Source organism: Stenotrophomonas sp. G106K1 (assembly GCF_037969685.1).
Lineage (GTDB): Bacteria > Pseudomonadota > Gammaproteobacteria > Xanthomonadales > Xanthomonadaceae > Stenotrophomonas > Stenotrophomonas lactitubi.
Window position 1 is genome coordinate 1 of the sequence record NZ_JBBPFR010000008.1, and the last position, 112,415, is coordinate 112,415.

At 66.0% G+C, this 112,415-nt stretch carries 101 protein-coding genes and 3 pseudogenes (1 of these 104 running past the window's edge); 69 read left to right on the forward strand and 35 right to left on the reverse strand.

Annotated elements, in window-relative coordinates:
- Positions 1 to 151 precede the first annotated feature (151 nt).
- Positions 152 to 1,063 carry a hydroxymethylbilane synthase gene (hemC, locus tag WKB25_RS09375; RefSeq protein WP_340570141.1) on the forward strand — a complete coding sequence of 304 codons (912 nt, stop codon included), beginning with the start codon at positions 152 to 154 and terminating at the stop codon, positions 1,061 to 1,063.
- Positions 1,064 to 1,134: 71 nt separating this feature from the next.
- Here the strand turns inward: hemC and WKB25_RS09380 are convergent, their stop codons facing one another.
- Entirely contained in the window at positions 1,135 to 1,911 is a 777-nt protein-coding gene (locus WKB25_RS09380; protein WP_025877391.1) for a DUF481 domain-containing protein, read from the reverse strand.
- A 107-nt stretch (positions 1,912 to 2,018) separates the two neighbouring features.
- Complete coding sequence (locus WKB25_RS09385) at positions 2,019 to 2,621, reverse strand: hypothetical protein (protein ID WP_340570143.1); 603 nt, start codon at positions 2,619 to 2,621, stop codon at positions 2,019 to 2,021.
- A gap of 81 nt (positions 2,622 to 2,702) precedes the next feature.
- On the opposite strand from WKB25_RS09385, the gene WKB25_RS09390 reads away from it, so the two are divergent.
- Together WKB25_RS09390 and WKB25_RS09395 are read left to right on the forward strand one after the other, a co-directional pair.
- Positions 2,703 to 3,674: a YafY family protein gene (locus WKB25_RS09390; RefSeq protein WP_089237071.1), complete on the forward strand. Its 972-nt coding sequence runs from the start codon at positions 2,703 to 2,705 to the stop codon at positions 3,672 to 3,674.
- A gap of 26 nt (positions 3,675 to 3,700) precedes the next feature.
- A complete protein-coding gene (locus WKB25_RS09395; RefSeq protein ID WP_340570146.1) occupies positions 3,701 to 4,495 on the forward strand; it encodes a MetQ/NlpA family ABC transporter substrate-binding protein in 795 nt (264 codons plus the stop codon).
- A 56-nt stretch (positions 4,496 to 4,551) separates the two neighbouring features.
- Here WKB25_RS09395 and glpK read toward each other — a convergent pair whose 3' ends face one another.
- The 3 genes from glpK to WKB25_RS09410 form a co-directional block, all read right to left on the reverse strand.
- Complete coding sequence (gene glpK, locus WKB25_RS09400; protein WP_340570147.1) at positions 4,552 to 6,051, reverse strand: glycerol kinase GlpK; 1,500 nt, start codon at positions 6,049 to 6,051, stop codon at positions 4,552 to 4,554.
- A 63-nt stretch (positions 6,052 to 6,114) separates the two neighbouring features.
- Positions 6,115 to 7,599 (reverse strand): glycerol-3-phosphate dehydrogenase, encoded by a 1,485-nt coding sequence (glpD, locus tag WKB25_RS09405; RefSeq protein WP_340570149.1) that lies wholly within the window; start codon positions 7,597 to 7,599, stop codon positions 6,115 to 6,117.
- 181 nt (positions 7,600 to 7,780) lie between these two features.
- Positions 7,781 to 8,413, reverse strand: a complete 633-nt coding sequence (locus tag WKB25_RS09410) for an OmpW family outer membrane protein (protein ID WP_165378166.1) — start codon at positions 8,411 to 8,413, stop codon at positions 7,781 to 7,783.
- A gap of 186 nt (positions 8,414 to 8,599) precedes the next feature.
- Between WKB25_RS09410 and WKB25_RS09415 the strand changes: the two genes are divergently transcribed.
- The 3 genes from WKB25_RS09415 to lpdA all read left to right on the forward strand — a co-directional run bounded on the left by WKB25_RS09415 (position 8,600) and on the right by lpdA (position 12,929).
- The gene (locus tag WKB25_RS09415; RefSeq protein WP_340570152.1) at positions 8,600 to 9,169 is read left to right on the forward strand and encodes a DNA-deoxyinosine glycosylase; all 570 of its coding nucleotides are present in this window, start codon (positions 8,600 to 8,602) and stop codon (positions 9,167 to 9,169) included.
- A gap of 113 nt (positions 9,170 to 9,282) precedes the next feature.
- Entirely contained in the window at positions 9,283 to 11,013 is a 1,731-nt protein-coding gene (aceF, locus tag WKB25_RS09420; protein WP_340570153.1) for a dihydrolipoyllysine-residue acetyltransferase, read from the forward strand.
- A 107-nt stretch (positions 11,014 to 11,120) separates the two neighbouring features.
- Entirely contained in the window at positions 11,121 to 12,929 is a 1,809-nt protein-coding gene (gene lpdA, locus WKB25_RS09425; protein WP_340570154.1) for a dihydrolipoyl dehydrogenase, read from the forward strand.
- A gap of 466 nt (positions 12,930 to 13,395) precedes the next feature.
- Here the strand turns inward: lpdA and WKB25_RS09430 are convergent, their stop codons facing one another.
- Complete coding sequence (locus tag WKB25_RS09430) at positions 13,396 to 14,214, reverse strand: hypothetical protein (RefSeq protein WP_340570155.1); 819 nt, start codon at positions 14,212 to 14,214, stop codon at positions 13,396 to 13,398.
- A 496-nt stretch (positions 14,215 to 14,710) separates the two neighbouring features.
- Here WKB25_RS09430 and WKB25_RS09435 point away from each other — a divergent pair, with 496 nt between their 5' ends.
- The 10 genes from WKB25_RS09435 (at position 14,711) to WKB25_RS09480 (ending at position 24,195) form a co-directional block, all read left to right on the forward strand.
- Positions 14,711 to 15,043 (forward strand): hypothetical protein, encoded by a 333-nt coding sequence (locus tag WKB25_RS09435; RefSeq protein WP_032952006.1) that lies wholly within the window; start codon positions 14,711 to 14,713, stop codon positions 15,041 to 15,043.
- A 31-nt stretch (positions 15,044 to 15,074) separates the two neighbouring features.
- On the forward strand, positions 15,075 to 15,863 hold the full coding sequence (atpB, locus tag WKB25_RS09440) for a F0F1 ATP synthase subunit A (RefSeq protein ID WP_089237055.1): 789 nt from the start codon (positions 15,075 to 15,077) through the stop codon (positions 15,861 to 15,863).
- Positions 15,864 to 15,927: 64 nt separating this feature from the next.
- Positions 15,928 to 16,230 (forward strand): F0F1 ATP synthase subunit C, encoded by a 303-nt coding sequence (gene atpE / locus WKB25_RS09445; protein WP_025877367.1) that lies wholly within the window; start codon positions 15,928 to 15,930, stop codon positions 16,228 to 16,230.
- Between the two features lie 114 nt (positions 16,231 to 16,344).
- The gene (locus tag WKB25_RS09450) at positions 16,345 to 16,815 is read left to right on the forward strand and encodes a F0F1 ATP synthase subunit B (protein WP_025877365.1); all 471 of its coding nucleotides are present in this window, start codon (positions 16,345 to 16,347) and stop codon (positions 16,813 to 16,815) included.
- 2 nt (positions 16,816 to 16,817) lie between these two features.
- Positions 16,818 to 17,345, forward strand: coding sequence for a F0F1 ATP synthase subunit delta (locus tag WKB25_RS09455; RefSeq protein WP_089237051.1), 528 nt, complete (start codon positions 16,818 to 16,820; stop codon positions 17,343 to 17,345).
- Positions 17,346 to 17,389: 44 nt separating this feature from the next.
- Positions 17,390 to 18,937, forward strand: a complete 1,548-nt coding sequence (gene atpA, locus WKB25_RS09460) for a F0F1 ATP synthase subunit alpha (protein WP_223496668.1) — start codon at positions 17,390 to 17,392, stop codon at positions 18,935 to 18,937.
- A 95-nt stretch (positions 18,938 to 19,032) separates the two neighbouring features.
- Positions 19,033 to 19,896, forward strand: coding sequence for a F0F1 ATP synthase subunit gamma (atpG, locus tag WKB25_RS09465; protein ID WP_089237047.1), 864 nt, complete (start codon positions 19,033 to 19,035; stop codon positions 19,894 to 19,896).
- A gap of 38 nt (positions 19,897 to 19,934) precedes the next feature.
- Positions 19,935 to 21,341: a F0F1 ATP synthase subunit beta gene (atpD, locus tag WKB25_RS09470; protein WP_025877357.1), complete on the forward strand. Its 1,407-nt coding sequence runs from the start codon at positions 19,935 to 19,937 to the stop codon at positions 21,339 to 21,341.
- Positions 21,342 to 21,453: 112 nt separating this feature from the next.
- Positions 21,454 to 21,876, forward strand: a complete 423-nt coding sequence (locus WKB25_RS09475) for a F0F1 ATP synthase subunit epsilon (protein ID WP_025877355.1) — start codon at positions 21,454 to 21,456, stop codon at positions 21,874 to 21,876.
- Positions 21,877 to 21,975: 99 nt separating this feature from the next.
- Entirely contained in the window at positions 21,976 to 24,195 is a 2,220-nt protein-coding gene (locus tag WKB25_RS09480) for a hypothetical protein (protein WP_340570160.1), read from the forward strand.
- Positions 24,196 to 24,201: 6 nt separating this feature from the next.
- Here the strand turns inward: WKB25_RS09480 and WKB25_RS09485 are convergent, their stop codons facing one another.
- Genes WKB25_RS09485 through WKB25_RS09495 form a run of 3 tightly spaced genes read right to left on the reverse strand, consistent with a single transcriptional unit; the run spans position 24,202 to position 27,622 of the window.
- Positions 24,202 to 24,585 (reverse strand): GtrA family protein, encoded by a 384-nt coding sequence (locus WKB25_RS09485; protein WP_340570161.1) that lies wholly within the window; start codon positions 24,583 to 24,585, stop codon positions 24,202 to 24,204.
- Positions 24,582 to 25,628 carry a glycosyltransferase gene (locus tag WKB25_RS09490; RefSeq protein ID WP_340570162.1) on the reverse strand — a complete coding sequence of 349 codons (1,047 nt, stop codon included), beginning with the start codon at positions 25,626 to 25,628 and terminating at the stop codon, positions 24,582 to 24,584. Before WKB25_RS09490 ends, WKB25_RS09485 begins: the two co-directional genes overlap by 4 nt.
- Complete coding sequence (locus tag WKB25_RS09495; protein ID WP_340570164.1) at positions 25,625 to 27,622, reverse strand: hypothetical protein; 1,998 nt, start codon at positions 27,620 to 27,622, stop codon at positions 25,625 to 25,627. The genes WKB25_RS09490 and WKB25_RS09495 overlap by 4 nt, the downstream gene beginning before the upstream one ends.
- Positions 27,623 to 27,710: 88 nt before the next feature.
- On the opposite strand from WKB25_RS09495, the gene glmU reads away from it, so the two are divergent.
- Together glmU and WKB25_RS09505 are read left to right on the forward strand one after the other, a co-directional pair.
- Complete coding sequence (gene glmU / locus WKB25_RS09500; RefSeq protein ID WP_340570166.1) at positions 27,711 to 29,078, forward strand: bifunctional UDP-N-acetylglucosamine diphosphorylase/glucosamine-1-phosphate N-acetyltransferase GlmU; 1,368 nt, start codon at positions 27,711 to 27,713, stop codon at positions 29,076 to 29,078.
- Positions 29,047 to 29,580 (forward strand): GNAT family N-acetyltransferase, encoded by a 534-nt coding sequence (locus WKB25_RS09505; protein WP_340570168.1) that lies wholly within the window; start codon positions 29,047 to 29,049, stop codon positions 29,578 to 29,580. The genes glmU and WKB25_RS09505 overlap by 32 nt, the downstream gene beginning before the upstream one ends.
- A 476-nt stretch (positions 29,581 to 30,056) precedes the next feature.
- Here WKB25_RS09505 and WKB25_RS09510 read toward each other — a convergent pair whose 3' ends face one another.
- The 7 genes and pseudogenes from WKB25_RS09510 to WKB25_RS09540 all read right to left on the reverse strand — a co-directional run bounded on the left by WKB25_RS09510 (position 30,057) and on the right by WKB25_RS09540 (position 37,881).
- Positions 30,057 to 31,418 (reverse strand): ATP-binding protein, encoded by a 1,362-nt coding sequence (locus tag WKB25_RS09510; protein ID WP_340570169.1) that lies wholly within the window; start codon positions 31,416 to 31,418, stop codon positions 30,057 to 30,059.
- Between the two features lie 428 nt (positions 31,419 to 31,846).
- Positions 31,847 to 32,761, reverse strand: a pseudogene (locus WKB25_RS09515) (sigma 54-interacting transcriptional regulator); the annotation flags it as partial.
- Positions 32,762 to 32,897: 136 nt separating this feature from the next.
- Positions 32,898 to 33,290, reverse strand: a complete 393-nt coding sequence (locus tag WKB25_RS09520) for a PDZ domain-containing protein (RefSeq protein ID WP_340570171.1) — start codon at positions 33,288 to 33,290, stop codon at positions 32,898 to 32,900.
- A gap of 1 nt (position 33,291) precedes the next feature.
- A complete protein-coding gene (locus tag WKB25_RS09525) occupies positions 33,292 to 34,506 on the reverse strand; it encodes an FtsX-like permease family protein (RefSeq protein ID WP_340570173.1) in 1,215 nt (404 codons plus the stop codon).
- A 21-nt stretch (positions 34,507 to 34,527) separates the two neighbouring features.
- The gene (locus WKB25_RS09530) at positions 34,528 to 35,832 is read right to left on the reverse strand and encodes an ABC transporter permease (RefSeq protein WP_340570174.1); all 1,305 of its coding nucleotides are present in this window, start codon (positions 35,830 to 35,832) and stop codon (positions 34,528 to 34,530) included.
- Positions 35,833 to 35,842: 10 nt separating this feature from the next.
- A complete protein-coding gene (locus WKB25_RS09535; protein ID WP_032976565.1) occupies positions 35,843 to 36,565 on the reverse strand; it encodes an ABC transporter ATP-binding protein in 723 nt (240 codons plus the stop codon).
- 38 nt (positions 36,566 to 36,603) lie between these two features.
- Positions 36,604 to 37,881, reverse strand: coding sequence for an efflux RND transporter periplasmic adaptor subunit (locus tag WKB25_RS09540; protein WP_340570178.1), 1,278 nt, complete (start codon positions 37,879 to 37,881; stop codon positions 36,604 to 36,606).
- 216 nt (positions 37,882 to 38,097) lie between these two features.
- On the opposite strand from WKB25_RS09540, the gene glmS reads away from it, so the two are divergent.
- Together glmS and WKB25_RS09550 are read left to right on the forward strand one after the other, a co-directional pair.
- The gene (glmS, locus tag WKB25_RS09545; RefSeq protein ID WP_340570180.1) at positions 38,098 to 39,936 is read left to right on the forward strand and encodes a glutamine--fructose-6-phosphate transaminase (isomerizing); all 1,839 of its coding nucleotides are present in this window, start codon (positions 38,098 to 38,100) and stop codon (positions 39,934 to 39,936) included.
- A gap of 448 nt (positions 39,937 to 40,384) precedes the next feature.
- Positions 40,385 to 40,816, forward strand: a complete 432-nt coding sequence (locus WKB25_RS09550; protein WP_089237013.1) for a CBS domain-containing protein — start codon at positions 40,385 to 40,387, stop codon at positions 40,814 to 40,816.
- Between the two features lie 68 nt (positions 40,817 to 40,884).
- On the opposite strand, the gene WKB25_RS09555 is transcribed toward WKB25_RS09550, so the two are convergent.
- Both WKB25_RS09555 and gloA read right to left on the reverse strand, forming a co-directional pair.
- Positions 40,885 to 41,313 carry a VOC family protein gene (locus tag WKB25_RS09555; protein ID WP_340570184.1) on the reverse strand — a complete coding sequence of 143 codons (429 nt, stop codon included), beginning with the start codon at positions 41,311 to 41,313 and terminating at the stop codon, positions 40,885 to 40,887.
- Positions 41,314 to 41,438: 125 nt separating this feature from the next.
- A complete protein-coding gene (gene gloA / locus WKB25_RS09560; RefSeq protein ID WP_340570186.1) occupies positions 41,439 to 41,957 on the reverse strand; it encodes a lactoylglutathione lyase in 519 nt (172 codons plus the stop codon).
- A 126-nt stretch (positions 41,958 to 42,083) separates the two neighbouring features.
- On the opposite strand from gloA, the gene WKB25_RS09565 reads away from it, so the two are divergent.
- On the forward strand, positions 42,084 to 43,196 hold the full coding sequence (locus WKB25_RS09565; protein WP_340570188.1) for a PLP-dependent cysteine synthase family protein: 1,113 nt from the start codon (positions 42,084 to 42,086) through the stop codon (positions 43,194 to 43,196).
- A 100-nt stretch (positions 43,197 to 43,296) separates the two neighbouring features.
- Here the strand turns inward: WKB25_RS09565 and WKB25_RS09570 are convergent, their stop codons facing one another.
- The gene (locus WKB25_RS09570; RefSeq protein ID WP_340570190.1) at positions 43,297 to 43,701 is read right to left on the reverse strand and encodes a hypothetical protein; all 405 of its coding nucleotides are present in this window, start codon (positions 43,699 to 43,701) and stop codon (positions 43,297 to 43,299) included.
- 170 nt (positions 43,702 to 43,871) lie between these two features.
- Between WKB25_RS09570 and WKB25_RS09575 the strand changes: the two genes are divergently transcribed.
- Complete coding sequence (locus tag WKB25_RS09575) at positions 43,872 to 45,902, forward strand: M3 family metallopeptidase (RefSeq protein ID WP_340570191.1); 2,031 nt, start codon at positions 43,872 to 43,874, stop codon at positions 45,900 to 45,902.
- A gap of 88 nt (positions 45,903 to 45,990) precedes the next feature.
- Here WKB25_RS09575 and WKB25_RS09580 read toward each other — a convergent pair whose 3' ends face one another.
- Entirely contained in the window at positions 45,991 to 46,791 is an 801-nt protein-coding gene (locus WKB25_RS09580; RefSeq protein ID WP_340570192.1) for an SDR family oxidoreductase, read from the reverse strand.
- The gene (locus WKB25_RS09585) at positions 46,788 to 47,354 is read right to left on the reverse strand and encodes a DUF1415 domain-containing protein (protein ID WP_340570194.1); all 567 of its coding nucleotides are present in this window, start codon (positions 47,352 to 47,354) and stop codon (positions 46,788 to 46,790) included. The genes WKB25_RS09580 and WKB25_RS09585 overlap by 4 nt, the downstream gene beginning before the upstream one ends.
- A 195-nt stretch (positions 47,355 to 47,549) precedes the next feature.
- On the opposite strand from WKB25_RS09585, the gene WKB25_RS09590 reads away from it, so the two are divergent.
- From WKB25_RS09590 to WKB25_RS09600, 3 genes are all read left to right on the forward strand, one after another.
- Positions 47,550 to 49,016: a benzaldehyde dehydrogenase gene (locus WKB25_RS09590; RefSeq protein WP_340570196.1), complete on the forward strand. Its 1,467-nt coding sequence runs from the start codon at positions 47,550 to 47,552 to the stop codon at positions 49,014 to 49,016.
- Positions 49,017 to 49,033: 17 nt separating this feature from the next.
- On the forward strand, positions 49,034 to 50,161 hold the full coding sequence (locus WKB25_RS09595; RefSeq protein WP_340570197.1) for an NAD(P)-dependent alcohol dehydrogenase: 1,128 nt from the start codon (positions 49,034 to 49,036) through the stop codon (positions 50,159 to 50,161).
- 435 nt (positions 50,162 to 50,596) lie between these two features.
- Entirely contained in the window at positions 50,597 to 51,688 is a 1,092-nt protein-coding gene (locus tag WKB25_RS09600; RefSeq protein ID WP_340570198.1) for a helix-turn-helix domain-containing protein, read from the forward strand.
- A 38-nt stretch (positions 51,689 to 51,726) separates the two neighbouring features.
- Here the strand turns inward: WKB25_RS09600 and WKB25_RS09605 are convergent, their stop codons facing one another.
- Positions 51,727 to 52,209 (reverse strand): YajQ family cyclic di-GMP-binding protein, encoded by a 483-nt coding sequence (locus WKB25_RS09605; RefSeq protein WP_099820599.1) that lies wholly within the window; start codon positions 52,207 to 52,209, stop codon positions 51,727 to 51,729.
- 83 nt (positions 52,210 to 52,292) lie between these two features.
- On the opposite strand from WKB25_RS09605, the gene WKB25_RS09610 reads away from it, so the two are divergent.
- From WKB25_RS09610 to WKB25_RS09620, 3 genes are all read left to right on the forward strand, one after another.
- The gene (locus WKB25_RS09610; RefSeq protein WP_340570200.1) at positions 52,293 to 53,189 is read left to right on the forward strand and encodes a DMT family transporter; all 897 of its coding nucleotides are present in this window, start codon (positions 52,293 to 52,295) and stop codon (positions 53,187 to 53,189) included.
- Between the two features lie 161 nt (positions 53,190 to 53,350).
- Entirely contained in the window at positions 53,351 to 54,358 is a 1,008-nt protein-coding gene (locus WKB25_RS09615) for a methionine ABC transporter ATP-binding protein (protein ID WP_340570202.1), read from the forward strand.
- Positions 54,355 to 55,044, forward strand: coding sequence for a methionine ABC transporter permease (locus WKB25_RS09620; protein ID WP_100553603.1), 690 nt, complete (start codon positions 54,355 to 54,357; stop codon positions 55,042 to 55,044). Before WKB25_RS09615 ends, WKB25_RS09620 begins: the two co-directional genes overlap by 4 nt.
- 154 nt (positions 55,045 to 55,198) lie before the next feature.
- On the opposite strand, the gene WKB25_RS09625 is transcribed toward WKB25_RS09620, so the two are convergent.
- Positions 55,199 to 55,798, reverse strand: coding sequence for a lipocalin family protein (locus WKB25_RS09625; protein ID WP_340570203.1), 600 nt, complete (start codon positions 55,796 to 55,798; stop codon positions 55,199 to 55,201).
- A 126-nt stretch (positions 55,799 to 55,924) separates the two neighbouring features.
- Between WKB25_RS09625 and WKB25_RS09630 the strand changes: the two genes are divergently transcribed.
- Both WKB25_RS09630 and WKB25_RS09635 read left to right on the forward strand, forming a co-directional pair.
- Positions 55,925 to 56,242, forward strand: a complete 318-nt coding sequence (locus WKB25_RS09630; RefSeq protein WP_340570205.1) for a hypothetical protein — start codon at positions 55,925 to 55,927, stop codon at positions 56,240 to 56,242.
- Between the two features lie 69 nt (positions 56,243 to 56,311).
- Complete coding sequence (locus tag WKB25_RS09635) at positions 56,312 to 58,408, forward strand: prolyl oligopeptidase family serine peptidase (RefSeq protein ID WP_340570207.1); 2,097 nt, start codon at positions 56,312 to 56,314, stop codon at positions 58,406 to 58,408.
- A gap of 78 nt (positions 58,409 to 58,486) precedes the next feature.
- Here WKB25_RS09635 and WKB25_RS09640 read toward each other — a convergent pair whose 3' ends face one another.
- Entirely contained in the window at positions 58,487 to 59,671 is a 1,185-nt protein-coding gene (locus WKB25_RS09640) for a pyridoxal phosphate-dependent aminotransferase (RefSeq protein WP_340570209.1), read from the reverse strand.
- A gap of 204 nt (positions 59,672 to 59,875) precedes the next feature.
- Between WKB25_RS09640 and WKB25_RS09645 the strand changes: the two genes are divergently transcribed.
- From WKB25_RS09645 to hslU, 9 genes are all read left to right on the forward strand, one after another.
- Positions 59,876 to 62,008 carry a S9 family peptidase gene (locus WKB25_RS09645; protein ID WP_340570210.1) on the forward strand — a complete coding sequence of 711 codons (2,133 nt, stop codon included), beginning with the start codon at positions 59,876 to 59,878 and terminating at the stop codon, positions 62,006 to 62,008.
- Between the two features lie 56 nt (positions 62,009 to 62,064).
- Complete coding sequence (locus WKB25_RS09650) at positions 62,065 to 62,487, forward strand: YbaN family protein (RefSeq protein WP_340570212.1); 423 nt, start codon at positions 62,065 to 62,067, stop codon at positions 62,485 to 62,487.
- A gap of 84 nt (positions 62,488 to 62,571) precedes the next feature.
- On the forward strand, positions 62,572 to 62,811 hold the full coding sequence (locus tag WKB25_RS09655; RefSeq protein ID WP_340570214.1) for a lipoprotein: 240 nt from the start codon (positions 62,572 to 62,574) through the stop codon (positions 62,809 to 62,811).
- Entirely contained in the window at positions 62,804 to 63,655 is an 852-nt protein-coding gene (dapF, locus tag WKB25_RS09660; protein ID WP_340570216.1) for a diaminopimelate epimerase, read from the forward strand. Before WKB25_RS09655 ends, dapF begins: the two co-directional genes overlap by 8 nt.
- Positions 63,652 to 64,326, forward strand: coding sequence for a DUF484 family protein (locus tag WKB25_RS09665; RefSeq protein WP_100462415.1), 675 nt, complete (start codon positions 63,652 to 63,654; stop codon positions 64,324 to 64,326). The genes dapF and WKB25_RS09665 overlap by 4 nt, the downstream gene beginning before the upstream one ends.
- A 16-nt stretch (positions 64,327 to 64,342) precedes the next feature.
- Positions 64,343 to 65,236, forward strand: a complete 894-nt coding sequence (gene xerC, locus WKB25_RS09670; protein ID WP_340570217.1) for a tyrosine recombinase XerC — start codon at positions 64,343 to 64,345, stop codon at positions 65,234 to 65,236.
- Between the two features lie 76 nt (positions 65,237 to 65,312).
- Positions 65,313 to 65,492, forward strand: coding sequence for a DUF3079 domain-containing protein (locus WKB25_RS09675; RefSeq protein WP_340570218.1), 180 nt, complete (start codon positions 65,313 to 65,315; stop codon positions 65,490 to 65,492).
- A 173-nt stretch (positions 65,493 to 65,665) separates the two neighbouring features.
- Positions 65,666 to 66,217, forward strand: a complete 552-nt coding sequence (hslV, locus tag WKB25_RS09680; RefSeq protein ID WP_025877284.1) for an ATP-dependent protease subunit HslV — start codon at positions 65,666 to 65,668, stop codon at positions 66,215 to 66,217.
- A 76-nt stretch (positions 66,218 to 66,293) separates the two neighbouring features.
- Positions 66,294 to 67,673, forward strand: coding sequence for an ATP-dependent protease ATPase subunit HslU (gene hslU, locus WKB25_RS09685; protein ID WP_089236974.1), 1,380 nt, complete (start codon positions 66,294 to 66,296; stop codon positions 67,671 to 67,673).
- Between the two features lie 106 nt (positions 67,674 to 67,779).
- Here the strand turns inward: hslU and WKB25_RS09690 are convergent, their stop codons facing one another.
- Positions 67,780 to 68,439 (reverse strand): TetR family transcriptional regulator, encoded by a 660-nt coding sequence (locus WKB25_RS09690; protein ID WP_340570221.1) that lies wholly within the window; start codon positions 68,437 to 68,439, stop codon positions 67,780 to 67,782.
- Between the two features lie 227 nt (positions 68,440 to 68,666).
- Here WKB25_RS09690 and smeD point away from each other — a divergent pair, with 227 nt between their 5' ends.
- From smeD to smeF, 3 genes are all read left to right on the forward strand, one after another.
- Complete coding sequence (smeD, locus tag WKB25_RS09695) at positions 68,667 to 69,848, forward strand: multidrug efflux RND transporter periplasmic adaptor subunit SmeD (protein WP_099820612.1); 1,182 nt, start codon at positions 68,667 to 68,669, stop codon at positions 69,846 to 69,848.
- A 12-nt stretch (positions 69,849 to 69,860) separates the two neighbouring features.
- Positions 69,861 to 72,986, forward strand: coding sequence for a multidrug efflux RND transporter permease subunit SmeE (smeE, locus tag WKB25_RS09700; protein WP_080149814.1), 3,126 nt, complete (start codon positions 69,861 to 69,863; stop codon positions 72,984 to 72,986).
- 110 nt (positions 72,987 to 73,096) lie between these two features.
- Positions 73,097 to 74,497, forward strand: a complete 1,401-nt coding sequence (gene smeF / locus WKB25_RS09705) for a multidrug efflux RND transporter outer membrane subunit SmeF (RefSeq protein ID WP_340570225.1) — start codon at positions 73,097 to 73,099, stop codon at positions 74,495 to 74,497.
- 135 nt (positions 74,498 to 74,632) lie between these two features.
- Here smeF and WKB25_RS09710 read toward each other — a convergent pair whose 3' ends face one another.
- The 4 genes from WKB25_RS09710 to WKB25_RS09725 all read right to left on the reverse strand — a co-directional run bounded on the left by WKB25_RS09710 (position 74,633) and on the right by WKB25_RS09725 (position 76,444).
- Positions 74,633 to 75,055 (reverse strand): low affinity iron permease family protein, encoded by a 423-nt coding sequence (locus tag WKB25_RS09710; protein ID WP_340570227.1) that lies wholly within the window; start codon positions 75,053 to 75,055, stop codon positions 74,633 to 74,635.
- Positions 75,056 to 75,128: 73 nt separating this feature from the next.
- Positions 75,129 to 75,455, reverse strand: coding sequence for a hypothetical protein (locus WKB25_RS09715; RefSeq protein ID WP_099820615.1), 327 nt, complete (start codon positions 75,453 to 75,455; stop codon positions 75,129 to 75,131).
- 75 nt (positions 75,456 to 75,530) lie between these two features.
- Entirely contained in the window at positions 75,531 to 75,791 is a 261-nt protein-coding gene (locus tag WKB25_RS09720) for a hypothetical protein (protein ID WP_340570229.1), read from the reverse strand.
- A gap of 200 nt (positions 75,792 to 75,991) precedes the next feature.
- Positions 75,992 to 76,444: a nucleoside deaminase gene (locus WKB25_RS09725; protein WP_005411083.1), complete on the reverse strand. Its 453-nt coding sequence runs from the start codon at positions 76,442 to 76,444 to the stop codon at positions 75,992 to 75,994.
- A gap of 79 nt (positions 76,445 to 76,523) precedes the next feature.
- Here WKB25_RS09725 and ubiE point away from each other — a divergent pair, with 79 nt between their 5' ends.
- The 6 genes and pseudogenes from ubiE to WKB25_RS09755 form a co-directional block, all read left to right on the forward strand.
- Complete coding sequence (gene ubiE / locus WKB25_RS09730; protein WP_025877269.1) at positions 76,524 to 77,285, forward strand: bifunctional demethylmenaquinone methyltransferase/2-methoxy-6-polyprenyl-1,4-benzoquinol methylase UbiE; 762 nt, start codon at positions 76,524 to 76,526, stop codon at positions 77,283 to 77,285.
- 322 nt (positions 77,286 to 77,607) lie between these two features.
- On the forward strand, positions 77,608 to 79,536 hold the full coding sequence (locus WKB25_RS09735) for a M1 family metallopeptidase (RefSeq protein WP_340570232.1): 1,929 nt from the start codon (positions 77,608 to 77,610) through the stop codon (positions 79,534 to 79,536).
- Positions 79,537 to 79,662: 126 nt separating this feature from the next.
- Positions 79,663 to 80,394, forward strand: coding sequence for a hypothetical protein (locus tag WKB25_RS09740; RefSeq protein WP_340570233.1), 732 nt, complete (start codon positions 79,663 to 79,665; stop codon positions 80,392 to 80,394).
- Between the two features lie 2 nt (positions 80,395 to 80,396).
- The gene (locus WKB25_RS09745) at positions 80,397 to 81,011 is read left to right on the forward strand and encodes an HAD family hydrolase (protein ID WP_340570323.1); all 615 of its coding nucleotides are present in this window, start codon (positions 80,397 to 80,399) and stop codon (positions 81,009 to 81,011) included.
- A 345-nt stretch (positions 81,012 to 81,356) separates the two neighbouring features.
- Positions 81,357 to 81,737: pseudogene (locus WKB25_RS09750) on the forward strand (sulfatase-like hydrolase/transferase); the annotation flags it as partial.
- A 98-nt stretch (positions 81,738 to 81,835) separates the two neighbouring features.
- Positions 81,836 to 81,976 (forward strand): annotated as a pseudogene (locus tag WKB25_RS09755) (hypothetical protein); the annotation flags it as partial.
- A gap of 525 nt (positions 81,977 to 82,501) precedes the next feature.
- On the opposite strand, the gene WKB25_RS09760 reads toward WKB25_RS09755, so the two are convergent.
- Positions 82,502 to 83,440: a carbohydrate kinase family protein gene (locus tag WKB25_RS09760; protein ID WP_340570234.1), complete on the reverse strand. Its 939-nt coding sequence runs from the start codon at positions 83,438 to 83,440 to the stop codon at positions 82,502 to 82,504.
- A 282-nt stretch (positions 83,441 to 83,722) separates the two neighbouring features.
- Between WKB25_RS09760 and WKB25_RS09765 the strand changes: the two genes are divergently transcribed.
- From WKB25_RS09765 to rodA (WKB25_RS09785), 5 genes are all read left to right on the forward strand, one after another.
- Positions 83,723 to 84,769, forward strand: coding sequence for a rod shape-determining protein (locus WKB25_RS09765; RefSeq protein ID WP_025877255.1), 1,047 nt, complete (start codon positions 83,723 to 83,725; stop codon positions 84,767 to 84,769).
- A gap of 121 nt (positions 84,770 to 84,890) precedes the next feature.
- A complete protein-coding gene (gene mreC / locus WKB25_RS09770) occupies positions 84,891 to 85,928 on the forward strand; it encodes a rod shape-determining protein MreC (RefSeq protein ID WP_340570236.1) in 1,038 nt (345 codons plus the stop codon).
- Positions 85,925 to 86,410, forward strand: coding sequence for a rod shape-determining protein MreD (mreD, locus tag WKB25_RS09775; protein ID WP_099820622.1), 486 nt, complete (start codon positions 85,925 to 85,927; stop codon positions 86,408 to 86,410). Before mreC ends, mreD begins: the two co-directional genes overlap by 4 nt.
- A gap of 3 nt (positions 86,411 to 86,413) precedes the next feature.
- Positions 86,414 to 88,486 (forward strand): penicillin-binding protein 2, encoded by a 2,073-nt coding sequence (mrdA, locus tag WKB25_RS09780; protein WP_340570238.1) that lies wholly within the window; start codon positions 86,414 to 86,416, stop codon positions 88,484 to 88,486.
- Complete coding sequence (rodA, locus tag WKB25_RS09785; RefSeq protein WP_340570240.1) at positions 88,483 to 89,595, forward strand: rod shape-determining protein RodA; 1,113 nt, start codon at positions 88,483 to 88,485, stop codon at positions 89,593 to 89,595. The genes mrdA and rodA (WKB25_RS09785) overlap by 4 nt, the downstream gene beginning before the upstream one ends.
- Before the next feature lie 277 nt (positions 89,596 to 89,872).
- On the opposite strand, the gene WKB25_RS09790 is transcribed toward rodA (WKB25_RS09785), so the two are convergent.
- From WKB25_RS09790 to WKB25_RS09800, 3 genes are all read right to left on the reverse strand, one after another.
- Positions 89,873 to 90,283 (reverse strand): hypothetical protein, encoded by a 411-nt coding sequence (locus WKB25_RS09790; protein WP_340570241.1) that lies wholly within the window; start codon positions 90,281 to 90,283, stop codon positions 89,873 to 89,875.
- Positions 90,284 to 90,675: 392 nt separating this feature from the next.
- Positions 90,676 to 92,010 (reverse strand): type II toxin-antitoxin system HipA family toxin, encoded by a 1,335-nt coding sequence (locus WKB25_RS09795; protein WP_340570242.1) that lies wholly within the window; start codon positions 92,008 to 92,010, stop codon positions 90,676 to 90,678.
- The gene (locus WKB25_RS09800; RefSeq protein WP_340570244.1) at positions 92,007 to 92,264 is read right to left on the reverse strand and encodes a helix-turn-helix transcriptional regulator; all 258 of its coding nucleotides are present in this window, start codon (positions 92,262 to 92,264) and stop codon (positions 92,007 to 92,009) included. Before WKB25_RS09800 ends, WKB25_RS09795 begins: the two co-directional genes overlap by 4 nt.
- A 356-nt stretch (positions 92,265 to 92,620) precedes the next feature.
- On the opposite strand from WKB25_RS09800, the gene rodA (WKB25_RS09805) reads away from it, so the two are divergent.
- The 5 genes from rodA (WKB25_RS09805) (at position 92,621) to WKB25_RS09825 (ending at position 98,242) form a co-directional block, all read left to right on the forward strand.
- Complete coding sequence (gene rodA, locus WKB25_RS09805; RefSeq protein ID WP_340570246.1) at positions 92,621 to 93,697, forward strand: rod shape-determining protein RodA; 1,077 nt, start codon at positions 92,621 to 92,623, stop codon at positions 93,695 to 93,697.
- A gap of 314 nt (positions 93,698 to 94,011) precedes the next feature.
- Complete coding sequence (locus tag WKB25_RS09810; RefSeq protein WP_340570248.1) at positions 94,012 to 94,263, forward strand: hypothetical protein; 252 nt, start codon at positions 94,012 to 94,014, stop codon at positions 94,261 to 94,263.
- 272 nt (positions 94,264 to 94,535) lie between these two features.
- Entirely contained in the window at positions 94,536 to 95,681 is a 1,146-nt protein-coding gene (mltB, locus tag WKB25_RS09815; RefSeq protein WP_340570249.1) for a lytic murein transglycosylase B, read from the forward strand.
- Positions 95,678 to 96,922, forward strand: a complete 1,245-nt coding sequence (locus WKB25_RS09820) for a septal ring lytic transglycosylase RlpA family protein (protein ID WP_340570250.1) — start codon at positions 95,678 to 95,680, stop codon at positions 96,920 to 96,922. Before mltB ends, WKB25_RS09820 begins: the two co-directional genes overlap by 4 nt.
- 102 nt (positions 96,923 to 97,024) lie before the next feature.
- Positions 97,025 to 98,242: a D-alanyl-D-alanine carboxypeptidase family protein gene (locus tag WKB25_RS09825; protein WP_340570252.1), complete on the forward strand. Its 1,218-nt coding sequence runs from the start codon at positions 97,025 to 97,027 to the stop codon at positions 98,240 to 98,242.
- 134 nt (positions 98,243 to 98,376) lie between these two features.
- Here the strand turns inward: WKB25_RS09825 and WKB25_RS09830 are convergent, their stop codons facing one another.
- On the reverse strand, positions 98,377 to 99,450 hold the full coding sequence (locus WKB25_RS09830) for a lipid A deacylase LpxR family protein (protein ID WP_089236932.1): 1,074 nt from the start codon (positions 99,448 to 99,450) through the stop codon (positions 98,377 to 98,379).
- 270 nt (positions 99,451 to 99,720) lie between these two features.
- Here WKB25_RS09830 and WKB25_RS09835 point away from each other — a divergent pair, with 270 nt between their 5' ends.
- From WKB25_RS09835 to gnd, 7 genes are all read left to right on the forward strand, one after another.
- Positions 99,721 to 99,999, forward strand: coding sequence for a YbeD family protein (locus WKB25_RS09835; protein ID WP_032975372.1), 279 nt, complete (start codon positions 99,721 to 99,723; stop codon positions 99,997 to 99,999).
- 56 nt (positions 100,000 to 100,055) lie between these two features.
- The gene (lipB, locus tag WKB25_RS09840; protein ID WP_236511563.1) at positions 100,056 to 100,700 is read left to right on the forward strand and encodes a lipoyl(octanoyl) transferase LipB; all 645 of its coding nucleotides are present in this window, start codon (positions 100,056 to 100,058) and stop codon (positions 100,698 to 100,700) included.
- A 17-nt stretch (positions 100,701 to 100,717) separates the two neighbouring features.
- Positions 100,718 to 101,728 (forward strand): lipoyl synthase, encoded by a 1,011-nt coding sequence (lipA, locus tag WKB25_RS09845; RefSeq protein ID WP_340570256.1) that lies wholly within the window; start codon positions 100,718 to 100,720, stop codon positions 101,726 to 101,728.
- A gap of 238 nt (positions 101,729 to 101,966) precedes the next feature.
- Entirely contained in the window at positions 101,967 to 104,144 is a 2,178-nt protein-coding gene (locus WKB25_RS09850; RefSeq protein ID WP_340570257.1) for a carboxy terminal-processing peptidase, read from the forward strand.
- A 175-nt stretch (positions 104,145 to 104,319) separates the two neighbouring features.
- Positions 104,320 to 104,931, forward strand: a complete 612-nt coding sequence (locus WKB25_RS09855; RefSeq protein WP_340570258.1) for a DUF2242 domain-containing protein — start codon at positions 104,320 to 104,322, stop codon at positions 104,929 to 104,931.
- 17 nt (positions 104,932 to 104,948) lie between these two features.
- Positions 104,949 to 106,187: a hypothetical protein gene (locus WKB25_RS09860; RefSeq protein ID WP_340570259.1), complete on the forward strand. Its 1,239-nt coding sequence runs from the start codon at positions 104,949 to 104,951 to the stop codon at positions 106,185 to 106,187.
- Between the two features lie 10 nt (positions 106,188 to 106,197).
- Positions 106,198 to 107,103, forward strand: coding sequence for a phosphogluconate dehydrogenase (NAD(+)-dependent, decarboxylating) (gene gnd, locus WKB25_RS09865; RefSeq protein ID WP_340570260.1), 906 nt, complete (start codon positions 106,198 to 106,200; stop codon positions 107,101 to 107,103).
- Positions 107,104 to 107,542: 439 nt separating this feature from the next.
- On the opposite strand, the gene WKB25_RS09870 is transcribed toward gnd, so the two are convergent.
- Positions 107,543 to 108,586, reverse strand: coding sequence for an oxidoreductase (locus tag WKB25_RS09870; RefSeq protein ID WP_340570261.1), 1,044 nt, complete (start codon positions 108,584 to 108,586; stop codon positions 107,543 to 107,545).
- A 188-nt stretch (positions 108,587 to 108,774) separates the two neighbouring features.
- Between WKB25_RS09870 and WKB25_RS09875 the strand changes: the two genes are divergently transcribed.
- From WKB25_RS09875 to WKB25_RS09890, 4 genes are all read left to right on the forward strand, one after another.
- The gene (locus tag WKB25_RS09875) at positions 108,775 to 109,158 is read left to right on the forward strand and encodes a BON domain-containing protein (protein WP_340570262.1); all 384 of its coding nucleotides are present in this window, start codon (positions 108,775 to 108,777) and stop codon (positions 109,156 to 109,158) included.
- Between the two features lie 201 nt (positions 109,159 to 109,359).
- The gene (locus tag WKB25_RS09880; protein ID WP_340570263.1) at positions 109,360 to 111,177 is read left to right on the forward strand and encodes an ATP-binding protein; all 1,818 of its coding nucleotides are present in this window, start codon (positions 109,360 to 109,362) and stop codon (positions 111,175 to 111,177) included.
- On the forward strand, positions 111,174 to 111,614 hold the full coding sequence (locus WKB25_RS09885) for a response regulator (RefSeq protein ID WP_025878695.1): 441 nt from the start codon (positions 111,174 to 111,176) through the stop codon (positions 111,612 to 111,614). Before WKB25_RS09880 ends, WKB25_RS09885 begins: the two co-directional genes overlap by 4 nt.
- Positions 111,615 to 111,618: 4 nt before the next feature.
- Positions 111,619 to 112,415, forward strand: partial view of an ATP-binding protein gene (locus tag WKB25_RS09890; protein ID WP_340570264.1) — the 5' portion only. Its footprint extends 715 nt past the window's final position; 797 of the gene's 1,512 nt are visible here — the first part of the coding sequence; it begins with the start codon at positions 111,619 to 111,621; its stop codon lies off the right edge, out of view.

Below are 112,415 nucleotides of genomic sequence, written 5' to 3' on the forward strand. Positions count from 1 at the left end.
TGCAAGTACGTCCATGTAAGCTCGGTCGCCGCATCCATGCGGCTCACGCCCCTGCGCAGCCCACCCCGCCCGGCCAAGCCCAGCTGCTGCTTCAAGCCACGAGGGGCTCCGCCGTTGGCCGTATCCTGCCGATAGGCGCGATAATGAAAAGATGGAAACCGTCCGCATCGCCACCCGCAAGAGCCCGCTCGCCCTCTGGCAGAGCGAACACGTCGCCGACCGCCTGCGCCAGGCACATCCCGATCTGCACGTGGAACTGGTGCCGATGAGCACCCGCGGCGATGAAGTGCTGGATCGCTCGCTGGCAGCCATCGGTGGCAAGGGCCTGTTCCTCAAGGAACTGGAACTGGCCATGCTGCGGGGCGAGGCCGACTGTGCGGTGCATTCGCTGAAAGACGTGCCGATGGAACTGGATGCGCCGTTCGCGCTGCCGGCGATGCTGCCCCGGCATGATCCGGCAGACGGCTTTGTCTCCAACCTGTATGCGTCGCTGGATGCGCTGCCGATCGGTGCGCGCGTCGGTACCTCGTCACTGCGCCGCCAGGCCCAGCTGCGCGCGCTGCGCCCGGACCTGGAACTGCTGGACCTGCGCGGCAACGTCAACACCCGCCTGGCCAAGCTCGACAACGGTGGCTACGACGCCATCGTGCTGGCGGTGGCCGGGCTGGAACGGCTGGGCCTGGGCAATCGCATCATCGCCCGCCTGCAGCCGCCGCAGTGGCTGCCGGCACCGGCGCAGGGCGCGGTGGCGGTGGAGTGTGACGGCGGCAACGCGGCGCTGATGGCGCTGTTCGCAGGCCTGGATGACGCCGCCACGCGCGCCTGTGTGGAAGCGGAGCGGGCGATGAACCGCGCGCTGCACGGCAGCTGTCATGTGCCGGTGGCGGCGATCGCGCAGTGGCAGGGGCAGGATCTGCACCTGCAGGGCCTGGTCGGCAGTGCCAGTGACGGCCGCGCGGTGCGTGCCGACGCCGTGGGCCCGGCCAGCGACCCGGAAGCGCTGGGCCAACGCGTGGCGAAGATGCTGCTGGAGGCGGGCGCCGGCGAGCTGCTGAACGTTTGACGTCGCTGGATCGTGCCCACCAAGGTGGGCACCTACCGGAAAAGGAAACGGGCGCCTGGCGCCCGTTTCGCTTACTTGAACTTGTAGACCACGTTCATCGTGGTCAGCGTATCGGTCTTGCGCTTGTCCTCGGCGACGTCGCTGTTGTAACGCGCCTGCCAGCCGGCCTTCAGCGCCAGGTGCTCGTTCATGCTCACCGAGACACCGAAATCGTTCTGGCCGAAGGTGTTGTACGAACCGGATTCGACCAGCAGGGTGTTGATCAGGTCGGTGTTGTCGGTCAGCGAGTACTTCAGGTCGAACAGGCCACGACCGATCAGGCCGGTGCGGGTGCGGTCGTCCTCGGTGCTGTGCGTGCGGCGCACACCGGGGCCGATCTGCGCGTCGAACGAGAAACGCTCGGTGTTCCACAGCCGGGTACCGTAACCCAGACCGAACGAGCTCTGCCGGTCGTAGGTGGCGAAATCATCACGCTCGGTACGTACCGTGGCGGTCAGCTGGCGATGTTCGCCCAGCTGCAGCGCGCTGCCTGCACTGCCGGTGTAGCGGTTGGCGGTGGTGTTGTTGCGGCGGGTGGTGGTGCCGTCGTCGCTGGTTTCAGTCACCTTGGAGCTGGAGCGCAGGCCGAACAGGTCCATGCTGTGCACCCAGTCGCCATCGGTGTAGCGCAGGCGCAGGCGGCCGTTGAAGCTCTCGGTGCTGCTGTTGCCACGGGCCGACGCGAAGCCGAGTTCGCCACCACTGCCACTCCACGGCGAGGACATCGCCGCCAGTTCGGAGGCATCCTGCGCATACGCCAGCGGGGCGCAGAGCAGCAAGGGGACCAGCAGGGACACGCGCAGGGACATCAAGGCTTCTCCGAAGCGATTGGCAGCCAGTGATGATACTGGAAGCGTGATGACCGTCCGAATCGCCCGTCCCGCCTGCTTCAGCAGGCGTTGTCGGCGAGCCCCATTCAGGGCAGATCGACCTGCAGGGCCGGATCGTTGAAGAGCGAGTACCGCAGCCGCAGCTGGAACGGTTTGCCGTTGTTGTGTCCACTGCGCACGATCTGCCGTGGCAGGCCCTGCGCATCCACCCAGTACTCCAGGCCTTCACCGGCGGTGGCGCCGCGCAGGCGGTAGTGGCGCGTGCTGACCCCATCCAGCGTCTGTTCGCCCAGGTCTTCGGCCTGCAGGGCCTGGGCGGGGATATCGGCGGGCAGCGGGCTGCGCCATTGCTCCAGCAGCCCCGGCGGGGTCGGCACCTGGCGGATCGCATCGTCGGCCTGCAGGAACATGGTGTCGCCGATGATCACCTGCGGCCCGGCAGGGGTCTGCACCCGGAAGCGGTCCGGGGCGACGAAGTCCATCGCGGTACGCACCGGCTGCTGCGTGCCCAGCACCTCCAGCTCGGCATGGAAGCTGCGCAGGGCGGCAAAGCGCTGGCTGGCAGACAGCACCGCCTGCGCCGGATCGGCAGCGGGTATGGGCGTCGCAGCGTCGGTCGGCGCCGGTGCGCGGTCGCAGGCGGCCAGCAGCAGGCAGGCCAGCAGGGGCAGGACAGACAACCGGCGCATCGGGCGCTCCACGGGGCAGGGGGCGCCCACGATAGCCCAATCGTCCGCCACAACGCCCGAGACTCGGACATAATCGGGGGCATGGACCGATACGAACGCATCACCGCCCTGCATCGTCTGCTCAAGTCCGCACGCTATCCGGTGACGGTGGCGACCCTGCAGGACAAGCTCGGTTGCTCCCGGGCCACCGTCTACCGCGACCTGGCGTTCCTGCGCGATGCGCTGATGGCGCCGATCGAGGGCGATGGCGAGGCCGGCTTCCGCTACATGGCCGACGAGAGCGACCGCTTCGAGCTGCCCGGGCTGTGGCTGAGCTCGGAGGAGCTGCACGCCCTGCTGGCCTCGCAGCACCTGCTGGCCCGTACCGGCGGCGGCGTGCTGTCTTCCGTGCTGGCACCGCTGCAGCAACGCATCGAGAGCCTGCTGGCCGCCCAGGCCGGTGTTTCCAGCTGGCCGGTGGACCGGGTCCGGGTGATTCCGCACCGTGGCCGCAAGTTCGATGAAGCCAGCTTCCGTTCGGTCGCCTCGGCGGTGCTGGAACGCAAGCAGCTGGGCTTTGAATACCGCGCCCGCTCGACCGACGAGGCGACCAAGCGCACGGTATCGCCGCAGCGGCTGACCCATTACCGCGACAACTGGTATCTGGACGGCTGGGACCATGATCGTGAGGCCCTGCGCAGCTTCGCGGTGGACCGCATCTACAAGGCGCGGGTGATCGACAGCACCGCGCGCGATGTCGCCGACAGCGAGCTGGACGAGCAGCTGGGCGCCAGCTACGGCATCTTCTCCGGTGCGCCCAAGGGCTGGGCAACCATCCTGTTCAGCGCCAAGGCCGCGCGCTGGGTGGCCGACGAACACTGGCACTCCAAGCAGCAGGGCCGCTTCCTCGCGGATGGCCGCTATGAACTGAAAGTGCCCTACAGCGTGTCGCGCGAGCTGTTGATGGACGTGTTGCATTACGGGTCCGATGCCGAGATCGTCGAACCGATGATGCTGCGCGAGCAGGCCAAGGCATTGCTGGAACTGGCCCTGACCAATTACGAAAAATCCTGACACCTCCCCCGAGATCGATTGCGCCCATGAAGAAGACCCTGTTGCTGCCCCTGTTCGCCGCTGCGCTGGCCCTTGCCGCCTGCGGCAAGTCCGGCGAGCCTTCGCAGAAGCTGGTGGTGGCCGCCACCGCCGTGCCGCACGCCGAAATCCTGGAAGTGGTCAAGCCGATCCTCAAGCAGGAAGGCGTGGAACTGGACGTGCGCGTGTTCAACGACTACGTGCAGCCCAACGACCAGCTGGTGCAGAAGCAGGTGGATGCCAACTACTTCCAGACCGAGCCGTACCTGGATGCCTACAACCGTGATCGCAAGACCGACCTGACCAAGGTGGTGGGCGTGCACATCGAGCCGTTCGGTGCCTACTCGCGCAAGATCAAGTCGCTGGCCGAGCTGCGTGAAGGGGCGGATGTGGTGATCCCCAACGACCCGAGCAACAACAGCCGCGCGCTGATCCTGCTGCACAAGGCCGGCGTGATCGAGCTGAAGGACCCGACCAACGCACTGGCCACCCAGCGCGACATCGTGTCCAACCCGAAGAACCTGAAGTTCCGCGAGCTGGACTCGGCGATGCTGCCGCGCGTGCTCGACCAGGTCGATCTGGCCCTGATCAACACCAACTATGCGCTGGATGCCGGCCTCAACCCGACCAAGGACGCGCTGGCGATCGAGAGCAAGGACTCGCCGTACGTGAATTTCCTGGTTGCCCGCCCGGACAACAAGGACGACGCCCGCGTGCAGAAGCTGGCCAAGGCGCTGACCAGCCCGCAGGTGAAGACCTTCATCGAGACCAAGTACAAGGGCGCGGTGCTGCCGGCGTTCTGACCGCGCTGATCCGCTGACGATGCCCGTGGTGGGTGTCGACCTTGGTCGACACCGCCTCAATCCACGTGGAAGGCGAGGGTAGCGGCCACGGCCTGCTGCCATCCGGCATAGAGTTGCTCGCGCCGGGCTATCGCCATCTGCGGTTCGAAGCGGCGATCCAGCCCCCACTGTGCCGCGATCTGCTCGCGGCTTTCCCAGAAGCCGACCGCCAGCCCCGCCAGGTAGGCCGCACCCAGCGCGGTGGTCTCGGTCAGCCGCGGGCGCAGCAGCGGCACGCCGAGGATGTCGGCCTGGAAGCCGGCGAGGAAGTCGTTGCCGATCGCACCCCCATCGGCGCGCAGTTCACTGAGCGAGATGCCCGCGTCGGACTGCATCGCGTCCAGTACGTCGCGGGTCTGGTAGGCCATCGCCTCCAGCGCTGCCCGCACGAAGTGGGCCTTGCCGGTGCCACGGGTCAGGCCGAACATCGCGCCGCGCACATCGCTGCGCCAGTACGGTGCACCCAGGCCGACGAAGGCCGGCACCAGATACACCCCGGCGCTGTCCGGCACCTGTGCGGCCAAGGCCTGGCTGTCGGCGGCACGATCGATCATGCGCAGGCCATCGCGCAGCCACTGCACCACCGAGCCGGCGACGAAGATCGATCCCTCCAGCGCGTATTCCACCTTTCCATCCAGGCCCCAGGCAATGGTGGTCAGCAGGCCATTGCGCGAGCGTACGGCCTGCGTGCCGGTGTGCATCAGCATGAAGCAGCCGGTGCCATAGGTGTTCTTGACCATGCCCGGCTGGAAGCAGGCCTGGCCGAACAGCGCAGCCTGCTGGTCACCGGCGATGCCGGCGATCGGGATCGGGTGGTCGAAGAAGAACTGCGGGCGCGTGTGTGCATACACCGAACTGGAATCACGCACCTGCGGCAACATCGCGCGCGGAATGTCCAGCAGTGCCAGCAGATCATCGTCCCATTCCAGGGTATGGATGTTGAACAGCAGCGTGCGCGCGGCGTTGCTGTAGTCGGTCACGTGCGCCTGGCCGCCGCTGAGATTCCACACCAGCCAGCTGTCGATGGTGCCGAACAGCAGCTCGCCGCGTTCGGCACGCTGCTGTGCGCCTTCGACGTGATCGAGGATCCAGCGGATCTTGGTGGCCGAGAAATAGGCGTCGATCAGCAGGCCGGTGCGTTCGCGGATCAGCGCTTCGTGGCCGCCGGACTTCAGCCGCTCGCAGATCGCCTGGCTCTGCCGTGACTGCCAGACGATGGCGTTGTGGATTGGTTGGCCGCTGGCACGGTCCCAGACCACGGTGGTTTCGCGCTGGTTGGTGATGCCCAGCGCCGCGATGTGGCGGGGATCGATCTGTTCGCGGCTGAGCAGTTCGGTGATCGTGGCGTAGACGCTGGTCAGGATCTCGCGCGGGTCATGCTCGACCCAGCCCGGCTGTGGAAACACCTGTGTGAACTCGCGCTGCGCGCTGCCGACGATGTCGCCGCTACGATCGAACAGGATCGCGCGCGAACTGGTGGTTCCCTGGTCGATGGCCAGCACGTAGCGGGGCGTCATGCAGCGTCTCCAGTGGCGATGTTGGAATCGTAATGCATCGGCGGCGGCTGGCCGTGCCTGGCACTACCGGCAATGTGAATCCATCCACGCCTGCAGCCGTGCCGCCTGCGCCGCATCCATCTGCAGCCCCAGCTTGCTCCGTCGCCACAGTACATCCTCGGCGCTGCGAGCCCACTCGTGGGCGCACAGGAACGCGACCTCGCGTGCGTGCAGGCCCGCGCCAAAGTCTTCGCCCAGATCGAGCAGGCTGTGCGCGCCATGCAGCAGATCAACGCTGCGGCTGCCATAGGCGCTTGCCCAGCGTCGCCGTGTGGCTTCCGGCAGCCAGGGGGCCTGCTGCTGCAGCTGCTGCCGTGCCTGCGCGGCATCACCCCAGTCGCTGCCGGGCAACGGGTCGCCTGCCGACGTCCAGGCCGGGCCTGCGTGCGGCAGATGGGGGCGCAACAGATCCAATGCTTCCTCGGCCAGCACCCGATAGGTGGTCAGCTTGCCGCCGAGCACGTGCAGCGCGGGCGCACCGTCGGTGTCCAGCTGCAGGCGATAGTCGCGACTCAGTTTCGCCGCGCGCGGGTCCGGGTCTGCCAGCAACGGGCGCACGCCGGCAAACTGCCAGACCACCTCGGCCGCTGCGATCGGATCGCGCAGGTAGCCATTGGCAGCGCTGCACAGGTAGTCCACTTCCGAAGGCAGCACACTGCAGCGTGCGGGATCGCCGCGATAGTCGGTGTCGGTGGTGCCGACGAGCAGATGGTCGTGGAAGGGCAGCAGGAACACCACGCGGCCGTCGGGCTGCTGCAGCAGGCAGGCCTTGTCGTTCGGCCAGGGGCGGCGCAGCACGATGTGGCTGCCCTGCACCAGGCGCAGCGCAGGTCCGCCGCTGCGGGCGTGCATGCGCTCCAGCAGGCCGCCGGCCCAGGGGCCTGCGGCGTTGGCTACCGCCTGTGCCCGCACGGTCTGTTGGTGGCCGGACGTGTCTTCCAGCATGACGCGCCAGCGCCCGTGCTCGCGTCTCAGATCCACGCAGCGCGTGCCGGTCAGGATGCGTGCACCCCGTTGCGCAGCGTCGAGCGCGTTGAGGATGACCAGCCGCGCATCATCCACCTGTGCATCGGCATAGCTGAAGGCCTGCCGCAGCTGCGGCGAGAGCAGCGCGCCGAGCGGATCGTCGTGCAGATCCACGCCGCGCGACGCAGGGAAGGCGGGGCTGCGCCGGCCCAGATGGTCGTACAGCCAGAGCCCGAGGCGCAGCATCCAGCGTGGACGCAGGTGTGGTTGCCACGGAAGCACGAAACATAGCGGCCGCACCAGGAACGGCGCCTGCCGGCGCACCACTTCGCGCTCGCCCAGCGCTTTGCGCACCAGGCCGAACTCGCTCTGCTGCAGGTAGCGCAGGCCGCCATGGATCAGCTTGCTGCTGGCGCTGGAAGTGTGCGCTGCCAGGTCGTGCTGTTCGCACAACAGCACCTTCAGGCCACGACCACTGGCATCACGGGCGATACCGGCACCGTTGATGCCACCGCCGATCACCAGCAGGTCGACCTCGTCCATCGCGCCTCCGCATCTTGTTTATGTAGAGCCCATGTTCGGCTGCTTTCCGGGTGGCCGGGCAAGCTTGACTCTACAAAAAAGCAGCCGAGCATGGGCTCGGCTCTACAGGCGGAACCCGGGTGAAGGAAACGACGACGGGCCCCGAAGGGCCCGTCGCGGTACAACAATGACGCAGAAGCGCTTAGAAGCGGGCGCCGATGCCGAAGCCGACGGTCCACGGATCCATCTTCGCTTCGCCGATCTTCTCGCCGCCGACCTTCACGTCCGGACGCGAGCGCATGTAGCGGGCGTCGGCACGGGCGAACCAGGTCGAGTTGATGTTCATGTCCACACCGACGGTGCCGATCACGCCCTTGGCATCCTTCAGGCGGATGTCGGAGTCGCTGCCGTCTGCCAGGGTTTCATTGCTGAAAGCCGACTGGAAGTAGCCCACGCCCACGAACGGACGGAACACGTTGTCGGCCTGGCCGAAGTGGTACTGACCGCTCAGTGCGACCGGCTGCTGCTCGACGCTGCCGAGGCGGGCATTGCCCGGGCCCTTCACCTTGTGGTCGAACTTGTCTGCAGCGCCCCACAGTTCAACGGCCCAGTTGTCGTTGATGTAGTAGCTGAAGCTGACGGTCGGTGCCGGGCCGCCATCGACCTTCTTGATGCCGTCGATCGGGTCATTCTTCGGCTGCAGCAGCGAGACGCCGCCAACCACGGCAAAATGCTTGCCGGAGGCGGTGTCGGTGCTGCTGTCCTGCGCGAAGGCAGCCGGTGCGAACGCGGCGGAGGTCAGCAGGGCGAGGCTCAGGATACGGATGGAGCGCATGGGGGAATCTCCTAATGTTTCTTGTTTTGGGCCCCCGGTTGCGGGGCGAGCACACCGTAGTCGCCCCAACATGAATCGAATCCGACGCGCGTTAAAAATTAGTTCGCATTGTTCAGCCAACAGCGCGAAACGCTTGTTTTCATGCGGTTTCTGCCATCCAGGAATATTCATGCAGTTGGAGAAGATGTGAGCACCGCAACGTTGTGCATCGGCCTGCCTGCGCAGGTGAACACGGATTGCCGGGTGTTGCTGCTGGGTTCAATGCCCGGTATCGCTTCGTTGCAGGCACAGCATTACTACGCGCACCCACGCAATCGCTTCTGGCCCTTGCTCGGCGATCTGTGCGGCTTCGATCCGTCGTTGCCGTACGCGCAGCGACTGCAGGCACTGGCAGCCAATGGGGTCGGCCTGTGGGATGTGATCGGCCGCTGCGAGCGACGCGGCAGCCTGGATGCGGACATCGTGCGTGGCACGGAAGTGGCCAATGCACTTCCCGCACTGATCGCCGCGTTGCCGGACCTGCAGCTGATCGGCTGCAATGGCGGCGCAGCGATGCAGGCTTTCCAGCGCTGGGTGCTGCCGCAGCTGGCCGCCTCGCCAACAGTGCTGGCGCTGCCGTCCACCAGCCCGGCCAATGCAGCATGGTCGTTGCCGCGCCTGCGCCAGGCCTGGCAGCCGGTGGCCGTCGCACTGGCGACATCAAGCGGACATCGACAGGACAATACGCTACCCACTGGAGGCGCCGGCGAGCCATGAGCAACAGCGTGTCCCGGCTGCGTGCGTACTGAAAACACCTGTAACGGTTGGCGCTGGCTCCCGCTGGCCGCACAATAGACGTTTCCCTACACCAGATTGCCGGAGTTCTCCCAATGGCCGAAATCAAGGAAGCACGTGTCCCCGATATCGGTGACTACAGCGATATCCCGGTAATCGAGGTGCTTGTTGCCGTCGGCGATACGGTGAAGAAGGACCAGGGCCTGGTCACGCTGGAAAGCGATAAAGCGACCATGGAGGTGCCGTCCTCGGTGGCCGGCGTGGTCAAGGAAATCAAGGTCAAGCTGGGCGACAGCCTGTCCGAAGGCAAGGTCGTGGCGCTGATCGAAGTGGCCGACGGCGAGGCTGCCCAGCCGGCCGCTGCTGCCGCTGCGCCGGCTCCGGCCAAGGCCGCTGCTCCGGCGGCTGCCACCCAGGCGGCTCCCGCTGCCCCCCCGGCTCCGGCCGCTGCCGCCCCCGCTGCCAGCGGTGGCGCGGTTGAAGCGCTGGTGCCGGATATCGGCGACTACAGCGACATTCCGGTCATCGAAGTGCTGGTCGCCGTGGGCGATACGGTGAAGAAGGACCAGGGCCTGGTCACGCTGGAAAGCGACAAGGCCACCATGGAAGTGCCGTCGTCGGTCGCCGGCGTGGTCAAGGAGATCAAGGTCAAGGTCGGCGACAATCTGTCGCAGGGCAACGTGGTCGCCATCATCGAAGCCGAAGGCGCTGCCGCCCCGGCCCCGAGCAAGGCCGCCGCCGCTGCCGCCCCGGCCGCCGCCGAGACGGCCACCAAGGTCGAGCCGGTCGCCGTGCCGGCACAGCCGGACAAGCTGGCCGCCCGCGAGATCGCCAGCGCCCCCTCGGCCGGCGCGCCGAGCAGCCCGCCGGTGCAGTTCAACGCCGATGGCGTGCTGCCGGCCAAGGTTCCCTACGCATCGCCGGTGGTACGCGTGTTCGCCCGTGAGCTGGGTGTCGACCTGCTGCAGGTCAGCGGCAGCGAGAAGGGCGGCCGCATCACCAAGGCCGACGTACAGAAATTCGTCAAGGCCGCGCTCAGCGGCGGCGCTCCGGCGGCTGCTGGTGGCACTGTGGCCGCCGGTGGTGGCCTCAACCTGCTGCCGTGGCCGAAGGTCGATTTCAGCAAGTTCGGCGATGTTGAAGTGCAGCCGCTGTCGCGCATCAAGAAGATCTCCGGTGCGAACCTGGCCCGCAACTGGGCGATGATCCCGCACGTCACCCAGTTCGAGCAGGCCGACATCACCGACCTGGAAGGCCTGCGCGTGGCGCTGAACAAGGAGAACGAGAAGGCCGGCATCAAGCTGACCATGCTCGCCTTCCTTATCAAGGCCAGCGCTGCGGCGCTGAAGCAGTTCCCGGAGTTCAACGCTTCGCTGGATGCCAGCGGCGAGAACCTGACCCTGAAGAAGTACTTCAACATCGGTTTCGCGGCCGATACCCCGAACGGCCTGGTCGTTCCGGTCATCCGCGATGTCGACAAGAAGGGTGTGGTGCAGATCGCGCAGGAAACCGGCGAGCTGGCCAAGAAGGCGCGCGACGGCAAGCTGGGCCCGGCCGACATGAGCGGCGGCTGCTTCTCGATCAGCTCGCTGGGCGGCATCGGCGGCACCGCGTTCACTCCGATCGTCAATGCACCGGAAGTGGCCATCCTCGGCGTCTCCAAGTCGTCCATCCAGCCGGTCTGGAACGGCAAGGAATTCGCACCGAAGCTGATGCTGCCGCTGTCGCTGAGCTACGACCACCGCGTCATCGATGGCGCCCTGGCCGCACGCTTCACCACGTACCTCTCGCAGGTGCTGGCCGACATGCGCCGCGTGCTGCTGTAAGGCACCGCTTCGCCCCTACCGCGCGGCCGCTGCCCCTGGCGCGGCCGCCTGTCGAAACGCAGTGACAGCCCACCGGCCACGCCGGTCGGGCACGAGGAAAACCCACCATGGCCACGATTGAAATCAAGGTTCCCGACATCGGCGATTACAGCGATGTACCGGTGATCGAAGTGCTGGTCGCCGTTGGCGAGACGGTGAAGAAAGACCAGGGTCTGGTGACCCTGGAGTCGGACAAGGCCACCCTGGAAGTGCCGTCCTCGGCCGCCGGTGTGGTCAAGGAAATCAAGGTCAAGCTGGGCGACACCCTGTCCGAAGGCGCGGTCGTCGTGCTGCTGGAGTCCGAGGGCGCCGCTGAAGCGCCGGCCAAGGCTGCTGCGCCGGCCCCGGCTGCAGCCGCTCCGGCCAGCAAGCCGCCGGTGACCCCGTCACACCGCGCCCCGGCCGAGCCAGCAGCACCGAAGCCGGCGCTGGCCAGTGGCAAGGCCGCCGATATCGAATGCGAAATGGTCGTGCTGGGCTCGGGCCCGGGCGGCTACACCGCCGCCTTCCGCGCCGCCGACGTCGGCCTGGATACGGTGCTGGTCGAGCGTTATGCCAGCCTCGGTGGCGTCTGCCTCAACGTGGGCTGCATTCCGTCCAAGGCGTTGCTGCATGCCGCTGCGGTGATCGACGAAGTCGCCCACGCCGGTGATTTCGGCGTCGAGTTCGGCAAGCCGACCATCACCCTGGACAAGCTGCGCCAGTACAAGGAAAAGGTCGTCAACCAGCTGACCAAGGGCCTGGCCGGCATGGCCAAGCAGCGCAAGGTCCGCAACGTGCAGGGCGTGGGCACGTTCGTGTCGGCCAACGAACTGCTGATCACGGCCGAAGACGGCAGCACCCAGCTGCTGCGCTTCCAGAAGTGCATCATCGCCGCCGGTTCGCAGGCGGTGAAGCTGCCCAACTTCCCGTGGGACGACAAGCGCGTGATGGACTCCACCGATGCACTGGAACTGGCTGAAGTGCCGGGTTCGCTGCTGGTCGTCGGTGGCGGCATCATCGGCCTGGAAATGGCCACCGTGTACGGTGCGCTGGGCAGCAAGGTCACCGTGGTCGAGTTCATGGACCAGCTGATGCCGGGCGCCGACAAGGACCTGGTCAAGCCGCTGGCCGACCGCCTGAAGAAGCAGGGCATCGAGGTTCACCTGAAGACCAAGGCCTCCGGCGTGACCGCCGATGCCAAGGGCATCACCGTGACCTTCGAAGCCGCCGAGGAAGGGCAGACGCCGGCATTGGCGCAGGGTACCTTCGACCGCGTGCTGGTGGCCGTGGGCCGTTCGCCGAACGGCAAGAAGATCGACGCGGACAAGGCCGGCGTGCAGGTCACCGACCGCGGCTTCATTCCGGTCGACCGGCAGATGCGCACCAACGTGCCGCACATCTTTGCCATCGGCGACATCGTCGGCAACCCGATGCTGGCCCACAAGGCCACGCACGAGGGCAAGCTGGCGGCCGAAGTGGCTGCCGGCCACAAGAAGGAGTGGGTGGCCCGCGTGATTCCGTCGGTGGCCTACACCAACCCGGAAATCGCCTGGGTCGGCGTGACCGAGACCGAAGCCAAGGCCAAGGGCCTGAAGGTCGGCGTGGCCAAGTTCCCGTGGGCCGCCAGCGGCCGCGCGATCGGCATCGGTCGCACCGAGGGCTTCACCAAGCTGATCTTCGACGAGGACAGCCACCGCATCATCGGCGGTGCGATCGTCGGCGTGCACGCCGGTGACTTGCTGGCCGAGATCGGCCTGGCGATCGAGATGGGTGCCGAGGCTGAGGACATCGGCCACACCATCCACGCCCACCCGACGCTGAGCGAATCGGTGGCGATGGCCTCGGAAATCTACGACGGCACGATCACCGATCTGTACATGCCGAAGAAGAAATAAGGCGTCCGCGCCTTTGCGTATGAAAAGCCCCGGCATCTGCCGGGGTTTTTTGTTGGGCGTCGATCATTTTCATTGCGAGCGGTGGGGCCGTTGCGCGGGCGGCAGGCATTTCGACAAATGTCCCCCGTCGTCCGCCTGCGGCGGTCGCCTCCTCCTTTACTTTGTCGAAACGCCTGCCGCCCGCGCAGCGGCTCGGCTTGCGGAAGGTAGAGCTACAGCCACTGTCACTGAAAAGGTCGAGTGGATGCCTGACACGCGGAGGGAGAGGGGGCTGGGTGCGAAGTAAAGGAGGAGGTGACGGCCGCAGGCCGGCGCCGGGGGACATTCGCACCCGGCCCCCTCTCTCTCAAGCACTCGACCAACCCGCTTCTGCTCTTCTGTCAGGAAGCCACAAAAAAACGCGGCCCCCGATGTTCCGGAGGCCGCGCCAGGAGAGAGAGTGCTGTGGAAGGGGCGTAGGTCTTAGTTAGAAGGTGACGCTGATACCGGCCACCGGGCCCTTGAATTCCTGCTTCAGGCCGATGGTGCCGTCGCTGCCCTTCTTGTCCGCGTCCAGCTTGAACCAGTCGTAGCCGGCGAACACGCCGAAGTTGTCGGTGAAGCGGTAATCGACGATCGCGTTGGCGCGGCTGAGGTCACCCTTGTAGTCGTCGAAGCTGCCCCAGCGCGTGTTGAGGTACTGGCCCTGCAGCGTGATCATCCACCTTTCGGACGGGGTGAAGCTCAGGCGTGCACCGACCACCGGCGCAACACCGTCGGTCTTCTCGTCCAGGAACTGGCCTTCGTACACCGTACCCAGGTCGGCGTAGCCCTTGGTGCTGACCTTCGCGTACTCGGCACCCAGCTGCAGGCCGAGGTCGAACGTCTCGGTGTCCACCACCGAGTAGTCATACACCAGGCTGGCTACCTGATACTTCAGCTCTGCCTTGACGAAGCTGTCGGCGGGCACGTTGACGTTGCCGAAGGAAATATCCTGGCCGAGCGTTTCGCGGCGGTCCTTGTCGTACTTGAAGTAGTTGAACAGCAGGCGCTGGCGGTTGCTGATGCGGAACATGCCGTCGATACGCGGCTCCCATTCCTTGCCACCCAGCTTGAAGTCCTCCGAGAAGCCGATGTCCTGGCCGGCGACATTGGTATTGCCGCGCAGGGTGTTGTCCGAGTCGATGTTCATCGCACCCAGGCGCAGGGCGAAGCGGTCATCACCTTCGGCGGCATGGGCGGCGGAGGCGAACGACGCACCGGCGGCGAGAAGCGAGAGGGCGAGCAGGGTGGGGACGGAGCGCATCGAAAGAGTCCTTGCAGTGGTTCATCGGGATGAAGGCCACTTTGCCGGACGTCGCTGTCCACCATCCGTGAACGTATGGTCCACGCGGTGTGGACGGTTCAGCGCTGTCGGTGCCATGCGAAAAAGATGGCCCCGGAGCGGCGCTTCGGGGCCATCATGGGACCTGCAGGCGAAGCGTCGACGAGGTAGCTGCAGGCAGGTCGCAAGATCGGACCATCGCCGTCGGCGGAAAGTTCCGTCGCCTGCGACCAAAGTTGAATACGTTGCAGTGCAACATCGCGCAGATGTCATTGTCCCCGTGGTGGGCTGTAGAAGCGCAGCCCTTACCGCAACTTGCGCTGTTCCGATATGAACAGGCACCGGTTGTCTCGCAAATTGTCCCATTGCTATAATTTGGCGGCTCGATGAGGCCCCCCTGCTGTAGTCGCCTCAGCCATCCACTTGTAACCACGCGGGACGTCCTGTGCTGAACTCCGTAGAAACGGGTCGGCGACTGATGCTGCGCGCCGCGGTCTACCCGCTGGCCGCAGTGGCTGTCCTGGCTCTGGCCTTCCTGCTGGTAGGGCCGAAGTATGCCCTTGGTGCCCTGGCATCCGGTGTGGCGGTTTCGGCCGGTGGTTGGGTGGCGGCACGGATGGCATTGGGTGGTGGTGCGCTGGGGGCCGGTTCGGCCATGGCGCGCCTGATCGTTGCGATCGTGGCCAAGTGGGCGCTCGTTTTTGGTGTCCTGATGGTGGGGTTCCTGGTCTTCAAGCTGCCTGCATTGGCGCTGTTGGCCGGTATCGCCGTCGGGCTGATGTTCCAGGTCCTGGCCATGGCCAGGCGCTAATCGAATTCATTTAACTTAAGGTTCCGGACACATGGCAGGCGAGGCGCTTACACCCACCTCCTACATCCAGCATCACCTGCACAATCTGACGGCAGGTCATGGCTCTCCGTGGGCAATCCACGTGGACACGCTGGTGACCTCGCTGCTGATGGGCCTGGTGATGGTCGTCGCCTTCTGGCTCGGCACCCGCAAGGCCACCTCCGGCGTGCCGGGCAAGTGGCAGGCGTTCGTCGAGATCTGCCTGGAGTTCGTTGACCGCCAGGCCAAGGACACCTACCACGGCACCAGCAAGCTGGTGACCCCGATCGCGATCACGATCTTCTTCTGGATTCTCCTGATGAACCTCATCAAGATGATCCCGGCCGACTTCATCGCCAAGCCGCTTGAACTGATGGGCGTGCCGTACTGGAAGCCGGTCCCCACCGCTGATGTCAATGCCACCCTGGGCATGTCGATCAGCGTGTTCTTCCTGATGCTGTTCTTCGCGCTGCGCGCCAAGGGCTTTGGCGGTTTCGCCAAGGAATTCCTGACCGCACCGTTTGGCAAGTGGATGATGCCGTTCAACCTGATCCTGAACATCGTCGAGTGGCTGAGCAAGCCGATCTCGCTGGCGATGCGACTGTTCGGCAACATGTTCGGCGGTGAAATCGTGTTCCTGCTGATCTGGGTGCTGGGCGGTGCAGGTATCGCCGGCATGTTTGCAGGCGCGTTCGCCGGCTTCGGCTGGATGCTGTTCCACCTTCTAGTGATTCCGCTGCAGGCCTTCATCTTCATGATGCTGTCCATCGTGTACCTGAGCCTGTCGGAAGACGCTCACTGAGTTTCGCTTCACCCTTCATCCGTTTGTTTCTAAACCCTTAGCAATCAAGTTCCTGGAGAAAACCATGTACTTCGCCGTCCTGACCAATCTCGCCCAAGTTCAGAGCTCCACCGTCCTCGCCGTCGGCATCATGATCGGCCTGGCCGCGCTGGGCGCCGGTCTGGGTCTGGCCATCATGGCCGGTAAGTTCCTGGAGTCGGCCGCGCGCCAGCCGGAACTGATCCCGGTCCTGCAGGTCCGCATGTTCATCACCGCCGGCCTGATCGATGCCGCCTTCATCATCTCGGTCGCCGTGGGCCTGCTGTTCGCCTTCGCCAACCCGCTGGTCGGCGAGTTCGTCTCGCGCCTGCCGGCAATCGCTGGCTGATCCAGCGAAAGCGAAACGACCGGGCGCCGCAGGCGCCTGGTCGCGGATGAAGGTTCGGAGGCGCCGCCCGTGTGGCGGCGCGTCCATCCCGTCACAACCGACTGAGCGAACCCCATGGATATCGGTTTTACCCTCATCGCCCAGGCCCTGGCCTTTGCCGCCCTGATCTGGCTCATCGCGACCAAGATCTGGCCGCCGCTGATGAACGCGATCGAAGAGCGCCAGCAGAAGATCGCTGAAGGCCTCGCTGCTGCCGACCGCAGCCAGAAAGATCTGGCCCAGGCGCAGGACAAGGTCAATGAAGCGCTGAAGGAAGCCCGCACCAAGGCCAACGAGATCATCGACCAGGCCCACGCGCGTGCCAACCAGATCGTCGACGCGGCCCGCAACGAAGCTGTTGCCGAAGCCACCCGTCAGAAGGACCTGGCCCAGGCTGAAATCGACGCCGCCGCCAACCGTGCCCGTGAAGATCTGCGCAAGCAGGTGTCCGCGCTGGCCGTGACCGGTGCCGAAAAGCTGCTCAAGCGCGAAATCGACGCCAACGCCCACAAGGCGCTGCTCGACGAGCTGGCCTCGGAGATTTAAGGATGAGCCAGGCCCTCACGCTTGCCCGCCCGTACGCCCGCGCCGCCTTCGCGACCGCGCGTGACGAAGGCGCGTTCGCGCCGTGGTCGGACGCTTTGGCGTTCTCCGCCCACGTCGCCGCCGATCCGCGCGTGGCGGCCCTGCTCGCCAACCCGGAGCTGGGTCGCGATGACGCCGTCGCCCTGCTGGCGCCGGAGTCCCGCGGCGAGACCTACTCGCGCTTCCTGGCTGTGCTTGCCGAATCGCATCGTCTGCCGCTGCTGCCGGAAATCGCTGGCATGTTCGACGCGCTGCGCGCCGAGGCCGAGCACGTGGTCAAGGCCACGGTGACCTCTGCGGCCGAGCTGTCGGTTGCCGAACTGGACGCGATCAAGGCCGCGCTGCGCAAGCGCTTCAACCGCGAGGTCGAAGTGGCCACCGCGGTCGACGCCTCGCTGATCGGCGGCGCTGTGATCGACGCCGGCGACGTGGTCATCGATGGTTCGCTGAAGGGCAAGCTGGCCCGTCTGCAGACCGCGCTCGCTAACTGAATTCATTTAACGTCCGGCCCCGCTGCCGGCACTAGGACTTGACGATGGCAACCACGCTCAACCCCTCCGAAATCAGCGAACTGATCAAGAACCGCATCGAGAAGGTCAAGCTGGCCGCGGAATCGCGCAACGAAGGCACCGTGACCAGCGTGTCCGACGGCATCGTGCGCATCTTCGGTCTGGCCGACGTGATGCAGGGCGAAATGATCGAACTGCCGAACAACACCTTCGCCCTGGCCCTGAACCTGGAGCGCGACTCGGTCGGCGCCGTGGTCCTGGGTGGCTACGAGAACGTGCGCGAAGGTGACGTCGCCAAGACCACCGGCCGCATCCTGGAAGTGCCGGTCGGTCCGGAACTGCTGGGCCGCGTCGTCAACGCACTCGGCGAGCCGATCGACGGCAAGGGCCCGCTGGCCACCCAGCTGACCGCTCCGGTGGAGCGTGTTGCTCCGGGCGTGATCTGGCGCAAGTCGGTCGACCAGCCGGTGCAGACCGGTTACAAGTCGGTCGACTCGATGATCCCGATCGGCCGTGGCCAGCGCGAGCTGGTCATCGGTGACCGCCAGACCGGCAAGACCGCGCTGGCCATCGACGCGGTGATCAACCAGAAGGGCACCGGCATCAAGTGCGTGTACGTAGCGATCGGCCAGAAGGCCTCGACCGTTGCCAACATCGTGCGCAAGCTGGAAGAGAACGGCGCCCTGGCGCACACCATCGTGGTGGCTGCCACCGCGTCCGAATCGGCCGCGATGCAGTACATCAGCGCCTACTCGGGCTGCACCATGGGCGAGTACTTCATGGACCGCGGCGAAGACGCACTGATCGTGTACGACGATCTGTCCAAGCAGGCCGTGGCCTACCGCCAGATCTCGCTGCTGCTGAAGCGCCCGCCGGGCCGTGAAGCCTATCCGGGTGACGTGTTCTACCTGCACTCCCGTCTGCTCGAGCGCGCTGCCCGCGTGTCCGAGGAATATGTCGAGAAGTTCACCGAAGGCAAGGTCACCGGCAAGACCGGTTCGCTGACCGCGCTGCCGATCATCGAGACCCAGGCCGGCGACGTCTCCGCGTTCGTTCCGACCAACGTGATCTCGATCACCGACGGCCAGATCTTCCTGGAAACCGATCTGTTCAATGCCGGCATCCGCCCGGCCGTGAACGCCGGTATCTCGGTGTCGCGCGTCGGTGGTTCGGCGCAGACCAAGATCATCAAGAAGCTGTCCGGCGGCATCCGTATCTCGCTGGCGCAGTACCGCGAGCTGGCTGCGTTCGCGCAGTTCGCTTCGGACCTGGACGAAGCCACCCGCAAGCAGCTGGAGCGCGGTCAACGCGTCACCGAGCTGATGAAGCAGAAGCAGTACGCGCCGATGTCGATCGCCAACCAGGCGCTGTCGATCTACGCCGTCAACGAGGGTTACCTCGACGACGTGCCGGTCAGCAAGCTGCTGGCGTTCGAAGAAGGCCTGCACGCGCACTTCGCCAATACCCAGGGCGAGCTGATCGGCAAGGTCAACGCCACCGGCGGTTGGGACAACGACATCGAAGGTGCCTTCAAGAAGGGCATCGTCGAGTTCAAGACCACCGGCAGCTGGTAATCGAGGTCCTGTAGAGCGGAGCGATGCTCCGCTGGACCAGACGATCAAACGGTTGAACAACGTGGGGCCCAGGCCCCGCGCCACGGGAATAAAAGATGGCAAGCGGACGCGAAATCAAAACCAAGATCAAGAGCGTGCAGAACACCCGCAAGGTGACGCGCGCCCTGGAAATGGTCTCGGCCTCCAAGATCCGCAAGGCGCAGGATCGGATGAAGACCTCGCGTCCGTACGCGCAGGCGATGAAGCAGGTGATCGGCCACCTGGCGCAGGCCAGCACCGACTACCAGCATCCGTTCCTGGTCGAGCGTGAGCAGGTCAAGCGGGTCGGTTTCATCGTGATCTCCTCCGATCGCGGTCTGGCCGGCGGCCTCAACAACAACCTGTTCCGCAAGATGCTTGGCGAAGCCAAAGCCTGGCAGGACAAGGGCGCCGAAGTGGACCTGGTGACCATCGGCCAGAAGGCATCGACCTTCTTCCGCCGGGTCAAGGTAAACATGGTCGGCACGGTGACCCACATCGGCGACACGCCGAAGCTGGAATCGCTGATCGGTGTGATCAAGGTCATGCTCGACGCCTTCACCGAAGGCAAGGTCGACCGCGTGTACCTGGTCTACAACCGCTTCGTCAACACCATGGTGCAGAAGGCCAGCTTCGATCAGCTGCTGCCGCTGCCGGCCGCCGAGAAGCAGGTTGCGCACCACGACTGGGACTACCTGTACGAACCCGATGCCGCGACCGTGCTCGAGCACGTGATGACGCGTTACATCGAGTCGCTGGTGTATCAGGCGCTGCTGGAAAACGTCGCTTCCGAGCATGCCGCGCGCATGGTGGCGATGAAGTCGGCCAGTGACAACGCCAACAAGCTGATCGGAACCCTGCAGCTGGTCTACAACAAGGCCCGCCAGGCAGCGATCACCCAGGAAATCTCCGAAATCGTCGGCGGCGCGGCAGCAGTCTGACCGCGTTCGTTAAAAGCACACATTTAGAGGATGCAGCAATGAGTCAGGGCAAGATCGTTCAGATCATCGGCGCCGTCGTCGACGTCGAATTCCCCCGCGAGTCGGTGCCGAAGGTGTACCACGCGCTGAAGGTGGACAACACCGAAATCACCCTGGAAGTGCAGCAGCAGCTCGGTGACGGCGTGGTCCGCTGCATCGCGCTGGGCTCCACCGATGGCCTGAAGCGCAACCTGGTGGCCACCAACACCGGCCGCGGCATCTCCGTGCCGGTCGGCGCTGGCACCCTGGGCCGCATCATGGACGTGCTCGGCCGCCCGATCGACGAAGCCGGTCCGGTCGCCTCCAGCGACACCTGGGAAATCCACCGTGCTGCTCCGTCGTACGAAGACCAGTCCCCGGCCACCGAGCTGCTGGAAACCGGCATCAAGGTCATCGACCTGATGTGCCCGTTCGCCAAGGGCGGCAAGGTCGGCCTGTTCGGCGGCGCCGGCGTCGGCAAGACCGTCAACATGATGGAACTGATCAACAACATCGCCAAGGCGCACAGCGGTCTGTCCGTGTTCGCCGGCGTGGGTGAGCGTACCCGTGAGGGCAACGACTTCTACCACGAGATGAAGGACTCCAACGTCCTGGACAAGGTCGCGATGGTGTACGGCCAGATGAACGAGCCGCCGGGCAACCGTCTGCGCGTCGCCCTGACCGGCCTGACCATGGCCGAGTACTTCCGCGACGAGAAGGACGAGAACGGCAAGGGCAAGGACGTGCTGCTGTTCGTCGACAACATCTACCGCTACACCCTGGCCGGTACCGAAGTGTCGGCACTGCTGGGTCGTATGCCGTCGGCAGTGGGTTACCAGCCGACCCTGGCCGAGGAAATGGGCGTCCTGCAGGAACGCATCACCTCGACCAAGAATGGTTCGATCACCTCGATCCAGGCCGTCTACGTGCCGGCCGATGACTTGACCGATCCGTCGCCGGCGACCACCTTCGCCCACCTGGACTCGACCGTGACCCTGTCGCGTTCGATCGCTTCGCTGGGTATCTACCCGGCGGTCGATCCGCTGGATTCCACCAGCCGCCAGATGGACCCGCTGGTCATCGGCCACGAGCACTACGACACCGCCCAGCGCGTCCAGCAGACCCTGCAGAAGTACAAGGAACTGAAGGACATCATCGCCATCCTGGGCATGGACGAACTGTCCGAAGAAGACAAGCAGGCCGTGTCGCGCGCCCGCAAGATCGAGCGCTTCTTCAGCCAGCCGTTCCACGTGGCCGAAGTGTTCACCGGCTCGCCGGGCAAGTACGTGTCGCTGAAGGACACCATCCGTGGCTTCAAGGCCATCGTCGATGGCGAGTACGACCACCTGCCGGAGCAGGCGTTCTACATGGTCGGCAGCATCGAAGAAGCGGTCGAGAAGGCCAAGAAGATGGCCGAGAAGGCCTGATGCGGCAGGGACGGGCACACGCCCGTCCCGACCGTGACACGGGGTGGGCCTGCGCCCACCGCTGCGGAATCCCTGCGGTGGGTTCGACCCGCCCCCTAGCGAAGAGAGTTACATGAGCACCATCCGTTGCGACATCGTCAGCGCCGAGCAGGAAATCTTCCGTGGCGAAGCGACCCTGGTCGTGGCCACCGGTGAGCTGGGCGAACTGGGCATCGCGCCCAAGCACGCACCGCTGATCACCCGCCTGAAGCCGGGCAAGGTGGTAGTGACCACGCCGAGCGGCGAGCAGCTGGATTTCGCCATCTCCGGCGGCATCCTGGAAGTGCAGCCGCAGGTGGTGACCGTGCTGGCCGACACCGCGATCCGCGCACAGGACATCGACGAAGCCTCGGTCCGCAAGGCCAAGGAAGAAGCCGAGCGCATCCTGGCCAACCGTGGTGAAGCGATGGAAGTGGCCGAAGCCCAGCAGAAGCTGGCCGAAGCCGTTGTCCAGCTGCAGGCGCTGGAGCGCCTGCGCAAGACCCTCAAGCACTGAACCGTGCCGAGGTGACACCCGTGCCCGCAAGGCACGGGGGAATGCAGGAACGCCGGCCGCCATGCCGGCGTTTTTGTTTGTTTTCCACGGAGGCAGGGAATGCAGCAATCATCGACAGTGTCGCAGGGCATGGGCAGCTGGCAACGGCGCTGGCGCACACCGGAAGGCATGTTCCTGACTGCCTGGATCGTGCTCTGCCTGCCGTGGCTGCTGGGCATCAAGACCATTCCATTCGATGCCGTTCAGCAGTTCTTCCCCGCGGTCAGTTTCAGCGCTGAACAACTGCGTCATCTGCAGGCGCCATGGTGGAATCCGTATCTGTACGGCGGCTACCCGCAGCTGGCCGACCCGCAGATGATGACGTTGCAGCCGAGCATGCTGCTGCCGATGCTGCTGGCACCGACGTCGTTGCACTTGTTCACCGTGGTCGTGCTGCTGCACGTACTGATTGGTGGCTTTGGTGCCTTGCGACTGGCGCGCGTGCAGGAAATGCCGCCACTGGCGCAGCTGCTGTTCGCCCTGGTGTTGATGTTCGGCGGAGTGGCCGCATCGCGCCTCCAGCACACACCGATGATCGTCAGTTACAGCCTGCTGCCTTGGCTCTGGCTGGGCATGGAACAGGTCCGCCGTCATGGGCGGGCGCGTGATGTGCTGTTGGCGGGCATCGCCGGTGGACTGTGTGCGCTGCAGCTGACCCAGGTTACCTATTTCATCATCCTCGCCTGCGCGATCCATGCCGTGGGTGCGGTGGTGCTGGCGAAGGGCCAGCACTTGCGAATGCTGCTTCGGTTCGGCCTTGTGGCGCTGCTCGCGGGAGCGATCAGTGCGCCGCAGTGGTTGTCCACGCTGGCGTGGCTGGGCGAGACCAATCGCGACGGCCTGTCATTGGAGGCTGCATTGCCGGGAGCCATCCACTGGCAGACCCTGTCGACGCTTCTGTCCGGCAACGTGTTCTCGCAGGGGCGCGGTGACAGCTGGGCCTTTGGTGACATCAGCGCCGATTACCTCTATCTGGGCGCGGTGCCGCTGGCGCTCTGGCTGGGATGGGGCGGTGAAGTGCTGCGGCGCAGACCCGCTGCGACCCGCATCGCGCTGGGAGTGGTGATCCTGACGGTGCTGATCGCGCTGGGTGGGACAACGCCACTGTTCCCGTGGTTGTTCACCTGGCTGCCCGGCCTGGATCTGTTCCGACGCCCTGCAGATGCCTTGTTCCTTACCCTTCCCGCAGCGGCCTGGCTGGGTGCCAACGCCTTGCAGGTTGCATTGCAGCGAGGCCCGTTGCGGTTGCCGTGGACGTCTGTGGGTGCTGTCGCATTGCTGGCGCTTTCCAGTGCATGGATGGCGATCGAGCGCGGTCAGCTGGTGGCTTTTGCCTGGCTGGGCATCAGCGCGGCCCTGGGGAGCGCGGCGGTGCTGCTGCTGCGCCGCCACCGGGCACCCGCGGGCTGGCTGTTCGCGTTGCTGGTGTTGGATCTGCTGATGTTCAACGTGGGAACCCGTTTCAACGCGGGCAGTGGTACCAAGTCGGTGCTGACGGCCGACCGTGCTGGACCTGCGCAGCGAGCCTACGCGCTGCTCGCGGCAGAGCAGCAACCCGGATTGCCCGAGCGCGCTGTGGTCTTCGGCATAGGCGGACTCACCAACGGTGCTGCAGTCCATGCGATCGCGCTGGCAAACGGTTACAACCCGCTGCTGGCCAGCGACTACCTGCAGATGACCGGCATGCCGGGTGAGCCGGTGGATACGTTCCAGCAGAAACTGCCGACGGCCTGGGCAACGGACACAACAGCGCCTTTGTACGATCTGCTGGGCGTGCGTTGGCTGTTGGCCCAGGATCCTTTCCCGGGTTCAAGCGCGCAGGGTGACCAGGTCGAGCTGGCACGACGCGACAGCGTGCTGCCGCGCGTGCTCAATCCTCGCAACGTTCGACGCCACGACGCGCGTCTGCCTCCGGCGGTTGAATTCAACCAGACCGATTTCAGCCAGCAGCTCTGGCTGCCAGCCCTTGCCAGCGCCGCATGCCCGGAGCAGGGTGCCGGTGAGGCCAACATCCAGGTGCAGCACTTCCAGCCTGGCCGGATCGAACTCAAGGTGGAAGCCGACCGCCCCGCATGGATCGTGGTCAACGAGGTGACTGCCCGTGGCTGGCAGGCCCGCTTGGAAAGTGGCACCGTACTGCCAGTGCTGCGTGGCAATGGCCTGTTTCACGCGCTGTGCGTGCCGGCAGGCCGCCATCAGCTGCAGTTGCGCTACAGCCCTCTGCAGTTGTGGCGCGAGGGATTGAGCGCGCGCCTGGCCGGCGACGCCGGCCGTCATTGAATCCGGTCAGCGGTACACCACGTGCCGCAGCAGCATGAACGACACCAGCGCCAGACCGCCTTCCACCAGCGGCTTGGCGAGCCATGCGTACTGCAACCCCAACGCATGGTCGGCGGCCGTCACCAGCAGGGTGCTGGCCGCGGTTAGCAGCATCCACAGCAGGAGGAAGCGCGCGAAGCGCTTCCAGCCCAGGCGCTGTTGGCCGGCGTCAGCAAAGGTATAGCGGCCGTTGAGCCAGAAGCCGAGCAGCATGCCGGCCAAACGGCCGATGATGTTGGCAGGAGCGACCGGCAGCCCGAGTGCGGTGCTTCCCACGAACACCAGCCAGTCCAGCAGCAGCTGCACCAGGCCGATGACGATGTATGCGCTGCCCTGGCGCAGGAGGGTCATTGCCGAGGCTTCCCGATGACGCTGCGCAGGGCCTGTTCGACGCCAAGCAGACGATGCACGGGTTGCCGCGGTTCGCTGGCGACATCGAAATTGAGCCAGGACAACAGCATCTGCATGCCCACGATGATGGGTAGGCCGGCGATCATCACGGTACCCGCAGTGGCCGGTACACCACTGTCGGCTGAGAGGCACCACCGCCACAGGCCAAATATGCCGCCGCCGGCCAGTAGAACGCTGCCAAGCAGCAGTTCTACGCTGGCCAGCGAGAAGCCGCGTATGCCGTAGCTGTAAAGCAGGCGACGCAGGGTATTGCGCAGATGCCCCAGCAGGAACGGGCCAAGGATGCGTAACGGGCTCAGGCTGCTGGTCTCGTCTTCATAGCGGGCGCGCATCGGTACATCGATCACCACGGCACGCACCTGGTTGAGGTGATACAGAAGGTCCGATTCGAAGAAGTAGCGCTTTGCGATCCGCTCGAGCTCCAGCTCGTGCAGTACTTCACTGCGGATCGCCGTGTAGCCGTTGGTCGGATCAGCGATCTGCCAGTATCCGCTGGACAACTTGGTCATGAACGAAAGCGCCGCATTGCCGGCCAGGCGCACCGAGGGCATGCCGCGCACGAAGCCGACGCGATGGAAACGGTTGCCCTTGGCGTAGTCCGCGTGGCCGGACAGAAGTGGGCTGGCAAAGCGAGGAAGCAGACCGGCATCCATCTGCCCGTCGCCGTCGAGCTTGACCACCACATGGGCAGGTGTCTGCAGCGCGTGGTGGTAGCCGGTCAGCGTGGCACCGCCCACTCCCTGGTTCTGCTCGTGCTGGACCACGATGACGCGCGGATCGGTGCAGTGTGCACGAATCCAGGCGCCGCTCGCCTCGGGACAGGCGTCATCGACGGCGATGATCCAGCCCACTTCCGGTCCGATGCCGGCGATGACCTGCAGGATATGCGTGCGGACGCGATAGCACGGGATCACCACCGCGATGCGCGGCGAGTCGTCGGGCCGGACCGCTGTGGTGGGGCTGGTCGGACGGGTGATGTTCATCGCGATGGCATTTCTGGGGGCGCCGGGAGGCTCCACCACTGGCAGCCGCCGGCTTCTTCGCGCAGGTGGGCACCTGCCAGCTCAAGTGCGAGTTTCTGTGAGGGTGTGAGCGCTTCAATGCGGAGGATGACGTGCCTGACCTGCTGCTGCTGCAGCATGGCGAGCCAGCGCTTGCCGCTGGGATCCAGCTCGGCATTGGCGGCGGCCGCCTGCAGGCTGGGCGAGTACCAGCTGATCGTGCGCCCACGGGTACCGAACTCGGCGGAGAACGCGTCACCCGGATCCAGCAGCAGCACGGTGCCCTCGTTTTCACCCGACGCACGGATGGCTGCGGCCAGTGTGCGTTCGGGTGCAAAACGCTGGAACAACGGAGCATCGCGGCCAGCCGCCTTCAGGGTGTCCTTCAACGCTCCGCTACGCAGCATCCAGTATCCGGTGGATTGGAAGCTGACATTGAGCACGCACAGCGCCACCAGCAGTCCAATGAGAGGCCGGCGCAAGGGACCGGCGCCGAGCGACGCCACGGCGACCACGCACAGCAATGCCATGCCAGGATAGGCGTAGCGCAGGTACTGGATCGGCAACAGCGGCAGTGCCAGCACGGCCAGCGCCACCAGTGCCGCTGAGCGAGTTGGCGGACGCAGCACGGCCAGCAGCCACAGCCCAGCCAAGCCGATCAGGACCACGCCCGCCGCACCATCGTGCGATTCAAAGTAGCGCGATGAATGGAAGGTCAGTGCCCACGGCAGGTCGGGACCGAAGCCGATCTTGTACTTCAGGTCGATGAAGTTCGTCGGGGCGAAGTAGGGAGACTGGAAGATGCCATTGAACAGCGGTAGCACCGGATTGCCAGCAATCCACTGCGCGAACACGTAGTTGGCACCACCGACCAGCAGTCCTGCCAGCAGCACCAGGCCGATGCGCGGCAACGACGGCCACGGATGGCGGATCAGGGCCCAGGCCAGGACAGGTAGTGCCATCACCGCACTCATCGACTTCATCGCCAGCAGCCCACCGGCCAGCACCGCCAGCAGCATCCAGTTGGACAAGCGGCCATCACGGGGCGCGGCAGCCAGCGCACTCATCCAGAGCAGCACTGCAGCGGTTGGCAGCTCGGTCTGCATGCCACCCGCCAAGCCGGCGGTCAGCGGCAGGCTGGCTACCATGGCAACCGCCAACCAGCGCAGCAGCACGCTCGCGCCGAGCTGCGCCGCAAGCTGCCAGGCACCCGTGGCCAGCAGCAACAGCCAGATCGCGTTGACCGGGCCGCGTGATTCAGCCCCTGCGATTACCTGCGGTACTGCCTGGATGATATCCGTCGCCCAGGGCGCCAGCGCCCAGATCTGGTGCTGGGGAGCCGGTTGATAGACGCCTTGTTCCAGCAACTGCCATGGCAAGCGCAGGTGGTAGGTGAGGTCGTCGTACTGCAGGGTCGGCAACCAGCAGGCGGTGCTGGCCAAGCCCACCACCAGCACAGCGAAAGCAGCGCTGCGCGGCGCGTCTGCCACGGACTGTCGCCACTGTGCCACGCCGGCCCGCAACGATGACCACAGCAGTGAACGGCGCCAGATCACCACGGCAAGGCCCACCGGCAGATAGACCCAGCGGAAATGGATCGGAACCAGCAGGGTCCAGCCCAGTACTGCCGAAAGTCCCAACAGGCCAGCCATCGCCTGCAGGGCCAACGGGCGCTGCGCGAACAGCGCCTGACCGATCACGATCGCAACCAGCAGCAGCAAGACCGCTGCCAGCAGCGGAAATACACCGGTGAACAGGGGGAGCAGAAGTATCCAGAGCATCGCCAGGCCGCTGGCCATGGACCAGCCACGCAGGCGTCGCATCAGCCATGCCAAGGCGCAGGTCAGCAGACCCAGTGCGACCAGTTCACCGAAGCGGCCTGATGGCAGGCTCTTGAGCAGTGGCGTGATGGCCAGGCCGATGAGCAGCAGCAGCGGGCCCATCCAGGGCAGCAGATTGAGGAGTCGTTCCTTCAAGAAATTCACGGTTCACGTCAGGCAGGGAAAGAGCTCGGCTATCCTATCAGCCAGTCCTCAGATTGCCGCCGCTGCGCGGCCCCTCTCCATGACCCAACCCCTGCACGTGATCATCCTCGCCGCTGGCGCCGGCAAGCGCATGAAGTCGTTGCTGCCCAAGGTACTGCAGCCGATTGCCGGTCAGCCGATGCTGGCGCATGTGATCGCCACGGCGCGCGAACTGCAGCCGGCTGCCATCCACGTGGTGTACGGCCACGGCGGGGACCAGGTGCGACACTACTTCGCTGACCAGCCGGACCTGCTGTGGGCTGAACAAGCGCAGCAGCTGGGTACCGGCCACGCCGTTGCCCAGGCCATGCCGGAGGTGCCCGACGCCGCACAGGTGCTGGTGTTGTACGGCGATGTGCCCCTGATCCGTGCGCAGACCCTGCGCGACCTGCTGGCGCAGCCGGGCCGGCTGGCCGTGCTGGTTGCCGATGTCGAGGATCCTACCGGCTATGGTCGCGTGCTGCGCGATGCCGAAGGCAAGGTGGGGGCGATCGTCGAGCAGAAGGATGCCGATGACGAACAGCGCCGGGTGCGCATCATCAACACCGGCATCATCACTGCCGAGTCGACCGCGCTGCGCCGTTGGCTGTCACAGCTGTCCAACAGCAACGCACAGGGCGAGTATTACCTGACCGATGTGTTCGCCTTCGCCGCCCGCGAGTTCACTCCGGCGGAGATGGCCCTGGTGGCCGATGCGCAGGACGCCGAAGGCGCGAACGATCCGTGGCAGCTCGCGCAGCTGGAACGGGCCTGGCAGCGGCGCGCGGTGCGTGCGCTGTGCATCCAGGGCGCGCGCGTGCGCGATCCGGCGCGGGTGGATATCCGCGGTGAGGTGATCGTCGGCAGCGACGTGATGATCGATGTCGATGTGATCCTGGAAGGCAAGGTGGTGCTCGGTGATGGCGTGACCGTCGGCCCGTTCACCCGGCTGAAGGACGTCACGCTCGGCGCGGGCACCGAAGTGCGCGCGCACTGCGATGTCGAAGGCGTCGTCAGCGAGGGGGCGGCACAGATCGGCCCGTTCGCGCGCCTGCGTCCGGGTACCGTGCTGGCCGATGGCGTGCACGTGGGCAACTTCGTGGAAACCAAGAAAGTCACCCTGGGGGTGGGCAGCAAGGCCAACCACCTGACCTATCTGGGCGATGCGGTGATCGGCAGCAAGGTCAACATCGGTGCGGGCACCATCACCTGCAACTACGACGGCGTGAACAAGTCGACCACCACCATCGGCGACAACGCCTTCATCGGCTCCAACAGTTCGCTGGTGGCACCGGTGCTGATCGGTGAAGGGGCGACGATTGCTGCCGGTTCGGTCATCACCCGCACTGCGCCGGACGGCAAGCTGACCGTAGCCCGTGCGCGCCAGGAAACCATCGATGGCTGGCAGCGCCCCATCAAGAAAAGCTGAGCCGAGGCCACCGCGCGTCGATGAACTGAGTGCGCTGCCCCGCATCGAACAGCGTGCGGGTGAACTGCTGCGCGGGCACGAGGCGTACCCGGTGTTCTCCGGCCATGGACTGGACCTTCCCACGTTGCAGGCCGGACTGCAGCGTGGCCTGTTGTGGATCATCGAAGGCGCCGATGGCGGCATCGCCGGCTACCTGCTGGGCGGTGCGCTCGACGGCGATTTCCATGTGCTGCAGATGGATGTTGATCCCAATCATGCTCGCCGTGGCTACGGACGGGCGTTGTTGCAGCATGCACTGGCCGAGGCCAAGGCGCTTGGCTATCCGGCGGCGGTGCTGACCACGCTGTCCGATGTGCCGTGGAATGCGGCTTTCTATGCCAGCGAAGGATTCAACGTCTTGCCGGAGCCAAAGTGGGGTGCGGGCCTGCGAGGGGTGATGGCCGAGGAGGCCGCATTGGGATTCCCGATGCACCTGCGGGTGGCGATGCGGCGGGGGCTTTAGTTTTGCTTCTTCTGTTGATTGCTGAAGGTTGATCATTGTTCATGGGTGTCACTTTTCTTTTCGCGCGAAAAGAAAAGTAACCAAAAGAAACGCGCCGCCGGTCCGCGAGCCGTCGTGCTGCGCACGCCGGTACCCTGCGCTCCTCGGTCCGTCGAGGGACGGCGCGGGAACTCGCTTCGCTCAGACACCCGCGCCTCTTCGCCCTCGCCGGCCCTGCGGTGCTCGGCTCGCTTCAAGCCGGACCCAAGTCAAACCCCACAGTTGCACCCAGTAGATCCACGCCATGCGTGGATGCTTTTGCTTTGCTTCTCGAGTCCGCCTTGAAGCGAGCCGAGCACCGCAGGGCACCGATGCGCAGCATCGGCTCGCGGCCGGCGGAACGTTTCTTTTGGTTACTTTTCTTTGCGTACAAAGAAAAGTGACACCCATGAACAATGATCAACCTTCAGCAATCAACAGAAGAAGGAAGAACAAACCTACCCCACCGGCAACAGGATCGACACGCACAGCCCGCCCTCGGTCCGGTTCTGCAGTGACACGCGACCACCGTGCGCCTCGACGATCTCGCGGGTGAGGGCCAGCCCCAGCCCGGTGCCGTTGCGCTTGGTCGAATAGAACGGCATCAGCGCATTCTGCAGCACCTGCTCGTTCATGCCCTTGCCCCGATCCAGCACATCCAGCCGCAACCACTGCGGCAGCCGGGTCAGCTGTACCTGCACATCGTCGTTCGGCGGATCTGCTTCGGCGCAGGCCTCGTGCGCGTTCTTCAGCAGGTTGAGCAGGGCTTGGCCGAACTGGGCGATGTCGATCCGGCTGCTCAGCTCTTCGTCGGGTTCACGCTCCATCGTGAACGGAATCTGCTGGCACAGGCTGGACAGGAACGGCGCCCAGTGCACGGTCTGCAGCTGCGGCTGGGGCAACTTGGCGAAACGCGCGTAGCCCCGGATGAAGCCTTCCAGATGCCGTGCGCGGTCTTCAATGGTGGTGAAGATCTCCGGCAGCCGGTCGAAGCGCTCGCGCTTGACCAGTTCGCCGCCGGAGTGCGCCAGCGAGGCGATCGGCGCCAGCGAGTTGTTGAGTTCGTGGCTGATCACCCGGATCACCTTCTTCCAGGTCTGTACTTCCTGCCGGCGCAGTTCGGCGGTGAGCTGCCTTACCAACAGCAGGTCATGCGGGCGGCCGTTGAGCTGGAACGCGCGGCGCGAGAGGTGATAGACCTGTTCGTCGTCCTCGTCTCCCTCCACGCCGTCTTCGTGTTCCGACTTCACCGCGAACAGGCTGTCGCCGCCGCGGCCGATGGCATCGCGCAGTTCCACCGGCAGCTGTTCGAGCACGTCTTCCATGCGCTGGCCTTCCAGCTTCCAGCCGCTGTGCAGCAGCTTGCGCGCTGCCAGGTTGGAAAACACCACGCGGGAAATGCCATCGCCACCGGCGGCAATCAGCAGCATTGCCACCGGGGTGTTCTGCACCATGGTGTCCAGCAGCAGTTCGCGCTGCACCAGGCCCTGGCGCTGTGCGCGCAGCACCTCGCCCAGTTCGCGGTGCGCCTGCACCAGGTCACCCAGTTCGTCATTGCCGGGCCAGTAGATGCCGAAGTTGTACTCACCATCGCGGTAGCTGCTGGTGGTCCCGGACAGGGCCCGCATCAACGAGCGCACCGGTGCGGTGGCGCGGCGCAGCGTCCACCACATCAATGACAGCAGGATGATCGTGGAGACCGTGGTCACCACCCAGCCATGGTCCATCCAGTAGGCCAGCAGCCATGGCAGCGCGGCAGCCAGCGCCAGCACCGGCAGCAGGCGCAGGAACAGGCGGAAGGTGAAGGAGCGTCGTTTCATTCGCGCGGGATGCCGTGACGGTCCATGCGCCGGTACAGCGCCTGCCGGCTCAGTCCAAGCTCGTTGGCCGCCTGAGCGATGACCCCGTGGTTGCGCGCCAGCACTTCTTCGATGCGTGCGCGGTCGGGATCATTGCCGGTGCTTGGCGTCGGGCGCGGTGCAGCGGGAGCACGTGGCAGGTTGAGATCGGCCACGTCGATGCGGTTGCCCGTGGCCAGCAGTTCGGCACGCTGGATCACGTTGCGCAGCTCGCGCACGTTGCCCGGCCACAGGTGCCGCTGCAGCGCACTGGCCGCCGTGCTGGACAGTGGCTTGCCGATGCTGAGGAAATGCTCGGCCAACGGCACGATGTCGCCGGGGCGGTCGGCCAGCGGCGGCAGCGCCAGTTCCACCGTGTTGAGCCGGTAGTAGAGGTCTTCGCGGAACGTACCCTCGCGGATCATTGCGGGCAGGTCGGCATTGGTCGCACTGACCACGCGCACCTTGACCTGGCGTTCGCGGTTGGAGCCCAGGCGTTCGAAACGCCCTGTCTCCAGCACGCGCAGCAGCTTCATCTGCCCACCCAGCGACAGGTTGCCGATCTCATCCAGGAACAGCGTGCCGCCGTCGGCTGCCTCGAACTTGCCTTCGCGCGCCTTGTTGGCGCCGGTATAGGCGCCGGCCTCGGCACCGAACAATTCGGCCTCGATCAGCTCGGAGGGCAGGGCGCCGCAGTTCACTGCAACGAACGGACCCTTGGCCACCAGCGAGTTGGCCTGGATGATCTGCGCGATCTTTTCCTTGCCCGCGCCATTGGGACCGGTGATCAGCACCGGCAGCTCCGAACGCGCGACCTGACAGGCCAGGGCGATCACCCGCTCGCTGGCGGGGTCGGCGAACACCGCGCCACACAGTGCGTACTTGTCTTCCAGCGCATGGCGCTGGCGTTGCTCGCGCTGGCGTCGCTGGTCCAGTTCGCGCCGCGCTTCGGACAACTCCAGCAGGTTGTTGACCGTGGTCAGCAGCTTGCGGTCATCCCAGGGTTTGGCCAGGTAGTCGGCGGCACCGGCCTTGACCAGGTCCACCGCGCTGCTCAGGTGGGTCCAGGCAGTCAGCAGGATCACCGGCAGATCGGGGTGGCGTTCGCGGATCTGTGCGAACAGCGCCTCGCCTTCCTCACCTGAGGTGGTGTCCTCGCTGAAATTCATGTCCTGGATCACCAGGTCCACCGGCTGCGATTCCAGCAGCGCCAGCCCTTCGGCCGGGCTCTGCGCCTGCAGGGTGTCGATGTCATGCAGGGAGAACAGCACATCCAGCGCGGTACCCACGCTGGCGTTGTCGTCGATGATCAGGATCGCAGGCATTCGGCGGCTTCTGGGAGGGCAGGGAAGCGCCGGAAAGCGTCGGCGCCGCGCACGGAAAAGGGTGGATGACGCCGGAGCTTTCGGCGCCACCCACCAAGCATAGCCAAACCGATGGCGGCACAGGAGCCGCCGGGCCTCAGCGCCGTGGCAGCGGCGGAGGCGGGGGAGCCGGCGGTGGTGGTGGTGGCGCCAGCGCGGGGCGCCACTGGGCCACGTTCACCGGCACGGTGAGCATCCGCCCATCGCGCCGCAGCAGCAGGTAGACGGTGGCCGTCGATGCCGCCTGCATGGCGTCGGCGAGCTGCTCGATCTGCCGCACCGGCGAATCGTTCACGCGCAGGATGCGGTCGCGGCTGCGCACACCGAAGCGGGCTTCCGGGTTGGCGGCGTCCACTCGTACCACGCCCTCGGTCGAGCGCAGTGCCAGCCGTGCATCGTCCTGGCGCCACTCCAGCGTCTGCGCGCTGTTGCTGCCGGCGAGTACCGGCAGCGGCAGGGCCAACAACACCAGCAGCAGGCCGGCGCGCATCTCACGCCCCCCGCGTGGCGACGGCCGGCGGCACCGCAGCGGCACGGCGGGCCGGGCCGAACACCGCGATCTGGCCCAGCATCCACAGCAGTACCGCGCCCAGCGGCAGGTACAGCAGCGGCATGCGAGGCAGCTCGTACATGTTCATCAGTGCCAGGTTGATGGCGTAGGCCGCCAGCATGCCCAGCACGATGCCCAGCGTGGCCAGCAGGAAGTTCTCGGTCTGGAAGTAGCGCAGGATCTGCCCGCGGGTGGCGCCCAATGCGCGGCGGATGCCGATCTGCTTGCTGCGCTGCTGCACCCAGAAGCTGGCCAGGCCGACGATGCCCAGGGCGGTGACCACCAGCAGCGCTACGCAGACCGTCACCAGCAGGCCGACCATCGAGCGGTCGTTCTTGAAGTAGTCTGCACGCTGTTCCTCGTAGGTCAGTTTCTCGCGTACCAGGCGGTTGGGGTCGTTGTGCTCCAGCGCAGCCAGCGCACCCTTCAGCACTTCATCGCGGCGTTCCGGCGAAGTGCGCAGCATGTACGGCCCGCGGGTGAAGTCGGTACGTACCGGCAGCATCATCGACAGGGTGCTGTTGTCGTTGTAGTCGGTGGGAGTGGCCAGGTGGGCGACCACGCCCACCACATGCAGGCCCTGGTTGCCCATGTAGAACGTCTTGCCCAGCGCGCTCTGGTCCGGGTACATCTTGGCGGCGACCTGTTGGTTGATGATCACCGGCGCGGCGCGGTCAGGCTTGGGATTCTTCTGCGCTTCTTCCAGGTCGATGTACTCGCTGGGCTGGAAGTCGCGCCCGGCGACCAGTTGCAGGCCCAGCGTGGACAACGCGTTCTCGCCAACCATGTACTGCGACACGAAGGCTGTCGGGCGCTCCTGGTCACGCTCGCGCGAGATGCTGGTGTTGCTCGAGTTGCGGCGGAACGGCAGCTGGTTGACCTTGGCCACGCTGGTCACGCCGGGGATCGCGCGCAGCGATGCCAGGTCTTCGTTGGTGCGGGCCATGGCATTGGTCTGCTTGCCGATGCCGCTGACCCGGACCATGACCAGTTCGTTCTCGGCCAGGCCGCTGGGCTGGCTGATCTTTTCCACGCGCTGGGTGACCAGGAACAGGGCATTGCAGACGATGGCGCAGGTCAGGGCGATTTCCAGCACGATCAATGCGGCTGCGGTCTTGTGCCGGCGCAGGGTGCTGAGGATGGGGCGGATGTCCATGGGAGGTCCTCGTTCTGGTGCTTACTGCGACTTGAGCTGGATGGCCGGGGTGACCTGCATCGCGCGCCAGGCGGGCAGGAAGCCGGCAGCAATGCTGGCCAGCAGGGTCAGGCCGAGGGCGAGCAGCAGCATGCTGCCGTCGAGGTGGGCCAGCTTGGCGTAGTCCACCGGCTGCTGGCGCACCGCATACAGGCCCAGCAGCGCCAGGCCGATACCGAGCACGCCACCGACCACGCCCACCGCACCCGCTTCGACCAGGCACTGCAGGAAGATCTGCCCGCGGCTGGCACCCAGTGCGCGACGCACACCGATTTCACCGCTGCGGCGCAGGAACTTGGCCAGCAGCAGGCCGACGGTGTTGACCAGGCAGACACCGAGGAAACCCAGCGCCAGCCACATCTGCAGGCGGACGTCGCTGGGTACTGCGTTGTTGAAGGTCAGCCACTCCATCACGCTGCGCAGGCGCACGTTGGCCGGGCGCTCGAAACGGCCGGCAGCCCGCTGCTGGTCCGAGTAGTTCACCAGGTAGCGGCGATAGTCTTCGGCCTTGGACGGGTCAAGCTCCACCCAGTACTGGATCCAGGTGCACGGCGCGTTGATCGAATTGCTGTCGTCATCGGGTGCGCCGTCGCGGAAGCAGTTCATGTTGCCGTTGCTGCCGAGCTTGAGGTCCATCGCGGTGGACAGCGGCATCATCAGGTCCTCTTCGCGGCCGTAGTTGCCGACGGTCAGGTCGAAGAAGTGCGGCTCCGGATTCCAGGTGTCCATCACCCCGATCACGCGCAGCGAATGGCCATCGGCACGGATCTCACGGCCAACACTGTCCGCCCCCTGGAACAGCTTGTCGTTGATCACCTTGGACAGCACCACCACGCGGGCGCGGCCGTCATCGTCGCTGGCCGTCCAGGCGCGGCCATACAGCATCGGCACGTTGAACATCGGGAAGAAATCGGCCGAGGTCCAGCGCGTATCGATGTTGAACGGCTGCAACGTGCTGCCTTCCGGCTCGACGGTCACATCGCCGGCACTCATCATCGCCTGGCGCTCGCCACGCTTCTCGCGCAGCAGCGTTTCGGCATCAAAACGGGTCATCTGGGTCTCCGGCTCTTCGCCGGTCAGGTAACCCGAGCGCGGGCGCGGATCGACCTGCACGTAGAACAGGCGGTCGCTCTTGTCCGGGATCGGGTCGCCAGACAGCACGTGGAACACGGTCAGGGTGGTCATCGAAGCACCGATGCCCAGCGCGATGGCCACCACCATCAGCGCGGTCAGTACCTTGTTGCGGCGGAAGCTGCGCACCGCCAGTCGGGCGTAGTAGGCGAACATGGTCGTGCCCTCACTCGTTGACGGCGACGATGCGACGCGGGGTAGCCAGCACCGGCTCGCGTACCAGGTCGGTGACCTGGCCATCGACGATGTGTACGTTGCGCTGCGCGCGCGCGGCCAGTTCCGGGTCGTGGGTGACCATCACGATGGTGGTGCCGGCGGCGTTGATCTCCTCCAGCAGTTCCATCACCCCGCGCGCCATCTGCGTGTCCAGGTTGCCGGTCGGTTCGTCGGCCAGCAGCAGGCGCGGACTGCCGGCCAGGGCGCGAGCAATTGCCGCGCGCTGCTGCTGGCCGCCGGAGAGTTCGTTCGGGTAGTGCTTCATGCGCGAGCCCAGGCCGACCTGGCTCAGCGCCTTCTCGATGCGCTCGCGGCGCTCGCCGGCGCTCATCTTGCGGTAGCGCAGCGGCACGTCCACGTTGTCGAACAGGTTGAGGTCCGGAATCAGGTTGAAGCCCTGGAAGATGAAGCCGATCTTCTGGTTGCGCAGGCGGCTGCGCGCATCGTCGCCGAGCTTGCTGACGTCCTGGCCGTCCAGCATGTAGGTGCCACTGGTGAAGGTTTCCAGCAGGCCGGCGATGTTGAGGAAGGTGGTCTTGCCGGAGCCGGACGGACCGGTGACGGCGACGAACTCGCCTTCCTTGACCTGCAGTTCCAGTGAACGCAGCGCGTGGGTTTCCACCTGTTCGGTACGGAAGACCTTGGCGACCGAACGCATTTCGAGCATGTACATGGGGTGTCCTCTCTCCAGGATGTATGAGTTGTGAGTTGTCAGTTGACGGAGACGCGTTCGGCGTCCTTGAACAGGTCGCTGCCCGAGACCACGATGCGGTCCCCTGGCTGCACACCCGACTTGATTTCCACTTCGCCCAGGCTGCTGACACCCAGTTCGATCGGACGGCGCACCGCGGTGCGGCCATCCATCACGTACGCCACGCCGTTGCCCTGTTCCACGAACGGGCCGCGCTCGACCTTCATGACATTCCTGCGGGTATCCAGCAGCACCCGCACCGACATCCGCTGGCTCTGGCGCAGGCCTTCAGGCTGGGCCGCAGCGAAGCGGACGCGGGCGTTGACTTCGCCATTGACCACTTCCGGCGACACCGCACTGATCTCGCCCGGGAACGGCTGGCCATTGCCACCGGTCAGCTGCGCCGGCATGCCGATCGCCAGATCGCGCGCGAAGCTTTCCGGCACCTTGATTTCGACTTCGAACTTGGACAGGTCGACCACGCCCAGCACCGGCGCGTTGGCGGCAAGGTTGGTGGACTGAACAGCCTGCACCTGGCCGACCTGGCCATCGAACGGTGCGCGCAGGGTCAGTGCGTCCACCTGGCGCCGCACTTCGGCCACCACGGCCTTCTGGCGGTCGGCCAGCAAGCGCTTGTTGCGTGCGTCCAGATCCGCGCCCTGGCTCTGCAGCCGCGCATCGGTGGTGGCATTGGCCAGGCTGATGTCGGCCTTCTTCAGGGTGTCCTGGGCCTTGGCCAGATCGATCTGCGGCACCGCACCGCCATCGAAGCCGCGTTGGTAGCGCTGCAGGTCGCGGTCGGCGGCCTGCCGCTCGATGTTGGCCTGGTCGGTTTCCTTGCGTGACTTGGCCCGGGCCAGGGTGGCATCCAGGTTGGCGCGGCTGGCCTCGGCTTCCAGGCCGGCCAGGGTGGCCTCTTCCTGGGCGAGCTTGCTGCGCAGCTCGGGGCTGTCGATGATCGCCAGTTCCTGGCCCTTCTTGACCACGTCGCCGGCCACTACCTTCAGGTCCACCGTGCCGGCGGAGATTGCATACAACACCGGGCTGTTGGCGGCGATCACGCGGCCGTCGGCGGCGATGTCGCGCACCAGGTCGCCGCGCTGCACTTCGGCCACGCGCACCCGGCTGCTGTCGAACGAGCGGCTGGCGTTGGACCACGCATGCACGGCCCAGCCGATGCCGGCAAGCAGGGCGATGCCCGCCAGCGCCGGCCAGCGGTAACGCTGCCATGCGGCCTTGGGAGCACTGGTCGAAGCGGAGGAAACGATCTGGTCCTGGGCGGAGGTGTCGCGGATCATCGGGTTCGTGCCTGTCGGTGGTGCCAGAGTGGTGCCCTACACAAAGCACACAGCGTGCCAACTTTATTTCCTTTTCCATCAATGATTTGCAGATGTGTCGTTACTGTCCGGGTGTCCGCGGACACCTTTCCGGACACTTTCATTAAGCGGACAGGAGGGGGGGCTGGCCGACACGCAGGCTAGAATGCGCCGACCGTCTTCAAGGAAATGCGTGACATGTGTGGAATCGTAGGTGCGATCGCCGGGCGCGACGTGGTGCCGCTGCTGATCGAAGGACTGAAGCGACTGGAATACCGCGGTTACGATTCCTCCGGCATCGCGGTGATCGATCAGGCCGAACGGCCCGAGGTGCGCCGCGTGCGCCGTACCGGTCGTGTCTCGGAGATGGCCACGGCTGCGGAGGCTGAAGGCTTCACTGCCAGTCTGGGCATCGGCCACACGCGCTGGGCTACCCACGGTGGCGTGACCGAAGCCAATGCGCACCCGCACATCAGCCATGGCGTGGCGCTGGTGCACAACGGCATCATCGAGAATCATGAAGAGCAGCGCGAGAAGCTGCGCGCGCTGGGCTATACCTTCGAGTCGCAGACCGACACCGAAGTGATCGCCCATCTGATTCATCACCATCTGAAGAACGGCGATGACCTGCTGGTCGCGCTGCAGCACACGGTCAAGGAACTGACCGGTGCCTATGCACTGGCCGTGGTCAGCCGTGCCGAGCCGGAACGTTTCGTCTGCGCCCGCATGGGCTGCCCGCTGCTGGTTGGCCTGGGCGAGGGCGAGAACTTCGTGGCGTCCGACGTGTCGGCCGTACTGTCGGCCACGCGCAAGGTGATCTTCCTGGAAGAGGGCGACACCGCCGAGATCCGCCGGGATGGGGTGCGCATCTTCGACGGCCACGATCAGCCGATCGAGCGCGATGTGCATCTCTCCGATGTCTCGCTGGCCTCGCTGGAACTGGGCCCGTACCGCCACTTCATGCAGAAGGAAATCCACGAGCAGCCGCGTGCGCTGGGCGACACCATCGAAGCGGCCATCGACGCTGGTGGCTTCCCGGCCGAACTGTTCGGCAGGAATGCCGAAGCGGTGCTGTCGGGCATCGAGGGCGTGCAGATCCTGGCCTGTGGTACCAGTTACTACTCGGGCCTGACCGCGCGCTACTGGATCGAGGCCATCGCCGGCCTGCCGTGCAGCGTGGAGATCGCCAGCGAGTACCGCTACCGCGCGGCCTACGCGAATCCGAAGCATCTGATCGTGACCATCTCCCAGTCCGGCGAAACGCTGGATACGATGGAGGCGCTGAAGTACGCCAAGTCGCTGGGCCACACGCACACGCTGTCGATCTGCAACGTGCCGGAAAGTGCGATTCCGCGCGCCAGCGAACTGGTCTGCTACACCCGCGCCGGCGCCGAGATCGGCGTGGCCTCGACCAAGGCGTTCACCACCCAGCTGGCCGCGCTGTTCCAGCTGACCGTGGTGCTGGGCAAGCTGCATGGCCGCGTTGATGCAGCACAGGAAGCGGACTACCTGGAGCAGCTGCGTTTCCTGCCGGGCAGCGTGCAGCATGCGTTGAACATGGAGCCGCAGATCGCCGCATGGGCCGAGCGCTTCGCACGCAAGAGCAGTGCACTGTTCCTGGGCCGTGGCCTGCACTATCCGATCGCCCTGGAAGGCGCGCTCAAGCTGAAGGAAATCTCGTACATCCACGCCGAGGCGTACCCGGCCGGTGAGCTCAAGCACGGGCCGCTGGCGCTGGTGGACGAGGACATGCCGGTGGTGGTGATCGCGCCCAACGACAGCCTGCTGGAGAAGGTCAAATCCAACATGCAGGAAGTGCGTGCGCGTGGCGGCGAGCTGTTCGTGTTCGCCGACCAGGACAGCAACTTCAACGAGTCCGAGGGCGTGCACGTGATCCGCACCCCGCGCCATGCCGGCGTGCTCAGCCCGGTGGTGCACACCATCCCGGTGCAGCTGCTGGCGTACCACACCGCGCTGGCACGCGGCACCGACGTGGACAAGCCGCGCAACCTGGCCAAGAGCGTGACGGTGGAGTAAGGCCGCCGGATCCATTGGATGCTGCATGCGAAAGGGGCCCACGTGGCCCCTTTCGTTTGCGCCGTTGGCAACCGCAAGTGGGACAGGCGTCGGGTGTTCTGTCCCGCGTCGGCAGGACGCAATCAATCTTTAATGCACGATATCGCCTGCATTCAGCGCCGGTTTCAGCCCGGGTGCGATTCTCGGAAGCGTCGAAGGTTCCTACGACGTACTGTCCCATCGATGCCGCTAGTGACCGATGGACGCAGTCGTAGAATCGAGTTGACCGAGATCCGGGTTGAGCCGTTGAACCCGCCTCGTTCGCGTTGCAGCACCTAGCCCGCCTGCTGGCGAAATGCCAGATCCGGCAAAGTGCGCCAGACGTGCGCTGAAGGGTCTGTTCCCGGGGAGGGGGCGAATCGGCAGAGCACACTTTTTTGACTTCAGTGACCTGCACCAGGAAACAAGAATGAACGTCCGCGAGCTCCTGCAATCCAAGAAAGAAGCTGTCATCACCATCGACACGGAAGACACGATCGGTGCCGCCGCGCACAAGATGAGCGCGAATAGAATCGCCGCGCTGGTAGTGATGAAGGATGATGCCCCGGTCGGCATCATCTCCGAAAAGGACATCGTCCGCAGCCTGGCCGATGATGGTCCGCAGGCTGGCCGACGGGTGATTTCCAGCCTGCCGTCCACCGGTCTGGAAGGCATCGCGCCGGACGCCACGTTGAAGCAGGCCATGTCCCTGATGACCTACTCGCGCCGTCGCCACCTGATGGTCACCGATGGTGCCACGCTGGTCGGCATCCTCAGCCTGGGTGACATCGTGAAGAACCTGCTGGGCGAGCTGGAGCTGGAAAAGGCCGTGCTGCAGGACATCTACATGGCGGCCCACTGAGGCCTGCGCAGTGCGATGAGACGAAGCCGGGCAATGCCCGGCTTCTTCGTTTCAGCGCTTCTGCCGGCTCAGAAACTCACCTTCACCGAATCGGCGCTGTAGTTCGCCGGGCCGTGGTAGACCACCTCGATGTTGTTGCCATCCGGATCGAGCACGAAGGCGCCGTAGTAGCCCGGATGGTAGGGGCGTTCGCCCGGCGTGCCGTTGTCGGTGCCGCCTGCCGCCAGCGCAGCGCTGTGGAAAGCATCGACGGTGGCGGTATCGCGGGCCTGGAACGCCAGATGGTGGCGACCGGTCAGCTGGCCGGCAGCGGCCTCGCTGCTGGCGCTGGAAATGAACAGCTCGTCGGCCCAGAAGTAGTCATCGCCTTCACCGGCCACCGGGATGCCGATCGTGTCGAACACCGCCTGGTAGAAGCGGCGACTGGCCGCCAGATCGCGCACTACCAGCTGGATGTGGTCGATCAGGCGGCCACGGTGCAGTTCCATCGTTTCCATACGAACCTCGCAAAAAAGGGGGGCGGAGTCGGTAGCGCCGGGCCGCGCCCGGCGAGCGCGCAGCGCGGCCTGCTCAAGGCCGCCGGGCATGGCCCGGCGCTACCGGAATTGTGCCCCTTTCTGGGTCAGGCGTTGGCGATGATCTCGACCCAGTAGCCGTCCGGGTCCTTGATGAAGGCCAGGTTCTTCATGCGGCCGTCGGTCAGGCGCTTCTGGAAGGTGACACCCAGCTCCTCGAAACGCTGGCAGGCCGTTTCGATGTCCGGCACCGACACGCAGATGTGGCCGAAGCCGCGCGGGTCGCTGTTGCCGTCGTGGTAGACGGAGCCGTCCTGGGTCTCGGTGCCGTGGTTGTGGGTCAGTTCCAGCACGCCCGGCAGGCCGGCCATCCACAGGCGGCGGGTGTTGTCATCTTCCGGCACCACGGCGCCGGCCGGCACATAGGCCAGGAAGTACAGGCTGAACTGGGCTTCGGCGAAGTCGCGCTTGTCGATCAGCTGGTAGCCGAGCACGCGGGTGTAGAAGTCCAGCGAGGCGGTGGCGTCCTTGACCCGCAGCATGGTGTGGTTGAAGACGAAGCCGGTGGTTTCGGCCGGGGCCTGGGCGGCGACGCCGGGGACATCGCGCAGGGCGGGAATGGTCATGGGGGAGGTCCTTCAGACAGGGCCGTTGCCGGCCGGATAGACGTCATTCTACGGGCCGGCAGCTGACGGCACCGCGACGTACAATGGACAGATCGCACCGTTCCGTCCTGATGACCATTGCCCGCCATGTCGCAGCGTGAATGGGTGGCCGCCGCCATCCGCAAGATCGAAGCCGATTTCAACCGTTCCGCCGATACCCACCTGATCCCGCTGGCCTTGCCCGGGTTCGAGGGCATCGAGGTGTACCTGAAGGATGAATCGAGCCATCCCACCGGTAGTCTCAAGCATCGGCTGGCGCGCTCGCTGTTCCTGTATGCCCTGGCCAACGGCTGGCTGCGCGAAGGGCGGCCGGTGATCGAGGCTTCCAGCGGCTCGACCGCCGTGTCCGAGGCCTACTTCGCGCGACTGCTGGGCCTGCCGTTCATCGCGGTGATGCCGGCCACGACGTCGCCGGAGAAGATCGCGGCAATCGAGTTCCACGGTGGCCGCTGCCATCTGGTCGAGCGCGCCTGCGACCTCAACTGCGATTCGGAAAAGCTGGCCCGCGAAACCGGCGGCCACTTCATGGACCAGTTCACCTATGCCGAGCGCGCCACCGACTGGCGAGCCAACAACAACATCGCCGAATCCATCTTCAAGCAGATGGCCGAGGAGCCCAGCCCGATTCCGGACTGGATCGTGTGCAGCCCCGGCACCGGCGGTACGGCCGCAACGCTCGGCCGCTACGTCAGCTATCGCCGGCACGACACCCGCATCCTGTGTGCAGACCCGGAAGTCTCGGTGTTCTTCGACGGCTACCAGGCTGCCCTGGCCGGCGGCAACGCGTGGCGCGGCATGACCTGCAACGGCGGCTCGCGGGTGGAAGGCATCGGCCGGCCGCGGGTGGAGTCGAGCTTCATTCCGACCAGTGTCGACGCCATGGTGAAGGTGCCCGACGCCTTGAGCCTGGCTGCGATGCGCCACGTCAGCCGCCAGCTGGGGCGCCGCGTCGGCGGCTCCACCGGCACCAATTTCATCGGCGTGCTGCAGGCCGCGCAGTGGATGCGCGAGGCGGGTCGCAAGGGCAGCATCGTCAGCATCCTGTGCGACAGCGGCGATCGCTATGCGCACAGCTATTACGACCCGGCCTGGTATGTGCGGCAGGGAATCGATGTGGAAGCGGCCGACGCACAGGTAGCGGCGGCGGCGGCCGGGCAGGGCCTGCCTGGATTGCCGTGGTGCAGCCTGGAAGCGCTGTAGCCGGCCGGCATTTCCGCCGGGCATGGCCCGGCGCTACCGATCACCCGAGCCGGTAGCGGCGGGGCGCGCCCGGCGAGCGCAGCGGTGAGTCGCACCCCGATCAATATCCGGCTGCAGTAAACGCATCCAGCACCGCATCGCGCAGGGCATCGGGCAGGGCCTCGATCTCCACGGCGCGGTCGTCCAGGTGCAGGCGCGGGTCCAGGCTGCTGGCCCGGCCCTGGGCCAGGGCCTGCAGCCACAGCAGCACGCAGATGACGAACTCGCGCTCGTGCCCTGACTGCACCTGGCTGGCGCCGCGTTCGATCACCTCGAACGGATACCACTCCTGCTCGTCGCTGAACCTGCCGCCCTGGTGTTGCAGTGCCTGCAACTGCTGCAGGTGGCGCGGCGCATCGTCGCCCGCATCGCACAGCGCGGCGATCCAGGCCAGTTCGGTCGGGCTGGCCGACAGCGCCAGCGATGGTGAACATACTGCGGATGGAGCTGGAGCCAGACCTTCCATGTGGGGCCTCCTCGACACGTTCCGCTGCGGTCTCCCCCGCGCCGCAAGCTTCAGCCGACGGCCGTAAGGCCGACGTGAACAATGGCCCGACGCCCCTTGTCTGCCAGCCCGGCAAGCGCCATATCGGTCTGGCTGCCCGCGCTGCCGGGCCCGTACTCTGGAGACCTGCCGTGACCGTTGCCAACCCCCTGCTCGATTTTTCCGGCCTGCCGCGCTTCGAGGCGATCCGCCCCGAACATGTGGCGCCGGCGCTGGACGTGCTGCTGGCGCAGGCCGAGGCGGCGGTCAGCGCTGCCGAGCAGGTGCAGCCGGTCAGCTGGCAGGCCTTCGTTACCCCGCTGGACGATGCCACCGAACGACTGTGGCGTGCCTGGGGCCTGGTCGGCCATCTGCAGGGCGTGGTCAACACGCCCGAACTGCGTGAGGTGTACAACAGCAACCTGCCGCGGGTGACCCGCTTTGCCAGTGCACTGGGCCAGAACCTGGCGTTGTACCGCCAGTACCAGGCCCTGGCGGGCAGCACCGAAGCGGCCGGTTTCGACGAGGCGCGCCGCAAGGTGCTGGAAAACACCCTGCGTGATTTCCGCCTGGGCGGTGCCGAACTGGATGCGGGCGCGCAGCAGCGTTTCGCCGCCATCAAGGAAGAATTGTCGGCGCTGTCGGCGAAGTTCTCGCAGAACGTGCTCGATGCCACCGATGCGTGGTCGCTGATCGTCGAAGACCCGGCGCGTCTGGCTGGCGTGCCGGACGACGTGAAGGCCGCTGCACGCGCGGCAGCGGAGAAGGACGGCAAGACGGGCTGGAAGCTGACCCTGCAGATGCCGTGCTACCTGCCGGTGCAAACCTGGGGCGAGGATCGCGACCTGCGCGAGATCCTGTACCGCGCCAGTGCGCAACGCGCGTCCGAGTTCGGCGACGATGCGCTGGACAACGGCGGCAACATTGATCGCATCCTTGCACTGCGTGCCGAGTTGGCCGCGTTGCTGGGCTTTGATTCCTACGCCGACTATTCGGTAGCCACCAAGATGGCCAAGGACCCCGCCGAAGTGCTGGGTTTCCTGCGTGACCTGGCTGCGCGTGCCAAGCCGTTCGCCGCCAAGGACCGTGCCGAGCTGGAACAGTTCGCCCGCGAGCATCTCGGTATCGACAGCCTGCAGGCCTGGGATCTGGCGTTCGCCGCCGACCGGCTGAAGCAGGCGCGTTACAGCTATTCCGAGCAGGAAGTGAAGCAGTACTTCACCGAGCCGAAAGTGCTCGGCGGCCTGTTCTCGGTGATCGAGCAGCTGTATGGCCTGCGCGTGCAGGAAGACAGCGCGCCGGTCTGGCATGAGGACGTGCGCTTCTTCCGCCTGGTGGACGCGCAGGGCAACCTGGTGGGCCAGTTCTACCTGGACCTGTACGCCCGCGAAGGCAAGCGTGGCGGCGCGTGGATGGATGACTGCCGCAACCGCCGCGAGCGCGCCGATGGCAGCGTGCAGACGCCATTGGTGTACCTGGTGTGCAACTTCGGCCGTGGCGCCGGTGGCAAGCCGGCGACCTTCAGCCACAACGAAGTGACCACGCTGTTCCATGAAATGGGGCATGGCCTGCATCAACTGCTGACCCGGATCGGCGAACTGGGCGTGGCCGGCATCAACGGCGTGGAGTGGGATGCGGTGGAGCTGCCGAGCCAGTTCATGGAGAACTTCTGCTGGGAATGGGACCATCTGCAGGGCATGACCGCGCATGTGGACAGCGGCAAGCCGCTGCCGCGTGCGCTGTACGAGCGCATGCTGGCCGCACGCAATTTCCACAGCGGCATGGCGACCGTGCGCCAGCTCGAATTCGGTCTGTTCGACATGCTGCTGCACAGTCAGTTCGAAGCAGCGCAGGACAGCGTGCTGGCACTGCTTGAGCGCGTGCGTGCGGAAGTGGCTGTGAACCATCCGCCGAGCTGGAATCGCTTCCCGCATCAGTTCAGCCACATCTTCGCCGGTGGCTATGCCGCCGGTTACTACAGCTACAAGTGGGCCGAAGTGCTGAGTGCGGATGCGTACGCCGCGTTCGAGGAAGCGCCGCAGGCGCTGGCCGCGACCGGCGCGCGTTTCCGCGACGAGGTGTTGTCGCGCGGTGGCAGTCGTCCGGCCGCCGAAAACTTCAAGGCCTTCCGTGGCCGTGCGCCGCAGATCGATGCGCTGCTGCGGCATTCCGGTATGGCGTAAGCACGCTACCGTCATCCACGCATGGCGTGGATCTACTGGAAATCGATGCTTGATGCCCTGGTAGGTGCCAACCTTGGTTGGCACGGGATCACTCGGCGTAGATCATCTTCCGGGTCATGCCGCCGTCGACGATGAAATCCTGGCCGGTGCTGAATCCGGACAACGATGAAAGCAGGTACACCGCCAGCGCGCCGATATCCTCCGGTTGCCCGACCCGACCCACCGGATGCTGGGCATGGTCAGTGACCGAATACTGCGGCTCGTGCCGGTGCGATGGCGCCTGCCAGGCATCGGTGCTGATCCAGCCGGGGCTGATGCTGTTCACCCGCACCGCCGGTCCGGCACTGATCGCCAGCGCGTGGGTGAAGGCCACCAGCCCGCCCTTGGCCGCTGCGTAGGCTTCGCTGTGCGGCTCGGACTGCCAGGCGCGCGTCGACGCGATGTTGATGATCGCGCCTGCATCGACCGACAGCGCCGGCAACGCATGCTTGCTGCACAGGAACGCACCATGCAGCGATGAAAGCCGGCGCTGCCATTCTTCCCACTCCATGTCCTGCAGCAGGGTGCCGTGCGGCCCGGCGATGCCGGCATTGTTGACCAGGCCGTCAATGCGGCCGAAGCGTTGCAGGGCGACGGTGATGAAGTCGCGCACGCTGCTTTCGTCGGTGATGTCCAGCCGCTGGAACGCCGCATCATCGCCGCGCTGCCATTCGGCGAGGCAGGCCAGGCCCGCCTCCATGTCCAGATCACCGATCAGCACCCGGCCGCCGGCCCCGAGCACCGCCTGGGCGATGCCGCGGCCGATGCCATTGGCACCGCCGGTGACCAGCACGACCCTGCCGTGCAGCGGCGCAACCGGCCAGGTGGCAATCGGCGGCACTGCGCTCATGACAGGTCTTCACCACGCAGACGACGGTGCCAGCCCTCAACACCGATCCGGTCCAGGGTCTGGATGTTGCGTTCGACGATCACGTCCGGGTCCGGGTAGACATCCACCGCGCGTGCCACGCTGTCTTCGCGCAGCAGGTGCAGGGTGGGGTAGGGCGCGCGGTTGGTGTAGTTGCTGGCGTCATCAGCGGCAACACCATCGAACTGATAGTCCGGATGGAAGCTGGCCACCTGCAGGATGCCCTGCAGGTCCAGCGCCTCGATCGCCGCATCGGCGTTGTCGAGGAAGTCGTTGTAGTCGAGGAAGTCGGTCAGCACCTGCGGGTGCACGATCAAGGTGGTATCGATCTGTTCGGCCGGCGTGTCGCGCAGCAGCACCAGTTCTTCGGCCAGTTCCTCCACCAGGGCTTCCGGTGTGGTCGCGTCGCTCAGCACGATGCGGACCTGGTCCTTCACGTACACCGCCTTTGCGAACGGGCACAGATTCAGGCCGATGACGATGCGCTCCAACCACAGGCGGGTGGCGGCGATCGGGTCATCGGTGGGCAGGGGGGTGTCGGTCATGGCGGGCGCATCGGCTGGCGGGGGTGGCCATTGTAGGCACGCCGATGCTGGGGCGCCGTTCACTGTGCAGGAACTGGACAACGGCGATGCTGGAAATTCCCATCGATTCAATCCCTTGCCGATATCACGCCAATGGCCGATTGCCGACGCAGCGGGCCAGGCGTGCAATGGCGGCACGACACAGGAGGACTTCACATGACTGCATCTTCCCCATGGCTGCCGGACACACTCTGGTCAGGCGCCTTCTTCGATGGTCAATGGAGCGCTGCCGCACAGCGCCAGCCGGTGATCGAGCCCGCCACCGGGCAGTCGCTTGGTGAGATCGGCCTGGCCGACGCGGCGCAGGTCGCGCGTTCTGCAGCCGCTGCGGCGCAGGCACAACAGGCATGGGCGGCGGCGCCTTACGAACAGCGCGCCGTGGTGCTGCGCAAGGCTGCGCGCCTGGCCGAAGACAACATCGATACGCTGGTCGAGTGGCTGGTCCGCGAAAGCGGCTCCACCCGCCTGAAGGCCGGTTTCGAGGCCAAGGTGACCATCAAGGCGCTGCATGAGGCCGCTGCACTGCCCTCGCGCAGCGTGGGTGAGATCCTGCCGTCCGAGCCCGGGCGGCTGAATCTGGCACGGCGCCGTCCGCTGGGTGTGGTGGGGGTGATCTCACCGTTCAATTTCCCGCTGTACCTGGCGATGCGCGCGGTGGCCCCGGCCATCGCTCTCGGCAATGCCGTGGTGCTCAAGCCTGACCCGCGCACGGCGGTGTGCGGTGGTGCGGTGATCGCACGCCTGTTCGAGCAGGCCGGCCTTCCGCAGGGTGTGCTGCACATGTTGCCCGGCGACGGTGCCGCCGGTGCCGCGCTGACCGGTGATCCGCATGTAGCTATGATCCAGTTCACCGGTTCGACGGCGGCTGGACGCAAGGTTGGCGAAGCCGCCGGCAAGCACCTGAAGAAGGTCTCGCTGGAGCTGGGTGGCAAGAATTCACTGATCATTCTTGATGATGCCGACCTCGATCTGGCGGTGGCCAATACCGCGTGGGGCGTCTACCTGCACCAGGGCCAGATATGTATGGCGACCGGCCGCGTGCTGGTACAGCGAAGCATCCATCAGGCGTTCCTGCAGAAGCTGGTGGCCAAGGCGAAGTCGCTGAAGGTGGGCGACCCGGCACGCGAGGACGTGGCGCTGGGGCCACTGATCAATGCCGCGCAACGCGACCATGCGGCGCGCGTGGTCGACGACGCGGTGAAGGCCGGTGCGTCCCTTGAAACCGGTGGCACCCATCAGGATCTGTTCTTCGCACCGACCGTGCTCGGCAACGTCAGCGCCGACAATCCGGCGTTCAACGAAGAGATCTTCGCGCCGGTAGCGGTGGTGGTGCCGTTCGATGACGACGACGAAGCCGTGCGCCTGGCCAATGACAGCGAGTACGGCCTGTCGATGGCGATCGTCTCCCGCAATGTCGGCCGCGCGCTGAAGCTGGGCGAGCGCCTGCGTACCGGTCTGCTGCACATCAACGACCAGACCGTGAACGATGAGGTCATCAATCCCTTCGGCGGGGTCGGCGCGTCCGGCAACGGCACCAGCATCGGTGGCCCGGCCAACGTGGAGGAATTCACCCAGTGGCAATGGATGACGGTCAAGGGCGAAGCCCCGGCCTATCCCATCTGATCGAGGAGAACGCAACGATGAGCAGCAACAGTGGATCGCGTGACATCACCGCCGCCGTGGTGCGCGGCAAGGAACAGCCCTTCGTCATCGAGCAGGCGCGCCTGCGCGGCCCGCAGGACGACGAAGTGCTGGTGAAGATCGTGGCGACCGGCCTGTGCCACACCGACCTGATCGTGCGTGACCAGTACTATCCGGTGCCGCTGCCGGCGGTGCTGGGCCATGAGGGCGCAGGCATCGTCGAGGCGGTCGGCCCCAACGTGCGTGAACTGAAGGCCGGCGACCACGTGGTGCTGACCTACGGCCAGTGCGGCCACTGCAATCCCTGCCGGGGTGGACATGGTGCGTACTGTCGCGATTTCTTCGCGCTGAACTTCGGTGGCGACGATGGCCACGGCCATACCGCCATCACCGATGCACAGGGCCAGCCGCTGCACGATCACTTCTTTGCACAGTCGTCGTTTGCCACGTTTGCGTTGGCGCGCGAGATCAACGCGATCAGGGTGCCTGAGGATGCGCCGCTGGAGCTGCTCGGCCCGCTGGGCTGCGGTATCCAGACCGGTGCCGGTGCGGTGCTCAACTCGCTGCAGGTGCGATCGGGCAGCAGCTTCGCCAGCTATGGCGCCGGTGCGGTCGGCCTGAGCGCGGTGATGGCGGCCAAGGTCGCCGGTGCCACCACCATCATTGCCATCGACGTGGTGCCCTCGCGGTTGCAGCTGGCCATGGAGCTGGGTGCCACACACGTGGTCAACAGCCGCGAGACCGACGTGATCGAGGCCGTGCGTGCGATCACCGGTGGCGGTGCCGATTTCGCGCTGGAATCCACCGGTCGTCCGGAGGTTCTCTCCGCAGGTATCGAGGCGCTGGGCGGGCTGGGCATGATGGGCGTGGTTGGCGCGCCGAAATTGGGCACGACCGCCAGTTTCGATGTGAACAACCTGCTTCTGGGTGGCCGCAGCATCCGCGGCATCGTCGAGGGCGACAGCGTGCCGCAGGTGTTCATTCCGCAGCTGGTGACGCTGTACCAGCAGGGGCGCTTCCCGTTCGACAGGCTGGTGAAGTTCTATCCGCTGGAGCAGATCAACCAGGCCGCCGAGGACAGTACGCGGGGCATCACGCTGAAGCCGATCCTGCGGATCGCGGCGTGAGGTGAGGGTGGACTGGGTCTGCAGGGCTGCGCCCTGCACCCGCCGAATCAACGGCAACGGCAACGGCCGAAGCAACAGCAACAGCTGGCTATCCGTGGGATGGCGGGGTGGGTCCGGTTGCGGGGGACGCCGTAAATGCGTCCCTGTAGGCTTGGCCGCGGCTTGCTCGTATGCGCTGTCCTGCGCACACGGCAAGACCAGGGTTGGGCGTCCTGCCCAACCCACCCGAGGCATGCCTCGGGCCCATGCCGCGGACACCCCCGCAACCGGACCCACCCCGCCTTCGACAGATCTCCGGAATCTGTTGGAATGGCATGGCCTGCTCTTGGTGGGTGTCGACCTTGGTCGACACATGAACGCCTGACGAAAACAGAAATGCTCCGTTGTCGGGACGTAACGCGGGCGTGGCGTGCGCGGGTGTACCCTGCGTCCATGATGGCCACGACAGTCGGGCAACAGCAATTGGCGGCGGCCCGTGCCGCCTTTGCCGAGGGCGATGTGCAGTCGCTGGCGATGCTGCCTTTGCCATTGCAGCAGTCCTGGCAGCGCTCGCATGCAGCCGGTGTGCACCCCGGGCAGGAGCCGTATTACCCGCCGCTGCAGGGCAACGGCCACCACTTGGAGTCCCGCAACGACCGTCGCCTGGCGCGTTGCGTGCAGCCCGAGCTGGAGCAGTTGTGGTCCGCGTTCGGTGCGCGGGGATGGACGATGTTCTGCGCCAACCGCGAGGGCATGGTGATCGTGCATCGCGCCCATGGCCTGGAAGATGCGCCGCTGCTGCGGCCGATCCAGGTGGGACGGCGGCTGGGCGAGGCCGAGATCGGTACCACCGCGCCTGCGGTCAGCCTGGCCGACGACCTGCCCGCCTTGGTACGCGGCAACGAACACTATCTGCAGCGGTTCGCCCCCGTGTTCTGCTTGAGTGAGCCGCTGCATGACCTGCAGGGGCAAGTCTGCGGTGCGATCGACATCACCGGGTTGGGGGAACGCGATCCGGCATTGCTGCAGGGCTATTTCCGGCAGGCAGCGCTGGCCATCGAGAACCGCTTGATGCACACGCTCAGTAATGTGCACCTGCTGGCGGTGCAGCATGATCCGCGCTGGCTGGCATCACCGCTGCAGGGCCTGTTGGCGGTGCAGGAAGACGGCCAGTTGCTTGCCGCCAACCGCGTCGCCCGGCGTCTGCTTGGCCTGCCACGGCGCGGGCCGCTGCCGTTGCTTTCGCTGGATACGTTGTTTGCCGGCGCCAGCGCCGCACAGCGACGCCGACTGCTGCAGCCTGGTCCTGCGCATCGGGTGCGGTTGGGCGAGGGCAGCGCGGTCCATCTGCAGCATCTACAGGCACCGCGCGCTGCACGGACGCGCTCGCCGGCCATGGCCGCGGCGCCCGTGCAGGCGGCGCCACTGCGTGACCAGCAGCGCGATGCAGCGCGGCGTGCCGCACATGCTGCCGACGGCAACCTCAGCCTCGCTGCACGCCAACTCGGAATCTCGCGGACAACGCTGTACAGACTGCTGCGCGAGTGAGGCCGGCAACGGGGGCCGGCGCTACACCCCGGCGTCGATCAATCGCGGAAGTTGTTGAACTGCAGCGGCAGTTCGAACTTGCCGGCCTTCAGCACGGCGATGGCATCCTGCAGGTCGTCGCGCTTCTTGCCCATCACCCGCAGCTTGTCGCCGTTGATCTGGGTTTCCACCTTCAGCTTGGCTTCCTTCAGCGCCGCGGCGATCTTCTTGGCGATCTTCTGCTCGATGCCCTGCTTGACGGTGATCTTCTGCCGGGCCTGCGCCAGGTTGGTTTCCACGTCGCCATATTCCAGGCTGAGTACATCGATGCTGCGGGCGGCCAGGCGTGCGCGCAGGATGTCGTTCATCTGCTTGAGCTGGAACTCGCTCGGCGCGGATTGGGTGATCACTTCGCCGTCTCGCTCGAACCTGGCGTCCACGCCCTTGAAGTCGAAGCGGGTGGCAAGCTCGCGGTTGGCCTGGTCGAGCGCATTGGTCAGTTCGTGGGTGTCGACTTCGGACACAACGTCGAAGGAAGGCATGGGCGTTACTCCGCAGAAATCAGTGGCGCTCATTCTATCGCGCCGGTCGCGGCGGCAACGTCCGCGGTCGGTGATAATGGGCCATGAACCTGCAACGCTCCCCTTCGCGCGCCGTGGCCTGGATGGTCGCCGCCGTCGCCTGTTTCTCGCTGATGGACGCCGGCATGAAGCAGCTCTCGGCCAGCTATCCCTCGCTGGAGGTGACCTTCCTGAGGGGCATCGCGTCGCTGCCCTTCGTGCTGGTCTGGGTCCTGGCCAGTGCCGGGCCACGTTCGCTCATTCCGCGTCGCTGGGGCCTGCACCTGCTGCGCGGCGGGCTGGGCATGGCAATGATCGGCTGCTTCGTGTTCGCCCTGCGCGACCTGCCGCTGTCCACCGCCTACACCATCTACTTTGTCGCGCCGCTGCTGATTGCTGCCTTGTCGGTGCCGCTGCTGGGCGAGCGGGTAGGGCCGCGGCGCTGGGTGGCCATCGGCATCGGCCTGGTCGGCGTGCTGGTGGTGCTGCGGCCGGGCGTGGGCGGTTTCATCTCGGTGCCGGGCCTGATGGTGCTGGCCGCTGCCACCGCCTATGCCATCGCCGCGATCACCGTCAGCCTGCTGACCCGCACCGATACCTCGCAGTCGATGGTGGTCTGGTTCCTGGTCATCATGGCCATCGGCGCCGGGCTGCTGGCGATCCCCGGCTGGGTACCGCTGCAGATGGCGCATGCGCCGTTGATCGCCGGCATGGGCCTGGCCGGAGCGCTGGGCCAGATCGCGCTGACCAAGGCCTTCCAGCTGGGTGAGGCCTCGATGATCGCGCCGCTGGAGTACAGCGGCCTGGTCTGGGTGATCGGCTGGGACCTTGCGTTCTGGGGGCAGTTGCCGGACGGCTACACCTGGGCGGGTGCGGCGATCATCGTCGCCTCGGGCCTGTACCTGCTGCACCGCGAGCGGCTGAACCGGCAGGAACCGCCGAAACCGTTGGACCATCCCTGAACCGGTGTGGCCGGGGAATGGGTCAGAGCCCCTGCCAATGCGCCGATGCGAGCGACTTAGAACCAAAAGGAATAACATTCTGGCCCATGGCGCGGGCGCGCGAGCGCCGGCGCTGGTAGGCTGCACGCCCCCTTCCATCGCCCTCCCGGTGAGCTGATCCCGTGATCGAGTTCCAGCGCCTGCACAAATCCTATGCCGTTGCCGGCCGCGCGGTCAGCGCGCTGCAGCCGCTGGACCTGACCATCGAGGCCGGTGAGGTGTTCGGCATCATCGGCCATTCCGGAGCGGGCAAATCGACGCTGATCCGCATGATCAACCGCTTGGAGGAGCCCAGCGGTGGCCGTCTGCTGATCGCCGGTGAAGATGTAACCGCGCTGGAGCCGGAGGGCCTGCGCGCGCTGCGCCGCCGGATCGGCATGATCTTCCAGCACTTCAACCTGCTGTCCTCGCGCACGGTGGCCGGCAACGTCGCCTTCCCGCTGGAACTGGCCGGTACGCCGAAGGCCGAGATCGAAGCACGCGTGGCCGAACTGCTGCAGACCGTCGGCCTGCAGGCGCATGCGGACAAGTACCCGGCGCAGCTGTCGGGCGGGCAGAAGCAGCGCGTGGGCATCGCCCGCGCACTGGCCACCCGCCCGCAGATCCTGCTGTGCGATGAGGCCACCAGCGCGCTCGATCCGCAGACCACCGCCTCAGTGCTGGCGCTGCTGTCGAAGATCAACCGCGAACTGGGCCTGACCATCGTGCTGATCACCCACGAGATGGACGTGATCCGTCGCGTCTGCGATCGTGTGGCTGTACTCGATGCCGGCCAGCTGGTCGAGACCGGCCCGGTGACGAAGGTGTTCCTGCACCCGCAGCATCCGACCACCCGCCGTTTCGTCAACGAGTCGGAGCAGGTGGACGAGGGCACGCTGCACCGCGATTTCGACGCTGTCGGTGGCCGTGTCGTGCGCCTGACCTTCCTCGGCGCCGACACCTACGAACCCCTGCTCGGCAGTGTCGCGCGGCAGACCGGGGTCGACTACAACATCCTGTCCGGCCGTATCGACCGGATCAAGGACACCCCGTATGGCCAGCTGATCGTCGCCCTGGTGGGCGGTGACCAGTCCGCCGCGCAGGCCGCGTTCGTGGCTGCCGGCGTGCACGTTGAGGAACTGCGTCGATGATCATCGCTACCGCCGGCGGCTTCTTCCGCCACCTGGATGCAGGCAAGTGGGCCGACATCGGCCAGGCCACCATCGACACCCTGCTGATGCTGGCCGGTTCGCTGCCACTGACCCTGGCCATCGGCCTGCCGCTGGGCGTGCTGCTGTACCTGTTCGGTGCGCCACAGCTGAAGCGCCGGCCGTTCGCCTACGGAGTGCTTGCGCTGGTGGTGAATCTGCTGCGCTCGGTGCCCTTCATCATCCTGATGATCGTGCTGATCCCGGTGACCCTGTTCATGATGGGTACCTCGCTGGGTGTGCGTGGCGCGATCGTACCGCTGGTCATCGGTGCTGCGCCGTTCTATGCGCGCCTGGTGGAAACCGCGCTGCGTGAAGTGGATCGCGGAGTGATCGAGGCGACCCAGGCCATGGGCGCTACCACCTGGCAGCTGGTCACCCGCGTGCTGCTGCCCGAAGCACGGCCGGGCCTGATTGCCGGTGCGACGGTGACCACCGTGGCCCTGATCGGTTTCACGGCGATGGGCGGTGCGATCGGTTCCGGTGGCCTCGGTGACCTGGCGTTCCGCGATGGCTACCAGCGATCGCATACCGACGTGGCGCTGGTCACCGTGGTCCTGCTGCTGGTGTTGGTGCAGCTGCTGCAGATGCTGGGCGACCGCCTGGTCGCGCATTACAGCCGCAGATAACAGAATGCCGGGCCGCGCCCTGCATCGTTCGGGGCGTGCCGCTGCCGCTGGCCAGCAACCTCGTGTTTGGTACTGCCGGCTGCTGGCCGGCAACCTCGTGAATTCCTGACGCAACGTGCAGTTGCCGGCCAGCGGCCGGCACTACCGCATTCGATCAACGCACGTTCGGCACTTCGTAGCCCAGCTTGCCGACCTGTTCGGCGTGCTGCGGCACGCGCTTGAGCTTGTCGGTGTTCACCCCGTACTCGTCGCGCAGGCGTTCGGCCAGGTCCTTGTACAGGGCCTTGTCCATGTCCGGCGTACGCGAGAAGATCCAGGCCATCTCGCGGCCCGGGTAGCCGATCAGCGCCCAGGAATAGTCCGGCGCTACTTCCAGCACCCGCGAATGGGTCGGCACGACCCGGTAGAACCAGGTGCGCCAGCCATGGTTGCCACTCTCCGGATCAACACTGGCACGCGCGCGGATTTCCTGCAGGGGCTCGCCGAAGCCATCGCGGTAGCGATAGGTGATGACGACCTTGTGATCCTCGCGCAGCTCGTACTGGTTGACGCTGGCGACGTGGCCGCGTTCGATGAAGTTCGGCACGCGGCCGATCACGTACCAGGTCCCCATGAAGCGCTGCAGGTCGATCACCCCGTCTGCAGAGGCCTCTGCGGCGCTGTTGCGGGACGACGGTGGGGAATTGGCAGCCACTGCCGGACCGCCCAGGGACAGGGCCAGCAACACAGCGCAGAGCGGGCGGATCGAGGTCATGCGGGAGCGGGCTCCAGTGGGCTTGCCCGCGCATGGTCACTGTGTGCACGCAATCCGTCAATGGTGTCGCAGCCGGTGAGAAGCCCCGCAGCCAAGCTGGCCCGCATCGACCACCGGAGAATCCACATGCGCACACGTCCCCGCCACCGCCTTCCAGCTGAACGTGTCAGCGAACGTGCTGATCCCCGCCTGCTGCGGGTGGTGCCGCAGTTCGCCTTGGCCGGGCTGGCCGTGGTGCTGGTGTGGCCGGCCGCTCGCGGCAGCAGTGCCTGGCTGGGTTGGTTGCCGCTGTGGCTGGTCGGCATGCCGTTGGCGGCATGGTGGGCCCTGCTGCGCTGCCCGTTGCCGACGCGGGCAGCGCTGCGCTGGTTGCGACGCGACACTGGGCAGGCCCGGCGCCGCTCCCAGCCACGTACGCGCAAGGCGCGCACCGCCACGGCCTGACCTTCGACACGGGGGCGGCACCGGTCATCCATGCTAGCGTTCCAAGGCTAATGACTGCCTGGAGCTGCAATGTCACGATTCGCTTCCGCCTGCCTGCTGGCCGGCATGATGACCGCTGCCTCGGTGGGTACCGCCGTGGCAGCTGAAGACACCGACCGTTACGCCTGGCTGGAGGACGTCACCGGCGACAAGCCGTTGTCCTGGGTCAAGGAACAGAACGCCAAGTCCGAGGCGCGCCTGGCGCAGACCCCGGCCTTCAAGCAGATGGAGACCAGCATCCGCGAGGTGCTCGACTCGGACGCCAAGATTCCCGGCGTGCAGAAGATCGGTGACTACTACTACAACTTCTGGAAGGACAAGCAGCACGAGCGGGGCCTGTGGCGTCGCACCACCCTGGCCGAGTACCGCAAGGCCTCGCCGACCTGGGAGACCGTGCTCGACCTGGATGCGCTGAACAAGGCCGAGAACGAAAACTGGGTCTGGCACGGCGCCGACTGCCTGCGTCCGGACTACAGCCGCTGCCTGATCGCGCTGTCGCGCGGCGGTGCCGACGCCGATGTCACCCGCGAGTTCGACCTGGCCAGCAAGAGCTGGATCAAGGACGGCTTCTTCCGTCCCGAATCGAAGGGCGGCCTGAGCTGGATCGACCGCGACACCGTGTTCGTTTACACCGACTTCGGTACCGGTTCGATGACCACCTCCGGTTACCCGCGCGTGGCCAAGCTGTGGAAGCGTGGCACGCCGATGTCCACGGCCAGCCTGGTCTATGAAGGCAAGCCGGAAGACATGTACATCGCGGCGATGCACGATGACACCCCGGGCTTCGAGCGCAACCTGGTCAGCCGCACGCTGGCCTTCTACAACAACGAGATCTACCTGCGCGGCGACGATGGCAAGCTGACCAGGATCGATGCGCCGAACTCGGCCGAGAAGGGCCTGCACAAGCAGTGGCTGACCCTGGAACTGCGCGATCCGTGGACCGTGGGTGGCAAGACCTACGCCTCCGGCGCACTGCTGGTGACCAAGCTGGATGATTTCCTGGCTGGCAAGCGCGACTTCGAGGTGCTGTTCACCCCGACGGCGACCACCTCGCTGGCCAGCGCCTCGTGGACCAGGAACCACCTGGTGCTGAACGTGCTGGACGACGTCAAGAACCGCCTGTCGGTGCTGACCCCGACCGCCAAGGGCTGGCAGAAGAGCGATTTCGTCGGCGTGCCGGCCTTCGGCACCCTGGGCGTCAGTGCTGTCGACAGCAATGACAGCGATGCAGTGTGGCTGACCGCCACCGACTACTTGACCCCGACCACCCTGGCCATCGCCGACATCGGCAAGGCGCCGGAAGTGCTGAAGACCATGCCGGCGTTCTTCGATGCCGACGGCAAGGTCATCGAACAGCACTTCGCCACCAGCAAGGACGGCACCCGCGTGCCGTACTTCGTGGTGCACGACAAGGCGATGAAGCTCGATGGTTCCAACCCGACCCTGCTGTACGGCTACGGTGGCTTCGAGATCTCGCTGACCCCGGCGTATTCCGGTGGCATGGGCCGCGCGTGGCTGGAGAAGGGCGGCGTGTACGTGGTCGCCAACATCCGTGGTGGTGGCGAGTACGGCCCGCGCTGGCACCAGGCGGCGCTGAAGCAGAACCGCCACAAGGCCTATGAAGACATGGCCGCGGTTGCCCAGGATCTGGTCACCCGCAAGATCACCTCGGCCAAGCACCTGGGCGTGCAGGGCGGCAGCAACGGTGGCCTGCTCACCGGCAACATGCTGACCCAGTATCCGGAGCTGTTCGGTGCGGTGGTGGTGCAGGTTCCGCTGCTGGACATGAAGCGCTACAGCCACCTGCTGGCCGGCGCCTCGTGGATGGCCGAGTACGGCAACCCGGACACCAGCGACTGGGAGTTCATCAAGACCTTCTCGCCGTACCACCTGTTCGACGCGAAGAAGAGCTACCCGCCGGTGCTGTTCACCACCTCCACCCGCGATGACCGAGTACATCCGGGCCACGCCCGCAAGATGGCCGCGAAGATGATCGATGCCGGCAAGGACGTGACCTACTACGAGAACATCGAAGGGGGTCATGGCGGTGCGGCCAACAACGCGCAGGCCGCGCACATGTCCGCACTGGCCTACAGCTTCCTGTGGGAGCGGTTGGGCGGTAAATGATGGAATGAAAAACGCCGCCCTCGGGCGGCGTTTTTCGTTGGGCATTCGTTGAACGGTAGCGCCGGGCCATGCCCGGCGCTACCGGAAATGTTTCAACCCACGCGCGATCCGCTCCACCGCCTCCTGCAACCGCGGCACTTCCTGGGTATAGGCCAGGCGCACGTGCTGGTTCGATCGATGGAAGCCGAAATCCAGGCCCGGGGTGAACGCCACGTGCTCGGTCTCCAGGAAGTGCGCACAGAACGTCTGCGCGTCATCGGTAAACCCACTGACGTCGGCGTACAGGTAGAACGCACCCTGCGGCTCCACTTCGATGCGGAAGCCCAGTTCGCGCAGTGCCGGCAGCAGGAAGTCGCGGCGCTGCTGGAAGGCCTGGCGGCGCTGCTCGAAGATCGTCATCGCCTCCTCACTGAAACAGGCAAGGGCCGCATGCTGGGCGATGCTCGAGGCGCTGATGTACAGGTTCTGCGCCAGCTTCTCCAGGTCGAGTACTGCCGCCGGCGGTGCCACCAGCCAACCCAGTCGCCAGCCGGTCATGCCGAAGTACTTGGAGAAGCTGTTCAGCACGAAGGCGCTGTCGTCCACTTGCAGCACGCTCGCTGCATCCTGGCCGTAGGTCAGGCCGTGATAGATCTCGTCGACCACCAGGTGACCGCCGCGCGCATGCAGCGAAGCAGACAGTGCCGCCAGTTCATCGGCTGACAGCACGGTACCGGTGGGATTGGCCGGCGACGCCACCAGTGCGCCGACGCTGTCGCCATTCCAGTGCTGCTGCACCAGCGAAGGGGTCAGCTGGTAGGCCGTTTCGGGTCCCACCGGCACCAGCTGCGCGCCACCTTCCACCAGTCGCAGGAAGTGGCGGTTGCAGGGATAGCCGGGATCAGCCAGCAGCCAGTGACGGCCCGGGTCGACCAGCAGGCTGCTGGCCAGCAGCAGCGCGCCGGACCCGCCCGGCGTGACCAGGATGCGTTCGGGGTCGATATCCAGGCCGTAGTGGCTGCGATAGAAGCCGCTGATCGCCTGGCGCAGAGCGGGTAGGCCGCGTGCGGCGGTGTAGCGGGTGTGGCCGGCGGCCAGCGCCGCCTGGCCGGCACGCACGACCGGTTCGGCGGTGGTGAAGTCCGGTTCGCCGATCTCCAGATGGATCACATCGTGACCGGCCTGTTCCAGCGCCTGAGCGCGGGCCAGCAGGGACATCACATGGAAGGGAGCGATTTCGTGGCTGCGCCGGCTGTAGCCCGGCGTGTGGGGCAGGGTACTCATGCGCACATGGTACGCCGCCGGTCCAGGTAGTGCCGGCCGCTGGCCGGCAACCTCGGGATGAATGGTCTGCTGCGGTTGCCGGCCAGTGGCCGGCACTACCCAGGCATGCGGTCGTGACCATCTGCAGGGTTGCCCACAGCCCCCCTGCAACCCAGACTCAGGCGCAAGGACGCCATTGCATTGCCGATCAAGGAGCCTTATCTCATGAAATCCACTCTCTGCCTGTTGCTTGCGAGCCTGATGACCAGTACCGCCACCGTCGCCGCCCCGCCCGTTCCGCCGGATGTTGAGAAGCGTCCGCACGTGGTCAAGGCGCCGTTCGGCGCGACCCGCAACGATGACTATTACTGGCTGCGCGACGACACGCGCGAGGACAAGGCCATGCTGGCCTACCTGCAGGCCGAGAACGCCTACGCCGACCAGCTGCTGGCACCGCTGAAGCCGCTGGAGGATGCGCTGTACGGCGAGATCGTCGGCCGCATCAAGCAGGACGATGCCAGTGTGCCGGCGCGCGAGCGCGGCTACTGGTACTACAGCCGCTACGAGACCGGCCAGGACTATCCCATCCATGCGCGCCGCAAGGCCAGCATGGACGCGCCGGAGGAAGTCCTGCTCAACGTCAACACGATGGCTGCCGGCAAGGGCTATTTCAGCGTCGGCTCGATGGAGGTCAGCCAGGACAACCAGCTGCTGGCCTGGGCCGATGATGACGTGGGCCGCCGCCAGTACGTCATCCGCTTCAAGGACCTGCGCACCGGCGCGGTGCTGCCGGACACGATCACCGGCACCTCCGGCGACCTGGTCTGGGCCGACGACAACCGCACCGTGCTGTACGTCGAGAACGATCCGGAAACGCTGTTGACCGTGCGGGTGAAGAAGCACGTGCTGGGCACCCCGGCCAGCGCCGACACCGTCGTCTACGAAGAAAAGGACGACAGCTTCTACATGGGCATCGGCCGCACCCGCGACGATCGCTTCATCACCATCGGCGTGCACAGCACCGTGTCCTCCGAAGAGCGCTACGCGCCGGCCAGCGACCCGACCACGTTCACCGTGCTCGCCCCGCGCCAGCGCGACGTGGAGTACGACGCCGACCATTACGACGGCCGCTGGGTGATCCGCACCAACGATGGTGCGAAGAACTTCAAGCTGGTGACCGCACCGACCGATGCCACCTCGCGCGCGCAGTGGAAGGACTGGATTGCGCACGACGATGCGGTGTTCATCGAAGGCTTCGAACTGTTCGATACCTACACCGCCATCGCCGAACGTTCCGAAGGCCTGGAGCGCATCCGCCTGCTGTTCAAGGACGGCCGCAGCGACTATGTGAAGGCCGACGAGCCGGCCTATTCGATGGGCCTGGGCGACAACACCGAGGCTGACACCCCGTGGCTGCGCTACGTCTACACCTCGATGACCACCCCGACCACGGTATTCGAACTGAATACCGCCACCGGCGAGCGTCGCCAGCTGAAGGTGCAGCCGGTGATCGGCTATGACGCATCGGAGTACGAAACCGACCGGGTGTGGATCACCGCGCGCGACGGGGTGAAAGTGCCGGTGTCGCTGGTCTATCGCAAGGGCTACAGGAAGGATGGCACCGGCGCGCTGTTCCAGTACGCCTACGGCAGCTACGGCATGTCGATGGACCCATACTTCAACCAGACCGCGGTGAGCCTGCTCGACCGTGGCGTGGTGTATGCCATCGCCCACATCCGCGGCGGTCAGGAAATGGGCCGCGACTGGTACGAGAACGGCAAGCTGCTGCACAAGCAGAACACCTTCAACGACTTCATCGACGTCACCCGTGGCCTGGTGGCGCAGGGCTGGGCGGCGAAGGATCGTGTTGCCGCCTCCGGTGGCAGCGCCGGTGGCCTGCTGATGGGCGCCATTGCCAACCAGGCGCCGCAGGACTACCGCGTGCTGGTGGCACAGGTGCCGTTCGTGGACGTGGTCACCACCATGCTCGACCCGACCATCCCGCTGACCACCAACGAGTACGACGAGTGGGGCAACCCCGAGCAGAAGCCGTACTACGAGTACATGCTGTCCTACTCGCCCTACGACAACGTGAAAAAGCAGGCCTATCCGTCGCTGTTCGTGGGTACCGGCCTGTGGGATTCGCAGGTGCAGTACTGGGAGCCGGCCAAGTGGGTGGCCAGGCTGCGTGATGACAACACCAGCTCCTTCCCGATCCTGTTCCGCACCAACATGGAAGCTGGCCACGGCGGCAAGTCGGGGCGCTTCCAGCGTTACCGCGAACTGTCCGAGTCCTATGCATTCGTGCTGCAGCAGCTGGGCATCGAAACGCCCGCTGCCGGCGCTGCGACGGAATGACGCATCGTGGCGGCGGTGATATCGCCGCCGCCACCTGCGCTCGGTATCCTTGCGCGATGCGCCCGCCCGAACCGCCTGCCACCAACGACCTGCCAGCGCCCGCCCGGCCGGTGCGGTTCCGTTGGGCGTGGTGGTTGCTGGCCTACGCCAGCCTGGGCACCGGCATCGTCGGCATCTTCGTGCCGGGGCTGCCCACCACCGTATTCATCCTGATCTCGGCCTGGGCCGCCTCGCGCGGCTCCGAGCGCCTGCACACCTGGCTGCTGCAGCACCCGCGCTTCGGCCCGGCCATCACCAACTGGCAGGCACATGGTGCGGTCAGCCGCTACGGCAAATGGATGGCCACGATCACCATGGCGGTGTGCGCCGGCATCATGCTGTGGTGCGTGCCGGTGGCCTGGGTGAAGTGGTTCTCCATCGGCAGCATGACCGTGGTGGCGATCTGGCTGTGGACCCGGCCGCTGCCACCGGCCGATTGATCTCTCCCGCCGGGCCATGCCCGGCGGATGCGCGCCGCGGCACCCTGCACCAACCGCTCAGCCGCCAATGGCTATACTCGGGGCATGAACATCCCCCATCGCAACGTCATCCTGATTCCGCTGGCAGCGGCCTCGCTGCTGTTCCTCGCCGCATGCGGCAACAAGGGCCCGCTGGTGCTGCCGCAGAAGCCGGTACCGGTGGAAGAAACCGTCGAACCGGCCGCTGATGCCGACGCCACGCCTGCTGCCACCCAGGACCCCCGCGACGGTAGTCCGTCGGTGACCCCGGACCCGGTCAAGAAGGTGGACGACGGGAATGAGTAAGGCGGTTTCCAACGGCCTGCGCTTCAGCAAGATGCACGGCGCGGGCAACGATTTCGTAGTGATCGACCTGCGCGACGGCACCCCGCCGCCCACCCCGGAACTGGCCGCACGCCTGGCCGACCGCCATACCGGCGTCGGCTGCGACCAGATCCTGACCATCGAGCCGCCGCGCGCCGAAGGCTCCGTCGCCTCGTACCGCATCTGGAACGCCGATGGTTCCAATTCCGAACAGTGCGGCAACGGCGCGCGCTGCATCGCTGCCTGGCTGGTGCGCGAGGGCAGTGCGCAGGGCGATCACTTCGTGATCGACAGCCCGCTGGCCAGCCACGCCGTGGATGTGCTCGGCAATGGCCAGTACGCGGTGGCGATGGGCGTACCGCTGTTCGAACCGGCGCAGGTGCCGCTGATCGGCTTCGCCCACCCGCGCGAGGAATACCTGCTGCCACTGCAGGGTGAGACCGTGCGTTTCGCGGCGGTGTCGATGGGCAATCCGCACGCGGTGATCGAAGTGGGCCTGGTCGACGCTGCGCCGGTTGAGCGCGTGGGTGGATTGCTGCAGCAGCATGCCTCGTTCCCGAAGTCGGTGAACGTGGGCTTCGCGCAGGTGATGGGCCCGGAACATGTGCGCCTGCGCGTGTTCGAGCGCGGCGTGGGTGAAACCCTGGCCTGCGGCAGTGGCGCCTGCGCCGCCGCCGTGACCCTGATGCATCGCGGCCGCCTGCAGCGCGATGCGCGCATCAGCCTGCCCGGAGGCGACCTGCGCATCCAGTGGCCCGGCGATGGCCAACCGGTGGTGATGGCTGGCCCGACCGCATTCGTCTTCGAAGGGGAGTGGATCGCATGACTGAGACCGTCGACAAGCTCGGTGCCCATGAAGTCGCCGCCTGGTTGCGGCGTCATCCGGGCTTCCTCAAGCAGTTCCCGGACCTGGCGCTGACCCTGGTGGTGCCACGCGATGACGGCCCGACCGCATCGCTGGCCAGCTACCAGCTGGAAGTGCTGCGCGAGAAGAACCGCGAGCTGGCGCGACGGTTGGCCGACCTGGGCGCGACCGCGCAGGTCAACGAGCGGCTGGCGGTGCGCACGCATCAGCTCACCCTGGCACTGATGAAGCAGGACAATGCCGCCGATACGCTGCGCGCGATGGCGGCGTCGCTGCAGGAAGACTTCGCCGGCGATCTGGTGCGGCTGGTGGTGCATGCGCCGGTGGCCGGGCTGGAGCAGGCCGAGTGGCTGCAGGTGCTGGCTGCCGATGATGCGCAGCTGGGCCCGTTCCGCGACTGCCTGAAGGATGGTGAGCCGATCTGTGGCCGCCTGCAGAGCGACAAGAACGCGGTGCTGTACGGCGCGCGCAGCGAGGAAGTGCAGACCACCGCGCTGCTGCCGTTGCCGGGCGTTGGCCTGATCGCAGTGGGCAGTCATGATCCGAACCGCTTCTATCCCGGCATGGGCACGCTGTTCCTGCGGATGATGGGCGAGGCCCTGGTGACCGGGCTCAAGCGCTTCGCGGATTGAGCGGGAAACGACGACGATGAGCGCGGTGCAGGCGTTCCTGCAGCACCTGCAGGTGGAGCGGCGGATGTCGGCGCATACGCTCGATGCCTACCGCCGCGACCTGGACGCATTGTCGGTGTGGGCCGAGCCCCGCGGCGTGGCCGTGGAGGCGCTGGATGTCGACGCGGTGCGCCAGTTCGTTGCCGACGAACACCGCCGTGGCCTGTCGGCCAAGAGCCTGCAGCGCCGGTTGTCGGCCTGCCGCAGCTTCTATGCCTGGCTGCTCAAGCATGGCCGTATCGAGGCCAGCCCGGCAGCGACGCTTAAAGCACCGCGCGCACCGAGACGATTGCCGCAGGTACTCGATGCCGACGAAGCCGTGCAGCTGGTTGAACTGGAACCGGAGGGCGAGCTGGGTCGTCGTGACCGCGCGCTGCTGGAGCTGTTCTATTCCTCCGGCCTGCGCCTGAGCGAAGTCTGCGCGCTGACCTGGCGCGATCTGGATTTCGCCAGTGGCCTGGTCAACGTGATGGGCAAGGGCAACCGGCAACGTCGCGTTCCCTTCGGAAAGCCGGCACGCGAGGCGCTGCTGACCTGGCGCAGCGAAAGCGGCGGTGGCGCCGCCACACCGGTTTTCCCCGGCCGTAACGGGCCGATCAGCCAGCGTGCGGTGCAGATCCGCATCCGCCAGCTGGCGCAGCGCCAAGGCCTGTTCAAGCACGTGCACCCGCACATGCTGCGGCACAGTTTCGCCAGCCACATCCTGGAATCCTCCGGCGACCTGCGCGGTGTGCAGGAACTGCTCGGCCATGCCGACATCGCCACCACGCAGATCTACACGCACCTGGATTTCCAGCATCTGGCCAAGGTCTACGATGCGGCGCACCCGCGCGCGAAACGACGCAAAGACCCGCCCGACAAGGGGGGGTAGCGCCGGGCCATGCCCGGCGAGCGCAACAGCCTCCGCTTGATCTGCATCAGGGCAGGGCGGGGCGCAGTGGCGCATTGTGGCCGCAGGCCCCGAGCGCATCTGCTGGGGCTGCGATCGATACTGCGCCGCCGACGCACTGGCCTGTGGCAACGGCTCGGGCCGCACCCAGCACCCCATCGAAACCCAGGGCGCAGACTGGTACGTGGCATTGGGGATTGAGCCGAATCCGGACCGCCCTTCGCAGGCCAAACGCTGAACGGCAGGCGTTCCACGTTCGGGCGGTGGGTTCCGCGCGCATTGCGATGCGCTCGTTGGAAGGGCGCCCCTCTGCCCATGGGGCGCCACCAAGCGCTGAACGGCAGCTATCGGCACGGGCTTGATCGCTTCGGCGGCTGTCCCCATGTCCCGTGAACAGCTATCGGAGGCCGCATGGACCCCAGTCAGAATCCCACCGTTTTCCACGCCACCACCATCGTCTGCGTTCGTCGCGGCGAGCACGTGGCGATTGCCGGCGACGGCCAGGTCACCCTCGGCCACACGGTGATGAAGGGCAACGCACGCAAGGTCCGCCGCCTCGGCCGTGATGGCCAGGTGCTGGCCGGCTTTGCCGGTGCCGCCGCCGACGCCTTCACCCTGTTCGAGCTGTTCGAAGCCAAGCTGGAAAAGCACGGCCAGCTGCAGCGTGCTGCGGTGGAACTGGCCAAGGATTGGCGCACCGAGCGTCGCCTCGGCAAGCTTGAAGCCCTGCTGGCGGTGGCCGACAAGGAAACCTCGCTGATCATCAGCGGCACCGGCGATGTGATCGAGCCGGAGGACGGCATCATCGCCATCGGTTCCGGTGGTTCGTATGCACTGTCCGCTGCACGCGCGCTGATGGCGCACACCGAACTGGACGCACGCACCATCGCCAGTGAAGCGATCAACATCGCCGGCGACATCTGCATCTACACCAACCGCAACGTGGTGGTCGAGGAGCTGTGACGGGGAACCGTCACAGGCATTCCCGATCCGCCGGGCATGGCCCGGCGCTACCGACAACGAATTCGTGAGCACACCCATGCCGCACAAGATCGAAGTTTCCTCCGCCACCATGACCCCGCGCGAGATCGTGCAGGAACTGGACCGGCACATCGTCGGCCAGCATGATGCCAAGCGCGCGGTCGCCATCGCCCTGCGCAACCGCTGGCGCCGCATGCAGCTGCAGCCCGAGCTGCGCAACGAGGTCATGCCCAAGAACATCCTGATGATCGGCCCGACCGGCGTCGGCAAGACCGAGATCGCGCGCCGCCTGGCCACGCTGGCCAACGCGCCGTTCGTCAAGGTCGAAGCGACCCGCTTCACCGAAGTCGGCTATGTCGGCAAGGACGTCGAACAGATCATCCGCGACCTGGCCGATACCGCCGTCAAGCTGTACCGCGAGCAGGCCAAGGTGCGCGTGCGCACGCAGGCCGAAGAGCGCGCCGAAGACCGCATCCTCGATGCGCTGCTGCCGCGCCGCAGTGGTGGTATCGGCTTCGACCCCGAGGCTGCGCGCAACGAACCGTCGGCGCAGGACAACGAGACCCGCATCAAGTTCCGCAAGATGCTGCGCAACGGTGAGCTGGATGATCGCGAGATCGAGCTCGACCTGACCGCCAACGTCAGCATGGACATCATGACCCCGCCGGGCATGGAGGAAATGGGCCAGCAGCTGAAGTCGATGTTCGCCAACCTCGGCGGTGGCGCCAAGGCGCACAAGCGCACGCTGACCATCAAGGCCGCGCGCCCGCTGCTGCAGGAAGAAGAAGCCGGCAAGCTGGTCAACGAGGACGATATCCGCACTGCCGCGATCGAAGCCTGCGAACAGCACGGCATCGTGTTCATCGACGAGATCGACAAGGTCGCCAAGCGCGGGGATGCAGGCTCGTCTGGCGGTGATGTCTCGCGCGAAGGCGTGCAGCGCGATCTGCTGCCGCTGGTGGAAGGGTCCAACGTGTCCACCAAGTACGGCACGATCAAGACCGACCACATCCTGTTCATCGCATCGGGCGCGTTCCACCTGGCCAAGCCCAGCGACCTGATTCCCGAGCTGCAGGGCCGCTTCCCGATCCGCGTGGAGCTGGGTGCGCTGAGCAAGGCGGATTTCGTGCGCATCCTGACCGAACCGAAGGCGGCGCTGACCAAGCAGTACGAAGCGCTGCTGGCCACCGAAGGCGTCAAGGTCAGCTTCACCACCGACGCCATCGACCGCCTGGCCGAGATCGCGTTCCAGGTGAACGAGCGCCAGGAGAACATCGGTGCGCGCCGTCTGCACACGGTGCTGGAGCGCCTGCTGGATTCGCTCAGCTACGAAGCACCGGACCGCGATGGTGAGACCCTGGCCATCGACAGTGCCTACGTCGATGCGCACCTGGGTGAGCTGGTGCAGGATCCGGACCTGAGCCGTTACATCCTGTAACCGGGAATGCGAAAAGGCCGCCGAAAGGCGGCCTTTTTGTTTGTCCGTTCGCATCCACGCATGGCGTGGATCTACCAAGGTAGCGCCGGGCCATGCCCGGCGACCCTCACGCTTCCGGCAGCGGCTCCGGCACCGAACCCGGTACGAACATGCCTTCCTTCACGTAGGCGGCCAGGGTCATGTCCAGCGCCAGCATGCCATCGCGCTTGAGGTCCATCAGGTCCGGTTCGACCATGGCCCCGTGCAGCACGCCGAGCACGGTGGCGTGCAGCATGCGCGCGGCGATCTTCGGGTCGGCGCCGTCGCGCAGCTGGCCGAGGTCCTGGGCACGGCGCAGGGCACGCTCCATCCGGTCGAGGGCATCGCGGAAGCCGGCCTGCTGCAGTTCGGTCAGTACCCTGGTATCAGCCGAGGCATCGCTGCGCAGCATGATCTCCATGGTCTTGCGCAGGCGCTCGTCCTCGGACAGCTCGATGAACGAGTGGATCATCACCGCGCGCAGATCGTGCACCGGGGTATCGCGCTGGTCGCTGGAGGTGCGCTCCAGTTCCTGCATGAAAGGCAGGTGTACCCGTTCGATCATCGCCGCCAGCACTTCGCCCTTGTTCTTGAAGTGCCAGTACACCGCGCCGCGGGTATAGCCGGCGCGGGCACCGATCATCTCCAGCGTGGTGCGGGCGACGCCATGCTCGTGGAAGCAGGTTTCGGCGGCGTCCAGGATGCCTTCCCGGGTCGCCTGGGTGTCCTCTTTGGTCTTGCGGGCCATGAGTGGGTACGAGTTAGCGTGAAACGTGGCTGAATTGTACCGGTTTACAAACAAACACGCATGTATGTATATTTCCCTCCCATCATTCCCGTCGTGTGCGTGGCAGGCCAGTCCTGGCTCCCACTCCACCCGGGTGGGCGCTGTCCGCGCGGTCTCCGCTCCTGCAAGGGGAGGGTTCGCCGTATCAGTGCCAACTGAGATCCCTCCCTTCAAGAGCCATTCCCATCATGTTGCTGAGCCGAATCCGACCCTTCGCGTTGTCGCTGGCGATCGCTGCGACCGTCGCTGCCTGTGGCGGCCAACCCCAGGCGCCCGAACAGGGGCCGGGCCAGGTCAGCGTGGTCACGCTGAAGTCCGAGACTGTCGGCCTGACCCGTGAGCTGCCGGGCCGCACCAATGCCTTCCTGGTGGCCGAAGTGCGCCCGCAGGTCAACGGCATCGTCGCCAAGCGGCTGTTCACCGAGGGTGGGATGGTCAAGGCCGGCGAGCCGCTGTACCAGATCGAGGACGCCAGCTACCGCGCCCAGGCCAACAGCGCGCGCGCACAGCTGGCCCGCGCTGAAGCCACCGCCAATGCGGCGCGCCTGAGCGCCAAGCGCATCACCGAGCTGGCCAAGGTCGACGCGGTCAGCCAGCAGGATCTGGAAAACGCCGTGGCCGCGCAGAAGCAGGCCGAGGCCGATGTCGGCGCCGCCAAGGCATCACTGGATGCCGCCAACGTGACCCTCGGTTATGCGCGCATCACCGCGCCGATCAGCGGCCGCATCGGCAAGTCCAGCGTCACCCAGGGGGCGCTGGTCAGCGCAGGCCAGGCCACTGCACTGGCGACCGTGCAGCAGCTGGACCCGATCTACGTCGACCTCACCCAGTCCTCGGCCGAGCTGCTGCAGTTGCGCCGCGAACTGGCGGCCGGCCGCCTGCAGGACAACCAGCAGACGCCGGTCAGCATCCTTATGGAAGACGGCAGCACCTTCGAACACAAGGGCACGCTGGAGTTCTCCGAAGTCAGCGTCGATCCGGCCACCGGCAGCTTCGCGCTGCGGGTCAAGGTCGACAACCCCGATGGCCTGCTGATGCCGGGCATGTACGTGCGCGCGGTGATCGGCGGCGGCGTGCGCAGCGATGCGGTGCTGGTGCCGATGCAGGGCATCGCACGCGATCCGAAGGGCGATACCAGCGCGATGGTGGTCGGCAAGGACAACAAGGTCGAAGTGCGCCCGGTCAAGGTCAGCCGCACCGTCGGCGACAAGTGGCTGGTCGAGGACGGCCTGAAGGCTGGCGACAAGGTCATCGTCGAAGGCCTGCAGAAGATCGGCCCGGGCATGCCCGTGAACGCCACCGAACAGGGCGCCGCCCCGGCCAAGCCGGCCGCCGCCCAACCTGCAGCTGCGGCCGCAGGCGCGAAGTAAGCGGAGAACCCCATGGCACGTTTCTTCATCGATCGACCCATCTTCGCGTGGGTCATCGCGATCATCATCATGCTCGCCGGCGGCCTGGCCCTGTTCAAGCTGCCGATCTCGATGTACCCCAACGTCGCACCGCCGGCGGTGGAAATCAGCGCCAGCTACCCGGGTGCTTCGGCCAAGGTGGTCGAAGACTCGGTGACGCAGATCATCGAGCAGAACATGAAGGGTCTTGATGGCCTGATCTACTTCTCCTCCAACAGCTCGTCCAACGGCCAGGCCACCATCACCCTGACCTTCGAGAGCGGTACCAACCCCGACATCGCCCAGGTGCAGGTGCAGAACAAGCTGCAGCTGGCGATGCCACTGCTGCCGCAGGAAGTGCAGCGGCAGGGCATCAACGTCGCCAAGTCCAGCTCGGGCTTCCTGAACGTCATCGCGTTCGTGTCCGAAGACGGCAGCATGGACGCCAACGACATCGCCGACTACGTCGGTTCCAATGTCGTGGACCGTCTCAGCCGCGTGCCGGGCGTGGGCAACATCCAGGTGTTCGGTGGCAAGTACGCCATGCGCATCTGGCTGGACCCGAACAAGCTGCACACCTACGGCATGTCGGTGCCGGAAGTGGTTGCTGCGGTGAAAGCACAGAACGCGCAGGTGGCCATCGGCCAGCTGGGTGGTGCGCCGTCGGTGAAGGGCCAGCAGCTCAACGCCACCATCAACGCGCAGTCGCGCCTGCAGACCCCGGAACAGTTCCGCAACATCATCGTGCGCGGCGCGCAGGACGGTGCCGAACTGCGCCTGGGCGACGTTGCCCGCGTCGAGCTGGGCGCCGAGTCGTACGACTTCGTCACCCGCTACAACGGGCAGCCGGCCAGCGGCCTGGCGGTCACCCTGGCTACCGGCGCCAACGCGCTGGATACCGCTGCCGGTGTCGATGAAACCCTGAAGGAACTGGAAGGCTTCTTCCCGGCCGGCCTGAAGGCCGAGATCCCGTACGACACCACCCCGTTCGTGCGCGTGTCGATCAAGGGCGTGGTGCAGACCCTGCTCGAAGCGATCGTGCTGGTGTTCGTGGTGATGTACCTGTTCCTGCAGAACTTCCGCGCCACCCTGATCCCGACCATCGCCGTACCAGTGGTGCTGCTGGGTACCTTCGGCGTGCTGTCGGTGCTGGGCTTCTCGGTGAACATGCTGACCATGTTCGCGATGGTGCTGGCCATCGGCCTGCTGGTGGACGATGCCATCGTGGTAGTGGAGAACGTCGAGCGCATCATGTCCGAAGAGGGCCTGTCGCCGCTGGAAGCCACACGCAAGTCGATGAGCCAGATCACCGGTGCGCTGGTGGGTATCGGCCTGGTGCTGTCAGCGGTGTTCGTGCCGATGGCCTTCATGAGCGGCTCCACCGGCGTGATCTACCGGCAGTTCTCGGCGACGATCGTGTCGGCGATGGCGTTGTCGGTGCTGGTGGCGATCGTGCTGACGCCGGCGCTGTGCGCGACCATGCTCAAGCCGCTGAAGAAGGGCGAGCACCATGTCGCCCACCGCGGTTTCGCCGGTCGCTTCTTCAACGGCTTCAACCGCGGCTTCGACCGTACCAGCGAAAGCTACCAGCGCGGCGTGCGCGGCATCCTGCACCGTCCGTGGCGGTTCATGGGCATCGTCGCTGCGCTGTTCCTGCTGATGGGCGTGCTGTTCGTGCGCCTGCCCAGCTCGTTCCTGCCCAATGAAGACCAGGGCGTGCTGATGGCGCTGGTGCAGGCGCCGGTCGGTGCAACCCAGGAGCGCACGCTGGAATCGATCGCCGCGCTCGAAAAGCACTTCATGGAAAACGAGAAGGGTGCCGTCGAATCGGTGTTCTCGGTGCAGGGCTTCAGCTTCGCCGGCATGGGCCAGAACGCGGGCATGGCCTTCGTCAAGCTGAAGGACTGGAAGGATCGTGACGCCGACAACGGCGTGATGCCGATCACCGGACGTGCGATGGCTGCACTGGGGCAGATCAAGGATGCCTTCATCTTTGCCTTCCCGCCGCCGGCCATTCCGGAGCTGGGTACGGCTTCGGGCTACACCTTCTTCCTGAAGGACAACAGCGGCCAGGGCCATGAGGCACTGCTGGCGGCCCGCAACCAGCTGCTTGGCCTGGCGGCTGGCAGCAAGAAGCTCGCCAACGTGCGTCCGAACGGCCAGGAAGACACCCCGCAGTTCCGCATCGATATCGATGTGGCCAAGGCCAGCTCGCTGGGCCTGTCGATCGATCAGGTCAACACCACCCTGGCCACCGCGTGGGGCAGCTCGTACATCGATGACTTCATCGATCGCGGCCGCGTCAAGCGCGTGTTCGTGCAGGCTGACCAGCCGTTCCGCATGGTGCCGGAGGACTTCGATCTCTGGTCGGTGAAGAACGACAAGGGCGAGATGGTTCCGTTCAGCGCCTTCGCCAGCAAGCACTGGGATTACGGTTCGCCGCGCCTGGAACGCTACAACGGCGTGTCGGCCACCGAAATCCAGGGCGAACCGGCCCCGGGCGTGGCCTCCGGTGATGCCATGGCCGAGATCGAACAGCTGGCCAAGCAGTTGCCGGCGGGCTTCGGCGTCGAGTGGACGGCGATGTCCTACCAGGAACGCCAGGCGGGCTCGCAGACGCCGCTGCTGTACACGCTGTCGCTGATGATCGTGTTCCTGTGCCTTGCCGCGTTGTACGAAAGCTGGAGCGTGCCGACCTCGGTGCTGCTGGTGGCGCCGCTGGGCATCCTTGGTGCGGTGCTGGCCAACACCTTCCGTGGCATGGAGCGCGACATCTACTTCCAGGTGGCGATGCTGACCACGGTGGGCCTGACCAGCAAGAACGCGATCCTGATCGTCGAGTTCGCCAAGGAGCATCTGGAGAAGGGCGCGGGGCTGATCGAAGCGACGATGCACGCAGTGCGCGACCGTCTGCGTCCGATCATCATGACCTCGCTGGCCTTCGGCATGGGCGTGCTGCCGCTGGCGATCTCCAGCGGTGCCGGCTCCGGCGCCAAGCAGGCGATCGGCACCGGCGTGCTGGGCGGCATGGTGGTCGGCACCGTACTCGGCGTGTTCTTCGTACCGCTGTTCTTCGTCGTGGTGCAGCGCGTGTTCAAGAAGCGCAACGCCACCAGCTGATGCGAAACGGTAGTGCCGGCCGCTGGCCGGCAGCTGCTGATCGCGTGATGTGAATCCAACGAGGTTGCCGGCCAGCGGCCGGCACTACCTCCTGCCATCCGGCAGTACCGATGGAAGTCATTCCAATGAAAAGTACATCTCTGTTCCTCTCCATCGCTGCGGCACTGGCGCTTGCCGGCTGCGGCACCCTGGCGCCGAAGAACACCGCGGTGGCCCCGGCCATTCCGTCGCAGTGGCCAGCGGAAGCCGCGCAGGGCGAAGTGGCCGATGCGGCCGCGATCGGCTGGCGCGACTTCTTCACCGATGAGCGCCTGCAGCAGGTGATCGGCCAGGCGCTGGACAACAACCGCGACCTGCGCGTGGCCGTGCTCAACGTCGAGAAGGCGCGCGGCCAGTACCGCGTGCAGCGCGCTGACCGCGTGCCGGGCGTGGCCGTGACCGGGCAGATGGACCGCCGCGGTGGTGACGTGCCGGTGACCGAGCAGTTCAGCGCGGGCGTCGGCGTGGCCGAGTTTGAACTGGACCTGTTCGGCCGTGTGCGCAACCTGAGCGAGGCCGCGCTGCAACAGTACTTCGCTGTAGCTGCCAACCGCCGCAACGCGCAGCTGAGCCTGGTGGCCGAGACCGCCACCGCGTGGTTGACCTACGGCGCCGACCAGCAGCGTCTGGCGATCGCCGAAGCAACGGTGAAGACCTATGAGGATTCGCTGCGCCTGGCCGAAGCACGCCATGAGCGTGGTGGCAGTTCGGCGCTGGAACTGACCCAGACCCGCACCCTGGTCGAGACCGCGCGCACCGATGCCGCGCGTCTGCGTGGGCAGCTGGCCCAGGACCGCAACGCGCTGGCGCTGCTGGCCGGTGGCCAGCTGGATCCGGCGCTGCTGCCGGACAGCATCGCGCCGCAGGTACTTGCGCTGGCGCCGCCGCCGGCCGGCTTGCCCAGCGACGTACTGCTGCAGCGTCCGGACATCATGGCGGCGGAGCATCAACTGCTGGCCGCCAATGCCAACATCGGTGCCGCACGCGCCGCCTTCTTCCCCAGCATCTCGCTGACCGGCAGCATCGGCACTGGTTCGGGTGAACTGTCGGGCCTGTTCGACAGCGGCACGCGGGTGTGGAGCTTCCTGCCGAAGATCACTTTGCCGATCTTCCAGGGCGGCAAGCTGCGCGCGAACCTGGCGGTGGCCAACGCCGATCGCGATATCGCGCTGGCGCAGTACGAAAAGTCGATCCAGAGTGGTTTCCGCGAAACCGCCGATGCGCTGGCATTGAATGTCAGCCTGGATGAGCAGGCCGCCTCGCAGCAGCGCCTGGTGGACGCGGCCGAGCAGGCCAACCGCTTGTCACAGGCGCGCTATGACGCCGGCCTGGACAGCTTTGTCACCCTGTTGGATGCACGTCGTACCGCCTACAACGCGCAGCAGACACAGCTGCAGACGCAGCTGGCGCAGCAGTCCAACCGCATCACGCTGTACAAGGTGCTGGGCGGCGGCTGGCACGAGCGCGGGTAAGCCGCGCTTGTGGTGGGTGCCAACCTTGGTTGGCACAGGGCCAGCCGACTGCGCTGACGCATCCGTGCCAACCAAGGTTGGCACCTACCGGAGCAGGTCAAGATTGGCGTGGGCCAGTCAGGCCAAGCGTCACCGTCACACCGCTTCGTCATCCCGCCGCTCGGTGCGGCAGGAGCGTACCCGCGTCAGCGCGTCGCCGGCTTCGCGGGCCATCCTCTCGTACTCGGCGCGGATTTCTTCCAGGCGCTCTTCGTCCAGCTCTTCCAGGTCCAGCAGTTCGTTGTTGGCATCGGCGGTGGCGCGGATCAGTTCATCCAGCTTGATCTGCATCGCCGCCGTGTCCGAGTTCTGCGTGTGCTGGATCAGGAACACCATCAGGAAGGTGATGATCGTGGTGCCGGTGTTGATCACCAGCTGCCAGGTATCGTTGAACTTGAATATCGGGCCGCTGATGCCCCACAGCACGACGATCGCCACCGCAGCCAGGAAGGTCCACGGCGAGCCGGTGGCGGCCGCGGCCTTCTTGGCGATCGTATTGAACAGGTTTCTTGCGCTCATCGTCATCGTTCCACTGGAATGACGACGATCATCGGCACGTGGCCGTGCAGGTGCCGTACAGTCGAGCGTGGGCTCAGGCGCGCAGGCGCGGGGCTTCCTGGCTGCGCACCGGGCTGGCCAGGTAGACGTGCTGCCAGCAGCGTTCGACGAATTCGCGGGCCTGCGCTTCGGTCATGCGCGGCATGATCTGCAGGGCGTACTGGGTCTGGAACAGCTCATCGCGCTGCGCATTGCTGGCGCGCGGTTGGGTGATCAGCGAATCACAAGCGAACTTGATCCACGGCACATAGGTACCGAACGAGGTGTGCGCGAGTGCGCCATCGGCGTGCTGGCGGCGCCAGTAATCCAGCTCCGCATCGACATTGATGACAGGGGGAATGGCGGGAACTTCAGCGTGCATGACGATCCAATCGGTTGGAGGTGAAAGGGAGTGGGGACCCGTTACAGTCTGGCCCGGACGGTGGTGCATGCCGCGTCAGCGCGATGTGCAGCCAGCGTGGCGATGGCGCAGCAGTTGTGCGTGTTCAACCGCACCCAGGCGTTCGGCCATGGCGGCCATCGCATTGCACAGGCGCACCAGGTCGCGGGGATGGTCGTGCAGCAGATCCTGCTGCATCTCCTGGTAGGCGCTCCAGAACGGGGCACTGCGCTGGTGCAGTGCGTATTGCTGCTGCAGTCGGTCCCAGATCGCGGCCAGAGCCGGGTCGCTGGGAGGACGTACGGCATGCGCTTGCATGGTCGGCTCCAACCCGGGGCGGGGGCCCCGGTTGCATTCCACCCTAGACGTGGCTGCGCGGCAGGATGTTAGTGGCGCGTGTGCACTGCACGCAGCTGACTGCGCAGCAGTTCACGTCGAAGCGCGCAGATGCTGCCGGCACAAGGCTGTGCCGGCACTGAAGCGTTCATCAAGGCGGACTCATCAGCCGTGGCGGATGCTCATTCGCCGATGTCTTCGTTCCAGATTTCCGGATGTTGCGCAATGAAACCGCCCAGCAGGTCGACGCATTCCTGGCTGTCCAGGTCGATCACGTTGACGCCGTTCTCGCGCAGCCAGTCGATGCCGCCCTGGAAGGTGCGCGATTCGCCGACCACCACCGTGCCGATGTTGAACTGGCGCACCAGGCCCGAGCAGTACCAGCATGGGGCCAGCGTGGTGACCATGATGGTGTCCTGGTAGCGGCGCTGGCGGCCGGCCTTGCGGAAGGCGTCGGTCTCGCCATGCACGGACGGGTCGCCTTCCTGCACGCGGCGGTTGTGGCCGCAGCCGAGCAGGCGGCCGTCGTTGTGGTACAGCGCCGCGCCGATCGGCACACCGCCTTCGGCCAGGCCCTGGCGGGCTTCGGCGATGGCGGTCTGCAGCAGGGCCTGGTAGTCGGGCGTGGTGATCATGCGGGGCTCCGGTAGGTCGTGGGGCGCCATGATACGGCCAGCGTTCCCCGCAGGGGCCCGGCGGTGCGATAATCGGGGCATGAGCGAATCCCCCTACAAATCCGGTACCACCCATTTCGGGTTCCGCGACGTTGACGCCAAGGACAAGCAGAAGCTGGTCGGCCAGGTGTTCACGTCGGTCGCGCGCAACTACGACCTGATGAACGACCTGATGAGCATGGGCGTGCACCGGGCATGGAAGCGCTACTACGTAGCCACCGCGCAGGTGAAGCCGGGTGACCGCGTGCTTGACCTGGCCGGTGGCACCGGCGATATCGCCGCGTTGCTGAAGGAGCGGGTCGGTGCCGAGGGTTCGGTGGTGCTGGGCGACATCAACGCCGGCATGCTGTCGGTCGGCCGTGACCGCCTGACCAACCGCGGCCTGGTGCTCGGCCTGGACTACGTGCAGTGCAACGCCGAAGCCCTGCCGTTCCCGGACAACAGCTTCGACCTGGTGACCATCGCCTTCGGTCTGCGCAACGTGACCGACAAGGATGCCGGCCTGCGCGAGATGTTCCGCGTGCTGAAGGTGGGCGGCCAGGCCCGTGTGCTGGAGTTCTCCGAAGTCACCGCGGACTGGTTCAAGCCGATCTATGACTTCCACTCGTTCAAGATCCTGCCGAAGCTGGGCAAGCTGTTCGCCAACGATTCGGACAGCTACCAGTACCTGGCCGAGAGCATCCGCAAGCATCCGCCGCAGGAAGAGCTGAAGGCGATGATGGGGCAGGCGGGCTTCGAGCGCTGCCACTACAAGAACCTGACCGGCGGCATCGTCTCGATCCACTCCGGCTACAAGCTGTAAGCCTTGCTTTGGTAGGTGCCAACCTTGGTTGGCACACGCCCGCCGCGAGCGGTGATGGATCCGTGCCAACCAAGGTTGGCACCTACCAGCGGCAGGCCAAGGTGGGCCCAGGGACCGCCCGCGAGCGATGACGCAGCAATCCGCCGTGGTAGATGCCGACCTTGGTCGGCACATGCCCGCCGCAGGCGGTGATGGATCCGTGCCAACCAAGGTTGGCACCTGCCGGGCCATCGCGGGGCCGGCCATTACCCTGCACCGCGCAACGCTTCCTGGCCGGGGGAGAGGTACCATTGGGGTTTGATCCCCGTAACGGTCCCGATTCATGCGCAATCCGCTGATGCTCCTTCCGCTGGCCGTGGCCCTGGCCGCCGGCTGCTCCCAGGAGGCGGCCGCACCCGCCGCCGCCCCGACTGCCCAGAAGGCTCCCGCCGCCCCCGTGAACGCCGAAAACCGCAGCCACGATGAAAGCTCGTACGCCGAGCCGGACAAGGTCGTCGTCAAGGACATCGCGCTGGACCTGAAGCTGGACTTCGACCAGAAGCAGATCGGCGGCACCGCCACCTACACCCTGGAATGGAAGCAGAAGGATGCCAAGCAACTGGTGCTGGACACCCGCGAACTGAGCATCGCCAAGGTCGAAGCGATCGCCGCCGACGGCGCGCGCAGCCCGCTGCAGTTCGTGCTGGCCCCGGTGGACAAGGTGTTCGGCAGCAAGCTGACCATCGAAACCCCGGAACAGCCGGCCAAGGTCGAGGTGACCTACCACACCGCACCGACCGCGTCGGGCCTGCAGTGGCTGGCGCCGTCGATGACCGAGGGCAAGAAGCTGCCCTTCATGTTCAGCCAGTCGCAGGCGATCCACGCCCGTTCCTGGGTGCCGCTGCAGGACACCCCGAGCGTGCGCTTCACCTACAGCGCGCACGTGGTCTCGCGGCCGGACGTGATGGTGCTGATGAGCGCCGACAACGATCCCAAGGCCGCGCGTGACGGTGACTACACCTTCAAGATGCCGCAGCCGATTCCGTCCTACCTGCTGGCCATTGCTGCCGGTGACCTGGTGTTCGAGCCGATCTCCGGCCGCTCCGGCGTCTGGGCCGAGCCGACCATGGTCAGCAAGGCCGCCAAGGAATTCGAAGACACCGAGAAGATGATCGGTGCCGCCGAGAAGCTGTACGGCGAATACCGCTGGGGCCGCTACGACATGCTGGTGCTGCCGCCGTCGTTCCCGTTCGGCGGCATGGAAAACCCGCGCCTGACCTTCGCCACGCCGACCGTGATCGTCGGCGACAAGTCGCTGGTCTCGCTGGTCGCCCATGAACTGGCGCACAGCTGGTCGGGCAACCTGGTGACCAACGCCAGCTGGAAGGATATCTGGCTCAACGAAGGCTTCACCACCTACGTCCAGGGCCGCATCACCGAAGCCCTGTACGGCAAGGAGATGGCCGAGATGGAAAAGCAGATCGACCAGACCGATCTGCTGGCCGAAGTGAAGGACATGAGCCCGGCCGACCAGGCACTGGCACTGCCGCCGCTGAACGAACGTGACCCGGACGAAGCCCTGAGCCAGGTGGCCTACGTCAAGGGTTCGTGGTTCCTGGAATTCCTGGAACAGCGCTTCGGTCGCGAAACCTTCGACCCGTTCCTGCGCGGCTGGTTCGATGACCATGCCTTCCAGAGTGCCAACACCGACCAGTTCGTCGATTACCTGAAAAAGAACCTGCTGCCGAAGAATCCGTCGGCGGTGACCGAGGCCGAACTGAAGGCGTGGCTGGACGAGCCGGGCATTCCGGCGTTCGCGGCCAAGGCGCAGTCGCGCAATTTCAGCAGCGTGGATACCGCGCGTATTGCCTTCGCCAGCGCCGGCACCGTGCCGAGCAGCCAGGTGATTGCCGAGTGGAGCACCCAGGAGTGGGTCCGCTTCATCGACGGCCTGGGCGCCACCCAGCCGCTGGACAAGCTGGCCACGCTGGACAAGGCATTCCACTTCACCGGCACCCCGAATGGCGAGATCGCCATGCGCTGGTACCCGCTGACCATCCGCAGCGGCTACGAGCAGGCCAATGAAGCGGCCGCTGCGTTCATCGAGCGTGTGGGTCGTCGTAAGCTGATCCTGCCGATCTACGCCGAACTGGTGAAGACCCCGAAGGGGCTGGAGCTGGCCAAGCAGGCATTCGAGAAGGCCAAGCCGGGCTACCACCCGATCACCACCGCCTCGGTGCAGGACATGCTGGCCAAGGCTGAAGCAAAGTAAACGGTACTGCCGGCCGCTGGCCGGCAACCTGGCACTGCTTCACCGGCGACGGCGGGGAAACCCGCCGTTGCTGTATCCGCTTTTCGCTGCCGATAGAATCGGGAAGCACCCGTAAAGGACTCCGCCATGAAACGACTGATCCTGCTCACCGCCTGCACCCTGGCCCTGGCCGCCTGCAGCAACCCCGAGGAAGAACGCAAGGCGCAGGAGGCCGCCGCTGCCGCCGTGCAGGCGCAGAAGGAAGCCAAGGCCGAGGATGTGGCCAAGCAGTACGACATGGCCGTGGCCGCGCAGGACTGGGAGCGCGCGCGCCTGCATGGCGCCTCGCTGCTGGATCAATACAAGGACACCGCCGCCGCCGAGCGCATCGCCGCCGGCTTCGACGAGGTCAAGGCCAAGGGCGATGCCGCGCGCGACCTGCGCCGCATGCAGGCGCTGTGGCAGTACAACCAGATTCCGGTCGGCAACAAGGGCAACCAGGTGTCGGCACAGATTTTCAGCAAGGAGCGGGTGGATGTGGATGGCAGCGGCGCCAAGCCGGTGCAGCTGGTTTTCCGCGACCACCCCGAATGGAAGCGTCATGCCTACCTGGTGCTGCAGGCCGGCGATTTCCGCTGCCCGCAGTGCACGGTGAAGGTCACGGTGGACGATGGCAGGCCGATCTCCATGGCGGCATGGCGGCCGAAGACCGACGAGGCGATCGCCCTGTTCATCACCGACCAGAAGGCGCTGTGGAAGCTGGCAGCCAAGGGCAAGTCGATCAGCATCGAATTCCCGGTCAAGGCCGGTGGCACCCGCACGGCGGTGTTCGAGACCGGTGGCGTGGATGCCAGCCGCATGCCGGCGTGGTGGCATTGACCATGGATGCACGGGTGGCTGCGCCGGCACTGTCGACGATCCGCCACTGGGTGTTCGACATGGATGGCACGCTGACCGTGGCGGTGCATGATTTCGCGCGGATCAAGCGCGAACTGGCGATTCCGCAGGAGGATGACATCCTCACCCACCTGGCCGGGTTGCCGGCCGCGGAGGCCAGCGCAAAGCATGCCTGGCTGCTGGCGCACGAGCGTGCGCTGGCCGCTGCGTCCCAGCCAGCGACGGGTGCGGTGGCGCTGGTGCGCGCGCTGCAGGACACCGGCTGCCGGCTGGGCATCCTGACCCGCAACGTGCGCAGCCTGGCGCAGGTCACCCTGCAGGCCATCGGGCTGGGTGACGTATTTGCCGAAGACGCCATCATTGGCCGTGACGAGGCCGAGCCGAAGCCGTCCCCCGCCGGGCTGCAGTATTTCCTGCGGCGCTGGCAGGTGGAACCGTCGCAGGTGGTGATGGTGGGTGATTACCGCTTCGATCTGGAATGCGGCCGCGCGGCAGGCACCCGCACGCTGCTGGTCAATGCCCCGGGCAACCTGTGGCCGGACATGGCCTGTTGGCACCTGGCCGATTGCGCGGCGGTGCTGGAGCGCTGGCGAGGCTAGCGCGGCGCTCTCGACGCGTTGTGGCGGGAACCTGGGGACCGCGCCGGCGGCCAACGCTCGGCTGTCATCACAGTGCATTGTGCGAGGCCGGCTGGACGCGCTTCGAATGTCCGGCAGGGGTTGAAGCGCAGGCGGTTGCGGAACCGTCGCCGCTCACTGCCGCGGCCTGATCGGCGCTGCGGCGGGCGTTGGAGGTGCCGGCGGGTGGTCTTGCCGCGCTGGCGGGTGTGTCGGGTTGCACGTTGTACGGTGTGGCCCGCTGCCAAGGATGGGGCATGGGTGTCCTTGGCTCCATTTCTGGATTCCTTTCCGCAGTACCAGGGCAAGCCGCGCAATCTGGTGATCGTGCTGGAAGAAAGCCTGGGCGCGCAGTTCATCGGCAGTCTTGGCGGGCGGCCGTTGTCGCCCAGTTACGACCGCCTGAGCAGGCAGGGCTGGGCATTCGAGCGGCTGTATGCGACCGGCACGCGTTCGGTACGCGGCATCGAAGCAGTCCTGACCGGGTTCCCGCCGACCCCGGCCGAATCGGTGGTCAAGCTGTCCGCCAGCCGCCAGCCGCCAGCCGCCAGCCGCCAGCGATTCTTCACCCTGGCCGATGTGCTGGGGCGGCATGGCTACGACACCGGCTTCTACTACGGCGGCGAAAGCCACTTCGACAACATGCGCGAGTTCTTCCTCGCCAATGGCTTCACCCGCATCGTGGACCGCAAGGATTACCGCAAGCCGGCATTCGTCGGTTCCTGGGGCGCGTCGGATGAAGACCTGTTCGGCCGCGCCGACCAGCAGTTCCGGCACATGCATTGGGCGAGTTCTTCCGCAAGGCGATGGCCTCACCGTACTGGGACGACACCGTGTTCCTGGTGGTGGCTGACCATGATTCGCGGGTGTTCGGCAGGAACATGGTGCCGATCGGCAACTTCCATATTCCCGGGTTGATCCTCGGCGGCGGCATCGAGGCGCGCCGCGATACCCGCATCGTCAGCCAGATCGACTTGCCGCCGACGCTGCTGTCACTGCTGGGCATTGCCGATCCCACCCCGACGGTGGGGCAGGACCTGACCGACCTGCAGCGGCTGCAGCCGGGACGGGCGCTGATGCAGTACGACCGCAACCTGGCGTGGATGGAGGGCAACGACGTGGCCATCCTGCAGCCGGACAAGCCCGCGCAGGGCTTCCGCTACGACCCGGCCAGCGATCAGCTGCAGCCGCTGCGGCCGGAACTGGCACGGCGCGCACATGCCTACGCGATGTGGGCACGCTGGCCTACGAAAAAGAGCTGTACCGCTTGCCGGAGAAGGCCAAGCCCTGAGCCGGAAGGGCAGGGCGGTGCGGTGCCGGCCGCTGGCCGGCAGTGTCGACCAAGGTCGACACCCACCAGAGACATTCCCGCCAGGAGCATTCCCGATAGCGCGCCGGGTGGACAGCCCCCTTGTTGTTCAAGGGGGCGCGCCGAAGGCGCGGGGATAAGGAGAAATGCGCGGGCAGTTTGGTTACACGCTCAGCGCGTAACCGAACTGCTGCTTGAACTGCTCGTTGAACTCATCGAAGGTGAAGCGCTGGTTCTGGGTGCCCGGGTGCTCGACCTTCAGCGCGCCCATCAGGTTGCCCATGCGGCCGATGGTCAGCCAGTCGTAGCCCTTCTGGATGCCGTAGATCAGGCCGGCGCGGAAGGCGTCGCCACAGCCGGTCGGATCGACCACGCGGCGCTCGTGCGCCGGCGGGATGTCGTAGCTCTTTTCCGGGGTGTGGATCACCGCGCCCTTCGGGCCGCGGGTGGTGATGTAGGCCTTGACCCGGCTGACGATCTCTTTTTCGTTCCAGCCGGTGCGTTCCTGCAGCAGGTTCGACTCATAGTCGTTGACCACCACGTAATCGGCCTGCTCGATGAACTCGCGCAGTTCCGGGCCATTGAACAACGGCATCGCCTGGCCCGGGTCGAAGATGAACGGCACGCCGTCTTCGTGGAATTCCAGCGCGTTCTGGATCATGCCTTCGCGGCCGTCCGGGCCGACCAGGCCCAGGCTGACGCCCGGCACGTCGCGCACGTGGTTTTCGTAGGAACGCATCATCGCGCCCGGGTGGAAGGCGGTGATCTGGTTGTTGTCGTGGTCGGTGGTGATGAACGCCTGCGGGGTGAACAGCTCGTCGATCACGCGCACGCGGGTGAGGTCGATGCCCAGTGCATCGAAGTGCTCGCGGTACGGGCCGAAGTCCGAACCCACCGTGCCCATCGGGATCGGATCGCCACCCAGCAGGTGCAGGTTGTAGGCGATGTTGCCGGCGCAGCCGCCGAACTCGCGGCGCATGCGCGGCACCAGGAACGACACGTTCAGGATGTGCACCTTGTCCGGCAGGATGTGATTCTTGAACTGGTCCGGGAACACCATGATGGTGTCGAAGGCAAGAGAACCACAGATCAGAGCGGACATCGATGTAAGCCTATGCGGTGAATTTTGGGGTGGGCCCGCCCACTTCGGCAGGCAAGCAAACGGCGCCCTTGGGCGCCCGACGGCGCAAAGGTTACCCGCTGGTGCCGCTCAGGGCCAGAACCGGGTGATGCCCGATCAGGCCGAAAGCCTGTGAAGGCGCGGGTTCAGCTGGATTTCTCCTTGCTCGGCGGCAGGCAGGTTGCTAGGCTTATCGACCTCGATTTCTGCCCATTTTTTCGCCATCCCGCGTTGGGCGCGACACCCCTCAGGATCAACTCCCAGATGTTCAAGAAACTGCGCGGCATGTTCTCCAATGACCTGTCCATCGACCTGGGCACGGCCAACACCCTCATCTATGTGCGTGGGCAGGGAATCGTGCTGAACGAACCGTCCGTGGTCGCAGTGCGCCAGGATCGCGCCATTGGTGGTACCCGGTCGGTGGCAGCCGTTGGCGCCGAGGCCAAGCAGATGCTCGGCCGTACCCCGGGCCACATCACCACCATCCGCCCGATGAAGGATGGCGTCATCGCCGACTTCACCTACACCGAGGCGATGCTCAAGCACTTCATCAAGAAGGTGCACAAGTCGCGCTTCCTGCGCCCGAGCCCGCGCGTGCTGGTCTGCGTGCCGGCCGGCTCGACCCAGGTCGAGCGCCGCGCGATCAAGGAGTCGGCCGAGGAGGCGGGCGCCCGTGACGTGTTCCTGATCGAAGAGCCGATGGCGGCCGCGATCGGCGCCGGCATGCCGGTCACCGAGGCCCGTGGCTCGATGGTCATCGACATCGGCGGCGGCACCACCGAAGTGGCGGTGATCTCGCTCAACGGCATCGTCTATTCCGCTTCGGTGCGCATCGGCGGTGACCGCTTCGACGAATCGATCACCAACTACGTGCGCCGCAACCACGGCATGCTGATCGGTGAAGCCACCGCCGAGCGCATCAAGGTCGAACTGGGCTGCGCCTACCCGCAGGCGGAAGCGATCGAGATGGAAATCTCCGGCCGCAACCTCGCCGAGGGCGTGCCGAAGATGATCAAGATCAGCTCCAACGAAGTGCTTGAAGCGCTGCACGAGCCGCTGTCGGGCATTGTCAGTGCGGTCAAGCTGGCACTGGAACAGACCCCGCCGGAACTGTGCGCCGACGTCGCCGAGCGCGGCATCGTGCTGACCGGTGGCGGCGCCCTGCTGCGCGACATGGACCGCCTGATTTCCGAGGAAACCGGTCTGCACGTGCAGGTGGCTGACGACCCGCTGACCTGCGTGGCCCGCGGTGGCGGTCGTGCGCTGGAACTGGTCGACATGCACGGCAACGAGTTCTTTGCGCCGGAATAAGCCGTCCCGGCTGCCTGCGCCCGCAGCGCCCCTCCGGGGTGCGGCCCGCCACATCGGCGGGTCGGCACCGGCGGGGCGCCCGCGTGTTTCCCATCCGCCTTCTGCCAGTTGAATCGCTGCCGTGCCGCCCTACGCCGGACCTCCCGTCGCTTCCCGATCCGGTGATGCCGCCAGCCCGCTGCGGCTGCTGGCCTATCTCGCACTGGCAATCACCTTGATCGTCCTCGACGACCAGGCCGGCTGGCTGGCGCGTCTGCGCGAGCAGGCCAACAGCCTGGTGCAGCCGGTGTGGGCGCTGGCCGGTCTGCCTGGCAAGCTCGGTGGGCAGGTGCGCGACTCCGCCGCCAGCCACGGCCAGCTGGTGAGCGAGAACCGCGAGCTGCGCAACCAGCTGCTGCTGGCCAACGCCCGCCTGACCCGTCTGCAGACCGCCGCGCTGGACAACGCCCAGCTGCGCGAACTGCTGAACGTGGCCGAGCGCAGTGGCCTGGACGTGCAGCTGGCGCCGATCCTGGACATCGACCTGGACCCGGTCAAACAGCGCCTGGTGCTCGATGCCGGCAGCCGCGAAGGCGTGCACGTCGGCCAGGCGGTGATCGATTCCGGTGGCCTGATGGGCCAGGTGATCAGCGTGACCGCGGGCAGCTCCACCGTGCTGTTGCTGACCGATCCCGATCACGCGGTACCGGTGACCGTGGCCCGCAACGGCGTGCGCCTGATCGTCTACGGCCGCGGCGACAAGCTGGAACTGCGCGACATCCCGCTCAGCGCCGGCGTGGAAGTGGGCGATGAGATCGTCACGTCCGGGCTTGGCGGTCGCTTCCCGGCCGGATTCCCGGTGGGCACCATCACCGGCCTGCGCCCGGACGATACCCATGCCTTCCTGGTGGGCGAACTGAAACCGGCCGCGCAGCTTGATCGCGGCCGCGACGTGCTTCTGCTGCGCCCCGGCGCAGCAATTCGCTTGCCTGCGGCCAGCGAATTGCTTCAGCCAGGTTTGCCTTCGGCAAACCAGGCTGCCGCGGGGGCATCCCACCTTACCTCCGCGCCTTCGGCGCGCCCCCCTCAACAAGAGGGGGGCTCTCCCCCAGCCAGCTCCACGGTAGTGCCGGCCGCTGGCCGGCAACCTCAGCCAGCCACACCGGAGGCGCAACGATGAGCCGCCTTCGTGACAACCGCTGGGTGCTGCCGGCCAGCGTGGTGGTAGCCCTGCTGCTGGGCCTGCTGCCCTTGCCGGCGCTGCTGCAGCCGCTGCGTCCGTACTGGTTGGCCCTGGTGCTGGCGTACTGGGTGATCGAAGCGCCCGAGCGCGTCGGTCTTGGCATCGCCTTCGCCAGCGGCGTCGTCGCCGACCTGCTGTATGGCGGGGTGCTGGGCGAACAGGCGCTGCGTCTGGTGATGCTGGCCTTCATCCTGCAGCGCTTCCGCGCGCGCATCCGCTTCTTCCCGATGTCGCAGCAGATGCTGGCCATAGGCGGCCTGCTGTTCAACGACCGCATCGTCAGCGCGCTGGTGCACATCATGGTGGGCGAACCGACCCTGCCGTGGTCGTACTGGTGGGCACCGCTGCTCGGCATGGGCCTGTGGCCGCTGGTGTTCGTGCTGCTGGATGCGGTGCGCTTCGGCAAGCGTGGGCGCTGAGCCATGCTGCCGCGTCGCCAGGTCAAGAATCCGCACGCCGAAGCCGAACAGTTCCGGCGCCGCGCGGCGCTGGGCTTCTTCGGCGTGCTGGTCTGCCTGCTGGGCCTGGGCGGCTGGTACTTCAAGCTGCAGGTGCTGGACCACGACATCTACGCCACCCGCTCCGAAGCCAACCGCATCAAGCCGCGGCCGGTAGTGCCCGGGCGCGGCATGATCTATGACCGCAACGGTCGGCTGCTGGCCGAGAACGTGCCAGCCTTCCGCCTGGATGTGACCCCGGACAAGGTCAAGGACATGGATGCCACCCTGGAAGGGCTGGCGAAGATCATCCAGATCAGTCCGGAAGAGCTGGAAGCGTTCAACAAATCGCGCAAGGCGCGCCGCAAGTTCCTGCCGGTCACGCTGAAGCTGCGCCTGAGCGATGAGGAAATGGCGCGCTTCGCCGTGGACCGCTGGCGCTTTCCCGGCGTCGAACTGGAACCGTACCTGACCCGTCGCTATCCCTATGGCGACCTGTTCGCGCACATCATCGGCTACGTCGGCCGCGTGGACGACAAGGATCTGGAGATCCTGGGCGAAGGCAATGCCGCGCTGACCCACATCGGCAAGTCCGGCCTGGAGCGCTATTACGAGCAGGAACTGCGCGGCAAGGTCGGCTACGAACAGGTCGAAACCAACGTGCAGGGCCGCGCGATCCGCACCATCGGCCGTGTCGCCGCACAGTCCGGCGCCGACCTGCGGCTGTCGATCGATGCAGACCTGCAGCGGGCGATGGTGGCCGCCTTCGGCGAGTTCGAAGGTGCCGCAGTGGCCATGGACCCGCGCACCGGCGAAGTGCTGGCGATGGTCAGCCTGCCGTCGTACGACGCCAACCTGTTCGTCAACGGCATCTCGCACGCCGACTTCAAGGCGCTCAACGAGAATCCCTCGCGGCCGCAGTTCAACCGCCTGGTGCTGGGTGGCGTGGCCCCCGGTTCGACGATCAAGCCACTGATCGGCCTGGCCGGCCTGGACAGCGGGGTGCGCCGGCCCGAAGACAAGATTCTTTCCACCGGCATGTTCTACCTGCCCGGCACCTCGCGGGGCTGGGGCGATGCCAACCGTGGCGGCCATGGCTGGACCGATCTGCGCAAGTCGATCACCCAGTCGGTCAACACGTACTACTACAAGCTGGCCCTGGACATGGGCATCGAGCGCTTCGACCATTACATGGGCTACTACGGCTTCGGCCAGCCGACCGGCATCGACCTGACCGGCGAAATCGGCGGCATCCTGCCGTCGCCGGCATCGAAGTACAAGTCACGCAAGGAGCGCTGGTATCCCGGCGACACTGTCAACGCCAGCATCGGCCAGGGCGACTGGAAGGTCACCCCGTTGCAGCTGGTGCACGGCGTGGCCGGCATTGCCAACGGACAACTGCGCCAGCCGCACCTGGTGATGCAGCAGCGCGCCGGCTTCGATGCGGACTGGACGCCCATGCCGCAGGGCGAGAGCAAGCCGATCAGCCCGACCGCCAGCAACCTGCAGGCCGTGCGCGAGGGCATGATGGGCACCATGCAGCCCGGCGGCAGCGGTGCGCGTGCCGCAGCCGGCGCACCGTATGTAATGGCCGGCAAGACCGGTACTGCCCAGGTGATCAGCCGTCGCGGCACCGCCGCGGTGAACCCGAAGAGCCTGCCGATGCACCTGCGCCATCGCGCGCTGTTCGTCGGCTTCGCACCGGCCGACAACCCGGTTATCGCCGTGGCGATTGCCGTGGAGGGTGGCGGCTACGGTGGTTCGGCGGCTGCGCCGATCGCACGCAAGGTGTTCGATGCCTGGCTGCTGGGCAAGATGCCCGAAGGCATGCAGCCGCTGGACAGCGAACGCGGCACGACGGCCATTGGTGCCACCGCGTTCGACAACGAAGACGTGGGGGCGCGCCAGGCCGGCGATGCCGCTGCGGCGCAGCTGGGCGAGCATGCGGTAGTGGTCGGTGTACCGCCGCAGGCACCGGCACCTGCTCCGGCCGCGCATCCTTCTGCGGCATTGCCGGCCACGCCACGTCCCACGGTTGCTGCGGAGGCCGCCCGATGAGCGCGTTCCTGCGTTGGGCCGGCGAAATGCTGCAGCGGTTCTTCAGCAGCCTCGACTGGCTGCTGTGCCTGGCCCTCGGCGCGCTGATGGTGATCGGCCTGGCAACGTTGAAGAGTGCTGGCGGCGATGGCCTGGTGATGGCGCAGGGCGTGCGTTTTGCCGTGGGTCTGGCGGCGATGTGGGGCATCTCGCGGGTGCCGATCCTGCGCATCCGCTCGGCGACGCCGCTGATCTACGCCATCTCGATGATCCCGTTGCTGGCGGTGTTCGTGCTGGGCACGGGCAAGTACGGCCGGCAGTGGCTGGACCTGAAGTTCTTCTACCTGCAGCCGGCCGAGCTGCTGAAGGTCAGCCTGCCGATGATGGTGGCCTGGTACCTGCACAAGATGCCGCTGCCGCCGCGCTTCAACACGGTGCTGGTGGCGATGGTGATCATCGGCGTGCCGACCGGGCTGGTGATGCTGCAGCCGGACTTCGGTACCGGCGTGCTGATCGCCGCCAGTGGTGTGTTCGTGCTGCTGCTGGCCGGCCTGCCGTGGTGGTGGGTGGGGCTGGGCGTGGGCGGTGTGGCTGCGGTGGCGCCGGTGGCCTGGTTCTGGCTGCTACGGCCGTACCAGAAGGACCGCATCATGATGTTCCTGGACCCGGAAATGGACGCGCTGGGCGCGGGCTGGAACATCATCCAGTCGAAGATTGCCATTGGTTCAGGTGGTTTCGACGGCAAGGGCTGGGGCGAAGGCTCGCAGTCGCACCTGAATTTCATTCCCGAGCAGACCACCGACTTCGCGTTCTCGGTGCTGAGCGAGGAATTCGGCTGGATCGGCGTGGCGCTGGTGCTGACGCTGTATCTGGTGGTGATCGGGCGCTGCCTGTGGATCGCCAGCCAGTCGCGCGATTCGTACTCGCGCCTGCTGGCCGGTGCTACGGGTCTGGCGTTCTTCGTCTATGTGCTGGTGAACGGCGGGATGATCTCGGGCCTGCTGCCGGTGGTGGGCGTGCCGATGCCGTTGATCAGTTACGGCGGTACGTCGGCGGTGTCGTTGTTGGCCGGGTTCGGCTTGGTGATGGCGGTGCGTCGGCACAATCCGGTGCATGGGGGTTACGGGTAGTTTCCAGCCATCGGCGCAGCTCCTGTGGGTGGCCGATCAACGGCGGGCTTCATGCGTTGGCCCGTGCCGGTGGGGGGCGCAGGGGATGCCGTGAATACGTCCTTGTACGCTTAGCCGCGCCATCCATGGCGCGGATACCCCTGCGCCCCCCACCGGCACGGACCCCGACAGTTTCCTGCGGTGGCCACCCACGCAAAGAGAAATAAAGCAGAGCAGAAGCGGGTCGCTTCGCTCTTTGTAGTGCCGAGCCATGCTCGGCTCTTCAGGAATGCACGCATCACGCTGCCTGCAGCTGCACATCCACATATTCCGACAGGCCTCGGCAGGCCAGCAGCAGACCTTCGCGGGCGTCGTCGCTCAGTTGCTGCGTGTCGTCGCCGTCCACGCGCACGCGTTCGCTGGCGTGCAGCAGTTCCAACAGGAAGGTCAGCCCGGCATTGGCGCGGTCGATGCGCGCCATTGCCATGCACTGCGCCTGTGTTCGCCCCTTGTGTGGCCACGGCTGACCATCTGCCGCTTCCACCTGGCGGATGCGCTGCAGGCAGTCCAGCAGGGTAGGGCCGCCGGGGGCGTTGGCCGCCTGCGTTGCAGTGAGTGTGGTTTCCAGGGCGCGGGCGATGTCGTCGGGCAGCTGGTGGGCGGCCTCGCCCAGCGTGGCGAACAGGTATGGGTAGGTGGAAGCGGACATGGCGGCATCCTTGTGCGGTAGGCAAGGGCCACCCCGCGTGCATGCGAGGGTGGCGGACGATGCGTGGCTCCAATACCGGTGACCAAGTGTGAAAGCGCCGGCGGGCACGAGGCCCTCCACGCACCGCCCGCCAAAGACGCACGGACGGATTGCCAGCCGACGCCGCTCAACAAGGAGAAAGCGACGCCGGCTGGCAAGCGTAAACAACACTTGGGTCAACGGGATTGGAGTCCCGTGCCGCCCGTTGTCGGTGGCACTACATGATGTGCGCGGGGCCCTTGCGGCTCCAATCAGAATTGTTTGAAACCCGGAAAATCCGCAGGCCAAAGGCATCCGCCACGCGCGGTGTCGATAGCGACAAACAGCGCGGTAGTCCTGCGCTGCCTCATGACTCAGCCCATGGGATCGCGTCGGGTCAGATCGGAGCGGCCAATGAGTTCGCGTCGGGGTTTCACCGGCTCCGGATCGGACAGGCCCTGGAAGGATTCGCCCAGCGTCGGGTTATCCATGCCGTACAACTGCTTGCCGCGCAGACTCTGCATGCCCTGCTGCCAGGCCAGCAACATGCGCTTGCCGATCTCATGAAAACCTTCATGCTGTGTCATGGCCTCGCGCACTCCAGGGGCGACTTCGTCGATGGCCTGGCCGATCTTCTCGATGATGGCTCGCTGGTCACGGGCGGTAACGTTGAACACCGAAAGCAGCGTCCGCTCCAGGATCCTGCCGGGCTCCCAAGTCTTGCGCCCACCCAGGCTGATGGCTGGCGGATTGCGTGCGTAGTCGGGGTAGGCTGCGGTTGTCACCATGTCGTACACCGGTGTGACCTGCGCGTCGTCGCAGCCGGTGTACAACAGTGCGATGTTCTTCGCATGGCAATCGGCATTGCGCAGCGCGTGAGTCAGCAGGATCTGGGTGGCCAGCTGCTGCAGCGCCTGCTGTCTCCCTGGGCCTCGCACGTGGTCGCGTACTGCCTTGGCGATGCGCTCCCAGGTCGTTTCGTACTTCTCTGCCGGGCGCATGCCCAGCAGCGCACAGAAATCTTCCATGCCGTACTTGAGCTGGCCGGCTTCATCTACATCGAAGCGATGCACGACCAGCGCCTGCCCGTCACGGGAGACCTCGGTGCGCGCGGTGGGCAGCACCCTTGCCGCCACCTGCATGGTGAGGTGCTCGTTGAGCGCAATGAACGGCAGGTTGGCCGCCGAGCCCTTGATGATGTGCTGGCGGGTGAACAGGGTGACCTTCCTGCGCGGGTCCTGGCCGGTGACCTCGCGCTGGTCGAGAAACTTGGGCACCACTCCGGAAACACCGCTGGTGGCATGCTGGCGTACCAGTTCCTCGAATGCCTCGGCCGAGTTGTCACCCTGCAGCAGCTGCGCCACGTCCACCGCCCGGGTCGGTTCATCCAGCGGCGCGCCGCGCGGCACCACTTGCACTCGGCCGATCATGTTGCGACCGATCACCGACAGCAGGTTCATCGGGCCACCGCCGATCACCGGACCGAACTGCTCCTGCAGCACTTTCAGCAGATAGCCTTCGGGCAGGTTCATCTGGAAGAACGGCTGCAGCTGATCGTTCCAGTCCCACGGCTCGCGCCGTACCGGCATGGTCAGCGACACCAGGTCGTCAGGCACCACACCGGCGTTGTACAGCAGACGGCAGTTGAAACTGTCGAGGCTTTCCAGCGTCGCCACCTCACGCCCGGCCACATACACGGAGAGTGTCATCGGCGCAGCCCATGCTCACGGGCAAGCGATTCCAACGAGCCGGCATGGCCCTCCAGGCTGTATTGCATCTCCATGCCTAGCACGGCCAGCACCGCCAGCAGCTTGCGGGCACCAAAGTCGGTGGCCTTGCCCAATTCGAAGCGGGACAGGGTATCGGAGGCCACCCCTGCACGTTTGGCGACGTCGATCTGGGTCATGCCAAGCGCCCGGCGGCGCTGGGCGACCGCCAATCCAAGTTCGGCGAGGGTCTGCATTGGATTTATAAGTCTAAATACGATCGAGTGAAGCAGATATTAGATGTATTTGTCTAAATATCAAGTGAGCGCGCTCGTGTTTCAGGCGTGCGCCCCGTCTGCCTGCAGCCAGGCGGGCTCCATAGGCCCAGGTCAATTTTTAGACAAATACATCTAAATTCATGGTATTACGCTCAAATTTAGACGAATACATCTAAATTCATGGTATTACGCTCAAATTTAGACGAATACATCTAGCTGATACTGCCCTCTCTACTAGATGAGGCGACCCGCGACGGCAGCTGAGGCATGACCATCGCAGCTGACAGCTTGGCGAAAGCGCCGGTCGCTACCGTGCAGCGGTGAACGGAAAAAGAATGCTTGCCGCCTGCAATGAGGTGGTGCGTACGATCGATCTGCCGTTGCTGGTCGCGTTGTTGCTGTTGATGGGCACGGGCCTGGCGGTGCTGCACAGCGTGAACGGGCCGGTGCATGGGCAGGCGATGCGCTTCGCCGGTGGCCTGGTAGCGATGTGGCTGTTGTCGCGGATCTCGCTGCTTCGCCTGCGCGCGTGGACGCCGGTGATCTATGCGCTGTCGATGCTGCCGTTGATGGCGGTGTATGTGATTGGCACCGGTAAATACGGGCAGCGCTGGCTCAACCTGGGCGTGTTCTATCTGCAGCCTTCGGAGCTGCTCAAACTCAGTCTGCCGTTGATGATGGCCTGGTATCTGCACCGTCAGCCGCTGCCGCCATCGCCGCGCACGGTGCTGACGGCAGCGGTGCTGATCGGAGTGCCAGCGGTGCTGATCCTGATGCAGCCCAACCTGGGTACGGCCACGCTGGTGACGGCCAGTGGCGTGTTTGCGTTGCTGCTGGCTGGACTGCAGTGGCGCTGGGTGGTGGCCGGCCTGAGTGCGGTGTCGGTGGCTGCGCCGCTGGCGTGGTTCGGGCTGCTGCGGCAGTACCAGAAGAACCGTGTGCTGACCTTCCTGGATCCTGCCGCCGATCCGTTGGGCACCGGTTGGAACATCCTGCAATCGCGCATCGCCATCGGCTCCGGTGGCCTGCAGGGCAGGGGCTGGGGCCACGGCACGCAGGCGACGTTGGATTTCCTGCCGGAATACACCACCGATTTCGCGTTCTCGGTGTTGGCCGAGGAATTCGGCTGGATCGGCGTGGTGACGGTGTTCGCACTGTATCTGTTCGTGGTCTGGCGCTGCCTGTCGATCGCGGTGCAGGCACGCGACACGCACGCGCGGTTGCTGGCCGGCAGTCTGGGCCTGGCGTTCTTCGTCTACGTGCTGGTCAACGGCGGGATGATTTCCGGCTTGCTGCCGGTGGTGGGTATTCCGATGCCGCTGATCAGCTACGGCGGCACTTCGGCGGTGTCGTTGCTGGCGGGCATCGGTCTGGTGATGGCGGTGCGCGGGCATCGGCCGGTACACGCGTAGGTTTCCAGCCAACGGCGCAGCCCCTCGTGGGTGGGGTTGGGTTGGTCGCGTAGAGCGCTGGCTTCCTGAGGGCTGGCCGGGTGGGTGGGTAGTGCGGGGACGCCGTGAATCCTTCCATGGAGGCTTGGCCGCGGCATCCATGCTGCGGACACCCCGCACTACCCACCCACCCGGCCGCTGACAGGTTCCGTGTGCATCCACCCACGCAAGAAGAAAAAGAAGATCAAAAGCAAAAGCCGCATGGATGCGGCGACCGAGCTTGCAGGGACGTACTTGCAGCGGCCCCTGCGCAGCCCATCTACCCGAGCCTCCTCATGAATCGCTTTGCGGCCACCCACGAGGGGCTGCGCCGTTCGCCGACCTTCGCCGCCGATGCACGCATGAATCTGCGCAAGCGCATTTCTGTAATCGTTCCCACAACGCCGCATAGCAGCATCGCCGCTGACGAAGTTCCATTAAAAGTGAGCTCCAATTCACATTTTGACGCCGCGTTGATCCTGATCAATGGACTTGTCGCAATCGGCCTGCACAATGGCGGCCCGTTCGGCATGGCGCGCCGTCTTTGATGCAGCGCGAGGGGCGTCGGATGGGAAAGCAGTACTGATCCAACAGGTACAAGGAGCGCGGAGCACTGCCACTGGGGAGCGGCAGCCGCGCAGGTACCGACCGGGTCCGGCGGCCGGTTGCGTCTGCGGGGATGGGGACGCAACCGGCAACCTCTGCCTGAATGGGGCAGGTCAATCACAACGCCTTCACATTTCGTGCTGAACGCGATCAAATCGTTGTGATTCATGGTCTTAGGGGTTTTAATTCATCCATGACCTGCTAACCTGCGGTGATGATTCGACGTTCTCTGGCCTGCATGCTCACCCTCGGCCTGGTCGCCTGTGCGACCCAGCCGACGTCCCCTCCGACTTCGCCCCAGGCCAGCAGTACGCCGCGCCACCCGGCGGCCAAGCCTCAGGGCCCGGCCGAAGCCGCGCCGGAAGCGGCAGCCGCTACGGCTGCGCCGGTCGATCTCACCCCGGTGCCGTTCGAAACCGCGCGCGCCAGGTTCATTGCCGATACCGCCAAGCGTTACGGCCTGAAGCCCGATGAGATCCGCAACGTGCTCGACCAGGCGCAGGTGCGCCAGCCGATCATCGCCGCCATGTCGCGGCCGGCAGAACGGGTCAAGCCGTGGAACGAATACCGGCCGATGTTCATCAGCAAGGCGCGCATCGATGGCGGCAAGGCTTTTCTTGCCCAACATCGCGCTGAACTGGACCGTGTGCAGCAGCGCACCGGTGTGCCGGCTGAAGTGATCGTGGCGATCATCGGTGTGGAAACCAGCTATGGCAAGAACGCCGGCAGCCATCGCGTGCTGGATGCGCTGTATACGCTGGCCTTCTATTACCCGCGCAGTGGCGACCCGGCCAAGCTGGAACGTGAAGTACGCCGCGAGCTGTTCTTCCGCGATGAACTGGCCAAGCTGTTCGAGCTCAGCCGCGAGGAAAAGCTGGACATCACCACGCTCAAGGGCAGCTATGCCGGCGCGATGGGCATGGGCCAGTTCATGCCCTCCAGCTACCTGGATTTCGCGGTGGACGGCAACGGCGATGGTCGCCGTGACCTGTTCACCAGCTACGACGACGTGTTCTCGTCCATCGCCAACTACTTCGTGAAGAAGGGCGGTTGGGTGCGCGGCGGCCAGGTCGCCGTGCCTGCCACGCTCGCTGCCGGCCGCGAAGAATTCAACCCGACCGAGTGGATGCCCACCTGGTCGCTGGCCGATCTGGCCCAGCGCGGCTACCAGCCGAGCGCACCGGTGCAGCCGGGCGCCACCGCTACCCCCATCACGCTTGAAGGCAGCACCGGCAAGCAGTACTGGCTGGGCTTCCAGAACTACTACGCGATCACCCGTTACAACCTCTCGAAGATGTACGCGATGGCCGTGTTCCAGTTGTCGCAGGCCATTGCCGGACAGGAGCTGCCCCCGGCATGAACATCAGATGGCTGGTCCCTGGATTGATCGTCCTCGCGCTGGCCGCCTGCAGCAGCGCGCCGAAGAAACCGGCGACCGCCGGCCACGGTGGCAAGCCGTCCGGTACGGTGGTGCAGGGCAAGGGCGGGCGTCCGGCGCATTGTCCGGAGGGCTCGCCGTACGCGGCCGCCACCGAGGACCTGTCCACCCGTGGCAACTACACCGCCGGTGGCCTGTACAAGCCCGGCGTGAAAGACACCACGCCCAGTTACGTGCCCAACGTAGCCTGCATTCCCGAGCCGTTGGTCACCAATGAAGACCGCTCGGTGATCGGCAACAAATCGCCCTACGTGGTACTGGGCAAGCAGTACAAGGTGCTCGACGACACCCGCAACTACGTCGAGCGTGGCACCGCTTCGTACTACGGCGCCAAGTTCCACGGCCGCCTGACCTCCAACCGCGAGGTCTATGACATGTACCAGTTCACCGCCGCGCACAAGACCTTGCCGCTGCCCAGCTTCGCCCGCGTGACCAACCTGGACAATGGCGAATCGGTGATCGTGCGCGTCAATGATCGTGGTCCGTTCCACGATGGCCGCGTGGTCGATCTCAGCTATGCCGCCGCCGTGCGCCTGGGCATCACCCAGCGCGGTACCGGCAACGTGGAAGTGCGCGCCGTGCAGCCGGGTGAAACCAACCTGATGGCGCAGAAGCCGTCGCGCCGCGAGCGCCGTGCTGCTGAAGCGGCGGCGGCCACCGCTGCCGTCGCCAGCGCACGCCCCGCGCCTGCCGCACGTGTGGTCGCCGACAGTGACATCGATCGCCTGGTCAACCGCCTGCCTGCAGGTGGGGCACCGGCGCGTGGCCAGCCTGCCACCACCCAGGCCGCCGTCAGCACGATGCCGGAGGTGGCGGTCAGCAGCCTGCCGCCCAGCGCGCCCGCGCCGCGTCCCGCAGTGCCGGTCGTGACCACTGCTATGCCGCGCAGCCCGGCCCTGGCCAGCAGTCCCAGCCTGTCGCAGAAGGTAGTGGGCGCGGTGATGCTGCAGGTTGCCAGCTTCTCCAACCGCGACAACGCCAACCGGGCGATGGGCCAGCTCAATGCCGCCGGCATCGTCGGTGCCACCATCAGCGACATCGCTGCCGGTGGTCGTACCCTGTGGCGCCTGCGGGTTCCCGCCAGCGACCATGCCAGCGCGGCGGAACTTGCCGGGCGCATCTCGGGTCTGGGCTTTGGCTCGCCACAGATCGTCAAGGACTGATTCCGCCCGGGCCGGTGCTGCCGGCCCTTGCCACCCCGGCCTTACAATGGCCACCTCGCCCCATCCTTCATTTTCCGGCCGTCCCCTGGAGCCTGCTGTCCCATGAATTTCCGTTCCGCCGCCACTGCCCTGGCCGCCACCCTGGTGGTGGGCCTGGCCTCCGCCCAGACGCCGCTGCCGACCCCGGCCACCCCGACGCCTGCCGCCGCCGCTGCCTCCGCCACCGTGGCCACGCCGCCGGCGCCCGCACCCAGCGTGTCCAAGGCCTGGGTGCTGATGGACTACGCCACCGGCCAGGTGCTGGCAGGTGAGAACATCAACGAACAGCTGGCCCCGGCCAGCATCACCAAGGTGATGACGTCCTACGTGATCGCCGCCGAGGTCAAGAACGGCAAGGTCCGTCCGGACGACCAGGTGATGATGAGCGAACGCGCCTGGCGCGAAGGTGGCGCCGGCACCGACGGCAGCTACAGCGGCTTCCCGGTCAACCAGACTGCACGTCTGGAAGACATGGAAAAGGGCATGGCGGTCCAGTCTGGCAATGACGCCGCGATCGCCCTGGCCGAGCATGTGGCCGGCAGCGAAGAAGCCTTTGCGTCGCTGATGAACAGCTACGCGGCCAAGATCGGCATGAAGAACTCGCACTTCGTCAATGCCCATGGCCTGACCGCCCCGGGCCATCACAGCAGCGCCTACGACCTGGCCCTGCTGGGCCGCGCGATGGTGCGCGATTACCCGGAAACCTACGCGTACAACAAGATCAAGGAATTCCAGGTCGGCACCATCAAGCAGCCGAACCGCAACCTGCTGTTGTGGCGCGATGGCAGCGTGGACGGCATCAAGACCGGCCACACCTCCGAAGCCGGTTACTGCCTGATGAGTTCGGCCCAGCGTGGTGACCAGCGTCTGGTCGCGGTGGTGCTGGGTGGCGCGTCGGAAAAGCAGCGCGCCGATGACAGCCTGGCTTTGTTGAACTGGGGCTTCCGCTTCTTCGAAACCCACCGCCTGTACGAGCCGGGCAAGGCCGTGGCCGAGCACAAGGTCTGGAAGGGCACCGCCGACAAGGTGCAGCTGGGCGTGGCGCAGCCGATGCTGGTCAGCGTGCCGCGCGGTCGCTACAACGACCTGAAGCCGAGCATCGACGTGCCCAAGACCCTGGAAGCGCCGTTCACCGCTGGCCAGCAGATCGGTACCGTCAAGGTCACCCTGGATGGCAAGCTGGTGGCCGAAGCGCCGCTGGTGGCCGTGGCTGCGGTCGAGCAGGCCGGCTTCTTCAAGCGCCTGTGGGACAGCTTCTGGATGTGGTGGGAATCGGAATGATCCGCAGCCTGCTGCAGTGAACGGAAAGGGCCGGCGAATGCCGGCCTTTTCTGTTTCGGGAGCCGGCTCCGCATGAACCCATCCGGATATGCCTGCAGCCGGCCAGCGGCCGGCACTATTCTCAGCCCGATCGCTTACAGCGAACGGCTGACGGTGAAACTCCCAAACACCGGCGACTGGCGCTGGCCATCGAATTCGCGGGTGCTGTGGTAGCGCGCCATCGCGAACTTCCAGCGGCCGCGCATCACTGCGATGCCATAACCGCCTTGGGCAACCACATGACGCTTGTCCACGCTGTGGCTGTTGCGGAAGGTGTTGCCGTCCAGGGTGATGTCGCGGATTACCCACGCCGCATCGGTGGTGGCGAACAGGTGCCACGACCAGCCGGATGGCTTGCCACCTCGGGTCGGCGCGGTGTTCTCGCCTGCCGGGCGCAGCGGGGTGCTGCCGAAATCGTCCGGCAGCTTCCAGCCGAAGCGCACTTCGCCGCCGATGTTCGCCTTGGTTTCCAGGTTGCCGATTGAACCGCCGTAGTGGCTGATCGCATCCCAGCCCCAGCCGTCGGCATTGATGCTGGCATCGCCCGGCCAGCGGCGCATGCGCTCGTGGGTCAGCATGAACACCGGTTCGTTGTGCAGCTGGTTGTCCCAGCCCTTGAACTTTTCATCGCCCAGCACGCTGTGTACGGCGTCCTGCACCTGCTTGCCCTGCGCCCACGGCCCGACCACGCCCAGCGACAGCTGGGTGGTCTGCAGGCGATCGCCACTGCGCGCGTTGAAGCCGAAACTGACCAGCAGCACGCCGGCATACGGCCGGTCATCCTCGATCAGGTCACTGCGGGTCGGGTCGGTGGGGGTGAAGATGCCTTGGGCCACGCTGAAGATCATGTTCTGCTGTTCGAACTTGCCCGGGTGCAGCGCTTCCAGGTGGCTGTTCACCCAGCGCGCCAGGCGCGGCAGGCAGGGGTCATCGGTGTAGTCGACCAGGTTGGGCGAGACCAGGGTCAGCTGGGCGCCATTGGTATAGCCCTGGTCCTGGTGGCGGCCGCCGAACAGGTCGTTGTCGACGCGGAAATTGACCTGCGGCGGATGCTCGCGCATCGCGTCCGGGCCGCATTGTTCGGCCGCCTGGGCGGAGAGGGGGAGGGCGGTGGCCAGCAGGCCGGACAGCCCAAAGGCTGCGAGGTGACGCATGGATGGGATGATCATCGGGAAGGGGGCTTCTGTTTGTCGTTTTATGCAACGACACGTTACTCCCGGCGCAGTGACGGAACGAGCGCGCTGGAATCACTTGTCTGTTCCGAAAACAACATTGTCTGATCGACACAATTGGTTACTGCGGGGGAGGGGCGCGGGGGCCCTGGGAGCCGGGTCCGAGGCTGAATGGATGTTCAGCTGCAACGCAGCGACCCGTCTGCGGTGCCGCCGGCCTTTATGAATACTCTTGGGTTTGTTGCCCTGCGGCCCGATAATGGGCGCATGGAAATCAAGTCCGACAATCCCGAACACGGCTTCCAGTTCCCCGGTCAGTTCGAGCTCAGCGCGATGGGCCCGGCCAACCGCGGCCTGGAGCATGAACTCCCCCGCCTGCTGCTGGCTGCTGGCGTTGACGTGGTGAACGAGCGCATCAGCTGGAAGCATTCGTCCAACGGCAAGTACGTCTCGGTGCGCCTGGTCTTCCGGGCCGAGAACCGCGAACAGTACGACGTGGCCCACCAGGCCCTGCGCGACCACCCGGAAGTGAAGTGGACGGTGTAGCCGTCAGCTGCCCTGCCGAAGCGGCGGCCCCTGAGGCGCGTCCGCCGCGCCCGGCGGTGGTCCGTGACCTGGGGCGCCAGCCCTACGAACCGGTCTGGCACGCCATGCAGCGTTTCACCGACCAGCGCGACGATGACACGCTCGACGAGCTGTGGGTGGTCGAGCACGATCCGGTGTTCACCCTGGGCCAGGCCGGCAAGGTCGAGCACGTGCTGGCGCCGGGCGAGATCCCGGTGGTCCACGTCGATCGCGGCGGCCAGGTGACCTACCACGGCCCCGGCCAGATCGTGATCTACCCGCTGCTGCGCCTGCCGCGGCTGGGTATCGGCGTGCGCGACTACGTGTGCCGCATCGAGCAGGCCATCATCGACACACTGGCCGAGTGGAACATCGGTGCCGAACGGCTCGACGGCGCCCCCGGCGTCTATGTTGGCGGCGCCAAGATCGCCGCGCTCGGCATCCGCGTGCGCCGCGGCTGCACCTTCCATGGCCTGGCCTTCAACGTGGCCATGGACCTTGACCCTTTCCACCGCATCAACCCCTGTGGTTACGAGGGGCTGCAGGTGACCACGGTGCTAGACTTGGGCGGTCCGTCCGGGATGGACGCCGTCAAGCCGGTGCTGCTGGACCACCTGGCCCGCCAGTTCGGCCTGCTGCTGCAGCCCGTGCCTGAACTGCCTGATCTCTCTGCGGCCGCCTGACCGCCCCCGGAAACGCCATGACTGAAACCACTGCCCGCACCATTCCCCTGCAGATCGTGCAGGCCGAGCTTCCGTCCACCGCGCCGTTGCAGGCCGGGGTCAAGCAGATGGGTGGGGACAAGATCAACCGCTCGCCGGTGCAGTTCGCCGACGTGCCGGTGCTGCGCAAGCCCTCCTGGATCCGCGTGCGCATTCCTTCGGGCAATGCCGTGCAGAACCTGAAAGCCAAGCTGCGCGAGAACCGTCTGGTGACCGTGTGCGAAGAGGCCAGCTGCCCGAACATCCACGAATGCTTCGGCCACGGCACCGCCACCTTCATGATCCTGGGCGAGGTCTGCACCCGTCGCTGCTCGTTCTGCGACGTGGCACACGGCCGGCCAAAGCCGCCCGATGCCAACGAGCCGGCCAGCCTCGGCCAGACCGTGGCCGACATGGGCCTGAAGTACGTGGTGGTGACCAGCGTCGACCGCGATGACCTGCGCGATGGTGGTGCCCAGCACTTCGTCGACTGCATCACCGCCATCCGCGAGAAGTCGCCGGGCACCCGCATCGAAGTGTTGACCCCGGACTTCCGCGGCAAGGGCCGCATGGAGCGCGCGCTGGAGATCCTCGCGCAGAACCCGCCGGACGTGTTCAACCACAACATCGAAACCGTGCCGGATCTGTACCGCAACGTGCGCCCGGGTGCCGATTACCAGTGGTCGTTGACCCTGCTGAAGAACTTCAAGGCGCAGCACCCTGACGTGCCGACCAAGTCGGGCATCATGCTGGGCCTGGGCGAGGACTTCGAACAGATCAAGGCCACCATGCGCGACCTGCGTGCACACAACGTGGACATGATCACCATCGGCCAGTACCTGCAGCCGACCGCGCATCACCACCCGGTGCTCAAGTACTGGACGCCGGACGACTACAAGGCGCTGGAAGTCTACGGTTACGAGCTGGGCTTCAGCCACGTGGCCTCCGGCCCGATGGTGCGCTCGTCGTACCACGCCGACGTGCAGGCCAAGGGCGCCGGCGTCCAGTAAGCGGTTGCCGCCGGGCATGGCCCGGCGCTACCCCGTGCGCGCGATGTCGGTAGCGCCGGGCCATGCCCGGCGAGCGCAGCGGCGGCCTTCGCCTGCATTCACAATTTGCTACACCGGCCCCGCTAGGCTGGTTTTCCACCGAACGTGGGCGGGTGACAAACCCGGCAACTTTCGGCACTGTCGTGGTGTCAGAACACCCTGCAGTCTCCCCCTTGGCAAGGCGCCTTCGAGCACGTCAATGAAATTCAAAGCCCCCGCATTCCTGATGGCCCTGGCGCTGGTCGCGCCGCTGGCGCTGGCGGCCAAGGCCGACTCGCCGGCGTTGCCGGCGGCTGCCACCGCAGATCAGGTGACCACCTCCAAGCTGGTGTATGGCCTGTTGTCCGACAGCCGCTACGCCTATCGCCCGCGTGCGCTCGATGAAGCCACCTCCAAGGATGTGTTCAAGCGCTACCTGGAGACACTGGACGGCGGCAAGCAGTACTTCACCCAGGCCGACATCACCCGCTTCGCGCCGTTCCAGGCCGGCATTGCCAATGCCATCCGCGGCGGCGAACTGGAGCCGGCCTTCCAGGTGTTTGCGGTCTACAAGCAGCGCGTCGGCGAGCGTGTGGCCTATGCGCGCAAGCTGCTGAAGCAGGAACCGGATTTCACCACCGACGAGCGCTTCGAGTACGACCGCAAGGACGTGCCGTGGGCAGCGTCCAATGCCGAGCTCGACGAGCTGTGGCGCAAGTCGGTGAAGAATGACTGGCTGCGCCTGAAGCTGGCCGGCAAGAAGTCCGATGACATCCGCAAGACGCTGGACAAGCGTTACGCCACCCTGGAAAAGTCGGTCAACGAGCTGAAGGGCGAAGACACCTTCCAGTTCTTCATGAACGCCTATACCAGCGCGGTTGATCCGCACACCGATTACTTCACTCCGCGTACCGCCGAGAACTTCAACCAGGCGATGTCGCTGTCGCTGGAAGGCATCGGTGCGCAGCTGCAGCGCCAGGACGATGTGGTGGTGATCCGCGAGATCATCGCCGGTGGTCCGGCGGCCGTGGACGGCACGCTGAAGCCGGGTGACCGCATCGTCGGTGTCGGCCAGGGCAAGTCCGGGCTGGTGGAAGATGTGATCGGCTGGCGCATCGATGATGTGGTGGCCAAGATCCGTGGCGCCAAGGACACCGACGTCAAGCTGGAATTCATTCCTGCCGAAGCGGGCGTCGACGGCAAGCATCACACCCTGGTGTTGACCCGGCAGAAGGTGCGCCTGGCCGAACAGGCCGCCAAGGGCGAGACCATGACCATCCCGGCCGCCAATGGCGAGCCGGCGCGCAAGGTCGGTGTGATCAAGCTGCCGACTTTCTACCAGGACTTCGAAGGCCGTCGTCGCAACGCCGCCGACTATGCGTCGGCCACCCGCGACGTGGCCAAGCTGCTGGCTGGTTTCAAGACCGACAAGCTGGACGGCGTGGTGCTGGACCTGCGCAACAACGGTGGTGGTTCGCTGGATGAAGCCATCGAGCTGACCGGTCTGTTCATCGAACAGGGTCCGGTGGTGCAGGTGCGCGAATCCGGTGGCCGTGTCACCGTCAACAGCGACCGCAACCAGGGCGTGGCATGGGACGGTCCGCTGGCGGTGCTGATCAACCGTGGTTCGGCGTCGGCGTCTGAAATCTTCGCCGGTGCCATCCAGGACTACGGTCGTGGCCTGGTCATCGGTGAAACCAGCTTCGGAAAAGGCACCGTGCAGAACATCGTCGACCTGGACCGTTGGCCGAGTGGCGAAGCCCAGCGCTTTGGCCAGGTGAAGCTGACCATCGCCCAGTTCTTCCGCATCAGCGGCAGCAGCACCCAGCACAAGGGTGTGGTGCCGGACCTGGCGTTCCCGGCCAGCGTCGATGCCACCGAGTTCGGCGAGAGCACCTACGACAACGCGCTGCCGTGGACCCGTATCGCCGCGGTGCCGCACACCCAGTACGGCAACTTCGCGCCGCTGCTGCCGAAGCTGGAAACGCGCCACGACTCGCGTATCGCCACCGACAAGGAGTTCCAGTGGTGGAACGAGGACGTGGAGCAGTTCCGTACCGAAGCAGCCAAGAAGTACGTCTCGCTGAATGAAGCAACCCGTCGTGCCGAGCGCGAGCGCCAGGACGCCCAGCGCAAGCAGCGCCAGATCGTGCGCAAGGAACTGGGCCTGGCCCTGGACCCGCTGGCCGATGACAGCAGCGATGATGGCCTGACCGGCAATGAGCGCGACATCGTCAAGGATGCCGCGCGCGAGAAGGCCGCCGAGAAGCGCCCGGACCCCCTGCTGCGTGAATCGGCCTCGATCCTGGCCGACGCGGTGAACCTGCTGGAGGCCGACCGTCCGCTGTCGGCACAGGTGCTGCCGCAGTCCACCGCCGCAGGCCGCTGGGCCGACTGATTGACTGAAAAAGGGGGCGGAGGGATCAAGTCGTTTGTGGCACTAGCGACTTGATCCCCTCCGTCCCCTTTTTGCATGAACCGGGAACAACGGCGAGGGAGGGGGCCGGTGTTTTCGACCCGGTGCACACGGACAGGGGGCTACCCTCGGGGTTACCGTCTTCGCTGGAGTACCCATGCGGGCCTCCCTTCTTTCTGCTTCCCTGCTGGCCGCCACCAGTGCCCTGGCATTGACCGCCTGTGGTGGTCGTGCCGCCGACAGCACAGTGCTGCGCGAGTCTTTCGATTCAGGGGATACGTTCTCGCGCACCGTCGATGGGCGTCCGGCCGACGCCTGCGAGGCGGCACGGCGCACGCTGCTCAGCCAGGGCTATGCCATCGCACGGTCGGACGACGCGCAGGTGGAAGGCAACAAGAATTTCCAGCCGCGCGAAGATGACCACGAACAACTGGTGCTGCGCATCTCGTGCGCGCCGCGTGGCAGCCAGGCGCTGGTGTTCGTCAGCGCCGTGCAGGACCGCTATGCGCTGAAGAAGAGCCCGACCTCGGCCAGTGTCGGTGTGGGCGCGCTGGGCTCGGTGTCGCTGCCATTCGGCAGCAATGACGACTCGCTGGTGAAAGTGGCCAGCAGCACGATTACCGATGCCGAGTTCTATCGGCGCTTCTTCCAGCGCCTGCAGCAGTACCTTCCGGCCGCCGCGAAAGCAGAACCGCAACCGGCCGCGCCGCCGCCGACCCCTGCCGGGCCTCAGCCCGAATCAGCGCCGGCAGCAACGGACCAGGGCTGAACGTGCGCGGCAGGGGGATGGCATGTGCCCTGCTGCTGGGCTGGCCCCTGAGCGCGCTGGCCGCTACGGCCGAGTGTACCCAGGGCCTGCTGCAGCGGCTGGGGTGGCGCTTTGAAACCGCAGCGATCACCGCGCCGCAGGTACAGGGTGGGCCGGTGTGCACGCGTGCCTCGCTGGCCGAGGCGCAGGCAGCCGGTGATCTGCGCGTGCGTTGGCCGGATACGCTGGCTGACGCCGATCGGCAGGCCCTGTTGCAGCAGCTGCTGGACGACCCGGCCACGGTCTGTGCCTACGCCTTTGAACTGGGCGTGGCCGTACAACGTGCCACGCAGGCATTGCAGGACAACGAGACCTTCCGCTTTACCGGTGTGCAGCTGGGCTGGATCGGCTTCGGCGCACGCGGTGCCCCGGCACAGGGATGGCAGCGGGTGCGCAGCTTCGGCCGCGGCTATGTACCGGCCGCCAGCAACAGCCGCGCACTGGATGCGTTCTACACCGGGCACGTGCGCGCCGAGTGCGGTGTCGGCCGTCAGGTCGCGCAGCTGGCCACGCAGCGCGAGCTGTACGGCGATGCGGCCTTCGATGCGGAATTCGCGCCGGGGGAGCTGTCCATCGGCACCTTCCTTGGTCTGCACGACACCGACAGCATCCTGCTGGGCGCACAGGCCGGCCAGTTCCTGGCCGACGGCAAGGCCGTGCGCACGTCGGCGATGGGGCGGCAGGCATTCGTCGGATTGCCCGGCTTCATCGAACACGTATTCGACAAAGGCACGCTGGACGATCTCAGCAACCAGGCGGAGAACTTCGTCGTGGTGGAGGTGGGCGAGGGTGCCGCGCAGGCGCTGGCCGCGCACGGGGGGCTGGCCTGGTACGACCAGCGCAATCGTGCCCTGTGGCAGTTGGCGCAGGGCATTCCGCGTGTCGGCCAGCGCTATTTCGAGCGGCTGCTGTACGAGCGCGATCCGGTGCTGCGTGAGCAGTTGGCCCCGCGCTATCGCGACCTCGTGCAGCAGATGGAACAGTTGCTGGACGATGCGTTCTACCAGCGGTTCGTGATCTACGTGCACCCACGCGGTATACGTCCTGTCGGCTATCACATCATCCGCCTGCTCGACCGCAATCCTCGCACGCCGTTTTCCATCGACCTGGCGTTGCACAATCTGCATACCACGCTCTACCGGCGTTGGCGCGAGGCGCAGCTGCGCCACTGCGCAGCCACCGGCAGGCCAGGCAGCCTGACCCTAGACCCCAACTGAAGGTGAAACAATGGATATTGCAATGATCGGCCTCGGCCGCATGGGCGCCAACATGGCCCAGCGCCTGCACCGCGGTGGCCACCGCGTGGTCGGCTACGACCCGGGCGAGGGCGCCCGCCAGCGCGCCGCCGAGGCCGGCCTGGAGGTGGTTGATTCGCTGGCCGCCGCAGTGGCCGCGCTGCCGGTGCCGCGCGTGGTGTGGCTGATGGTGCCGGCCGGCGAGGCCGTGGACCAGACGCTGGGCCAGTTGACCCCGCACCTGGCCGAAGGAGACGTCGTCATCGACGGTGGCAACTCCAACTACCAGGACTCGATCCGTCGCGCCAAGGCGCTGGCCGAAGATGACCTGGGCTACGTGGACTGTGGCACCAGCGGCGGCGTGTGGGGGCTGCAGGAAGGCTACAGCCTGATGGTGGGTGGCGATGCAGCGGTGGTCGAACAGATCGCACCGCTGCTGCGCACGTTGGCACCGGCCGAGGATCGCGGCTGGGCGCGCGTCGGCCCGTCCGGCGCAGGCCACTTCACCAAGATGGTTCACAATGGCATCGAATACGGAATGATGCAGGCCTACGCCGAAGGCTTCGCGCTGATGGAGCGCAAGCAGGAGATGGAACTGGACCTGGCGCAGGTGGCCGAGGTGTGGCGCCACGGCAGTGTGGTGCGTTCGTGGCTGCTGGACCTCAGCACCGAAGCACTCAAGCGCAACCCCTCGCTGGATGGCATCGCACCGTACGTGGAGGATTCCGGCGAAGGCCGCTGGACCGTCGCCGAAGCGATTGCGCTGGACGTACCGGCACCGGTGATCACCCTGTCGCTGCTCGAACGCCTGCGTTCGCGCGAATCGAACTCGTTCACCGACCGCCTGCTGTCAGCGATGCGCAACGAATTCGGCGGCCACGCCATCAAGAAGTCGTAAGTACCGGTTTGATGTAGATCCACGCACGGCGTGGATCTACCGTGTCGACCAAGGTCGACACCCACCAAGAGCAGGCAATGCCGTGTCGACCAAGGTCGACACCCACCAAGAGCAGGCAATGCCGTGTCGACCAAGGTCGACACCCACCAAGAGCAGGCAATGCCGTGTCGACCAAGGTCGACACCCACCAAGAGCAGCCAATGCCGTGTCGACCAAGGTCGACATCCACCAACAGCCGCGTGAACCTGTCGAAGGCGGGGTGGGGCCGGTTGCGGGGGTGTCCGCGGCATGGATGCCGCGGCCAAGCCTCCATGGACGGATTCACGGCGTCCCCCGCAACCGGACCCACCCCGCCATCCCTCGGCAGCCCAGCGTTTGCCGTTGCTCTTGCTGTTGCTGTTGCTGTTGCATCGGCAGGTGCAGGGCGCAGCCCTGCCGATCACCCCAGCCGCACCCGCCGCCCTTCGCGCGCGCTGTCCATCCCCGCCTGCAGCAACAGCATCACCTGCAGCGCCTGCTGCGCGCTTACCGTCGGCTCACCCTCACCCTGCATCGCCGCTGCGAAGTCGGCATACAGGCGCCGGTAATCACCGGGCAGGTTGTCCACGGTGCTGCGCTGCACGTTGTCCTCCGCATCGCAGTGCAGCAGTTCGCCGTGGCGCGGATCGATGCCCCATCCCGGCGCGCCTGGCGCAACGCAGCGACGCAGCTGCGCCTCCTGCACGTCCAGGCCATGCTTGATCCAGCTGGCCTGCGTGCCATGCACGGCGAAACGGGGTGCAGGCGCAGCGACCAGTGAACCGGCATGCACGATCGCGCGATGGCGCGGGTAATGCAGTACCGCGTGGAAATAGTCGACGCCGCTGCCGCCTTCGCGCTGCACCGCAAGGTCCGCGTCGATCGCCTGCGGACAGCCGAACAGTACCAGCATCTGGTCCAGCAGGTGCGGCCCCAGGTCGTACCACAGGCCGCTGCCCGGCCCATCCTGCTCGCGCCAGCGTTCGCGCACCTGCGGGCGGTAGCGGTCGAAATGGGCGTGGCATTCGGCGATGTCACCGAGCGTGCCGTTGGCAAGCAGTGCCTGCAGGGTCAGGAAGTCCGCATCGAAGCGCCGGTTCTGGAACACGGTGGCGATGCGTCCGGCGCTGCGCGCTGCAGCCAGTACCTGCTCGGCTTCGTCCACGTTCACCGCGAACGGTTTGTCCACCAGCACATGCTTGCCGGCGGCCAGCGCGGCGATGGCCAACGGCGCGTGCTGTTCGTTCGGGGTGGCGATGACCACCGCATCCACCGCAGGGTCATCGAAGACTTCCTGCGCGGTAGCGCGTACGTGGACGTCGCTGAAGGTGCGCAGCAGCGTATCGCGCTGCGAACTGACGACGCTGTGCAGGGCCAGCCCCGGCGTGTGCTGGATCAGCGGGGCGTGGAAGACGCGGCCGGCAAGGCCGTAGCCGATCAGGGCCAGTTGCAGCTCAGGGCGCATGGGAGGACTCCGCGCAGATCGTGAAGTGCAGGACAGGAACCTCAGGGTAAACGAGATGACTACGCGCCCGGAAGCTGAACCATTCCCGCTGCGGGTGCGCCCATTCACGTGAGCATGACCGCAGCGCCACGCCTGCACTACAAGCACTTGGCGACACTGGGCACACCAACCAGTAGGAGAATCAAACGATGAGCACCACGACCCGTATGCTGTTGGCTTCCGCCCTCACCCTGGGCCTGGCGCTGTCCTCCTCGGCCGCATTCGCCCAGGACGCCGCAGCGAAGAGCCCGCCGAAAACCGATCATTCGGCGATGACCCATGCAGACCGCCATGATTCCAACGAGCCGGTCACCGACAGCTGGATCACCACCAAGGTCAAGGCCGATCTGCTCGCCAGCAGCAATGTGCCGGGTACCGAAATAAAGGTGGAGACGGTCAATGGCGTGGTCAGCCTGAGTGGCACCGTTGCCACCAAGGCCGAGCATGACAAGGCCATCGCCACCGCCAAGGGCATCAAGGGCGTGACCCGCGTTGATGCCGCCGCGCTGAAGGTCAGTGCCGCCAAGCGTTGATCGACACCGCAGGTTGCCAGCAGGGGCGCTCCCACGGGGGCGCCCCTGTTTTGTGGTGTGGGGCCTGCTCGTCGCGTGCTGGTGGGCGGCCCGCCTGATGAACCGATTACCCCAGAGATGTGACCGGCTGCGCTATATTGCCGGTTCCGCCGTGGCTGATCCTGCCCGGATCGCACTCCCCGGCTGAGCTGACGAGGAACTATGGCGCTGGTTTTCAGTGATGACATCTGGGATCGCTGGCGACTGCCTGCTTTGGCACTGGCAGCGGCAGCCATCATCGTGGTCCCGTGGTTGACCCTGCGCAAACTGCAGCAGGACAACGAGCTGGCCATGGGCTGGGTGACCCATACCCAGCAGGTGACCGTGGCCCTGCAGCAGCTGCAGACCGACGTGCGCGACATCGAATCTGCTGCGTTGACGCTGTCCAAAGGTGTGGATGCGCCAGGCCTGCGCGAGCGCATGGCCAAGGCCAACGATATCCCCGAGCGGTTGGCCGAACTGGGCCGGATGACCCGCGACAATCCCGACCAGCTGATCCGCATAGGCCGCATCCAGTCGATGCTGGAAGGTCGTATGGGGGTTGCGCGTGAGCTGGCGAAGTCTGAACCCAACAGCGACCAGCGCGAGCTGGTGCAGGACCTGAGCACGCGCTACCCGATCCGCGGCCTGGTGGAAGAACTGCAGGCCAGCGAGGAAGCGCTGCTGGCCCGGCGCGCCGCCCAGGCGGAGCGACAGAAGCGGCAGACCAACTTCGTCTCGTGGAGCTCGCTGCTGGTGCAGCTGGCACTGCTCGGTCTGGTGCTGTGGCTGCTGCAACGACAGATTGGCCGCCGCCTGCAGGCTGAGCGACAGTCGCAGCGCGCCGCTGCGCGCGCGGCGTCGGTGCTGCAGACCGTGCGTGAACCGATCGTGCTGTTGGATCGCGAGCTGCGCGTACAGCTGCACAATCCCGCGTTCTCCGAGTTGTACGGGCTGCAGGATGAGCGCGCCGATGGCCTGCTGCTGGAAAACGTAGGCGAGGGCGCATGGCGTGACCCGGTGATTCGCCAGCGTCTGGCCGATGTGTTGCTGCGCGGCCGTGAACTGTGGGATTTCGAACACGAACAACGCGCCGCCGACGGCATGTCCCGTTACATGCTGCTCAACGCGCGGCGCATGCCGCTGCCTGACACCGACGATGAAGTGGTGCTGCTGACCATCAGCGATGTGACCGTGCAGCGTGCGGTGCAGACACGTGTTGAAGAATTGAACCGTCAGCTGGAAGGCAAAGTTGCCCAGGTCTCGGAGGTCAACCGCGAGCTGGAAGCGTTCAGCTACTCGGTGTCGCACGACCTGCGTGCGCCGCTGCGCCATGTCGCCGGTTTCTCGGACAAGCTGTCGCGCCATCTGGGCGAGGCGGCCGACGAGAAGAGCCAGCACTACCTGGGGGTGATCTCCGGTTCAGCGCGGCGCATGGCCACGTTGATTGATGACCTGCTGGTCTATTCGCGGCTGGGCCGCGCAGCGATGCGCCAACAGACCGTGGACATGCAGTCGCTGGTGGCCGATACGCGCGCGATGCTCGATGCGAACGTGCAGAGCGAAGCCGAGAGCAGCGGCCATGCCCATCAGGTGGAGTGGAGCATCGCGCCGCTGCCGATCGTGGTGGGCGACGAAAACATGCTGCGCCAGGTCTGGCTGAACCTGCTGGGCAACGCGGTGAAGTATTCGGCCAACCGCGAGCCGGCGAAGGTCCGCGTGGACTACCAGCAGCAGCCCGATGGCGGTCATCAGTTCACGGTCAGCGACAATGGTGCAGGCTTTGACATGGCCTACGCCGGCAAGCTGTTCGGTGTATTCCAGCGCCTGCACAAGGCCAGCGACTACCCCGGCACCGGTATCGGCCTGGCCAGCGTACGCAGGGTGCTGACCCGCCACGGCGGCCGCATCTGGGCCGAAGCCGCACCGGATGCTGGCGCCACCTTCCACTTCTACCTTCCCCCCGTGCTCGACGCGGACAAACAGGGCCCCATCGCATGACGACGCTGCGCACCATCCTCCTTGCCGAAGACAGCCCGGCCGACGCCGAAATGGCGATCGATGCGCTGCAGGAAGCACGCCTGGCCAATCCCATCGTGCACGTTGAAGACGGCGTGGAAGTGATGGATTACCTGCTGCGCCGTGGCGCCTTCGCCAGCCGCGAGGAAGGCCTGCCGGCGGTGCTGCTGCTGGACATCAAGATGCCGCGCATGGACGGCCTGGAAGTGCTGCGGCAGATCCGCGAACACGATGAGCTGAAGCGGTTGCCGGTGGTGATCCTGTCCTCCTCGCGCGAGGAAAGCGACCTGGCCCGCAGCTGGGACATGGGCGTGAACGCGTACGTGGTCAAGCCGGTGGACGTGGACCAGTTCTTCGGTGCCGTGCAGACCCTGGGCAAGTTCTGGGCACTGATCAACCAGGCTCCGGAGATCGAGTAGGCCCATGCCCCTGACTGGTCCCGCACTCGGCGCATTGCGCATCCTGCTGGTGGAAGATTCCCCCGAGGATGCCGAGCTGATGTCCGAACAGATGCTCGATGCAGGCCTTGAGGCCACCTTCGAGCGTGTCGAGAGCGCGGACGACCTGCGCCATGCGCTGGCACGCTTCCAGCCGGACATCGTGCTGTCCGACCTGAGCATGCCTGGCTTCTCTGGCGACGACGCGCTGCGCATCGTGCGCGACGCGTTGCCGGAGGTGCCCTTCATCTTCGTCTCCGGCACCATGGGTGAGGAGAATGCGGTGGCGGCCCTGCAGAAGGGCGCCAACGATTACATCATCAAGCACCAGCCGGCACGCCTGCCGTCGGCCGTAGCCCGCGCGGTGCGTGAGGCACGCAGTGCCATCGAGCGCTCGCGGGTGGAAACCGAGCTGATGCGCGCGCAACGGCTGGAAAGCCTGTCATTGCTGGCGGCGGGTCTGAGCCACGATCTGCGCAACATCCTGCAGCCGCTGCTGATCATGCCGGATCTGCTGAAGGCGCGTACCGAAGATCCGCAACTGCACCACCTGGCCGACGTGATCGCCGAGTGCGGTCGCCGTGGCCATGAGATGGCCGAATCGATGCTGTCGTTCGTGCGCGGGTCGCGCAAGGCCAGCGAGCGCATCCACATCGATGACCTGTTCCAGGCCGTGGCGCTGCTGTTGCGCAGCAACGTGCCCGATGGCGTCCGCCTGGACCTGGTGGTCGAGGATGAGGGGTTGGTAGTCGATGCCAACTACACCGAGCTGCAGCAGGTGTT

Excerpts from the sequence above, each read along its gene's own strand:
- WKB25_RS09410 (WP_165378166.1), bottom strand. The coding sequence starts at position 8,413 with ATGCGCTCCATCCGTATCCTGAGCCTCGCCCTGCTGACCTCCGCCGCG.
- smeE (WP_080149814.1), top strand. The coding sequence starts at position 69,861 with ATGGCACGTTTCTTCATCGATCGACCCATCTTCGCGTGGGTCATCGCG.
- WKB25_RS09640 (WP_340570209.1), bottom strand. The coding sequence starts at position 59,671 with ATGAGTACCCTGCCCCACACGCCGGGCTACAGCCGGCGCAGCCACGAA.
- gnd (WP_340570260.1), top strand. The coding sequence starts at position 106,198 with ATGGATATTGCAATGATCGGCCTCGGCCGCATGGGCGCCAACATGGCC.
- lipA (WP_340570256.1), top strand. The coding sequence starts at position 100,718 with ATGACTGAAACCACTGCCCGCACCATTCCCCTGCAGATCGTGCAGGCC.
- rodA (WP_340570240.1), top strand. The coding sequence starts at position 88,483 with ATGAGCGCGTTCCTGCGTTGGGCCGGCGAAATGCTGCAGCGGTTCTTC.
- WKB25_RS09760 (WP_340570234.1), bottom strand. The coding sequence starts at position 83,440 with ATGTCCGCTCTGATCTGTGGTTCTCTTGCCTTCGACACCATCATGGTG.
- WKB25_RS09875 (WP_340570262.1), top strand. The coding sequence starts at position 108,775 with ATGAGCACCACGACCCGTATGCTGTTGGCTTCCGCCCTCACCCTGGGC.
- WKB25_RS09860 (WP_340570259.1), top strand. The coding sequence starts at position 104,949 with ATGGCATGTGCCCTGCTGCTGGGCTGGCCCCTGAGCGCGCTGGCCGCT.
- WKB25_RS09525 (WP_340570173.1), bottom strand. The coding sequence starts at position 34,506 with ATGGACATCCGCCCCATCCTCAGCACCCTGCGCCGGCACAAGACCGCA.
- WKB25_RS09850 (WP_340570257.1), top strand. The coding sequence starts at position 101,967 with ATGAAATTCAAAGCCCCCGCATTCCTGATGGCCCTGGCGCTGGTCGCG.
- WKB25_RS09735 (WP_340570232.1), top strand. The coding sequence starts at position 77,608 with ATGCGCAATCCGCTGATGCTCCTTCCGCTGGCCGTGGCCCTGGCCGCC.
- WKB25_RS09605 (WP_099820599.1), bottom strand. The coding sequence starts at position 52,209 with ATGCCTTCCTTCGACGTTGTGTCCGAAGTCGACACCCACGAACTGACC.
- glpK (WP_340570147.1), bottom strand. The coding sequence starts at position 6,051 with ATGACGCCCCGCTACGTGCTGGCCATCGACCAGGGAACCACCAGTTCG.
- WKB25_RS09505 (WP_340570168.1), top strand. The coding sequence starts at position 29,047 with ATGGCTGGCAGCGCCCCATCAAGAAAAGCTGAGCCGAGGCCACCGCGC.
- WKB25_RS09745 (WP_340570323.1), top strand. The coding sequence starts at position 80,397 with ATGGATGCACGGGTGGCTGCGCCGGCACTGTCGACGATCCGCCACTGG.
- WKB25_RS09395 (WP_340570146.1), top strand. The coding sequence starts at position 3,701 with ATGAAGAAGACCCTGTTGCTGCCCCTGTTCGCCGCTGCGCTGGCCCTT.
- glmU (WP_340570166.1), top strand. The coding sequence starts at position 27,711 with ATGACCCAACCCCTGCACGTGATCATCCTCGCCGCTGGCGCCGGCAAG.
- WKB25_RS09690 (WP_340570221.1), bottom strand. The coding sequence starts at position 68,439 with ATGGCCCGCAAGACCAAAGAGGACACCCAGGCGACCCGGGAAGGCATC.
- WKB25_RS09380 (WP_025877391.1), bottom strand. The coding sequence starts at position 1,911 with ATGTCCCTGCGCGTGTCCCTGCTGGTCCCCTTGCTGCTCTGCGCCCCG.
- WKB25_RS09715 (WP_099820615.1), bottom strand. The coding sequence starts at position 75,455 with ATGCACGCTGAAGTTCCCGCCATTCCCCCTGTCATCAATGTCGATGCG.
- hslV (WP_025877284.1), top strand. The coding sequence starts at position 65,666 with ATGGACCCCAGTCAGAATCCCACCGTTTTCCACGCCACCACCATCGTC.
- atpA (WP_223496668.1), top strand. The coding sequence starts at position 17,390 with ATGGCAACCACGCTCAACCCCTCCGAAATCAGCGAACTGATCAAGAAC.
- WKB25_RS09725 (WP_005411083.1), bottom strand. The coding sequence starts at position 76,444 with ATGATCACCACGCCCGACTACCAGGCCCTGCTGCAGACCGCCATCGCC.
- WKB25_RS09625 (WP_340570203.1), bottom strand. The coding sequence starts at position 55,798 with ATGACCTCGATCCGCCCGCTCTGCGCTGTGTTGCTGGCCCTGTCCCTG.
- gloA (WP_340570186.1), bottom strand. The coding sequence starts at position 41,957 with ATGACCATTCCCGCCCTGCGCGATGTCCCCGGCGTCGCCGCCCAGGCC.
- smeF (WP_340570225.1), top strand. The coding sequence starts at position 73,097 with ATGGAAGTCATTCCAATGAAAAGTACATCTCTGTTCCTCTCCATCGCT.
- WKB25_RS09530 (WP_340570174.1), bottom strand. The coding sequence starts at position 35,832 with ATGTTCGCCTACTACGCCCGACTGGCGGTGCGCAGCTTCCGCCGCAAC.
- WKB25_RS09820 (WP_340570250.1), top strand. The coding sequence starts at position 95,678 with ATGAACATCAGATGGCTGGTCCCTGGATTGATCGTCCTCGCGCTGGCC.
- WKB25_RS09590 (WP_340570196.1), top strand. The coding sequence starts at position 47,550 with ATGACTGCATCTTCCCCATGGCTGCCGGACACACTCTGGTCAGGCGCC.
- atpG (WP_089237047.1), top strand. The coding sequence starts at position 19,033 with ATGGCAAGCGGACGCGAAATCAAAACCAAGATCAAGAGCGTGCAGAAC.
- WKB25_RS09435 (WP_032952006.1), top strand. The coding sequence starts at position 14,711 with ATGCTGCGCGCCGCGGTCTACCCGCTGGCCGCAGTGGCTGTCCTGGCT.
- atpE (WP_025877367.1), top strand. The coding sequence starts at position 15,928 with ATGTACTTCGCCGTCCTGACCAATCTCGCCCAAGTTCAGAGCTCCACC.
- WKB25_RS09520 (WP_340570171.1), bottom strand. The coding sequence starts at position 33,290 with ATGCGCGCCGGCCTGCTGCTGGTGTTGTTGGCCCTGCCGCTGCCGGTA.
- glmS (WP_340570180.1), top strand. The coding sequence starts at position 38,098 with ATGTGTGGAATCGTAGGTGCGATCGCCGGGCGCGACGTGGTGCCGCTG.
- WKB25_RS09645 (WP_340570210.1), top strand. The coding sequence starts at position 59,876 with ATGAAATCCACTCTCTGCCTGTTGCTTGCGAGCCTGATGACCAGTACC.
- WKB25_RS09550 (WP_089237013.1), top strand. The coding sequence starts at position 40,385 with ATGAACGTCCGCGAGCTCCTGCAATCCAAGAAAGAAGCTGTCATCACC.
- WKB25_RS09555 (WP_340570184.1), bottom strand. The coding sequence starts at position 41,313 with ATGGAAACGATGGAACTGCACCGTGGCCGCCTGATCGACCACATCCAG.
- hslU (WP_089236974.1), top strand. The coding sequence starts at position 66,294 with ATGCCGCACAAGATCGAAGTTTCCTCCGCCACCATGACCCCGCGCGAG.
- WKB25_RS09795 (WP_340570242.1), bottom strand. The coding sequence starts at position 92,010 with ATGACACTCTCCGTGTATGTGGCCGGGCGTGAGGTGGCGACGCTGGAA.
- WKB25_RS09535 (WP_032976565.1), bottom strand. The coding sequence starts at position 36,565 with ATGTACATGCTCGAAATGCGTTCGGTCGCCAAGGTCTTCCGTACCGAA.
- WKB25_RS09430 (WP_340570155.1), bottom strand. The coding sequence starts at position 14,214 with ATGCGCTCCGTCCCCACCCTGCTCGCCCTCTCGCTTCTCGCCGCCGGT.
- WKB25_RS09810 (WP_340570248.1), top strand. The coding sequence starts at position 94,012 with ATGAATCGCTTTGCGGCCACCCACGAGGGGCTGCGCCGTTCGCCGACC.
- mrdA (WP_340570238.1), top strand. The coding sequence starts at position 86,414 with ATGCTGCCGCGTCGCCAGGTCAAGAATCCGCACGCCGAAGCCGAACAG.
- atpD (WP_025877357.1), top strand. The coding sequence starts at position 19,935 with ATGAGTCAGGGCAAGATCGTTCAGATCATCGGCGCCGTCGTCGACGTC.
- dapF (WP_340570216.1), top strand. The coding sequence starts at position 62,804 with ATGAGTAAGGCGGTTTCCAACGGCCTGCGCTTCAGCAAGATGCACGGC.
- WKB25_RS09720 (WP_340570229.1), bottom strand. The coding sequence starts at position 75,791 with ATGCAAGCGCATGCCGTACGTCCTCCCAGCGACCCGGCTCTGGCCGCG.
- WKB25_RS09885 (WP_025878695.1), top strand. The coding sequence starts at position 111,174 with ATGACGACGCTGCGCACCATCCTCCTTGCCGAAGACAGCCCGGCCGAC.
- WKB25_RS09790 (WP_340570241.1), bottom strand. The coding sequence starts at position 90,283 with ATGTCCGCTTCCACCTACCCATACCTGTTCGCCACGCTGGGCGAGGCC.
- mreD (WP_099820622.1), top strand. The coding sequence starts at position 85,925 with ATGAGCCGCCTTCGTGACAACCGCTGGGTGCTGCCGGCCAGCGTGGTG.
- WKB25_RS09585 (WP_340570194.1), bottom strand. The coding sequence starts at position 47,354 with ATGACCGACACCCCCCTGCCCACCGATGACCCGATCGCCGCCACCCGC.
- WKB25_RS09870 (WP_340570261.1), bottom strand. The coding sequence starts at position 108,586 with ATGCGCCCTGAGCTGCAACTGGCCCTGATCGGCTACGGCCTTGCCGGC.
- WKB25_RS09475 (WP_025877355.1), top strand. The coding sequence starts at position 21,454 with ATGAGCACCATCCGTTGCGACATCGTCAGCGCCGAGCAGGAAATCTTC.
- WKB25_RS09835 (WP_032975372.1), top strand. The coding sequence starts at position 99,721 with ATGGAAATCAAGTCCGACAATCCCGAACACGGCTTCCAGTTCCCCGGT.
- WKB25_RS09390 (WP_089237071.1), top strand. The coding sequence starts at position 2,703 with ATGGACCGATACGAACGCATCACCGCCCTGCATCGTCTGCTCAAGTCC.
- hemC (WP_340570141.1), top strand. The coding sequence starts at position 152 with ATGGAAACCGTCCGCATCGCCACCCGCAAGAGCCCGCTCGCCCTCTGG.
- mltB (WP_340570249.1), top strand. The coding sequence starts at position 94,536 with ATGATTCGACGTTCTCTGGCCTGCATGCTCACCCTCGGCCTGGTCGCC.
- WKB25_RS09480 (WP_340570160.1), top strand. The coding sequence starts at position 21,976 with ATGCAGCAATCATCGACAGTGTCGCAGGGCATGGGCAGCTGGCAACGG.
- WKB25_RS09450 (WP_025877365.1), top strand. The coding sequence starts at position 16,345 with ATGGATATCGGTTTTACCCTCATCGCCCAGGCCCTGGCCTTTGCCGCC.
- WKB25_RS09650 (WP_340570212.1), top strand. The coding sequence starts at position 62,065 with ATGCGCCCGCCCGAACCGCCTGCCACCAACGACCTGCCAGCGCCCGCC.
- aceF (WP_340570153.1), top strand. The coding sequence starts at position 9,283 with ATGGCCGAAATCAAGGAAGCACGTGTCCCCGATATCGGTGACTACAGC.
- WKB25_RS09570 (WP_340570190.1), bottom strand. The coding sequence starts at position 43,701 with ATGGAAGGTCTGGCTCCAGCTCCATCCGCAGTATGTTCACCATCGCTG.
- WKB25_RS09595 (WP_340570197.1), top strand. The coding sequence starts at position 49,034 with ATGAGCAGCAACAGTGGATCGCGTGACATCACCGCCGCCGTGGTGCGC.
- WKB25_RS09620 (WP_100553603.1), top strand. The coding sequence starts at position 54,355 with ATGATCATCGCTACCGCCGGCGGCTTCTTCCGCCACCTGGATGCAGGC.
- WKB25_RS09580 (WP_340570192.1), bottom strand. The coding sequence starts at position 46,791 with ATGAGCGCAGTGCCGCCGATTGCCACCTGGCCGGTTGCGCCGCTGCAC.
- WKB25_RS09825 (WP_340570252.1), top strand. The coding sequence starts at position 97,025 with ATGAATTTCCGTTCCGCCGCCACTGCCCTGGCCGCCACCCTGGTGGTG.
- WKB25_RS09740 (WP_340570233.1), top strand. The coding sequence starts at position 79,663 with ATGAAACGACTGATCCTGCTCACCGCCTGCACCCTGGCCCTGGCCGCC.
- WKB25_RS09485 (WP_340570161.1), bottom strand. The coding sequence starts at position 24,585 with ATGACCCTCCTGCGCCAGGGCAGCGCATACATCGTCATCGGCCTGGTG.
- WKB25_RS09510 (WP_340570169.1), bottom strand. The coding sequence starts at position 31,418 with ATGAAACGACGCTCCTTCACCTTCCGCCTGTTCCTGCGCCTGCTGCCG.
- WKB25_RS09610 (WP_340570200.1), top strand. The coding sequence starts at position 52,293 with ATGAACCTGCAACGCTCCCCTTCGCGCGCCGTGGCCTGGATGGTCGCC.
- WKB25_RS09830 (WP_089236932.1), bottom strand. The coding sequence starts at position 99,450 with ATGATCATCCCATCCATGCGTCACCTCGCAGCCTTTGGGCTGTCCGGC.
- WKB25_RS09385 (WP_340570143.1), bottom strand. The coding sequence starts at position 2,621 with ATGCGCCGGTTGTCTGTCCTGCCCCTGCTGGCCTGCCTGCTGCTGGCC.
- WKB25_RS09800 (WP_340570244.1), bottom strand. The coding sequence starts at position 92,264 with ATGCAGACCCTCGCCGAACTTGGATTGGCGGTCGCCCAGCGCCGCCGG.
- xerC (WP_340570217.1), top strand. The coding sequence starts at position 64,343 with ATGAGCGCGGTGCAGGCGTTCCTGCAGCACCTGCAGGTGGAGCGGCGG.
- atpB (WP_089237055.1), top strand. The coding sequence starts at position 15,075 with ATGGCAGGCGAGGCGCTTACACCCACCTCCTACATCCAGCATCACCTG.
- WKB25_RS09765 (WP_025877255.1), top strand. The coding sequence starts at position 83,723 with ATGTTCAAGAAACTGCGCGGCATGTTCTCCAATGACCTGTCCATCGAC.
- WKB25_RS09880 (WP_340570263.1), top strand. The coding sequence starts at position 109,360 with ATGGCGCTGGTTTTCAGTGATGACATCTGGGATCGCTGGCGACTGCCT.
- lpdA (WP_340570154.1), top strand. The coding sequence starts at position 11,121 with ATGGCCACGATTGAAATCAAGGTTCCCGACATCGGCGATTACAGCGAT.
- WKB25_RS09455 (WP_089237051.1), top strand. The coding sequence starts at position 16,818 with ATGAGCCAGGCCCTCACGCTTGCCCGCCCGTACGCCCGCGCCGCCTTC.
- WKB25_RS09855 (WP_340570258.1), top strand. The coding sequence starts at position 104,320 with ATGCGGGCCTCCCTTCTTTCTGCTTCCCTGCTGGCCGCCACCAGTGCC.
- WKB25_RS09665 (WP_100462415.1), top strand. The coding sequence starts at position 63,652 with ATGACTGAGACCGTCGACAAGCTCGGTGCCCATGAAGTCGCCGCCTGG.
- smeD (WP_099820612.1), top strand. The coding sequence starts at position 68,667 with ATGTTGCTGAGCCGAATCCGACCCTTCGCGTTGTCGCTGGCGATCGCT.
- ubiE (WP_025877269.1), top strand. The coding sequence starts at position 76,524 with ATGAGCGAATCCCCCTACAAATCCGGTACCACCCATTTCGGGTTCCGC.
- WKB25_RS09630 (WP_340570205.1), top strand. The coding sequence starts at position 55,925 with ATGCGCACACGTCCCCGCCACCGCCTTCCAGCTGAACGTGTCAGCGAA.
- WKB25_RS09540 (WP_340570178.1), bottom strand. The coding sequence starts at position 37,881 with ATGATCCGCGACACCTCCGCCCAGGACCAGATCGTTTCCTCCGCTTCG.
- rodA (WP_340570246.1), top strand. The coding sequence starts at position 92,621 with ATGCTTGCCGCCTGCAATGAGGTGGTGCGTACGATCGATCTGCCGTTG.
- WKB25_RS09565 (WP_340570188.1), top strand. The coding sequence starts at position 42,084 with ATGTCGCAGCGTGAATGGGTGGCCGCCGCCATCCGCAAGATCGAAGCC.
- WKB25_RS09490 (WP_340570162.1), bottom strand. The coding sequence starts at position 25,628 with ATGAACATCACCCGTCCGACCAGCCCCACCACAGCGGTCCGGCCCGAC.
- WKB25_RS09655 (WP_340570214.1), top strand. The coding sequence starts at position 62,572 with ATGAACATCCCCCATCGCAACGTCATCCTGATTCCGCTGGCAGCGGCC.
- WKB25_RS09600 (WP_340570198.1), top strand. The coding sequence starts at position 50,597 with ATGGCCACGACAGTCGGGCAACAGCAATTGGCGGCGGCCCGTGCCGCC.
- WKB25_RS09635 (WP_340570207.1), top strand. The coding sequence starts at position 56,312 with ATGTCACGATTCGCTTCCGCCTGCCTGCTGGCCGGCATGATGACCGCT.
- WKB25_RS09710 (WP_340570227.1), bottom strand. The coding sequence starts at position 75,055 with ATGAGCGCAAGAAACCTGTTCAATACGATCGCCAAGAAGGCCGCGGCC.
- glpD (WP_340570149.1), bottom strand. The coding sequence starts at position 7,599 with ATGGACGAGGTCGACCTGCTGGTGATCGGCGGTGGCATCAACGGTGCC.